Here is a 115,343-nt window from a genome sequence, read left to right on the forward strand (position 1 = left end):
GATTCACGCTTGTCTGTTCCTAACACAGCTCCAGTGGTACGGTGTGCTTCATCACAGATGATCAGATCAAATTCGGGTAAATCATACTTTTTTTGCGCATCCGAAATCACTTGGATTGAATGGTAAGTAGAAAAGACCACAGTCATTACATCAAGAGAAGTTTTATTGGCTTTACGCGCAAGCTCTTTGGCATCGGTCGTAGCCGGTAAAACAAGGTCTGATGCATCGAGACCAGCTTCATCATCATTTTTATTCTTACGACGCTTACCTACTTGTGTATCCGAACACACAGCAAAGGAACGCAAAGGCACTTCTGTATCTTCTGTCCATTCACGAATTGTTTGAGAGATAAGAGCAAGGGAGGGTACCAAAAATAAAACACGTTTGCCTTGACCTGCTATGGTTTCTGCTATCTTCAAACTGGTGAAAGTCTTTCCCGTTCCACATGCCATAATGAGTTTGCCACGGTCTGCTTCTTGTAAACCTTCACAGACTTTCTCAAGGGCTTCTTTTTGATGATCTAAAAGCTTTTTCTTCGGTTTCTCTTTAAGGACAGCTTGTCCTTGTTCTTTATAAGCCCCCCAATCGATTTGACTGCTTTCCAAATCAAATAGATTAATCCGTTGAATACGAACCTCTTGTCCTTCACAAGTCAGTTCAACATTGTCACTCCAATCTGTTTCGGTGCTATCAACCAGTATGCGACGGGTAAAGATCTTTTTGCCCGAGGCAGCAATAAAACTATCAATATCTTCTTTTTTTATTATGTGAGAGGCATCATAGCATTTACATTGAATAGCCGCATAACCCCCTTCATCACGGATTGTAGCGACCAGATCAATCCCAATATCCGTTCCATCTTCATCATGTTCTTGCGCCCATTCCAAATAAGTTTGAACCTTTTCGTATTCTTGGCATTGAAGAGGGTCTTCAGCTAAATAAACCTTTACAAGGTTTTCAAACATGGTTCCTAATTCACGGGGTGATTGAGCCTGTTGACGATAATATTCCAACAGAGAGCGTAAAGTGACATGTTCATTATCATATTTAACAGATTGCAGCATATTGTAATAAAAATCCCTTGCCTTATGAGATGATCAATAATCATCAAAAGAATCAAAACGAATTCAATCAAATTGACTTAAAGCAAATAACGATAAAAATGGAAAAAAACTGATAAAAAAAGCGGATATTTTTTCAAAAGGGGTTTTTAAAGGCTGCTTATCAACAGCCCATGACATGGAATAAGATCAGCAAAGTAGTAAAATTTGCTATTTGTTTTATGAAAAAAAAGACAAATTTGATATGTGCTTTAAAATATCATAATGAGTATTTTGATAGGTTTTGTCGGTTCTTAACCCCCCCAAAACCCCTACAAACCCCCTTTTTATATATATCATAGATTGTATTTACTGATTGTATTTAATATAGGTTGTTTCTTTAAAACATTAACGCATTGAAATATAATAACTTTTATTTCTAATTAAAAAAATAAAATAATACCTATAAAAAGCCCCCCCCAAAACTCATAATGGGGAGTGCTTTGAAGAGTTCACTGTTATATTGTTAATGTTCTATAAGATTTCCAAATTGCCTCAGTGTGATGTTTTATGGCTTGTCACTAAGGGATTCCATTCATAGCGTATGGTAGGGCGACCGCCTTGTGAGCTCTTGTCTTCAGAGATTTCACGTATATAGTTACAACGGCATAAAAGCTCTAAAGCTTGCTTAACGGCTCCATTATCTTTGAAACATTTCCAATCACGTTTATAAATATCCCTTGTTGTAAAAACATCGGGTAAACAATCACAACGCTCGACAATTAATTTTGCTCCCTCTGTTGCTAAGCTATCCGCCGCCGCATAAAGCCTTTTGACATGACTTAACAAATATTTTTCCCATCGCAAGGCTATTTCAAGGGCATCTCTATTGATTTCAAAACGACCACCATCAGCCAGTTCAAAAATCAACGCAAGGGTTGGTATGGTTTGATTCATTTTCAAAAGATGTGCTTTTAAACTTGATGAGAAATGACCATTCTTTATTCTTTTCTGAAAATCTTCCCACCATTCACGAAACATTTCTTGGGCTTCGGCAGAAAAGCGTATAGTTATCGGATATTTTGGTGATCCAAACGGTTTATCATAAAGAGAACGAAAAACCCCTTGATAACTTTCCCATGCCTTTTGATTGGGAGGTCTATCAACCCATAACTGCTCTTGTCGTTCATCGGGATAGATCAGCATTTGAAACCGTTGCATAAGACCATCATCGTTTATTCCACGGTGCATGTCTTGAATAATGGGAATAATACGTGCAGGTTGAATACCCCCTATAATAGAGACAGTTGCATTGGGAATAAAAATGGTTCCCCGCCCTATACGGTCATAGGTGTATGACTTATTACCATTAAAAGCGGTTAGATAGAAAGAACGGTCTGATTGATATTCCTTTCTTTCTAGATTAGATAAAAAACCAGCCAGTTCATCACGCACCAACAAGAGACCACGGGGGTTTTCTTTTAAGAGTTCCCCAAGCTTTTCAACGGTCACATCATTGACGATAAGGCGTCGTTTTATAGAACTATCATCTTCCTCACTTTCTTTGTGTTCAAGAGTTTGTGAAAGAAGAGCAAGGGCTTGTTCTTCATCATGATCTTTGAGTGCTTTATAGGCTTGTTTTTTCTTTTCTCGTTTATCTAATTCACTAAGAATCTCTTTTGTTTCTTGCTGTTTTTTCTTCTTTACCCACTCTTGATGCCATTCATCTTGAAATTCATAGAGAGGTTCTAAAGCAGCGTCCATGCTACCTGTTTTCATGGTCGAAGTTTCCCCCACAATGACACCCCAGAGATTAGGAACAATTTTCCAATTGGCATGTTGTTTTGGGGCAACCCGCACGCCATTGCCAATAACAGCAGCCAAGGCACAGAGAGCAGAGATAGCAATAAAATCCATAGGGGCTTGTTGGCTATCCGCAACGTCATAAACATAGTTCATTAATGGCGTTGGCAACTGTAATAAGCTAAAAGGCTTGACGGGTAAGAGAGCCGTATTAATCGATTGCAATTCCCCCCCAACCATTTTGTTGCAATGCTTGTTTATAAAGAATGGCTTCTAAACAAGTATTTTCGTTTAAAGAGCCGTTATCATTATCATTTAAAGGAGTATTATTCTCTAAAATATTTTTGTTATCTTGTATCATGTTATTTACCTTAGAAAATAGAGGAGATCGTTAAATATGCATTATGCGGGGTTTGCCTCATAAGGACCTCAAAGGCTTGGCTATAAGCACGCGTAGCAAAGGTAAAATCAGCTAAAGTCTTTTTGATTGGTTGGCTTCCATAACACCCATGCCAAACCCCACGCAAAGCACGTGTGATGCCCCACGCATTCTTAAAAGAACACATCATTTTAAATCCTATAACGTTGCGTCACAGGACGGATTTTGCTATTGTGAGGGTGATTAGTTTGAGAAAGCCTTGTCCGTCCTTACGTGACAAGGTTTTTTTTATGCCACGTCGTTATAACGTTGCTGTTTTGCTTGCTCGATTACATTTAAGAGATCCGATTGTAACCAACGGGATAAAAAACCAAATTTTAAAGGTTTTGGGAGAGAGCCATTGGTAACATGACGGCGGAAAGTTGAGACACTCATATGAAGTAATTTTGCACTTTCACGGTCTGTTAAAAGAATATCATTTTCTGTCATTCTAAAATCCTTTCATAATAAAAAATAGAACCAAATCATGCCTATTTATTAAGCACATTTTGGTTCATTTTTGAAGGTATTTTATTTATAGAAAACAATATTTTATCATAGTTTTATTGATGTAATAAATTATGAGTCTTATTGAGAGAGAATGAGAGAGGAGAGAGCTAAAGTTATCCACAGATCATGGGGTTATGCACCCCATATCTTAAGATTGACCAGTGACATAAGCCGCCCATTTATCCATATAGACACGGCGCTGTTCTAGATAGTCAGTACGACGATAGGCACGCTCTACTTTACCGCCGACCGTATGACTTAAAATGGTTTCAGCGACCTCATAGGGGGCATCGGTTGTTTCAGCGAGCCAATCGCGTAAACTAGAACGAAATCCATGGGGGCAGGCGTTTAGTCCAGTCTGTTGCATATATTGAGCCATACAATTTGCAGCGAGGGGACCGCGACCAGTTGCAGAAAAAAAGAAATCATTGCGAGATAAAAGGCGCGCTTGTTTTAAAATATCTAATGCCTCTGATGATAAGGGTACACGAAACTCTTTTGTTGTATCACGCTTTCCTTTCATATTTTCGGCAGGAATAGTCCATATATCATCTTCAATCTGATCTTCACGAATATGACGTAAAGAGTTGGTACGAACCCCTGTAAGGATAAGCAAACGTAAAGCCAGTTGTGTTAGAGTTGATGCTTCACAAAGTGTTTTATAAAAAGCTGGAATATCTTTCCAATCCATTGCTGGAAAGTTTTGTGTTTTATGACGTTGTTTGCCTAAGAGAGCGCGTGCTTTTTCTGTTGCTTGTAAATCGACATCTAATCCCAAGGCAGCCGCATGTTTGAGACAAAGTTTGAGACGTATCAATGCTGTCCGAGCAGTATCAGCTTTTGTATGCCAAATAGGGGCAAGCGTGTTGCGTATCTCAGTTTGTGTAATCTCAGAAACGGGAAAGCAGCCTAATTTAGGGAGAATATGAAGTTGTAAAGGCGCAAACCAACGCCCATCTTTACCATCATTTTTTAATTCAGCTTTACGACTTTCAAAAGTATCTAGTGCAATATCTTTTAAATAATGGAGATTGCTTATTGCCTCACGCTTTTGTTTATTGCGCTCTTTAATGGGGTCACGACCTTCACGTAAAACAGAGCGCCACCCAGTTGCCAATTCACGAGCTTGTTTTAAAGATACATCTCTTAAAGCACCCAAGCCCATTTCACGACGACGCCCGTGAATGGTATAACGGTAAATCCATTGAGCACCTCCATCTTTACGTTTGTGAAGAAGCAAGCCAGCACCATCATTATATTTGCCAGCCCCCAATGTTGCGACAGCCCTTGCATTAAGACGGTTCATAAGAGCCATTTTTACTCCTTTCTTGTACAAATTTGATCCACACACTCATCCCGCTTGTGATGTGCAAATGAGTGATTTTAATTGATGCAACATAAACAGATTTGAAATGAGAGAATCTTACGTTATTCGGTGTTCTAATTCAATATGAATAACGCTATATTATCATTATAAATCAATGTGTTACACGGTGTAAAATCGACAGATCATACAGCAGTAAAGAGTGTTCGTCGTGCGGTGTTCTTAGGAGCACAGAGTGCGATTATAGGCTTTGGGAAAAATCACAGTGCAACGAATTATACGCTTGAGGAAGAATATTTTGATTATAAACGTGAACTTGGCGTATGCGCCAAGACATTAATAGGAATGAAGAAAACCCGTTTCCAAATGCCAAATAGCGCACAGACAGCCCAAGATTTTGGAACGATTGTTATTCCTACCTACAGCGGTGAAGCAGCAGCGTAATCATTAAGGAGGAAAAGACATGGCAGATCAACTACCCCCTCCATTACAGGGCAGAAATCTTCACACGCAGCAGGTGAGTTTCTTACGTTTGAACATCTCACATAAAGAGAAGCATCTTACAGAGAAAATCGGAATTTTGCCTCGTGGCGCTTTGATTACCTCGATAAAAGCGTTTGTGAAGACAGCGTTTTCTGAAGCGAAGTTGAAGATTGGCAGTACCTATGGTGGCAATGAGTTTGGGGAAAAAGATATCAAAGCCCAAAATACGCAAGATTTTACCCCCACAGACCAAAAGGTTTTTGCTCCAGAGGATAAAGAAATGACCCTTTATGCAACAAGAGATAAAACCACAGATGCTGGTGAGTGTGTTGTGGTCGTGCAATTTGTGGCAAATCATTAAGGGGACAAGATATGGCAGATTATTTACCAGAACCCTTACAGGGGAGAAACCTTCATACGCAGCAGGTAAGCTTTTTGCGTCTTAATTTTAGCTACCAAGATAAAGAAAAGGTGATGAAGATAGGCACTTTGCCTCGAGGTGCTTTGATTACTTCAATCAAGGCTTTTATTAAGACAGCGTTTTCGGATACGAAGGTCAAAATAGGCAGCACTGCTGGTGGGACTGAATTTGGTGAGTTAGAGATCAAACAAGCGGGTATTAAAGCAGCAACGATTTCTAATCAGAAGGAGTTTGTTCCCTCTGATAAAGAGATCACGCTTTATGCGAAAGCCGATAAAACAGTCCAAGCTGGTCAAGCAAGTATCGTCGTTGAATTCGTGACCAATCACTGAAATTGAAGGGAGAGATCTATTAACTCTCCTTTTTATGAAGTAGCAGATTGTACCGAGAGTTGTAAATTAAGGGCAGATAAGACAGCGACTAAGGTAGAAAGCTTAGGGTCACCCGTTTTGCTTAAAGAACGATATAATCCACTACGTTCGCGATTGGTTTCTTTTGCTAAGGTGCACATATTTTGAGCGCGAGCAACGATACCAATAGCATCCGCTATATGAGCAGCATCACCGGTTTTGAAGGCTTCATTTAAAAAGACTTCTTGAGATTCTGGTGTTGTGAGGTGTTTTTCAAAGTTAAAGGTTTTCAATTTCATTTTTAAGATCCTTTACAAGAGATAAGGCTTTTTGAATATCATTGGATTGTGTGGATTTATCACCACCACAAAGTAATATAATGATTCTATCGCCTTTTTGTGTGAAATAAATTCTGTAACCAGCCCCATAATGGATACGTAATTCACCTATGCCATTAAAGAACTTCGCATCACCCAAAAGTCCTGAACGAATTCTATGAAGTCTTGTAAGAATTATATTAGCAGCTTTTCTGTCTTTAAGCTTTTCTAACCATTCATCGAATTCATCTGTTGTTTTTATTATCGCTACCATTAGTGCACTATAATACACATAATATGTAATATCAAGTTAGTTATAATTTTTGTATCATTGAAAAGGTATTTTGATGACGCGTCATTATATTCGAGTTAGGACAGGGGGACCAATACCGGCTAGTCAAAATGTTTATCGTCATAGAAAAACGCTTTCGCACTTGGTGTCTGTTATCCAAGATGAGATTGATGACACCACGGATGAGTATGTAGCGCAAATCCAAGAAAGTATTTTTGCTGCTATTCGTTTTTGTGAGAGGGAAAGTTTTTACTTTAACGAAAGCCGTGATGTTACGTTTCAAACACGGGCGGGGCAGGGGATTTATGATGCAAGCGATACCCGCCATCTTGAAACAGCTGTCAAAATCAAAAGCGTTTATCTTAAGTCCGATCAACATCATAAGCTTGAACTAGAGCGGAGAAGTCCTTTTGCTCTAGAGGCTTCGTTGTCATCAGAGCAGCAAGGAACACCGGTTTGTTACAGTTATTTTGATAGGAAACTGTATCTTTATCCCACACCGGATAAAGCGTATCAGATTCAACTCATCCTCTCTCCACAACGTTTATCAGAGATAGAGCGTGTAGATGAAGAGCACCCATGGTTTGTGCATGGATTTGACTTGATCAAAGCGCGTGCAAAATATGAACTGTACAAGAATATTCTGAAAGAACCCGATTGTGCAACGGCAGCTTATAATGACTTTACCGAGCAATTGCATGAATTACGGGCAGAGACGTCTAAACGTCATAACGTCACGCGGATAATTCCAACGGATTTCTAAAATGGTTTATTTTCCAATCGCTGATTACCGCCCCGATGTTGCGGTCGTCAATGGGAGCTTTACGGATACGCTTGTGAATGTTTTACCGGCAGATGGAGGCTACATTCCGATGCCTAGTGCAATGGTTGTGTCTCATCCTTTGGAAGAAAAGCCTTTGGGGTGCATAGCGTTTCGAAGTGGCGATGGTGTTAAGATAATCGTAGGAGGCAAGCAAAAGCTTTATAGTTATGATAGCCAAACCAAGGGTTGGAAAGATATTAGCCAAAGTGGTGTGATGTATCAAGCAAATGAGGATAATCAATGGTCCTTTGCGTTGTTTGGCGAATCCATTATTGCGGTAAACAAAAATGATAAACCGCAAATTTTCAAGGTTCGTAGTTCTGAACGGTTTGAAGAATTAGGAGGCAATCCACCGAAAGCAGGATTGGTCAAGGTTTGGGGTGATTTTGTTTGTTTGATGCAATTGACAGATCATCCCAATCGTATTCATTGGTCGGGTTTGAATGACGCAACTCATTGGACGGTAGGTGATAAAGATTGTTATTATCATAATTTTAATGATGGAGAATATGTGCAAGGTGCGACAGAATCGAGCAATCCACTCGTTTTTTTGCGTTCTGCTATTTATGCTGGTTGTTTTACGTTAGGCTCTAAGGTTCCTTTTATTTTTCAAAAGCTTCAAGACAAGCGCGGGGCGCGCAGTGCAGCTTCTATAGCTTGTCGAGGGAGTGATGCTTTTTTTGCTGGTGATGGTGGCTTTTATCAGATGAGTGCTGATGGTCAATTTTTACCGATAGGCTTTGAGAAAGTTGATAGAACGGTTTTTAAAAGCTTTGATAAGTTTGCTCTTGATGAGATGCAAGGGGTTATAGATCCCATTGATAACCGGATTTACTGGTCATTAAAGAGAGGTAATAACGAGCAAACGACCTTTGTTTATGATTGGGGCTTGCAGAAATGGTCGACGATACAGGGAAAGCCTTTCACATTGTTTCCCGTATTTACGACAGGTTATACTTTAGAACAGTTAGATGAGATCTCGATCAATCTTGAGTCCTTGCCTGCTTCTTTAGACAGCCCTCGTTGGCAAAGTGGCGCTCCCATGCTTGGTGCTTTTGATGAAAACAATTGTCTTGTTATGTTTACGGGCGCACCGATGGAGGCAACGGTTGTTTCGCAAGAGATGGGGGCACCGGATGGAAGTTTTAACTTTATCACGAAGATGTTTGCCGAAGTTGATACGACGCAAGGTCTTTTAAGTATCGGAGAACGTCGTCTTCGCAATCATCAGACGCCGATCACATGGCACAAGGAGAGAGAATGTTCCTATGCTACAGGTGCTTATCACGGTCGTTCACGCAATCGTTATCACCGGTTTAAATTACGCATTCCTAAAAATGAACCTTGGACGGCAATTACGGGGTTTGATGTTGATTTACGTCCTTTAGGCAGAGGGTAATGGCAAAAGTCTATTTGACCACGTCTTGGGATATGGAGCGTATAGCGCCTTATCTGGAAGACATCATTGCATCCTTTAGAGCATATGTAGAACGTTTTAAACATGAAATCACGTTGCAAGATCTTATTGAAGCGATTTGCAGTGGCAAGAAACAGTTATGGCTTGTTTTGGATGATGACGCGCGCTTTTTAGCGGCGGTTACAACCCAGATACAGCAGACAGTTTTAGGAAAGAAGCGCGCACTGATTTGTGAATGTAGTGGCAAGGGTGTTCTTGATCAAGTTGACAATTTGCAGATTGCAGAGGATTGGGCGCGTGAGAATGGCGCTTTTGAGATAGAGATTTTAGGGCGTTTAGGCTGGAAACGTGCACTGACCAAACAAGGCTATGGCATAACGATGCTTTATTATAGGAAGGAATTGTAAAATGGGGAGCGAAACACCGTCAACAACACAACAAAAACAGGTGCAGACAAGTGCCCCTCCCGCTTGGATGCAGAATGTCTTTAAGCGAGGTGGTGCTGATGCGTATAATCTGTATGATACAGGGATGGGTGGGAATGTTTATGGCGGTCCTCGTGTAGCGCCATTAAGTGATCAGACGCTCTATGGAATTGGTGGTCTTGGTAGTATTCCTAACCATTATCAAAATCGCTCTTTGATGAATACAATTTACAATCCGACATCATCAATGATGAATCTTCGACATGTAGCTTCTGGTGGTATGATGGGAGAAAATTCGTATTTCAAACAAGCACTTCAAGAAGCATTAGATGATTCAGACACTCAAATTAACAGATATTTCTCAGGGATTGGTCGTTATGCAACTCCTGATCACAGAGAGGAAGTGCGGAAAGGAAGAGATTCTATCTACGCGCGTGCTATGTTAGAGCAATATAATCGTGATGCGGACCGCATGATGCAAGCCAATGCCATGATAGACCAAGCCAATCAAAATCAATTGGGAGCCTCCAATAACTTCTTACAGGGTTATGGGAATGCTTATTCCAATGCCATACAGGGGGGAGGAGTGCTTGATACTCACAATCAGAGAGTTGTTGATGCCAATCGCGAACGTTGGCTGGAGCAAGACAATAGCGGTTGGAATAGGTTGAATATGCTTATGAACGCCGGTCATGGCTTTGCAAGGAATTACGGTACGACAACCAACAATAGTACAAGTTCTAAGATGGAGGGTAATAGCCCGTGGAAAAATGCAGGAGTTATAGGTTCTCTGGCACTTCAGGCAGCACCTATGGCTTTTGGTTACATGGCAGGTGGTCCAATGGGAGCAGCATTGGCAGCAGGAGCCCCTTATGCTTTTTTAGATTACATGAATAAGAAACAATAGCTGTATAATCATTAAAGAATAGTTTTGTAGGAGAATGTGATGGCATTTCCATTATTATTTCCATTAGCTGGGGCAGCTTTTATGGCAGCGAGAGCTGCGCCTCATATTTTTAGATATATTGCTCCCAAAGCGGTTACAGGGGCGAACAGGTTGGGACAATTAATAACAAAGAGCCCCGTGGGAAAATTCGTAACAAAGAACCCCAAATCCAGTGCATTTACGGTTGGGGGGGCAGCCATTGAAAGTATGATGACACCAGAGAAAGCACATGCTCCAAACAACCCCTATTTACAGAGTATGCAGAATCCATATGGACCATTTATGCCCTATACGGTTCCTGGAGTGGAAATGCCACTTGGAGTTGATCAACAGCCACCTATGCCAAATGCACTGGAGGAAGCCCCAGAAGATCTTAAAACTCATGTTAACGAACAAATGCAATCATTAGCGCCTGCTTCTCAAACACCTCCTCGTGAACCAACAGATGCAGAGAAATTTTTACAGTCTAATACTTATAAGTTTTTTCAATCAGATGCGTATCAGAAGCTCAAAGATCTTTTTGCAGGTATGGCGGAATCTTCATCAGACGGTTCAGGATGGGATGCGCTTGCAAGTGGTGTGAAGCGTCTTAATGAAGGTGATAAACAAAGAGGGCAGGTTAATCAAACCGTCGAGTATCTAAAGTCCAAAGGCTATAGTGAAGAAGAAGCTGCTATTATGGCACGTAATCCGCAAATGCTTAGTGCTTTGCTAACAGGTGGTAAGTCCCCAGAAGGCTTTCAATCGTATACCAATCCAGAGACAGGTGAACTTGAATATAGACCGGTTAAGGGGTCTATGCAGGAACTTGAATATAATCAGAAGCTACAAGCCCAGAAAGAATGGGAAGGTAGAAGGATAAAAAATATGTTCACCACCAAGCAGCAGTTGAGAGCTGGTTTAAATGATCTGAAAGCTGCTTTTAAACTCATTCAAAAAGGTAAGGCTACAGGATTTAAGGGGTGGTTTTCGAAAAAAGCTGGTGGAAGTGATGGGTACAAATTAGACAAATTATTGGAGGGAATTAGAGGTGGTGTTCTAAGGACGGTATTTGAGAACCTAAAATCAATGAGTTCTAGCGGAACAGTAGGAACTGGTCCTATATCAAATTTTGAAAGTCAGGCACTATCATCAATGTTTGGTTCTTTGGATGTTGGGCGAGATAAAGAGGGGTTGGAGAGGACTTTAAAAGTAATTAAAACAGCATTTGATTTTTTCAATAGGCATAATGATCTTCAACTGTACAACGCATTAACAGGTCAACCTATAGATACCCCCCAAGAAATCTCTGAAAAATATTTTGTAGATTCACCGGTTTCACAAGGAGGTAGTGCAAGCTTGCCAATTATAAGCAGCAGAGAAGAGCTAGATCGTTATCCTCTTGGAACAATAGTTAATTATAATGGTCATCCAGTATATAAGGGAGCAAAAAGATGATAAACAATAAACGTTATCGACCAGGAGATCGAATTCTTGAACTTGGTGATGATGTTTACGTAGCCGATTATCCTCTTAATCCCAGCAATTCAGGTAAACGTTATCGACCAGGAGATCGAGTTCTTGAACTTGGTGATGATGTTTATGTAGCCGACTATCCTTTATATAATAATTCTTATGAGGAAGACGCAGAACATCCCGAAATCACGCAAAGTGAGGCTTTTTGGAACTCTTTAAAGCATGGATTGAGTTTTAATTTAGATGATGAGATTGCGGGGATTACAGCGGCAGGACGTGATTCTGATGATCAGTGGGCAATAAGTGCTTTTTTGAATGGGCTTTACAACTATTGGACTGGAGATAAGCAAGCCATAGAGAAGTATGAGAAAGAAGCCAATAGACTACGTGATTATTATCGTAGGATGAGTGATCAACATTATTGGACGTCTTTGTTAGGAAATGTTGTAGGGGCTGCTTTACCTTCACTTGCGACGTTAGGAACAGGAGCGGTTGCAGGACTAGCGGGGCGGATAGCACCTTCTGCTACTTCAAAATTAGGTCAAGCCTTTTTGAAAGCCGTTCCAACACCGGTAGGTACGGGAGGGAAATGGGTAGGCGCAGGAGTGAAATATGTAGGTGGGAAAGCCAGTCCGTTTTTAGGCATCACAAAAAACACAACACTTCCTCATTTGCTTAAAGTAGGGGCGGCATCTGGTGCATTACATGGTGCAGGAGAAGGGGAAGGGTTTGGCAATACACTTACAAGTACGTTATCCGGTGCAGGTTTAGGAGCGGGTGGGGCATTAGCTGGAAGTGCTTTAGGTCATTTGGCTGGTTCTACTGTTGGTGGAATAAGAAGACTTTTTTCTCCTTCTCATACAAAAGAAGGAGTTGCAACAGACACGTTAAGAGCAATCAGTAAACATTTAGGTAAGGAGGCGTCTGAAGAGCTAGGAGAATCTGTTAAGAATGCAGTTCCTACCGATTACATAGCTGATCATAGTCCTTTTTTACAGGATCTTGTTTTTGATATCGCGAAAAGAAACCAAGGGGCTTATCTTGATTTAACCAAAAGAGCTGAACAGAGAGCGCTGGGAGGAGGGGAGCGTATTCATCAAGCTGCTGATGAACACTTTGTTCCTCGTCAAAATATTACAGGCTTAGAAGGTGATCTTACCGCGAGTAGGGAAGCAGCATCTCATACTCTTTACGAAATAGCTAAGAAGACTCCGATAGGAGAAAAATATTATGGCGCGCTTAATGAATTAATGAAACGTCCATACTTCAAACAGGCTTATAAAGAAGGGCTACAGGAGTTCACGAGTAAAGGCAAAGAAGTTGGTTCATTTTCTTCTGAGAAATTTAATCTCCTAAAAGAAAAACCAAACATGGGGGTTCTCCATGAAACGAAGGTTAAACTTGGGATTATGAAAGATGCAGCCGAGAAGATAGGAGATAATAGTAAAGTTCATACTTTAGTTGGCATTCAGAAAAAATTATTAGAGCTTATGGATGATATCTCGTCTGAATATAAGAAAGGACGGGCATTGTATCATCAATATAGTTCACGTATAGACGCCATGGATGAAGGTTCGAAAATCCTTAGCAAGGCAGTTAATAAGGATGAATTCAGTAAAATCTTTGATGAATTATCAGAGGGATCACAGGAATACTTTAAAAAGGGATCAAGGGCAGAACTTTTACAGGGCATGGGGCAAACAGGAGATAAAGTCTCCAAGGCAAAGGAGATTTTTGATACGGATGATTTATATGAACGATTTGCAAAGATTTATGGAGCCGATAAAGCTTCTGCGGTCAAGAAGGTTGTCGATAAAGAAGCCGATTATGCCGATTTTTATAACAGAATACCAGGTCGTATAGCAGATAAAGATATATCTTTTACCCATAATATCAGTATACCAACGAGTACCCGTGATGCCGCCTTTCAAACAGGAAGAGCAGCGGTGAAAGCCTCTTGGATTCCTTTCAAAGAGGCAGCGTTTAGAGAGCGTCAACGGATTGAAAAGGACGTTGTCAAATTATTAACAGGGGGGACAGAGATTAAGAATGCTCAAATTGTCGATCTCATTCAACGCATGGTGAAAGCGCATCATAATGGATACGCTACAAAAGAATGGGTGAAAAAACTATCTGCTGCTTTGTTTGGAGGTGGAGGGAAAGCCTTAACAGAGGAATTGAATGTCCTGAGTGCATTTGAATAAGAGAAGAGATTTAAGCTATGCCTCGTTATAATCCTTCAGTTGATCAAGCGATCCGTCAAGCAGCAGCGCGATATGGTTTGCCCGAAAGCTATTTGTACCGTGTTGCGCAAGTTGAAAGTGGCGGCAATCCCAATGCAAGGAATCCCCGTTCTTCTGCGGGTGGGTTGTACCAATTTATAGACAGCACAGCCAAACAATATGGTTTGCAAGACCGTTTTGATCCCATGCAGGCAGCCGATGCCATGGGGCGTTTGACCCTTGATAATCGCAATCATTTAAGCCGTGTTTTGGGAAGAGCGCCTACTGATGCAGAATTGTATTTAGCCCATCAACAAGGGGCAGGTGGAGCCGCGCGTCTTTTGCAAAATCCCCATGCTAATGCAGCGCAATTGGTTGGAAGTAATGCGGTTGGTTTGAATGCAGGCAATAACGCAATGCGCGCAAGTGATTTTGTTAATCGTGTGTTACAGATGTATGGGGGACAGCCTTATCGAGCAAGCCCTATTGTGCAAGGTGGTTTTGGCAATAGAGACAACATGTTAGAGGTTTTACGGGCATTATTAGCGTCACAAGAAGAGTCTTCGGAAGAAGAAGAGAGTGATGAAGATGATAACCCTTTAATGACGCCATTCATGCGGGCATTTTACGGACCATTTTACCCGAAATTAGGATTCATATTATACAGAAAAATACAATAAAGTCAATATGTTGAGTGTAATTATTTTATATGAATCCACTTAAGAATCCATCCTTTTATACGTGATTCATTTGACCATTTTTATATAAGATTGCCATGTATGAATAGATCATAAAAAGCAAATCATGATGTAAATATTATAACGCATGGGTGCATTCAAATGAAATGAAAAACAGATATCATTCATAACAGTTTATAAATTTTATGATACGTTTTTATCACAGCACAAATCGCATTGTTTAAAATTTAGTCGTTTGGAACTATCGATAACATATGTTTAAAGATTACTTCTTATTTTAAAGATTGGATTGTTAATCGCATAAAATAACAAATTAACGTTCGCCAAAATTGGCGAGCGCAAAATCTAAAGAGTGTTATAGCAATATTAGATCGTTCTATAAGAGGTAATCGTTTGAAACTGTTATAAGGTAAATTGTATCAAAAGATACGCATTTATAGAAAATAGAGATCATATAGTTTTCCCCAAAATTGGGTAAAACCTTTAAAATGGCATTAAAGAAATTAACAGTTTGAAGCATTCATAAGCTTATAGGTTTAATTCATAAAGATTGCACAAAGGATTTAAAGACAAGATTGATTTTATAACCACGGTATTTTTTTACCGAGGTAGGAAATAAAGGTAATGAAATTCAAAACATCATATCTTATGAAATTGAAAGCCTTCTAATGAGATAACGCAAGCAAGCAAAAAACGTTTTAAGAGCATAATATGAAAGCAAACGAGGTTACCCCAAATTTGGATTGAGTGATTTTAGTCTCCTCAAATTTGAGGGCACCTATTGAGATAAAGATAAGCAAACAAATTTCAAAATCGTTATAACATCATAAGGTACGGAATTTTTCTAAATTTTTAGACAAAACGCCATTGTTTAAAGAATGCTCTATTCTAAAGATAACGAGCTCGAATTTGAGCTGGTTGATTTTGCCAACTCAAAATTAAGCCAGCTTATTTGTAAAAAGTTACATTTAATGAAAAGTAAAAATACGCTTATGAGAGCCTCTCTAAATACACGTTTAAACATTTGAAACATAAAATGAGATTTTTATAAGAAACGTTTGAAACGGATGTTTATAACAGTTTTTAAAGCCTTACCTTTGATAAAAGCGGTTGTTTATTTGTCTTATGAGAGATTGTTTTAAAAGCCAACGCTCGTAAATGTAAAAAACGGATTTTGTTAAAGCTACCAAGTATTTTGATTTGTTTGATAGGCTTTGACTTTAGACAATGCGTTATTTCAATTTACTCAACTCAATTTTAAAGCCAGTATATTGAAACGTTTTAAAAGAAGCATTTTGATCATGTGCTTTATTTCAAATGACCACCTCACAAATGAGGGCGTTATGATTGATATATTTAATAGCAACGAAAAGCGTTTATAGGCTTTCTCATTCAAAAGAGTGATTAAAGATCATACGCATCATTTACATTTCTTTTGATAAGTTTTCATATCTCTAATAGAGCGCTTGTAATATAATACGTTTTGTATATATGTGTCATTACCTTGATTAGGGTTGATTCATAAGGATAGACATTTGAAAGCCGCGTCATATCATTTGGCACGGCTTTTTTTTGCATTCTCTCTTTTATGATGGGTTTATAACCATCAAGAAGGCGCTCCCATACCTATTTTTATTCTGTTTTATCAATAATCTTAACGACATTATCGCTTTGATAAACCTCACAATTTTTGGGAACCAACTTTGCTTTGCTTTTTGTATTGATTGTTGCATTGCCATAAGCACGCCCCCAGATTGTTGCACAATGTAAGATTTTTGCATTGCCATAGACAGAGCCATAAACCTCACAAGAGCCCCCCACGCGCGCATTGCCATAGACCTTGCCATAAATCTTTGCACGACCATTAATCACAGCATAATTATAAATTTTCGCATGGCTATAAATGCAAGCAGAGCCACAAACCCTAGCATGACCATAGACGCGTGCATAACTAAAAACCGTAGCATCATAAGAAACATGGGCATGGTCATAAATATGAGCATCAGCAAGAACGCGGGCAGCACCACTCACATGAGCATTGCCATAAACATTGCCATACACATGAGCACTCCCATAAACACAAGCCTGATCATAAATCTTTGCATATTGAGAGATAAAAGCCTTGCTATAGACCTCAGCATTGCCATAGACGAGACCACAGACTTGAGAATAATGCCGTATTTTTGCATCATCATAAACACGGGCATGACCATAGACACAAGCATCATCATAGACCCAGCAATTGCCATCATGGGCTAGGTTGACTTCCTTTTCGATAAAACCGCCTAAAGCACCCGCTTTTATATCATCAAAATCTCTTAAAGCCCGAATGCGATAAAGGCTTGTGATATTGCGAGTAAGAGCATGTTTGATTTTTTTGATTTCACTGGTTAATTCGTATTTTTTGCACATAGGAGTACCCTCACAATCTAATGTGATAAACGTTTTCTAAAATTTGAAATGGAAAATTGGATTGAAAGCAGGCGCCCCCGCCGCGCCCGCCGCTGCTTTATTGATTAAACCCAGACAATTTCTAACTCGCCATAAGGAGAGAGACGTTCAGTATAGGTTTTAATTTTAGTAGACCCGCCGACATTTTCACGAATAACAGCAATGCCATGGATATGAGCATTTTCATAAATATGCACGTCATTTGCTATACGCGCGTTTTCATAAACCCTAGCATTGTCATAAACATAGGCATTATCATAAATAATAGCCTTGCCATACACATGAGCATTGCCATAGACACGGGAATTATCAGAAACAACGGCATTGCCATAAACATGGGCATTATCATAAATATAGCCAGCAGCGATAGCATTATCATAAACGCGGGCATGACCATAGATATGACCACAAGCGACAGCCTTGCCAAAAACCCTTGCGTTTTCATAAACGTGACCATTTTTAAACACAAGAGCATCATCATAAACCCAGCAATTGCCATCATGAGAGAGGTTATCTTCCTTTTCGATAAAGCCGCCCAAGGCACCAGCTTTAACATCAGCAAAGTCTTTTAATGCTTGGATACGATAAAGGGTATGATTACCAAATACACGCGTTTCATTTGTGAGTGCAAACTTTTTTTGCATGGCACAATTCCTTTATAAATAGATTTAAATTTTAAAATGAAGAATTTAAAAGGGGGCGCCCCCGCCGCGCCCGCGCATTATTTACGCAGCGTCTTTTATAGACTGATTATCATCACAAATATCATTCGTAATTTTTTCACGGCTATTAACCACGGCATTACCATAGATTTGTACATCATGATCAATATTGGATTTACCATAGACCTTTGCATTTTCATAAATTCTTGCAAAGGACCCCACCCGAGCCGAGCCAGAAACCTTTGCATCATCAAAAATACTTGCAAAACTCTTAATCCAAGCATTACAAAAGACATGGGCATTGCCATAAATACACGCCCCCCCATAAATGCGTGATTTACCATAAACATGGGAATTCCCATAAACAAAGCCACTCACATGAGCATTTTCATATACACGGGCATTATCATAAATATGTGCATTAGGAGAAACATTAGCATTATCACAAACCATGGCATTGCCATAAACTAGACCACAGATCCTAGCATTGTTACTAATTTTTGCATTGTCATAAATGCTAGCATCATGACCGAATACCCATGCCTTATCACAAACCACGGCATTCCCATAAACTTTAGACCCCCTAGCAATAATGGCGTCATTACGTATTTTTGCATTATCAGAAACGACGGCATTGCAAAAAACGGTAGCATTATCGTAAACCCAGCAATTGCCATCATGAGAGAGATTGCTTTCATTTTCAATAAAACCACCTAATGCCCCCGCCTTAACATCATCAAAATCTCTTAAAGCACGAATGCGGTGTACAGTAATCCCTTCAAAAGTGTGATTTTCATTAGTCAATTCATATTTTTTAGATGCAGTTATAGTGGACATAGGTAACTCCCTAAGTTTATATTTGATAAATTTTAAAATGAGATGTTTAAAGAGGGGCGCCCCCGCCGCGCCCGCGCGTTATTTACGCAGCGTCACTTTCATATTCGCTGTCATTATCATCATCATAATACCCCTCACAATCAGCATAATATTCATGACGGTAATAATCATCTTCACTCCCAAATTCAGGATATGCATCATCACAAACATCTTCATTGGCAGTTAAAGAGGCATTGCTATGAATATAAGAATTCCCTGAGATAAGAGCATCACAAACCATGGCATCATCAAAAACCCGTGCATCATCACAAATATAAGCAGAGCCACTTATTTTTGCATTGCCCCCGACATGAGCATTATCACAAATCACGGCGTTATCAGAAATATGAGCATAATCAGTTACATAGGCATTATCATAAAGTTGTGCATTGCCTTCAATTACAACGGCATTGCTAGCATGAGCATTGCCTGAAAGTTTAGCATTGTCCTTTAATGTTCTTCCTTCAAAAATAGCATTACCATAAATTTGAGCATTGCCATAAACGTCAACAAAAAAGCTTTTTACTTTAGCATTTCCAAAGACGCGTGCATTTTGAAAGACCCTTGCTTTATTATAAACCCAGCAATTTCCCTCATGAGAGAGATTATCTTCACTTTCAATATAGCCACCTAAGTCCCCTTTTTTGACATCATCAAAATCTCTTAAAGCTCTAATTCGAGTTAAGAAATGACCATCGATATATTCACAATCATCAATAAATTCGTATTTTTTTGCAGGTTCTTTTTGATTAACAGATGCAATTTCATTTGAAATGTTAGAGAGAAGGGGGGTGTTTTTTAAGATATTTGTCATAATTAAAACCTTGATGTTAATGACGTTTCTATTGACACTCGATAAGAGCGCCGGGCGCTAGAAACACGGCATCAAGTCCGTTGTTACGCTTTTCTCATAAGAGTATTGTATGGCGTAACTACACCCGACAAACTCATTATATGCTAATCATAACATAAAAGACAGTCAGTATTTTAAAAGATGGGAAAGATTGTTTCGTAATCTACCCGCTTGATGTTTAAGTGTTTCTATCACTTGATTATTTATATAACAAAATACGTATTTATTGTCAATTAATATTTTATCTTTTTTGATATTTTTTTGTATTTTTTTAAATGCATTGTGTATTGATAATATCTTATGCTTATGAATTGCGTCTTTTATATTTATGCGCTTTTAAAGCTATATTATAGGCTTTCTGAAACAATGGCGTTATTTTTTGAATCTATACATTTATAATATTTAGAAATGCTCTCATAATGCGTTTTTTTAACTTTATAACCTATCAGTTTTTTCACTAAATGAATTTAAATTTTTTTGTGAATTTTGTTTATAACACATTTATCATTTGCACTATCTTAATAGGCACCGCGCTCTTATAACCAACCCTTTCATTTGCATTATGAATATAAGACCTTGCTGTTTTACGCATTCTTTATAGCTGTTATCTTCTTTATAACCATGGCATCATTTTTTATTTTCATAAGAGAAACGATAAATAGGATAATTGCGATTTATAGACTGTTATGAAAACATTTAAAGAGAAACTGATAACTATAGAGATTAGCAAAATCCCTTTTATTGAATTTTATCAGTTCTTTTGAATGATAACCTTATGATTTAGAGAATGATTACAACGTGCTTTTATAAAAAGCATATGATCCTTTAAAGCTTTTCAAAAGATAGCTTGTAACTCATAAGAAATGCTATCAAGATCATTAGGTTATGAGTTTTGGGGGGGCTTTTTGTACGTATTATTTTATTTTTTTAAACAAAAACAAAAGTTATTATATTTCAATATGTTAATGTTTTAAAGAAACAACCTATATTAAATACAATCCGTAAATACAATCTATAATATATATAAAAAGGGGTTTTGTAGGGGTTTTGGGGGTTTTAAGAACCGACAAAACCTATAAGTAAAATGAATATATATAACTCTCTTTAAACAAAGCTTTTGAGAACAATAAAGCACTCATTTTAGATTACGGTATAACCTCTTAAAGGCAATCCAAATGAGAGTATCTAAAAGTGCAAGTTTTTTCTTTTTAGAATAACGCATGACAAATTATCCTTTTAAAGATTAGATGTAATAAACTTAACAAAAGAGGTATAGATTATGGTTATAAGCTCTATACCCCTTATGCGTTTATCATACCCATTATGTGAGCATGCTTTATAAGTTATTCAGTTTCTCTTATTTCTAATTTTGGTAAGTTTTTTACGATTTTCATTGTCTCTAAACTTACGGTAATAACCCTTTGAAACAACTCTAGAGGGTAGGCGGGGTTGCCAATGGTCTCAACAGCATAGCGATTGGCATCATTCACAATGCCACTCTTTTTATCAGTCTTAACACATTGACGCCCCATAACCCATTCAAGAGCGGGTTTACCATTGACAATATATTCATAAGCTTCAAGAGGGATATCTGTTATGGTAATATTGCTATTATAAATAACTGTTGATTTATCCTTTTCCTTACTATTCCCAGCGAATTTCATTTCAGTTACATAATAGAATTTTTCTGGATTAGAGATATCAGTTAATTTTGGATTACCCTTTTTAAAAGTTACTGGATAAGGCTCTACATCTTCATAATTCACGTGCAGATGACCCAGTTCACGCCCTGCTGTTACAAACTTCCAAAAGTCATCAGCATTCTTTACACAAGGGATACGAGGTAATTCTTTGCATAAATTATCAGCATAACGGGCGCGATAATCTTCCGAATGAAGCAAACCGTAAACATAATAGAATAGATCATCTTTAGTGATTTTTTCATTAGGATAAGCCGCTTTAAAATGCGCTAATCCTTCATCAGTTATGGCATCACGGCGTTGTAAACCAGCTGTTGTGTTTGCTTCTGTAAATAAATGGGATTGCCTCTCATTTTTGCTTTCTGAAACCGTAGTATCTTCGTAAATATAGCGTGGAAAGCATTGACCAGTATCTATTGCATGAAGGTTAGGTAAATCCTTACTCATCAAAACAGAAAAACCACTCATAGTTCCTACAGAAGCAACTTGTATTACCATATTTTCAACTACCTTCTCCATAGGGAATATACGCGGGATTTGATAAACCATTTCATTGAAGGTTCGACTATAATAGAGCCACTGTCGTGTAAATGGGCGATACAAACTTTGCGTAAGGTATGTCTCTTCAAATTCAAAAATTTTTCCTTTTACCAAATCTTGTTTAAGTGCACGGCTCCAACTTATCTTTCTCTCATCTGTATTGACGAAATCATTTACAGCCTTTGCACGTTTTTTACGGTCAGTATCTGTGTAAGCATCATTAAAACGCTCCACTTCACTGTTATAAAAGGCAATCATATTACTCATGTTGTTAGCTAAAGCCTGATGGCTTGCATTATATGCCCAAATATCGCGAGTGGTTATAATTCCACGAGAAAACGTTTCAAAGAGCTTTTTATTATTATTACCTTTCTTATCACCCAAGGTTAGAAAGGTAGCAAAACTGTCATCACGTTGCTTAATCCAGTCGCCATGCTCGTCTGGTTTAATCAATTGCCAACCGCTTTCACGCATGACACCACCAATACTACCAAAGTATTCGAGAGCTGTAAGTTTTTCTTTTGTTGTGAGATTATCACCAATGTCGTGATAGTAAATTTTACAATCTCCAGAAACATTGGGATTTTTGATAAATAGTGTCACAGCAATACCCGTCATACTTCCATTGCCAAAAACATTTTCTCCTTCTTGGGCGTTATTTTTATTCATCATATTTTTACGGATATCCCCCCGTAAATTAAGTACATAAATACTCGTAAATTCTTTGGCTAAAGATTTTCGTAAACTGTCCATTGTTGGCTTGTCTATGTAACCAGATCCAGAGACAAAGCCGATTACCCCCGCATTATCAATACGGTCACTAGCCCAGCGTATAGCACGAATATAACTGTCATAAAGCGCTCGTATATTCGTTACTTTAGATTGAGCAGCATAGGTTTCACGAATACGATTATCGAGTATAGGATAAGGGGTATTCTTCGCATTATCATTTTCATTTTTTTGTCCTACCGAATAAGGAGGATTACCAAAGATAACTTTGATATCCAGTTTCTTTTGATATTCCAAATATTCACTGTTTTCTTTAAACAATTCCTGTAGCAGATTCTTCTCTTCAAGCATGCGGAATGTATCGGTCAAGCCAATATGCTTGAAAGGGATGTACTCACCTTTCATAAGACTATGATACGTCGTTTCAATGTTAATCGCTGCTATGTAATAGGCTAGCAAAACAATTTCATTGGCATGGATATCATGACGGAACTTATATTCCATATCCTCTGGTTTGATGAGATTGGATTGTAAAAGCCGTGTGATAAAAGTACCCGTTCCCGTAAAGGGGTCAAGAATAGACACACCACGTGACCCTAAGCTTTTTCCAAATTCATTACGCAACACATCATCAACAGAATGAATGATAAAATCAACAACCTTAACGGGCGTATAAACAATTCCAAGCTTATCCGTGGTTTTCTTAAATGCCTTGGCAAAAAAACTTTCATAAAGTTTGATAATAAGATTCTGTTTTGCATGAGTTTCGGTGATGCCTGCTGTACAGAATGTGACACTTTTGTAGAATTTATCAAGATCTTTCGTTTTCTCTTCGATATTCGTTTTATCCAGTTCCGTTAAGATCTTATCCATAGCTTGCGAAATGGCATTGTTCTGTACAAATTCATTACCGTCAAATAAAGCTTCAAACACGGGACGCGTGACAAGATGTTGGGCTAACATCTCAATGGCTTCCTCTTTTTTGATTTCACTGTTGACGTTGTTCTTTAATTCCTTATGAAAGGCATCAAAAGCATGAAAGGCTTCACTCTTTTCATCGGAAATCATATCTTTAAGATGATTGATATGGTTTTGAGCAATCTCAGCAACATTGTTCGCCCATATGCCCCAATAATCCGTGATTTTAAAACTATCCAGAAAAATGGCTTTGACAAAATCAAAAAATTCAGAACGGGGGAATAAGTCTCCTTGTCCTCCAGATACCGATTGAGTTTTGCTTTCTGCTGTTCCAATGGTATGCCCAGAACTTTCTGTTTTTGATGGTATCGAGATCTCATCAACCGTTGTGGTGAGTTCTTGTAATTCATTGGCACGCTTAATCTCTATAATCTCAATCGTATGGCTGCTATCTTGTCCTAAAGACATTTGATTAATCGTCCGAGCAAGTCTTTCATCATGAGAATGTAAAGCATCCAAAACTTGCCAAATAACACGGTATCTCTTATTGTTTTTTAAAGCCTTTTTGGCTTCTAAGTGTGAAGGAATGATAATGGGTAAAATGATATAGCCTGTTTTCTTATTTGGAGCACGACGCATCACACGCCCTACCGCCTGTATCACATCGACTTGGCTATTGCGCGGGTGTAAAAACATGATGGCATCAAGAGCAGGAACATCAATCCCTTCAGACAGACACCGAACATTGCTTAAAATCCGACAAACGTTTTGACCCGTATCTTCTTTAAGCCAATCCAATTCCTCATTGCGTTTTTTGACGCTTTGCGTTCCGTCGATATGTCTTACTTCACAGTTCAAAAAAGGAACGGTTTGAAGGAAATCATCAATATGAGATTTGATAATTTTATTGAAGAGCTTTGTAATATATTGAGAGGTGTTGATGTCTTTGCAAAAAGCTAAAGCACATTGCATGGGCTCTGTATCATCATCATCGATAGCTGCTTGCTTATCTATTTTAGTCAGTGCTCTATAACAACCAATAATTTTTGCCGCATCATCTAAATCAATTTCACGGTTTTCATTGGCAATAATCTCCTGTATGGCTGGTGTGATATAGGTTTCATTAATACCCAAGACCACAATCTTGTAAGGAGTTAAAAGTTCATTATCGACAGCTTCCGCGAAGGTATAATGATGGAGTTGTTTTCCAAAAAGCGTTTCGTCATCCATAGATGCGAGAACGGCATTAATCTCATCAGCACGCCTTTTGGCAGTGTCACTAAAGATACGAGGCGTTGCAGTCATATACAGACGTTTTTTGCCCCGAATGATGCTGTTATCGTGAACCTTGATAAATTCGGATTCATTGTCTTCACTTCCCAATGAAGCCCCAGTCGTTCTATGCGCTTCATCACAGATGATCAAATCAAATTCGGGTAATCCATGCTCTTTTTGCGCATCCGAAATCACTTGGATAGAATGGTAAGTTGAAAAAACCACCGTCATTGCATCTTCTAGGTTTTCACAAGCTTCTTTGGCAAGGGCTTGGGCATCCGTGGTAGCAGGGAGAACAAGATCTGATGTTTCCATGCCAACAATATCCTCTTGGTTTTTACGACGCTTGCCTACTTTTGTATCCGAACACACCGCAAAGGAACGCAACGGGACTTGTGCATCGGTTGTCCATTCACGGATTGTTTGTGAGACTAAAGCCAGAGAAGGAACCAGAAACAAAACACGCTTGCCTTTCCCAGCAAGGGTTTCTGCTATCTTCAAACTGGTGAAAGTTTTCCCCGTACCACATGCCATAATGAGCTTGCCACGGTCTGCTTCTTTTAAACCTTCACAGACTTTCTTGATAGCTTCTTCTTGATGGGGACGAGGCTTTTTTGTTGATTTAAGAAGAACTTCTTTTTTGGTTGCATAGATTTGCCAATCTATCCGACTGTTTTCCATATGACGAAGGTCAATGCGATAAACGGGTATCGCTTGTCCTTTAATCATGGCATTCACATTGTCACTTAATTCCACTTCCGTACTATCAACAAGAAGACGATATTTAAAGATGTCTTTTCCAGATGCCGCGATAAAGCTATCAATATCCTTTTTACTAATCTGGTGGTCTGCTTGATAAAACTTACATTGAATAGCGACATAGCCCTCTTGATTGCGAAGCTTAGCAACCAGATCAATACCGATATCATTTTTATTCCAACCTTCACGCTCTTTCGCCCATTCATAATAGGTTTCTACCTTTTCGTAGCGTCCATAATGGAGAGGGTCTTTCGTCAAATAAGCTATGACAAGGTTTTCAAACAGAGTTCCTAATTCACGAAGTGATTTTGCTTGTTGACGGTAATATTCCAACAGAGAGCGTAGCGTGACATGTTCATGATCAGACTTAAGAGATTGCAGCATATTATAACAGAGCTCCGTTTTGGTATGAGAGGGTTAATTCTTTTCAAAAGAATCAAAATGAAGCTTATTAAATCCATTTTGAACGAATTGAGAAAAAATGCAGAAAAATGCATAAAAACGGATAATTTTTTTCAAAAGGGGTTTTTAAAGGTTGTTTATCCACAGCCTATGATGCATGGTTAGATCAGCAAAGTAGTAAAATTTGCTATTCGTTTCACGGGTTAATCAAGATAAATGCACTTATGTTCTTTAAAATATCATAATGAGTATTTTGATAGGTTTTGTCGGTTCTTAAAACCCCCAAAACCCCTACAAACCCCCTTTTTATATATATCATAGATTGTATTTACGGATTGTATTTAATATAGGTTGTTTCTTTAAAACATTAACATATTGAAATATAATAACTTTTGTTTTTGTTTAAAAAAATAAAATAATACGTACAAAAAGCCCCCCCCAAAACTCATAATGGGGAGTGCTTTGAAGAGTTCACTGTTATATTGTTAATGTTCTATAAGATTTCCAAATTGCCTCAGTGTGATGTTTTATGGCTTGTCACTAAGGGATTCCATTCATAGCGTATGGTAGGGCGACCGCCTTGTGAGCTCTTGTCTTCAGAGATTTCACGTATATAGTTACAACGGCATAAAAGCTCTAAAGCTTGCTTAACGGCTCCATTATCTTTGAAACATTTCCAATCACGTTTATAAATATCCCTTGTTGTAAAAACATCGGGTAAACAATCACAACGCTCGACAATTAATTTTGCTCCCTCTGTTGCTAAGCTATCCGCCGCCGCATAAAGCTTTTTGACATGACTTAATAAATATTTTTCCCAATACAAGGCTCTTTCAAGGGCATCTCTATTGATTTCAAAATGACCATCCTCAACCAGTTCAAAAATCAACGCAAGGGTTGCTATGGTCTTAGGCATTTTTAAAAGATGCGATTGTAAACTTTCTGAGTGAGCCCTCCATTATGATTTTTTATTAAAGGAAAAAAATAACAGTAATCATTTCAGATTTACACAATGAAAGAAAACTTTTTAGTTTTTCTGTTAGTGATGAAAATGTATTTCAAACAATAATGAGTATGTTTTCAATTAATTTAAGTGATCCATAATTACATTTCGAATACGAATTTGGTATATACAAAAATGACTTTAGACTTAGCTAAATATTGCTATGAAGAATACAAACAGAACTAAGAAAATGAGAAATAAAGATTTTTTTGATTTTATGAAGAAAGAAATAGCATGACTAATATCCAGTAGAAATATTTCGTTTGGTAGTTTTGCCCTTCAAAAAAGCTATATAAACGAGAGATTTTCATTTAACCATTATTTTTAAAGATGTGTAAAAACCTTTGTTATAAGTACTTTATTGAGTTAGAAATCTATACCAATAGCTTTGGCTTGCATTTTTTCGTAGAGTTTTTGCATTGCCTTGATATTTTCTCTTCGCACATCAATAATCGATTTTTCAATAGATGTTAAACGCGCTTTGTCCAGATTTCCTAGTCGTGTATAATGGGATGCCATCGCTTTCCGTGCTTCATCATAAGGCAATCCGCCTTTTCGGTGCTTTGATAGACTATGTCCCCTATTTATCGCATCATATTTCTCAGGATTGGAAACTAGTTTTATGTGATCCTTAACAACACCTATTTCAATTAATGCTGTTTCAAGGCTACTAACCATAGCTTTACTATTAGCATACCGAAGCAAATCATCCTTTATAAAGTCACTTTCCGTATCAATAAGCAATGGTAAATCACCATTTTTACCAACATCACGAATATGATCACACAAATTATTTCGTACATTGTGTAATTTTTGAGATACTAATGTCTTTTCAAGGTCTTGTACTAGTACACTTTGTTGTAAAAAAAGCTTTTCTAATTTATCAGAAATGATGACCTCCTATTACAACCCCTTTATCTAACCAGTCTGGACCATATTCCTCATCAGCATTCTTTGTAGAAAAGCCCATATCACGAATAAATTGTGCTCCACGTTGATGTCTAAGATGTAAAAGTGCATGTGCTGGATATTCAGCCATTGCTAACCACTCCCACGTTGTTTTGCTATCATTCGCCTTAGAAGCTGCTTCCGCCTCGACCATATAGATACTGTTTTGAGGGAGACCACCTGCTCGTAACTCCTCACGTTCAGCATCAGTCATATAACTTTTGGGTAATTTCTTTTGCATAGGAAATTCCTTTCTGTAATCTGTCTTAAAATACTAATCTAATGGTTAGATCTGATCAATCAAATTTCCTATGAATTTTTCAATTTGTTGTTGAAATTAAATAAAAATTAAATAAAATATCTGTTTTTGATCTTTGATCATTTTGATTGTTTGTATCAAAGAAAATTATCGTTTTTTCTGATACTAATGTATACACTTAATTGACGTTCTTTATTGCACGTGACACAATTTTATGCATACTTACGGATTTCTCCTGATGGACAAGATACAGAAAATCAAAAACTTGGATTGTTAGAATAAGCTAACAAAAATGGTTTTGCTTCACTCCATATTGAATAGAAACTGTAAATAGAAGGAAAGCTTAGTGCTTTAATCGAAAAAACAGAGCAGGGGATTGTTATTGACATTTGAGTTTTTTGTATAGCCGATTTTCTCTTAATGTTTTAGAACTTCTTAAAGATGTTAGTGAGCGTAATTTATAAGGTAAGCCAATTTATTAAGGGATAACAGCCTATCATCATGAGCAGGGCAATGAGCAAGTCCATAACGCCCATGCCAACCTCCACGCAAGGCATGTGTAATACCCCGCGCATTCTTAAAAGAACACATCATTTTAAATCCTATAACGTTGCGTCACAGGACGGATTGTGCTAGCTCTAAGGTGATGAGTTTGAGAAAGCCTTGTCCGTCCTTACGTGACAAGGTTTTTTTATGCCACGTCGTTATAACGTTGCTGTTTCGCTTGTTCGATTACATTCAAGAGATCCGATTGTAACCAACGGGATAAAAAACCAAATTTTAAAGGTTTTGGGAGAGAGCCATTGGTAACATGACGGCGAAAAGTTGAGACACTCATATGAAGCAATTTTGCACTTTCACGGTCTGTTAAAAGAATATCATTTTCTGTCATTCTAAAATCCTTTCATAATAAAAAAATGGTAACAAATCATAAGCATTTATTAACCATATTTTTGAATCATTGGAAAGGTATTTAGTCTATAGAAAACAATATTTTATCATACAATTTCTGATGTGATGATTTATGAGTCTTATTGAGAGAGAATGAGAGAAAAGAGAGCTAAAGTTATCCACAGATCATGGGGTTATGCACCCCATATCTTAAGATTGACCAGTGACATAAGCCGCCCATTTATCCATATAGACCCGACGCTGTTCTAAATAGTCAGTACGACGATAGGCACGCTCTACTTTACCGCCGACCGTATGACTTAAAATGGTTTCAGCGACCTCATAGGGGGCATCGGTTGTTTCAGCGAGCCAATCACGTAAACTAGAGCGAAAACCATGGGGGCAGGCTTTAAGACCAGTTTGCTGCATGTATTGAGCCATACAATTTACACCAAGGGGACCGCGACCTTTAGCAGAAAAAAAGAAATCATTGCGAGAGAGCAAACGCGCTTGTTTTAAAATATCTAATGCCTCTGTTGATAAGGGCACGCGAAATTCTTTTGTTGTATCACGCTTTCCTTTCATATTTTCAGCAGGGATAGTCCATATATCCCCATCAATCTGATTTTCACGAATATGACGTAAGGGATTAGTACGAACTCCTGTCAGAATAAGCAACCGCAAAGCCAAATGTGTCATAGTTATTTTTTGGCAAAGCGTTTGATAAAAAGCCGGCACATCTCTCCAATCCATGGCTGGTCTATTAATAACATTATGACGTTGTTTGCCTAAGAGCGCGCGTGCTTTTTCTACAGCTTGTAAATCAACATCCAATCCTAAGGCAGCCGCATGTTTGAGACAAAGATTAAGACGATTCAGTGCTTTACGCGCGGTATCAGCTTTTGTATGCCAGATAGGAGCAAGGGTATTGCGTATTTCTGTTTGCGTAATCTCAGAAACGGGCAGACAGCCTAATTTAGGGAGAATATGAAGGCGTAATGGTAAAAACCAATGTCCATCTTTACCGTCACCTTTTAATTCAGCTTTCCGACTTTCAAAAGTATCCAAGGCAATATCTTTTAAATAATGGAGATTACGCATTGCTTCACGCTTTTGTTTCTCACGTTCTTTAATGGGGTCACGACCCTCATGCAAAACAGAACGCCATTGGTTTGCCAATTCACGGGCTTTTTTTAAAGAAACATGTCTTAAGGCACCCAAGCCCATTTCACGGCGGCGCCCGTGAATGGTATAACGATAAAGCCATTGAGCACCCCCATCTTTACGCTTATGAAGTAACAAGCCGGCACCATCATTATATTTGCCAGCCCCCAATGTTGCGACAGACCTTGCATTAAGACGGTTCATAAGAGCCATTTTTAGTCCTTTCTTCTATAGTTTTTACCCATACGCCAACCCCGCTTGTGACGTGCAAGCAAGTGATATGAATTGATTCAATCTGAGAGGGTTTAGAATAAGAAAATCTTACTATATTCAGTCCTCTCATTCAATATGCAAAACAGTAAATTATCATTATAAATCAATGTGTTGCCGAAATTAGGATTCATGAGAGATGTCAACGATTTATGATTGGTCGCTTAGAGCGGCGGATAATACGCGTTGTGATGCTTTAATTGACTGGTCAGAGGGACAGCATCCTAGCAGTGTAAACAAGAGCGCCCGTGTGATGATGCAGCGCGTGCGAGAATATTTATCCGATACGGGTGGAGCGCTTGAAGGCATTGTTAGCAATGATCATGTTCAACAAACGAGCACGATACGTCTTCAAAGCCAATCGCAATTTTTAGAGTATAAGAATGGGATTGTTTTGCGCTTTATGGCAACAGGCAGGAATGTTGGGGCAAGCACGATGCTCCTTAATGCTTTAGATGGCAAGCCGGTTTATAAAGCAACAGAATTAGGGGTTGGTCCTTTATTGGGAGGAGAAATCCAAGAAGGGTGTATTTATACATTGGTGTCTCGTGGAGATAGTTGGTATCTTGTTAATCCTACCCCTATGCCAAGAGAAGAAGAAAGCAGTCTTTATCCTACTGGATTTATAGGCACGTTTGGTATGCGTGATGTTCCAAAAGATTGGTTAATTTGCGATGGGAAGGCTTATTTGCGTCGTGACTATCGCGATTTATTTGAGACGATAGGAACGGTTTGGGGAGAAGGAGATAGTGTAACGACATTTAATGTTCCGGATTTTCGAGGAATGTTTTTACGGGGAGTTGATGGTGGAAGTAATTTAGACCCCAATCGTCGGTTTGCAAGTGTTCAGACAGATTTAATCCAGTCTCACCAACATGAAGGTCAAACTCTTTCGATGCCTCATTTTACCAGCAACGAAAACTTTTGGGATGGGAATACGACGGAGGTATTAGGTTATCGTCTAGGCTTGTTTGGAGGGGGAGCTCTAGCGAATTTTATGGGTATAGAGAGTGAGAATTTAAAGAGTCACGTTGCAACTCCCTATTCCTTTGATGAGAATCAAGAAGTTATTTTGGAAAGCACTGGAGAAGGTGAAACGCGTCCAGTCAATGTTTCTGTCTTGTTTGCGATTAAGACATGAGGTTTAAGATGTCAACGATTTATGATTGGTCTTTGAGAGCCTCTGAGAATGCGTATTGTGATGGGTTGATTAATTGGTCAGATGGACAGCGCCCTAGTAGCGGAATAATAGTGCGCGTGGGATGATGCAGCGTGTGCGTGAGTATTTATCGGATACGAGTGGTGTGATTGAAAGCACGTTTACGGTTGATGTTGGACAGCAGACAACGTTGATAAGACTTCAAAGCCAATCGCGTTTTTTGAAATATAAGAATGGGATATCGCTTTGTTTTAAAGCGAAGAGCAAGAATGTAGGGGCGACCACGATTGCTTTGAATGATTTATCCGCCAAGCCCGTTTACAAGGCGACGGAATTAGGCATCAGTCCTTTATCGGGAGGGGAATTTCAAAAGGGGTGCATTTATAGCTTGGTCTATAGAGCAGATGCTTGGCATGTCTTAAATCCTACGCCGGTTTCTTTACCATCAGAGCCGATTCTCCCCGTTTATCCTGCAGGGACGATAGGGATTTTTGGGATGCAAGTTTTGCCGGAGGGCTGGTTGTTGTGTGATGGTAAGGCTTATTTGCGCAGTGAGTATAGTGCTCTTTACAAAGCGATATGGATCAGGTGGGGGGGCAGTGATAGTGTTACCCATTTTAACGTTCCGGATTTGCGTGGTGTTTTTTTGCGTGGCGTTGATGATGACCGCGATATAGACCGTTTTCGTTATTTGGGGACTTTACAGAATGACGCGATAAGAAAGCATGATCATGGAGGTCAATCCTTTACGATTTTGAATGCTGAAAATCAGGAGGAGAGTTGGCATGGCGATATGACGATTATCTGGGGTTACGTGCTTAATGACCAGCAAAGGTTAAAGTTAGCCGAACGTTTGGGTGTGAGAGCAGAGGATATACGGGTTCATCATAAGCTCGCCTTTCCGCATACCCACCTTCATATGCGTGATGTTGCGTTGACCAGTTCTGGTGTCAGTGAGACACGTCCGATTAATATGAGTGTTGTGTTTGCGATCAAGACGTGAGGTCAAGATGTCGACGATTTATGATTGGTCTTTAAGCGCCTCCGAGAATGGTGGTGCGGATAATCTGATTAATTGGTCAGAAGGACAACATCCAAATACGGTTAATAACAGCGCCCGTGTGATGATGCAAAGGATGCGTGAATATTTATCCGATATAGGGGGTGTCATTGAAGGGATTGTTACTGTTGATGATAAACAAAAGACGAGTGCGATACGTCTTCAAAGTCCCTCTCAATTTTTAGCGTATAAGAATGGGATATCGCTTTGTTTTAAAGCAAAGGGTAAGAATGTAGGGGCAACCACGATTGCTTTGAATAATTTAACCGGCAAGCCCGTTTATAAGGCAACAGACACTGGTTTATTAGCTTTAACGGGAGGAGAAATCCAAGATGGCTGTCTTTATACCGTTATTTACGATGAAGATATAACCGGTTGGCAAATACTCAATCCCACAAGGGGAAAAGTTTCTTTCTTAAAACGTTTACCGTCTGGTTTAATCGGTCCTTTTGCCATGGAACGCTTGCCGGATGGTTGGTTGTTGTGTGATGGGCGTGCTTATTCGCGAAGAACGTATAGAGCTTTGTTTGATGGGATAGGAACGACGTGGGGTGAAGGGGATGGTTCTACGACGTTTAATGTTCCCGATTTTCGTGGAATGTTTCTACGAGGTATGGACTATGAACGCAATTTAGACCCTTGGCGTTCTTTTGCGAGTCAACAGGGCTGCTCTTTGAAAGCACATGAACATTTTATCGGTCCAGCATTTCCAAATGATCATTCTTCTCGAAAAAGACGGGATGTTTCTTCTTCTCAAGCGCCTGTGACAAGGCGCAAGAGAGCTATAGACGAAGAGTGTTTAGGCTTAGACGGTGATGCTTTAGACAAGTGTAATCAAGAATTTGACCAAATAGCAGGAAGTCCACAGGTAGAGGTTCCCTTTTGGTTCACAGAAAAAGATAAGCCAGCTCGTTTGCCTTGGTTTATCCGGAGTCCCTTTGCAAACTTTTTATATTATTCGACGCCGATCAAAGAGGGCGTCATGACAGCGCATCATGAACATCACCTTATGGCAGAGAGTGTTGGTGGTGTTGAGACGCGCCCGGTTAATGTAAGTATCGTTTATGGGATCAAGACATGAGGAGTTGAAATGACCTTAAAACCGTTTGCCATATCAGAGCTTAGCGACCCGTCTCAAGTACGGGTCGTTTTGTATTCGGGGGATCATTTTGTTCACGCGCCGCTTCATGGTGTTTTTGATTTACTGAAAACAGCTTTGAAAAGCGAGGTTGATGGTTCGCTGAAAGATTTAGAGAAGCGCTTAGAAGCCTTAAGGGAAGAGTTTGAAGATTTAAAAGAGTGTTCATTTTAAGTTAATGGAGGAAGAAAGCAGATGAAGATACCTGATCATAGTCATGAATATTTGATACCGATAGCGACGAAAGATGAAATTAGAGAAGGCACTTCGCAAAGTAGTGTTGTTGTTCCAAAGGTTTTAGGAACGGCATCTTTGTATTCGTATGAAACTTTTGCGCCGTTAGAACAGGTTGTTAATGCACGTCAGGAGTCTGAAAAGGCGATGGCACGTGCGAATGGAGCACAACAGGTTGCCGAAGAAGCGAAGAGGGTGTCGGAACAAGCGCTTAGCGAAGCTACAAAAACGGGTGAAGCGGTTACAGCAGCAACGACAACGGCTAGTCTTGCGAAAGATACAGCGGATACAGCCAAGGGCTTAGCAGAAGAAGCCAAGAATGCTTCTGATGCTGCGAAGCACATGGCAGAAGAGACAAAAGCAGCAGTCGATAGAGCCTCAGGGGAAATCAATGGTACGAAAGGTTCATTGGCTACGGCATTACAACGTTTTGAAGAGGTTAAGCAGGTAAGTGAGAATGCCGTTAATATCTCGACCGAAGCCAAGAGGTTAGCTGATGAATCGAAGACCATTGCAACCCGTGCAGAACAAACAGCAAGAGAAGCTTCACAAACAGCAACAGAGACGACGCAAGTAGCAGCAAAAGCGGTAGCGACGTGTCATGAAGTTAAGACAGTAGCGACACAAGCAAGTCTAAAGGCGGATGGCGCCAAACAGACAGCCGATGATGCCAAGGATATTGCAGAAAAAGCAAAAGAGTTATCGGAAGGGACAACATCTTCTATTACAGAACTTACAAAAACAACGTCACAAGTACAAACGGCAGTAGAGAAAGCATTAACGGACTTAAGGGACGCCAAGCAGATAGCAGAGGCATCTAAGACTCTCTCAGAAGAAGCTAAACAGACAGCTGCTGATGCATTGACAGCGTCGAAAGATGCCAAATCACAATCCGAGACAGCGGTAAGCAGGTCAGAAGAGGCAAAGGCTCTTTCAGAACAGTCAAAGGGTGCTTGTGATGAATTTAAAGCCTCCGTTGCGTCAGTTGAGAAAGTTGCAGAAGCGGCGAAAACAGGCGTGGAACAAGCTTCGCAAACGGCATCAGAAGCGAAGGGAATAGCGGAAACCGCGAAAAGTACAGCCGATAGTGCAACGGCAAAAGCAGAGCAAGCCCAACAAGAAGCGTCAGAAGCCTCTCGATTAGCTTCTGAAGCGAAGGTAGTGGCAGAGCAAGCATTGCAAGCAGATAGACAAGCGGTCCGTGAAGGAAGTGAAAGCACCAAGAGTTTGGTAGAAGCTGTTCAGAAGAAAACAGAGGAAGCTGAGAGAGTTGCGCAAGACAGTAAGAGAGTTTGTGAAGAAACCAAGCAATTAGCAACAGAAGCGAAAAACGCCTCCACTAATGCGCTTACAGAAGCGACTGCTGCGAAGGAGAAAGCATCTAGGGCGCTTACCACAGTCAATGATGTAAAGAATATTTCTGAAGAAGTTAAAGGGTTAGCAGAAAAAGCGAGTAGGGCATCTACAGAGGCGCAAAAGACATCAGACCAAGCTTTAAGAGAAGCGACTTCTGCGAAAACAACGGCGGATATGGCGTCCAGCACAGCCACTGATGCAAAGGGAAGCGCGGAGCAAGCCCAAACAGTATCAGAAGAGGCAAAGACGTTAGCACAGACAAGCAAGAATGCTTGTGATGAAATCAAGCAAACGATAGGTGATGTTAAAAGCGTTGCAGAGAATGCCTTATCGACAGCCACTACAGCGAAGCAGAAAGGAGATGAGATAAGCCAACAAATCTCAGAATCGTTCACGAAATCTGGTGAAGCAAAGACGTTAGCAGAAGAAGCAAAACGGTTGGCATCAACCTCACAAGAGACAGCAGAAGAAGCAAAGGTTAAAGCAGCAAGCGTAGAGAGAATTGCGACTGAAGCAAACCAAACAGCTAGCTCTTCGAAGAGCGTATCGGAAGAAGCGAAAGAAGAGGCAAGTAAAGCCAAATCGATAGCTTTAGAAGCCAAAAATACAGCCGATAGTGCAACGGCAAAAGCAGAGCAAGCAAAAGAAGAAACTGAGACGGCGAAGCAAGGTCTTGGAGAGGTTAAGAGTTCTTTAGACGCGGTGACAGCAACGACAAACTCTGCGAGTACAGCGGCCTCTGAAGCAAAAGTGTTGGCGGAAGAAGCGAAGAGTGCATTAACAGAAGTGCAAGAGAAGTCCCAGAGTCACAGTGACAGTCTTTCTAAACTTCAAGGTGATGTAGGTGTCCTTTCCGCTTATATTTTTGAGGATGCGTATTTTGTTCAACCTCAAAAAATTTTGGAAGCAGATTTGCAAAAAAGAAGAGGTATTATGATCAAAGGCGGCGTAATTTTTCGCTTTTATCATGGTGGAGAGCATGGGGGTAAGTACACCTTGCACCGTCTTGCAAAGGGTACGAATATACTTATTACAATGCCTCTTGAAGCAGGAAAAGATTATTATATCTATTTTATACCAAACCTCCTTGATCATAATGAGATCAAATTGGATATTTCAGAAAATCCGACGGCTCCTGATGGCTATACAGAGCATAATTCTCTCAAGATAGGTGGATTTCATACGCTTTGTGCAGATGTTGGTGAGATTGAAGATCATCCCTTATCGGGTTATCAAGCAGGGGATATCCTCCCTGATTCTGTTTGGTGTTTAAATCACCGTCCCAGAAGTGATCCAGAGGGAATGGTTTACGATTCGTGGAAGAATATTTGGGTTGATATTTATCTTCAATCAGGGATAGATGAAAATACGAAGTCTGCTTATGGTGCTCCGATTACAACCAATCGTAGCTATTCTGATCATCTCGCGGATTTTGCGTATGTTAATAAGAGATTTTTGACGAGTGATGAGTTTTCGTCTTGCATGTTAGGAAGCAATGCGGGAAGCAGTATTATAGGCAATCAAGCGCCTTCTCCTAAAACGTCTGGGGGACACGTTGATACAGCCAATCGTCGTATGATTTCGGCTATCGGTTGTGAGGATGGTTGCGGTTATGTTTGGCAATTTTTGTCTGGTTGTTATCCAGTGACTAAATGGCATACAGGGGAACAAGGAAGCAGTTTACATGTAGACGTAAGTGTTATGTTGGGAGGAGGGGATTGGTCTGGTGATTCTAGTAATGATGCGCTTGCGCGGAATTTTGCGTATTCTCGTTATGACGAAGATGAAAAAATAGGCGCCCGTGGATGTAGTGATCCATTTTATTCTAATTATAACTAGATTGATTAGAGCATCATTTTATGCAGCCCCACTGATGTGGGGCTTTTTTTATGGAGGATGGGATGAGAAAGATATCCAAAGAAGGTTTGGAGCTTATCAAACAATGGGAAGGATTACGTTTAGAAGCGTATAGAGATACGGCATGTATCTGGACGATAGGTTATGGTCACACCAGCAATGCTGGTAACCCGCTTGTCAAAAAAGGTATGCGTATTACGAAAGAGCGAGCAGAAGAAATCCTTTGTGAAGACTTAAAGCAATTTGAGAAGACGGTAGAGGAATCGGTCACGGTTTCATTAACAGATTGCCAGTTCGCGGCATTGGTGTCGTTTTGTTATAATGTAGGAACAACAGCTTTTTGCAAGTCGAGTCTTTTGAAAAAACTTAATCAAGGGGATTATGAATCCGTTCCAGCAGAATTACAGAAATGGAATAAGGTCGGTGGAAAGCTTCTTGCGGGATTAGCCAACCGTCGAGCAGCCGAAGCAGGTTTGTGGGCGAAAGGGTCTTATGTTTCTTCAAACTATCAAAGAGTGGAAACGAAAGAGGCGAGAGGTCTTTTCAAGGTAGAAGCACTCGCGCCGATTATAGGGTCTTGTTCTGGTTTTGGGGGATTTTTGGTAGGCAATGGACCAATTCAGTGGGCTTTAGCAGGGATTATGGTTTTAGCCGCTTGTACAGGTCTTGTGATTGTTGCCAAGCGTTTTCGGGAGCAGCGCTTGTGATTTTTTGGTTCAAAAGAAATCTGTCTCTTCTGTTAGCGGCTTTAGCCGTTTTTTTAATGGCATTCGCCAAAGCCTTTCACCTTGGCAAGAAAAGCGAGCGGCAAAAGCAAACAGAGAAAGCTTTAAAGACAGCAATCACCCGTTTTGAGGTTGAAAATGAAGTTAATCAAAAAAGTGATACTGGTGTGCGTTCTGCTTTGTCTCGTTGGGTGCGGGGCAAATAAGTCTGTTTCTTGTGTTGGTTGGTTACCCATTTATTTAGATAAGCAAGATATCAACGTCATCAGTTCCAACCTAGCAAGAGATATCTTGAAACATAATCAACAGGGAGCACGCTTATGTGGTTGGCAAAATGAGTAAAAAACGTCATGAGGAACAAGATCTCTCACAAACAGAACGACAGTTGCTTCATGAGATGATAGAGACCTACCAAGGCTTAAAGATGATGTCACGCATCATGAAGTGGATAGCCTTTATTGTCTTTATGTTTGTTATCGATTTTGCCCGCTTTATGGACGCGCTAGACAATATCTTATCATATTTCAAAAAGTGGATAGCCAAGAGTTAGAACTCACAAAATCTTCTTAAAAAAATACCTCAAAAAGAGCTCTTGATTTGAAATAATTGAAGAACTTTTCAAGAAGACTTGTTAGAATCAGAAGAAATATTTCTTCTCTAACAGGCTTTTTATATGGTTACATCTTTTGGTAAAATTTTACGTAAACTTCGCATTGATCACTCAGAACGCCTCTTAGATATGGCTAAGACATTAGGTATATCTGTAGCGTTTTTATCTTCTGTAGAAATTGGCAAGAAATCAGTACCGGTAGGCATGGAAGACAAGATCATAGAGCTGTACGCTTTAGATCAAGAGAAGGCTTCTCTATTAAGAAAAGAAGCGGATATCTGTCGCAAGAGCTTCACGATCAAAGCTTCAGATCCATTTTGCCGTGAAATTATTGGTATGCTTGTTAGAAATTTAGAGAATTTTTCACAACATGACTTAGTAAAATTAAAAATATTATTGGAAAAATTAGGTAAAAAAACAGGCGTCCTATAGAGGCAAGTTGCAAAATCCTATTCCCTTACTTTTATCCACGCACCCCGTACCTTAAAAAAGATCTATAAAATCAATAAGTTATTATTGATATAAAACTGTATGGTGCCCCCAGAGAGACTCGAACTCCCGACCCCCTGATTACAAATCAGGTGCTCTACCAACTGAGCTATAAGGGCGTAACTACGTAGGAGTTAGCACAAACTCACAAAAAGGAAAACAGAAAATTATCAATTTTTGTACATATTAAAAGAAAATTATATAACAAATAAAAAATAATCAGCTTATTTCTTTTTTGACAATGTTTACAGCAACGTTGAAATTATCCTTGTGTTGATATCTTATAGAATCTAATGATAGTCTAGTACTTTTGTTTTTGAATTAAGAATCTGAAGAAGTTGGTTTTTGAGAAAGATACTTCTCTAGCCAATGAATATTATAGTTACCGTTTGCAACATCTTGATTATTAATGAGATTACGAAAGAGAGGCAATGTGGTTTTGATCCCATCAACGACAAATTCATCTAAAGCACGCCGTAAACGCATCATGCATTCCAAACGGGTACGCCCATGAACAATCAGCTTTCCAATCATGCTATCATAATAAGGAGGAATTCGATAACCTGAATAAGCACCTGAATCAACACGAATTCCTAAACCTCCAGGTGTATGGAAATGTGTAATGGTTCCCGGTGATGGTGTAAAGGTAAGAGGATCTTCTGCATTAATACGGCATTCAATGGCGTGACCGGAAAAACAAACATCATCTTGTGTCACTGAAAGCTTGCAGCCTGAAGCAATATGAATTTGTTCATGGACTAAATCTATACCTGTAATTTCTTCAGTTACAGGATGTTCGACTTGTAAACGCGTATTCATTTCAATGAAATAAAATTCACCATTTTCATAAAGAAATTCAACAGTACCAGCTCCACGGTATCCAAGTTCAGCACAGGCATTTGCAACAATACTGCCAATTTTTTTCCGTTCAGTTTCATTAAGTGCAGGTGACGTAGCTTCTTCCCATACTTTTTGATGCCGTCGTTGAATTGAACAATCGCGCTCTCCTAAATGAATAGCATTTCCTGCACCATCACCTATGACTTGAATTTCAATATGACGGGGTTTTTCTAAATATTTCTCTATATAAACAGCATCATCACCAAAAGCTGCTTTCGCTTCTGAACGTGTTGTTTTAAGAGCTATAGAAAATTCTTGTTCAGAATGAACGACTTTCATACCACGCCCACCACCACCGGCAGAAGCTTTGATAATAACGGGATAACCAATTTCACGAGCGGTGCGTAAAGCATCTGATTCTTCACTAACTGCTCCATCTGAACCAGGGACGACAGGAATACCAAGTTTTTGGGCAGTTTTTTTTGCCTCAATTTTATCGCCCATGATTCGAATATGAGCAGCTGTTGGACCGATGAATGTAATATCATGGGCTTCTAGAACATCTGCAAACTTTGCATTTTCAGAAAGAAAGCCATAACCTGGATGAACCGCATCAGCTCCTGTGATTTCACAAGCAGCAATAATTTGCTGAATACTCAAATAAGAATCGCGAGCAGGAGGAGGGCCAATACAGACACTTTCGTCAGCAAGACGAACATGCATTGCGTCTGCATCAGCAGTCGAATGAACAGCTACGGTTTTTATGCCAAGTTCTTTACATGCGCGTAAAACACGAAGAGCAATTTCTCCTCGATTAGCAATGAGGATTTTTCGAATCATGGTTGCCCCTCGCTTTATTCAACAATAATAAGTGGTTCACCAAACTCAACAGGTTGACCATCTTTGACGAGAACAGTCGTTACTTTGCCTGAGCGTGGTGATGAAATTTGATTCATCGTTTTCATGGCTTCAATGATCAGTAATGTCTCTCCTTCAGAAACATTTTGCCCTACTTCTACAAATGGTTGCGCACCTGGTGAAGGAGCAAGATAAGCTGTTCCAACCATTGGAGAGGTTATTGTATTTTTTGATTTATCTTCTTGGAGAGGTTGTATGGGAGATTCGATTGTTGGAACTGAAGGTGTTACAGAAAAGCTAGGAGTAGAAACAGGTGAATAAATTGTTTGTTCGGAAGAAGTTGAGGTATTTTGGCGTGAAACACAAATACGAAGCTTCCCTTGTTCAACTTCAATATTCGTTAAATTTGTATCATTCAAAATTTCAGCAAGATCACGAATGATTTTCGTATCAATTGCGGGATATTCTACCGAATCTATTTTTTTTGTTGCCATTTTATTTCTAACTCCTTGATCAATGAAGATCGTCATTATCTCATTTTATGACTGAATATCTCTAGAGTAGGGATGATATCTTTTAAGGCTTTAAAGATATTTATTTCCTTTAAGTCATTACGCTTTGCAATTCTAAACTCGTATCTGCTTTACGCAAAATTGCATTTATAAGCCTGTTGTCAAAAAAGAGAAAGCATAAAATCACTTCGTTTACAGTATTCTTCCTAAAATGGACCAGATATAGAATAGCTATTCACTGTGTATTGTCTATCGCTTGTTTTAGAATATCTTGTCCGGCTGCACCGATGAATACTTTATTACCAATGATGTAAGAAGGGGTTCCCGTAATATGAAGTCTAGAGGCAATTTGAATATTTTCTTTAAAGGTGTTTTGCAGATTAGGATCTTTTATTGCCTTACGGAGTTTTTTTTCATCTGCTCCTAATGAAACAGCTATTTTTATAGCTTTAGCTTCATTCACGCGCCCCTGATGCATTAAAAGCGTTTTGTGAAACTGAGGATACTTTTCTGGAAATTGTTTTCGAAATGCGTATGCAACAGTATGAACTGCCATAGAATCAGGTCCTAGAATTGGCAAATCTTTGATAATAACCTGTAAATCTGGGTATTCTCTTATCAGGTCTTCTATATCTGAATAGGAACTTTTACAATGTTGACAATTGTAATCAAAAAAATCAACAAGTACTTTTTTACCATTGGGATTGCCTAAAACAGCGTCATGAGGAGAGTGAAAAATTTCCTTTTCTAATGAATGGATAACAGAGGTTTGTCTTTGGCTTTCGTATTCATTCTGTTTTTCCAGCTTATCTTGAAGAATAAGCTGCATTTCAATCATAATTTCTGGATGAGTAAGAAGATACTCTCTTACAATTTGTTGAATATGATGAGAATCAGGATGGGGTGTCATTTTTTCTTTAAGCTTAGATAAAAAATTCGAATCTTCCAAAAGTTGTGTCTTAAATTTTTCTAAGTTTAAATGATTTGCTGTTTTTGGGTTTGATGTTGCGTTTGATAAAGAAGGGGATAAAATTAAAATACTCAACATAACAGGGGCTAAAATTTTTGAAACAAGCGTTATTTTTGAGTTTTGAGGTTGATGAATCATCTGTATCCCTTCGTATTTTCTATTGTGTCATTGAGTAAACTATATGAAAAGCGTTATCTATGTGCAATAAAGGATTTGCTATAGTGCGTATCCATAACAGAGAAAAAACATCAATTTCCTCTAAAAAAATTTTATACGATGCACATTTGCAAAGATTATGTTCTCTGAAGGATAAAAAAAAGTCTCTTTAATTTGTCAAATGTTATTTTGATAAAAGGGTATAAAAAAGATTTTTATGCCTATTGATTGTGAAAAAAAGCAGGTTGATAATACGAAGCATACTTGTATTGATTTTTTACTGTTACTTTATTGAATCCTGTAAAATAAAATTAAATAATGAAAAGTAAAATTATGAAAACCACAACACATTATGAGCTGTTTATCATTGGGGGCGGGATAAACGGATGTGGATTGGCAAGAGATGCAGCTGGACGCGGTTTTAAAGTAGGATTAGCTGAAATGAATGATCTTGCATCGGGAACATCAAGTGCATCAACAAAGCTTATTCATGGTGGTCTTCGTTATCTTGAACACTATGAGTTCAAACTTGTTCGTGAAGCACTGAAAGAACGTGAGATCATTTTACGTATGGCTCCACATATTGTGCGTCCTTTGCGTTTTCTTCTTCCTTATCATAAAGAATTGCGCCCTGCTTGGATGTTGCGTTTTGGACTTTTTATTTATGACTATTTAGGAAAATGGAATCAGAAATTATGGCGCAGTAAAACGATTAATTTTTCAAACGAGTTTTGCTCTACACTGAAGAAAGAATATCAAAGAGGTTTTGAATATTCTGATGCAAGAGTAGATGATGCCCGTTTAGTCATTGCCAATGCGCGTGATGCAGAAAAGTGGGGAGCTGATATAAAAGTACGGACAGAAGTTCTCTCTTTAAAAAAAGAAGACGAAAAATGGCGTATTGTTTTACAAGAGAAATTAACTGGTAAAGAATACAGTGTCACAGCCTCTTATGTCGCGAATATGACAGGCCCGTGGATTGATCATGTTTTGACAAGCGTATTAGATTGTAAAGAACATCCACCTGTGCGGCTTATTAGGGGTTCTCACATTTTGGTTCCCAAGCTTTATACCCATGATCGTGCTTATATTTTTCAAAATGGTGATGGGCGTATTATATTTGCTATTCCGTATCAAGAAGATTTTACCTTGCTTGGAACAACAGATTGTAATTATCAGGATGATCCGGCCGACGTTCATATTACTGATACAGAGATTAATTATATTTGCGCAGCTGTCAGTGAATATTTCATACAACCGGTGTTGCCTGAAACGATTGTGTGGTCTTACTCTGGAGTTCGTCCACTCTATGATAATGGATCTTCAAAAGCACAAGAAATTACGCGCGATTACGTTTTAAAAGAAATGGGAACAGGAAAAACACCAAAGATTCTTAATCTTTATGGTGGAAAGATTACAACTTATCGTAAATTGGCTGAAGATGCGATGAAATTCGTTGAAAAAGCACTTGGTAAAAAGGGAGCATCATGGACGGCTAATGCAGTACTTCCAGGAGGTGATTTTCCTTATAACCAATTAGATACAATCGAAAATAGGATTGCTCTTTTGACGCCAGATTTAGATGCTTTTACACATCGCAGACTTGCACGTTCCTATGGTACGGAAGCACTGATGATATTTGCAGATGGTAAGGCCCATAGAGGAAAAAAATTTGGACATGGGCTTTATGAAGTAGAAGTAAAATGGTTGATGGAAAAGGAATGGGCTAAAACATGTGAAGATGTGTTATGGCGTCGTTCAAAACTTGGCCTTTTCTTTAATGAGCAAGAGGTTGATACTCTTTCTTCCTATATGCAAAGCCAAAAAGAGATTGAACAACGTTTATAGTCGTTTAGCCTTACAGATTCTATCTGCAATGTTGTAAAATATTTTTCTTCAGGAGATATCGATACAAGGCATACAGGTTGAAAAAACAATGATTGTCTATATTCTCAATTTAGTTTTTTGTAACAACCATAAAATGGCAGAATTGGGTGGAGTATTTAGAATGGAATTTGTCTATCCTATGCAGAAAAATCCAATAGATATCACCAAGGAAAACTCATTGAGAAAAAATAATTTATAATCGGATTCGTATGGAATAAGAAATCTTTGTTTTTTATTGGAAAAGAAATAAAAGCACTTTTGTTTCACAATAAAGTGAAAAGGCTAAAGAAAATTAAGTCTACCACGAAAGGCTGTTAATGTTTTAGTTTATTATTTTAGACTCTGTGCTAAAACATGTAACGATAGAAGGTTAATGGGCTGTAATAAGAGCTTGTAAATGGTTTTTTTATATTACAAATGATGATCTTCTTTTTTCATGTTTATATATCTGAGCATAATTCTATGAAAAGTGTGGTTTAGTGTGATTGATTATTATACCCCTTTATATCAATTGAATAAAGGAGCTGTTGTTATGCTCATAATGGTCTTAGAGAATAAAACTTTCTGTAAACTAAAGTTAAGTATTTTTCTCTGTATAAAGAGAAAGCTATAGGGATATAAAAACAGTGCCCTTATGATATTTTACAATCTTCCATCGCCTGTAAAATTTGCAGTAGCTCCAATGTTGGACTGGACAGATCGACATTGCAGGTTTTTTTATCGTCTTTTAACAAAAAAAGCACTCCTTTATACGGAAATGATGGTAGCAGATGCTATCATTCATGGTGTTCGTGAACAATTGTTGGCTTTTAGCCATAAAGAATGTCCAGTTGCATTACAATTAGGCGGAGCAGATCCGAAAAAGTTGGCAGAGGCTGCACGGATTGCTGAAGATTTTGGTTATAACGAGATAAATCTTAATGTCGGTTGTCCATCAAATCGTGTTCAAGCAGGCGTATTTGGAGCTTGTTTGATGTTACATCCTGATATTGTGGCAAATGCTGTGGAATCCATGAAAAAAGCAGTTACTATACCTGTAACGGTCAAATGTCGGATTGGAGTAGATGAACAAGATGAAGAATTAGCGTTAGATCTTTTAGCGGATAAAGTTTGGGATGCAGGGTGTGATGCCCTTTGGATCCATGCACGTAAAGCATGGCTAAAAGGATTGAGCCCAAAAGAAAATCGCAATATTCCGCCCCTTAATTATGAAAGAGTTTATAAATTAAAACGTAAATATCCTCATAAATTCATTGGGATAAATGGTGGAATTAAATCAATTGATGAGATCAAAGAGCACTTGGTTTTCTGTGATGCTACCATGGTTGGTCGCCAAGTTTATCATGATCCCACTTTGTTAAAACATATTGATTTTGAATTCTATGGGGAGTCTCAGAATAATTTGAGTGAGAGTGATCTTATTGAAACCATGTGTGATTATGCGGCTCGACATATTGCCTCGGGAGGGCGGCTTTCTCATGTAACGCGTCACATGATTGGTTTATTTCATGGGCGGAGTGGGGCACGTCGATGGCGGCAAATACTTTCAAATGATGCGACAAAATCAAACGCAGATATATATATTTTGAGAGAAGCTTTTTCCGCTCTCATTGGATAAGAGCTAGACAATTAATATATGTTAAAGTTGGTGTCCTTTGTGCTTTGATTTCTTTGCAATGATTTTCAGCACTTTCATTTGATAATCTTAAAAAGTTTATAACTTTTATTATGAATGAGAATGTTAGAATTTATATATTAAACGGCATGCTTATTACACCTATTAGATAGAAAGTAGGTTAAGGGTATCATGTAAAGGCAATCACAAGATATTGATGATATTTTGAATCTTGTATGTTTGTTATTGGGGTAGAAAATAGAATATAAAAATCATCACTTTTATAATATTTAATATTTTTAAAACACTGTTTAAAAAAGCAATAAATTATTCATACCCTATATATATGACGTGATTTTCATTAAACATTGCAGATTTTAAAAGGTATCCTCATGACCGCTCGTCCATTTGATGATTTTCGTGCTTTGCTTACAAATTTACCTGTTGCTGATGAGTTTTCTATGATTTTGGCTAAAAAACGGCAAGAAAACTTAACAAAAGCGCGAGGAGCATTAGGGAAACTGGGAGATATTGCTGTTTGGTATGCAGGGTGGAGAGGTAGAGAAAAACCTATTGTAACGCGACCTTTGGTCGCTATTTTTTCTGGAAATCATGGTATCGTAGAAGAGAATGTCACACCATTTCCACAATCTATGACACAAAAGATGGTAGAAAATTTTGCATCTGGTGGTGCTGCTATCAACCAAATTTGTATAGCTTATGATCTTGGACTAAAAATATTTGATTTAGCATTGGAATATCCAACAATGAATATTACAAAGGATGCCGCAATGGAAGAGCGAAGTGCTGCTGCGACAATGGCATTTGGAATGGAATCCATTGCTGGTGGGACAGACCTTTTATGTATTGGTGAAATGGGGATTGGGAACACAACAATAGCTTCAGCTTTATGTATAGCATTATTTGGTGGAGAAGTTGAAGAGTGGACAGGAAATGGTATGGGATCGGAAGGTGATTTTTATCAACGTAAAATAGCAGCTATTAAGAAAGCCGTCGCTTTGCATAAGGAGCATTTTAATGATCCTTTTGAGATAATGCGTCGCTTAGGAGGACGTGAAATTGCTGCTATGGTTGGGGCTATTTTAGCAGCAAGAATGGAAAAAATACCCGTTATTTTAGATGGTTTTGTGGCAACAGCAGCAGCTGCTATCCTTTATAAAATGCATCCAAGAGCTCTTGAACATACCCTTGTTGGACATGCTTCTTCTGAGAAAGCTCATCGTAAACTTTTAAAAAAAATTGGCAAAGAACCACTTCTGGATTTGGGAATGCGTGTTGGTGAAGGGACAGGAGCCGCTATGGCTGCTGGTATTGTAAAAGCTGCTGTTTTAACACATGCACAAATGGCGGTTTTGGAACAAGAGAGTTTGAACGCATAAAAGATAATGAGAAGGATATAAAAATCTCTTAAGAATTTTGCTCATTTACCTTTTCGTGTAATTTAATATAATTAAGTGGAAGTTCTGTTGTATATTTAATCTGTTCCATTGCGAAAGAAGATGAAACATCACGGATGTCAATTTTAGAAATTAATTTTTTATAAAAAAGATCATAAGCTTCAATATCAGGAACAACAACACGCAATAAATAGTCAATATCTCCACTCATTCGATAAAATTCAATGACTTCACGAAATTCTTGCACAATTTTTGAAAAACGCTTAAACCATTCATGACTATGGGTATTTGTACGAATAGAAACAAAAACAGTAACGTGCGCATTCACTTTTTCTGGAGAAAGAACGGCAACGCGTCGCTGAATAACACCATCTTCTTCAAGTTTTTGAATTCTACGCCAGCAAGGGGTGGTCGAAAGTCCTACTTTTTTAGCAATATCAGCGACAGAAAGTGTCGCATTTTCTTGCAGAAGATGTAAAATTTTTCGGTCAAGACGATCCATATTTTTTCTCAATATTTTAATTTATAAAAATTCACGCACTAAACGACGCAGATATACAATAAGCTCATCGTTAAACCATGGATTTTTCTGTAACCAAGAAGTATTTCGCCATGATGGATGAGGCAAAGGCATAACATTATAGCCTCGAGGTTGAGAGATAGAAAGGATATTTCTCCAATCACGAACGGTTGCTGAAACGGTTTTATGTTTTAATTCTGTAATATGCCACTTTTGTGCATAACTGCCAATAGCAAGAACAAGCTTTATTTGAGGCATCGCTTGAAATATCTTTTCATGCCATATTTCTCTACATTCACGTCTTGGTGGCAAATCAGCTTTATTTTTGTCATAACCTGGAAAACAAAATCCCATAGGAACAAGTGCAAAAAGAGATTTATTATAAAATTCTTCTTTTCTGACATTAAGCCAATCACGTAATCTTTCGCCAGAGCGATCATTAAAAGGGACAGATGTTTCATGAACACGCAATCCTGGTGCTTGTCCTGCAATTGCAATTGAAGCCGTATCAGATAAATAAACGACAGGATTGGGCTCATGAGGAAGAGGAGGAAAATAATGTGGTTGTTGGATACAAACCCGACAGGAATAGATTTTTTTTTCAAGTTTAATAATCTGACTACATTGTTTCATTGGTCAATAAAATTTAAAAATATTTTTCTTATTCTGTGCGAGGATTTGCTTTGCGCCATTCTCTCGGTCGTTGAAAACTTGATGCCCATATCCCCCTTTTTTTTCTTCTGGCTTCTTGTTCTTCTTTGGGATATTCATAATAGCTTACAGCCCAACCATTCTGTACAAGTGTTGCGTTGATATTGCTGACTTGTTTCGTTTGACATGTTGCAAGGATACGGCGGTATTTATCTGTTTTACGCCAGTGACATGTGACCGTTTGATTTTCGAGTAGTTGTTCTAAATATTTTTTTGCCTCAAGCCCACAAGGGTATCGTGCATCTTTTTTTCCACAAAATTGGTGGAGTTCAGGAGCATCAATTCCGACCAGTCGAATCTTAATGGAAGAAATCGTGATGGAATCGCCATCAATGATTAATGCCTTTCCTTCAACAGAATTTTGAGAAGAAAATTTTTCTTTTTGAGGCAGCGGTTGAGTCTGCTTAAAATAAGTTGCCATAATGATAAGCATGCTAGCAGCGGCAAAAATACTAAAACCGATATTTTTTTTAAAGCTTCTTAGATTAAAATGAGAAAAAAATTTTTTCATGAAATAAAGAAACTGCTACTATCATTATAACGCATTTTATTGAATATTGCTTATAATTCTTTCAAAAAACTTTTATTCACATGACGAAACAACATCTCATTTTAATGACAAAATTTTCGTTAGATATCACAACAATAAAATACTCATGCACTATGCATATGTAAGCAACTAAAAAAATAAATCAACTCAGCGAAATTTGTACAGAACTTCCAAATTTAAAGTTATACAGATTTTAAAGTAAATTTTTTAAGATACAAAAAAAACTCCCCAGAAAATAACTTTGAAGAGCAATAACCCCACATTTCTTTTGGAACATAAAACCTATCAATAATGATTGGTTTATTTATTTAATTTTTGTTTCTTTAAATTCAACGTGCTTTTTTACGACTGGATCATATTTACGTTTGCTCATTTTATCTGTCATTGTACGGCTGTTTTTCTTTGTTACATAGAAAAAACCGGTATCTGCAGTTGATAAAAGCTTGATCTTAATGGTTGCTGCTTTAGCCATAATGTAAAAACCCTATTTATACTGAAAAAAATATTATCGCTGCCAAAACTTATCCGACATCATCAGATTTTCCAGCAACAGTACGGATGTTCTCAAAAAAGTCAAGAGCTGATTAATTTTCTCATAAGTTGGACCAACACCAACATGACATATAAACCAAAAAAAACAGCCATGGCTATTGAAAAACCAAAGGGATTAAAGATATCCATGGATTTTCCAATAAAGGTTGGTCCGATGAGCATACCGATTCCATAGCAAAAAATAAAAGCAGAATTAGCAGCAGCAAGTTCTTGCCCCTTGAGACGTGCTCCTAAATGTGCAAGACCAATTGTATAAAGGCTCGCTGATACACCACCCAGAAGAAACAGATCAAGCATCAGAATCCATGGATATTGGATAATCCATGGAACTGTAAAGGTTCCCACAAAACCTAAGATAGCGCAACCTATCAGCGGATAGCGTCGATCTTTAGCATAGTCACTTATTATGCTAATAGGAATTAAGAGGAAAACATTCCCGAGCGCAAGGGTTGCCATAAAGTGTGCTGCTTCATTCTCATTATAACCAATGGATAAACTAAAGGGTGTTATAAGAGTTAATGCGCCCATTTGAATAGCACCGTAAACAAGGACCGCCATCATCGCACTTGGAACGTGAAGGAGATAACGAAAAAATGGCGTATATTGGCTTTTTTGAAATTCTGGGCTTAATTTCCAAGCAAAAAGAATTGGGATAGTAGCCAATATAATAAGGCTATAGCCAACGCCAAAAGGAATAAATCCTTGTATTCCCACTTTTGTCAGCAGCGTTGGACCTAACGCAAACCCTAATCCTAAAACAATAGCGTAAATAGAAAGAACCAAACCACGCTTTTTTGGGGGAGCATAACTGTTGATCCAAAATTCTGACAGGATAAACATAACTGTCATGGTAAAATGTAATATAAATCTTAAAATAAACCAAACCCATATGGATTCAAAAAAATAAAATCCTAAAAAACTTAAAGACCCTATAGCCATCATAAGCAATATTGTTTGAGTAATCCCTAAGCATAAGGCAATTTGAGACGTAAAAATAGCTGCAATAATTGTGGCAATTCCACCAACTGTTCCACTATAGCCGATCGTACTGTTGGAAAGTCCTTTCTCTGCCATAAGAAGAGAAACAAGTTGTGTTCCCATTGCCAATGCTGTTCCAACGATGCCAATGGTTGCAATAGCGGCAATAATTGCACGCAAAGAATTATTTTGAGAGTCAAAAATTTTTTTCATGAGAATGGCTTAAAGTACTTTTGTTTATTCAAACAACGAAAAGGTGAGCTGAAGTGAAAGAAAGATCAAACTATCTTTAGCAGATTTTCTCATTTCATTGAGTATAAAAAACACTGCAAGATTTTTATAAGGTTATTATAGATATAAAATAAAACATATGCTCTTATATGCTAAAGAAATCATATTGTATACATAAAATAATATAAATACTAAACATTATAGACAATTTCTTATTTTAAATCTTTATTATATTATTTATTATTAAATATTAAATATTAAATATGGAATAAAAAATACGATAATGAAAACTTAAGAAATGTTTTTTTATTTTTAATTAATATTTTCTTCTTCCATAAAAAGTACGCTTTTGTTTTTTTAATTTGTTTTTATGGTAGGATGTCGATGAAAATTTGATTGGACGAGGCTCTGTTAAGAGCTCAAAGCTTAAAGCACCAGCAAAAGGTTGTACAGTTATAAGTTTTACTTCTACAATATCACTGAGTTGATAGCCTTTATGGCTATGTTGTCCTACAAGAACATGTCGCGCTTCATCAAAATGATAATAATCATTTTTAAGTGTAGAAATATGGACAAAACCATCTGTATTGAGTTTATCAAGTGAGATAAAAAGACCTGCTTTTGTGACTCCAGAAATGCGGCCTGTAAAAATACGGCCGATTTTATTCGTTAAATAGTGAGCAACAAGCCGATCAATCGTTTCTCTTTCAGCCGTCATTGCACGACGCTCATATAAAGAAATTTGCGTAGCAATTTCTGCAAGGTTTTGTTCTTGTGTATCAGTTAATTGATCATTTCCTAGTTTAAGAGCTTTAATGAGTGCTCGATGAATAATGAGATCAGCATAACGGCGAATTGGTGATGTAAAATGTGTATAGTTTTGCAAATTCAAACCAAAATGGCCACTATTTTTAGGATTGTATTCTGCTTGTGATTGTGAACGCAAAATAACTTGATTGACCAGTTCTTGTTGTTCGGTATGAGCGACCTTTTCTAAAATTTTATTAAGGCGTGCTGATGTTAATTCTGCACTTTTGGAGAGGGATATCCCTAAACTTTGAAGGAAAGTCCGTAATATTTCTTGTTTGGCAAGAGAGGGTTTGTCATGAATACGATAGATGAAGGGCTGATGATGTTTTTTTAATGTTTCAGAAGCTGCAATATTGGCTTGTATCATAAACTCTTCAATCAAACGATGGGCTTCTAAATGTTCTTCACTCACCACATCTTGGATGCATCCACTTTGATCAAGAATAATCTTTTTTTCTGCTATTTCTAATTCTAGCGGTTGTCGACGATCCCGCGCTGCTTCAAGGCATGCATAGGCTTCCCATAAGGGTTGCAAGATATTCTCAAGCAGGGGTGCTCTTTTTTTATGGATATGTCCTTTTCTTGCCAATTGTACTTCTTGATAGGAGAGTTTAGCTCTTACACGCATCATAATACGATGAAAACTATGTTTTTGTTTATTACCGTTTGCATCAAAAATCATACGAACGGCTAAAGCGGGTCTTTCTTTTCCTTCATGCAGAGAACATAAATCATGAGAGAGGCGTTCAGGCAGCATTGGTACAACGGTATCAGGAAAATAAACAGAATTTCCGCGTTTTAATGCTTCTTTATCTAAAGCACTTCCTGTTTTAATATAGTAAGAAACATCTGCAATGGCCACAATAATAATCCAACCACCATTATTTGTAGGGTCCTTATCCTTGCTTGCGTAGACTGCATCATCATGATCTTTGGCATCCGGTGGATCAATCGTAATAAATGGTAATTGTCGCCAATCTTCGCGATTATCCATATTGGCAGCTTTGATATGTTTAACTTGCTCAAGAACGCTTTCAGGAAAAATATAAGGAATTCCTTTTGAGAGAATGGAAATCATTGAAAGTGTTTTCTCACTCTTAATATGCCCTAAAACATTTTTTATTTGCGCACTTTTCAGTCCATAACCAGTATTTTTTTTGATTTCAACTTCAACAAGATCACCTGTTTTAATCTCCATTTCTGGAGATATTTCAACCATGAGTTCATTGGTTTTGCGATCTATAGGATCAAGGCGCCATTGATTATTTTCTAATTTTCGTACAACACCAAATGTGCTCTTTGGGGATAGTTCAATTTTACGAATAATGCGCCCCGTATAAGAGGGATTTTGAGAATTTTTATTTCGAAAAACTTTTACAAGAACATGATCTCCAACGCCAATACTCCCTCCCTTTATGTGACGAAAAGAGTGTATTTCAATATTGGGCTTTGGCGTATCCTCCCATTCAAGAGGTTGTGCAATAAAACTGCCATCTTTATCACGACTGCTAATTTTCACTAAGGCAACAGGAGGTAATTTTCTTTTGTTTATTTCTCTTTTGCGCTGCTTAGATATAAGATTTTGATCTTTTAACGCACATAATATATCTTTAAGCCAGATATGAGAATCGCCTTTTAAGTTAAAAGCTTTGGCGATTTTTCGTTTACTTGATCGATCAGGATTCTCGTTGATAAAGGAAAGAATTTCTTCCTTATTGGGCAATTTTCCTCCCTTGAATGAGGAGAGATATTTTACGTTTTTTTCACCTTTAGCCAAAATTTATGTCTCTTTTGTTTTTGCTTTTGTTTTGGAAGAAGCTCTTTTGGAAATTGCCTTTTTACTCGATGCTTTAGCCGATATAAGTTCTAATGCCTCTGAAAGTGTTACACTAATGGGATCTTTCTCTTTTGGCAATGTTGCATTAATTTTACCCCAATTGACATAAGGACCATAACGCCCATTACGCACAGTGACAGTTCCTCCTTCTGGATGCTCCCCTAATGTTGCCAATGCTGCAGATGTTGTTCTGCTTTGCTTGGTTTTATTTTCTTGTTGTTCTGCCAATACTGTAACAGCACGATTGATACCAATATCAAAAACTTCATCGGCATGAAGAAGGCGCGCAGATTTTCCATTATGACTAAGGTAGGGACCATATCGTCCAATTGTCGCTGTGATCATTTTGCCAGTTTCAGGATGAATGCCAATTTCACGGGGAAGGGATAATAAAGCCAAGGCTCTTTCAAGGGTTATATTTTCTGCCTGCCATTCTTTTGGTAGTCCTGCACGCTTAACTTCTTTGCTTTCACCTCGTTGAATATAGGGACCAAAACGGCCATTGCGAAGAGAAATATCTTTTCCTGTTTCAGGATCAATCCCAAGCATAACCGGTTCGTCATTGCGTACAGCTTCATTTTCTTCTTCTGTATCTGTTGTACCAAGTTGTCGTGTGTATCTGCATTCAGGATAATTGGAACAGCCAACAAAAGCACCATAACGACCGAGTTTTAATGATAATTGCCCATTTTTACAGAGAGGACAGGAACGCACATCACTTCCATCTTCACGCTCAGGAAAGGCGAGAGGTGCTAATGTCACATTTAAAACATCAAGGACATTGGCGATACGGAGTTCTTGGATATTGCTAATAGAGGTATTAAATCCATCCCAAAAATCGCGTAATACATCTTTCCAAGAAAGTTTACCATCAGAGATAAGATCCAGCTTTTCTTCAAGATCTGCTGTAAAACCATATTCTACATAGCGGTTAAAGAAATTTTCAAGAAAGGCTGTAACAATACGCCCTTTAGCATCAGGAATAAGTTTGCGCTTATCAATGACAATATATCCACGATCACACAATGTTGCCAATGTGGAGGCATAAGTTGAAGGACGACCAATTCCTAATTCTTCAAGCTTTTTAATTAATGAAGCTTCAGAATAACGGGAAGGGGGCTCTGTGGTATGTTGTAGAGATTCAACTTTTTCTTTTGTAAGTGCTTCGCCCGTGTTTATTTGTGGTAAACGTGTTGTTTCATTTTCTTCATTATTTTCTTCGTCTCGTTGATCCGTATAGACGGAAATAAATCCGTCAAAACGAACAACAGATCCTGTTGCACGAAGATTTGCACGGTTGTCTCCTTGCTGGGCTTCAATTTCAACGGTTGTACGTTCAATTTCAGCAGAACACATTTGACTGGCAATAGCGCGCTTCCATATCAGTTCATAGAGCTTTGCCTGATCATCGTCGAGAAAATTACGGACTTGGTTGGGGGAGCGTTGAAAATCTGTTGGGCGGATTGCTTCATGTGCTTCCTGGGCATTTTTTGCCTTCGTTGAATAAAAACGTGGTTTTTCAGGAATATAGTCTTTACCAAAAGATTCATGAATAACTTTTCTGGCAGCATCAATGGCTTCTGGCGCTATTTGTACACCATCGGTACGCATATAAGTAATAAGTCCGGCCACTTCACCATTAATTTCAATCCCTTCATAAAGCTTTTGGGCAATTTGCATCGTGCGAGAAGCTGAAAAGCCTAATTTTGAAGAAGCCGCTTGTTGGAGTGTAGAGGTTGTAAACGGAGGAAAAGGATTTCTCTTTGTAGGTTTTGCTTCAACACTGAGTGTATGATATTGAGCCTTCTCCAACATAAGGCGAATTTGATCTGCTTGTTCTTGAGATTGAATATCAAGTTTGCCAATCTTTCTTTGATTAAACATTGTTAGTCTGGCTTGAAAATGATCATTTCGGATGGTTTTTAACTGTGTTGTAATGGACCAATAATCTTCTTTGATAAAATGTTCTATTTCTGATTCACGGTCACAAATAATACGTAAAGCAACCGACTGAACGCGCCCAGCCGAGCGGGCACCAGGGAGTTTACGCCATAAAACAGGTGAAAGTGTAAAACCAACGAGGTAATCGAGAGCACGACGTGCAAGATAAGCATCGACAAGTGATGTATCAATATCACGTGGATTGTTCATGGCATCAAGCACAGACTTTTTAGTGATGGCATTGAAGACAACTCTTTTAATAGGTTTATCTTTTAAAACTTTTTTTTGACGAAGAACATCAAGAATATGCCATGAAATAGCTTCTCCTTCGCGATCAGGGTCTGTTGCTAAGATAAGGCTATCGGCTTCTTTAACAGCTTTTGCTATTTCATTTAAACGTTTAGCAGCCGCAGAATCTATATCCCATTTCATCGAAAAATCTTGATCGGGTAAAACGGAACCATCTTTTGCTGGTAAATCACGAACATGTCCAAATGATGCGACAACTTTGTATTGAGGCCCAAGATATTTATTAATTGTTTTTGCTTTTGCTGGAGATTCAACGATAACGATATTCATAATTTTACCCGAATATTGAAATAAAAAACTTTTTTATAAACGCCTTTCACGTGAATAGCTAATGGCAATTGCTTAAGAACATATAAAAAAAATATTAGCCATATAAAAAACATGAATATTGTACAACTTGTGATTGTTATTATTAAAACGCACCCTATATAGAAATACACGATTTATTTTCCACTGTTATTACAAAAACATACGGCGCAATACTAAGATAACGTCTATTGAGAGGTAGGAGGGGAAATGCTCAAGGATAGAGGATTATGTTTATAAATCATTTGAAAGTTATCCAATATATTACAGACATGTCAAAGCAAATGAATCAGATGGCGCGTCAGGCGCATAGTCCGCTTTTAGCATTGCTTTTGGATATGGTTGCCAAAGAAGGACAAAGCATTATTAATAGTGCGGAGGCTCTTGGAGAAGATCAAGATTCGACAATGACACACAACCACCAGAGTGTCGAATAAGCTTTCCAGCAAGCTCTAGTTCTACCAACAAGAGGTAGAGAGTTGGAAGTGAAACACCTGAGTGGATACTGAGTGTGTCTAAGTCGATTGGCGTTGTTGAAAGAGCAGAGAGGACTGCTGCACGTGCCGCATCATCACCTGTTAAAGAGGGATGAGCGTTTTTTTCGTAGGCTGAATTAAAATTCTCCTTTTCAATTTTTAAAGAGGATGGTTCCTCAAAAAAATTGAGTTGGGAATTTGGAAGCGGTGAAATTAATGGCGTAAGTGTTTCTATGATGTCAGAAGGATGTGTGGTGAGAAGAGCTCCGTCCTTGATAAGGTTGTTTGTGCCAACAGATCTTGGATCAAGTGGAGAACCGGGAATAGCAAAAATCAACCGTCCCATTTCAGCTGCTTGACGTGCGGTAATTAAGGATCCTGAGCGCAGAGCTGCCTCCACAACCAAGAGACCAAGTGATAGAGCTGCAATAATGCGGTTTCTTCTTGGAAAATCGATAGCACGCGGCTTCCAAGAGATGGGCATTTCGCTGATGATGGCTCCACCATTGGCGATAATATCTTCGTACAACTTTTTATTTTCAGGAGGATAGATATGATTAATTCCTCCTGCCATGACTGCAACAGTTCCTGTTTTTAAACTTGCTTGATGCGCAACGCTATCAATTCCACGAGCGAGTCCAGAAATTGTTACAAAGTCTGCTTCTCCGAGAAAATGAGCAAATTGAGCCGTAAGCTTTTTTCCAGCAGCTGAAGCATTCCGAGAGCCTATAATTCCAACCGAAGTTTTTTGAAAAATTAAAACATTACCTTTGACAGCAATAAGTGGCGGACGGGCTTCTGTAACCTTAAGAAAAGCTGGATAATCTGGTTCTCCCATACCGATAAACCGAACACCTAATTTTTCAGCTTCTTGTATTTCTTTTTCTGCATCTTCTAAGCTTGCTATTTTAAGTGATGCAGCCCCCCCTCCTTTTCTACTAAGCTCTGGCAACGCTGCTAGAGCATTTTCTGCTGTTTTATAATAATCAATGAGATTGCGAAAACTAACAGCTCCAATATTTTCACTGCGCAATAACCGTAACCAGCTTAGACGTTGATGATCAGTAAGCAGGATTCCTTTATTTATCTCTGTTTTGCGTCCCAATCTTATTTTCTTCCCCAATGAGTAATCTACTGATATTTGCAGAATGTTTTATGAACACAAATAGGCTCATCGCGATCAGCATACAACAGAAATAAGTATCGGAAAAATAAAAAACAAATATCGGCGTGATCGTAACTGCAACAAGCGCAGATAACGAAGAATAATGCATGAGAAGAAAAATTGCACTCCATACAATAATAAAAATAATTGCAGCAGGCCAATAGACACCTAAGCAAACCCCTAGATAGGTAGCAACACCTTTGCCACCTTTAAATTTAAGCCATACGGGAAAAAGATGTCCTAAGAAAGCAAAAAAACCCGCTAGAGAAATAAGGATACTCTTGTTGAGCGGATCACTAAAGAACTTTATAACGAAGACAACAATAGCTCCTTTCAACATATCACAAAGAAGTGTTAGAGCAGCAACTTTTTTATTTCCTGTTCGTAAAACATTTGTTGCTCCAATATTGCCGGAACCGATTGTTCTGATATCGCCAAGTTTGGCCAATTTCGTAAACAAAAGACCAAATGGAATCGAGCCAATGAGATAAGATATGAGGAAAATAAACCACGGAGTGGACTGAAAAAATATTTCTGTTTCATTCATTAAGAATCTCACTAAGTTTGTTGATCAAGTTTAAAAACGGATTTCCCTTTCACAAAGGTCTGGAACACGCGTCCTTGAAAACGTGCATTATCAAAAGGGGTATTTTTTGAACGTGAATAGAGTTTCTCTGTCGAAACGACCCATGGTTCTTCAAGATCAACCACAATAAGGTCTGCATAAGCACCTTTCTTCAGTGTTCCTGCATTGAGTCCAAAGAGCTTTGCAGGCATCGTTGACAAAAGTTCAGTTATCCGTAGAAGAGATAGACTCTCATCATGATAAAGACGTAAAGCCGCACTTAATAAGGTCTCCATCCCAATAGCGCCCGCTGCTGCATCATTGAATGGTAAATGTTTTGTGTCGATACCCTGAGGATCATGGGAAGAGATAATAACATCTATTGTCCCGTCTTTTATTGCTTCAATCAGTGCTATACGATCTTCTTCTGTACGCAATGGGGGCATGAGGCGAAAAGAAGTTTGATATTGGCCAATGTCATTTTCATTGAGAGATAAATGATTAATCGATACACCAGCTGAAATTTTCTCACTGCGTTGCTTGCCTAAGCGGAGCGCATCAGCAGAGAGTGCTGTTGATATCTGGGCGGCATGATAGCGTGTTTGCGTTAATGCTGCTAAGCGTAAATCCCTTTCAAGGGGGATAACTTCTGCTTCGCAGGGGATGCCAGACAGACCAAGCCAACTAGCGAGTAGTCCTTCATTCATTACGCCTTGTCCTGTAAGATCTTTATCTTGCGTTTCATGGATCAATGGGACATCAAAATCGCGTGCATAAGTCATTGCACGTCGCATAACAGATGAATTTTGAAGTGTTTTTTTTCCTTCACTAAAAGCAACGGCTCCAGCCTCCTTGAGCAAACCAAATTCAGTTATTTCTTGTCCGTTGAAACCTTGTGTAATTGCCGCAACGGGATAAATATTGATCAATGACACTTCTCCTGCTGTGCGCTTAATAAATTGAACGAGAGCAACATTATCAATAACTGGATGCGTGTCTGGCATCATAAGAAAGGAAGTAATACCACCTGCTGCGGCTGCTTGACTTGCAGACGCAATTGTTTCACGATTTTCATTCCCTGGTTCCCCAACAAAAACACGTGCATCAACAAGTCCAGGAAGAATTGCTTTGTTTTGTGCATTAATAACTTCTGCACCTTCAGGGACTCCCTGATTCAAAGCTTCTTTTCCAGCGGCTATAATCTGTCCATTTTCAACAATAACTGTACCAACTTCATCGATTGCGCGTGAAGGATCAATAATACGAGCCTTTTGAAAAACAATTGGTTTTATCATTTTTTTTCTCCATTGATCTTCAAACGTGAATCTAATAAAGCCTCCATAACCGCCATACGCACTGCAATTCCCATTTCTACTTGGGTACGAATCATACTTTGTGGTCCATCGGCTATATCAGATGCAATCTCCACACCACGGTTTATGGGACCAGGATGCAAAATAATGCAATTGTTTTTGGCATAGGTTAAATTTTCTTTATGTAAGCCAAAATAATGAAAATATTCACGCGTGGAGGGAATAAAAGAACCTGTCATTCGTTCATGCTGTAAGCGTAACATCATGATAACATCAGCATCTTTAAGACCATCTTTCATGGTGTTAAAAACCTCAACACTCATATGATTAATTTCGGTGGGTAGGAGTGTTGAAGGGGCAACAGCACGAACACGGGCCCCCAAAGCATTAAGACTAAGGATATTCGAACGTGCAACACGTGAGTGCAAGATATCTCCGCAAATGGCAACCGTTAATCCTTCAATACGACCTTTTGCTCTTTTAATGGTGAGAGCATCTAATAAAGCTTGGGTTGGATGTTCATGAGCACCATCACCTGCATTAATGACACAACAATCAACTTTTTGTGCTAATAAAGCGGCTGCTCCCGCACTGCTATGGCGGAAAACCAGTATATCTGGCTTCATCGCATTAAGTGTTGCGGCTGTATCAAATAATGTTTCCCCTTTTTTTACAGATGAGTTACCGATCGCGACACTTATCACGTCTGCTCCCAACCTTTTACCGGCTAATTCAAAAGAAGATTGTGTTCGTGTAGAGGCTTCAAAAAAGAGATTAATTTGAGTCCGTCCACGCAAAATAGATTTTGTTTTATCAATTTTGTTAGAAAGGATAACGTTTGCTTCTGCACGATCAAGCAATGTATTAAGGTCTTGTACGCTTAGATCTTTAATAGCTAAAAGATGTTTATGAGGGAAAAGTGGAAAAAAATTATCTTGAATCATAGCATTCTTCTTTATCTCTCTCTAAACAGGTTAAACAAGCATTTGTTTGAATATGATAAATGTTTCTTAACTCTAAAAAGACAAATAGTCTATGATATGATGATTTGAATAGTGGAATACACCTATGAGTACTGTCTCTGCGCAAAATGCTCGTCGAAAAAATACATTTCTTAGCGATACACTTATGTTTCGCATAGCCTCTACTTTGCCTAAGTCTTTATTAGCAAGCTTTGAAGAAATAGGGGATTTTGCTGCGAGTCAAGAAGCATGGAATCTTTCTTGCTCAGCGAATCATTATAAGCCTTTACTGCGTTATAACGATAAATGGGGAAAACAGGCAGAAAAATTAGAAATACATTCTTCCTATCAAGACCTTCAACAGTATTCTAGACGTGCAGGGTTGGTTACTTCGCTTTGGGAGAATACGAGCTTAGAAAATGGGGTACGTTATCAAGCGCGTGCGATTCGTTTGGCTTTATCTGCTGGTTTAGAAACAGGGCATTTGAATGAGGTTACTATAACGAGTGCAGCAATTGCTGTCTTAATTAGTGATAGTGAGCTTTTTAAAAAATGGCAAAATGTCCTTTTGTCACGCCAATATGATTCTTCATCACGGCCTATTCATCATAAAAACTCTGCTTCTCTGACATGTGCTTTTGATGACATTGAACAACACACTTTCAATTTTCCAAGCGTTAAGAAAATTTCTTTCGATGAAAATATGCAACGAGATCTGTATCGTTTAAATGTTGTAAAAACTAATGTTATTAATCCTACAGCTGATGGATATCTCGTTAGTGCAGATTTAAATGGTCATTTAAGTTGCTTTTTTGTTCCACGCATACAGGAGAATGGTGCATTTAATGGATTTATATCGATTCGTCATTTAATTCAGCGTTCTGGAGAACTTTTAACACCAGAGGGAGTTGTTGATTTTCAAGGGTGTTATGGCTGGCTTCTGGGAAATGCTGGAGAAGGTCTTAAAGTTATTAAAGATATTGAGACGATGATGCGTTTTGATCAATCTGTCATATCGGCCGGTGTTTTGCGCGCTGCCCTTCAATTTGGCATAGATTTTTTCCGGAAAAAAATGCCAAATCAGCCTTTGCCACCCCTGACAGAACGTATTTTTGCAGATATTGCATTAGATATTGCTGCTTCACAAGCATTGGTTTTGCGTTTAGCGCGAGCATTTGACAATGCAGCAAATGACCGTTCTGAAGCAGCTTTTGCTCGCATTATGACACCTATTATTGCTTATCACGTCAGTCAATTGGTTGTGCCTATTATTGGCGAAATTATTGCACAACTTGGTATTGAAAGTTTTATAGAGAATAATCCATTATCACAAATGTTGCATAATGGGCCTGCACGAACTGTGAGAAATAGTTCTGCTAATCAATTGGTCAAGGATGCCATTCTTATTGCTGAAAAAGCACCGGGATTGTTTCAGAAATTGTTAGAAAAAATTGCTCTTGATATTGGGCCAGCAGGACCAAGAGCCATTGAAATTATTAAGTCTGCAGGTGATATGGCATCAGCAAATGAGGGAGCAGGAAGGTTTTTTGTTGAACAGGTAGCCTATGCCGCCGCTGCCGCGTCATTACATTCTACGGATATAGAACATGTCGCAAATGCCTACATGGAAAGCCGCCTTGGAGGTCAATGGAGATCTTCCTACGGGATGCTCATTGCACGCTATAATGCAGGGCATTTACTCAATGTTCTCTATCCTTCCCTATGAATGGAGATTTTCAATTCTATTGAGAGCACCTTGCAATATAAAAGCGGCAGCTGCCGAATCAATTCTTCTTGCTCTTTTAATCCGTGATACATTCATTTCTAAAAGAGAACGCTCTGCAGCAATCGTTGATAGACGTTCATCCCAAAAAACAAATGGAATTTTTGTATAAGCTTTCATATTGCTCACAAAAGCTCTGGTTGCTTGAACACGAGAGCCGCTACTTCCATTCATATTAAGAGGTAAGCCAATGACAATAACGCCGACATTTTCATGATCAAAAATTTTAATAAGTCTGTGAGCATCTTCTGTAAATTTTTTTCGTTGGAGCACAGGGCGTGGATTTGAAACAGTCAAACCCATATCAGAAATCGCAATTCCGATCGTTTTTGTCCCTAAATCTAAGCCTGCTATCGTTTGTCCAGGCAAAAGATGTGTCATAATTTCATTGATATTAATAACAGTCATAGGGATTATAATACGTTTTTTAATATTTCCAATCTATAGATCTATATTAGATCTATAATTATATTCTTTATTCATCTTATCTAATATCCTTGCGCTTGCAAGCGCAGCCTTGTATAGCCAGATAAAGATCAATAAATAAACAAAAAAATGGAAAGGCGTAAAAAGAATATGTCTGTTGATCAAGAAACCGTCAAGCGGGTTGCACGTTTAGCGCGGATTGCTATCCGCGATAATGAAGTGGAACCTATAACAAAAAAATTCAATGCTATTTTAGGCTTTGTAGAGCAATTGAATGAAGTTGATGTCAGTGAAGTTGAGCCATTAACATCTGTGATACCGATGACTCTACGAATGCGTGAAGATAATGTTACAGATGGTAATAAAGCAGCAGATATTGTCGCCAATGCACCTGTTACAGAAGAAAATTTTTTTCTTGTCTCAAAAATTGTTGAGTAACTTTTTATATTTTTGAAATTTGAGAACCAATATGACTGATTTAACAACCCTCACAATTGCACAAGCGCGTGATGCTCTCATAACGAAAAAGCTCAAAGCAACAGAATTAACGGAAGCTTATTTAAAAGCGATAGAATTGGCTAATCCAACTTTGAATGCTTATGTAACAATAACAGCAGAACAAGCAAGAAAAATGGCTGCTGAATCAGATCGTCGCTTGGCGAAAGGAGAGAGGGGGCTTTTGGAAGGAATTCCCTTGGGGATTAAAGATCTTTTCGCAACTCATGGTGTTCATACTCAAGCCTGTTCAAATATCCTTGATGGATTTAAACCAAACTATGAATCAACTATTACGGCTAATTTATGGCAAGATGGTGCTGTGATGTTAGGAAAACTTAATATGGATGAGTTTGCTATGGGCTCTTCTAATGAGACATCATATTATGGCCCCGTTATTAGTCCATGGAGAAAAAAAGACTCAAATGAAAAACTTGTCCCCGGTGGTTCTTCAGGCGGTTCGGCTGCCGCTGTTGCCGCGCAAATTTGTGCTGGTGCAACAGCAACAGATACAGGTGGCTCAATCCGTCAACCAGCAGCTTTTACTGGGACTGTAGGAATAAAGCCAACCTACGGACGTTGTTCACGATGGGGTGTTGTCGCGTTTGCTTCATCTCTTGATCAAGCTGGACCTATTGCTAGAGATGTTCGTGATTGTGCTATCTTACTCAGATCAATGGCTTCTTTTGATGAAAAAGATTCGACTTCCGTAAATTTACCCGTTCCTGATTATGAAAGTTATCTTGGGAAATCAATCAAGGGAATGAAAATTGGTATTCCAAAAGAATACTACCTAGCTGGAATGTCTCAAGAAATTATTGATCTTTGGCAAAAGGGAATAAATTGGTTAAAAGAAGCAGGCGCTGAAATACGCGATATTTCTTTACCTCATACAAAATACGCTCTACCTTCTTATTATATTATAGCGCCTGCAGAAGCCTCTTCTAATTTAGCGCGTTATGATGGTGTGCGTTTTGGTTTGCGTGTACCTGGAAAAGACATCATTGAGATGTATGAAAATACGCGTTCTGTTGGTTTTGGTGATGAAGTCAAACGGCGTATTCTGATTGGAACGTATGTTCTTTCATCAGGTTATTATGATGCCGGTTATCTAAGAGCTCAAAAAGTAAGAACACTCGTAAAACGTGATTTTGATCAATGTTTTGATTCAGGCGTTGACGCTATTCTTACACCAGCAACACCAACACCTGCTTTTGGTATTGCTGATGAAAAAATAAAAAATGATGCTGTTGCAATGTATCTGAATGATATTTTTACTGTACCCGTGAATATGGCTGGTTTACCAGGAATTTCTGTTCCTGCTGGTCTGTCATCAAATGGTTTACCACTAGGATTGCAATTGATTGGTAAACCTTTTGCTGAAGAAGTCATTTTTCAAATAGCGCACATTATTGAACAAGAAGCAGGTATATTTTGTGCAAAAAAATGGTGGATATAATTATCAAGCTTTAAAAAAGCATTTCTCATCACTGATGAGAAATGCTTTTTTAAAAGGGGAGGGATAAGCTCTGTTTCCTTAATTTATCACTTTTATCCACCAAGATAGGCTTCTTTAACACGGGGATCAGAAAGCATTGCTTTGCCTTCACCATGAAATAAAATATGGCCTACCTCTAGAATATAAGCATAATCAGCTATGGAAAGTGCTGCAAATGCATTTTGTTCAATCAGAAGAACAGTTTTTCCCATATCATTAATTTTTCGGATAATCGAAAAAATTTCCCGAACGAGAAGGGGAGCTAACCCCAACGAGGGTTCATCTAATATAACCATATCAGGATTGCTCATGAGTGCGCGTCCTACAGCGACCATTTGTTGTTCTCCACCTGACATTGTTCCTCCCAACTGTTTTGATCTTTCACGTAGGCGCGGAAAAAGATCAAATATCCATTCAATATCACGAGAAATTCCCTGTTTATCATGACGGATATAAGCGCCTAGATGGAGATTTTCTAAAACAGTAAGATGAGGCATAATACGTCGCCCTTCAGGACTGAGAGCAATCCCTAAACGCAAAATCTCTTCTGGTGACTTTTTAATAATTGATTCGCCATTATAGGTAATTTCTCCATAAACAGAGCGATTAAGTCCTGTAATAGAGCGTACAATACTGCTTTTTCCTGCACCATTGGCTCCAATTAAAGTAACAATACTTCCCTTTTTTATGGACATAGAAAGGTTTTGGACAGCTTTAATAGCACCATAATGAACGTGAAGATTTTTTATTTTAAGAATATCCATAAACATCTCCGCCAAGATAAGCTTCAATAACTTTTGGGTTATTACGAACTTCATCTGGTGTACCATTAGCAATGCAACAGCCATGTTCCATGACCAAAATATGTTGGCAAAGCCCCATAACCACTTTCATATCGTGTTCAATAAGAAGAATTGTAAGATCAAAGTCTTTCTGCACTTTTGCTATGAACTTTCTAAGATCTTCACTTTCTTGTGGATTCATGCCAGCGACAGGTTCATCAAGAAGAAGCAATTTAGGCTTTGTGGCTAACGCGCGTGCAATTTCTAGACGTCGTTGCACACCATAAGGTAAAGCTGTTGCCAATTGATTGGCAAGGTGATCAAGTTGTAGTCGTTCAAGAAGCACCATGGAATTTTTATAAATTTCTCTTTTTTCTTTCATTGCTTTTGAAAAAAAGAGAGCTGAAGAAAACCAAGGATATTTTTGACGGACATGAGCGCCTACCATAACGTTCTGTAAAACCGTTAATCCTGAGAAAAGACGAATATTTTGAAATGTTCGAGCAATATGACGCCTGCAGATAATATAAGGAGGTTCTCCAGAGATTTTTTGTTCATCAAAAAGAATGGTGCCGCTTGTAGGGGCATAAAATCCAGAAATCATATTGAAAACGGTGGTTTTTCCAGCACCATTGGGACCAATTAATCCAGTAATACTTCCTCGTTTAATGGCCATATTAACGTTATTGACAGCAATTAATCCGCCAAAACGCATTACGATCTCATTGAGTGAAAGGAGAGTGTCGTTCATAGCTTTCCCTCAGTATTAGAAAGCTTTTTGCGAATCAAAAAGCTATAAATTCCATTCCATGAGAATTCACGTTGTCCCATCAACCCTTTTCTCCAAAACAAAATAATTACCAGCAATAAAAGAGAAAAAACAACCATGCGAAGTCCTGGTGTTTCTGGAATATGTATAAAACCTAAGTCAAATGGACTTTCAATAATACGAAGCCATTCAAGCATGACTGTAATAATAATGCTCCCAATAATACTTCCTGTAATTGAACCCAGACCACCAGCGACAACAATCATCAAAATATTAAAAGTGAGCAAAAAATTAAACATTTTGGGATCAATGGTTGAAATAAGAGCAGCCATTAACGCTCCACCTATACCTGCAAAAAATGCTCCAACAGTAAAAGAAAAACTACGGTAGAAAAAAGCATTAATTCCCATGGTTTTCGCAGCGATTTCATCATCACGAATAGCACGCAGTACGTTACCAGTATTGCTTCGAAGTAAGAGGACAATAAAGAGAACTGTAAATGCTAACCAACCATAGTTCCACCATAACGTTGCCTCTTGAGGTATTCCTTTGATTCCCAAAGAACCATTTGTAAAAGATGTCGCATTCGTAATGACAATACGGATAATTTCCGCAAAACCTAATGTTGCAATTCCAAGATAATCACCACCAAGACGCAATATTGGCAAAGCAATCAATAAACCGATAATTGCTGCACACAAACCGCTTACAACAACAGCAATAAAAAAGGGAAGTTGTAGATGGGACAATGGTTCAGCGATAGGCTCAAGAATCCACATCATCTCTTTTTGTTCAGGGGAAAGAAGTAAAATTGCACAAATGTAAGCACCAATAGCCATAAAGCCGGCATGTCCAAGGGAAAACATACCTGTAAAGCCGTAAATCAAATTAAGCGAAATTGCCAAGATCGCGTTAATAGCAATTAGATTTATGATACGGAGTGTATAATCATTAAAATGGTTATCCGCATAGAATAAAAAAACTATAAGAACGAAAATACTGATACACGATAAAAAAGTTGTCGTTGACTTTGCCATTAGATTTTCTCCTGACTTTTTTTACCCATTAATCCCGTGGGCAATACCAATAAAATCAGAATCAACAAAATAAAAGCGAAGGCATCACGATATCCAGATAGTGCGGGGAAAAATGCGATGATCATAATTTCAATAAACCCTAATAACAATCCTCCCAACATTGCTCCTGGTATCGAACCAATACCTCCGATAACGGCAGCAATAAAAGCCTTGAGACCAGGAAGAACACCCATATAAGGCTGAATTTGAGGATAACGCAAAGACCACATAATGCCTGCTATAGCGGCAAGTGCTGAACCTATCCCAAATGTAAATGCAATGACTTTATTAACAGAGACCCCCATCAAACGCGTCGTTTCAATATCATGAGAGATTGCACGCATAGCAAGACCAGGTTTCGTTTTATGGATAATCCATAACAGTAAGACAATAAGAATCAATGACACAATAGGAACAATCAAAGACATGGGAGCAATTCTAATGATACCCCCTGATCCTAAATGCCATAAAAATGGTGTTACTAAAAAATCTGGTTGTTTTACACCTTTGGGAACACCACTAAAGAGCACAGTAGCAAGATTTTCAATAAAAAAAGAAACACCGATTGCACCGATAAGTGCCGAAATACGGGGAGCATGGCGTAGAGGTTTATAAGCAAGTTGATCAACAGTAATCCCCACTGCACTTGTAATAAAAATGGAAAAACAAAGAGCTAAAATCCAGATTGGGGTAAAATCTTGTGGGGAAATTTTTAAATAATAAACAAATCCTAACGCAAGAATAAAAAAAACCGCGCCCCAATAAGTTGGAGGGCGCCTTTTAAATCCTACAAAGACTGAATAATAAATCAGAGCAGCAAAAAACAAAAGAAGAAGTGCTGCCCACGCAGGCATAAAGCTAATCGTGGAAAAGAAAACAAAATAGGCCCCCAGCATAAAGATATCACCGTGAGCAAAATTAATCAGTCTCAATATACCGTAGACCATGGTGTAACCAATAGCGATAAGTCCATAAAGAGACCCCAATGCCAGTGCATTAAAAAAATACTGGATGAACATTTCAGTGCTCATCTCTCATCCTTCCACATTTATTAATTTACATAGGATAATAAGAAAGTTTTAAGTTTTTGGTTGAGAAAAAAGATCCTCAACCAATTCTTATATTTTAATAAGTACAATCTTTACATTAAAAAGCAGGTTTAACTTCTTCTAAATAAACACGTTTTCCATCCTGTATTTTAATGATACCAATCGGAATCCTAGGGTTATGATTTTCATCCATCGACATATCACCAAAGGGAGTTTGAAAATCTTTTAATTTGCTCAGTGCAATCGTAATTTTTTCACGATCAGCGCTACCGGCATTTTCAATAGCCTTCATGAACATCATATAACTCGTGTATCCCAAGACTGAATTGATATTTGGCTCTTTGTCAGGGTAGGCTTTTTTCCATTCTTTTGTAAATTCTTGCGCAGCTGCTGACATATTTGGCATATCCTCACTATAGGGAAGTGTTGTATGTAAGAAACCTTCTGCTGCTTTTCCTGCAATTGTAATCGTTTCTGGATTATCCATAGCATCTCCACCCATAATTTGAAACTTCGCTCCTAATTCACGCGCTTGTTTCATGATGATGGCCCCTTCAGAAAAGTAAGATGGAATGAATAAGATATCAGGTTTTTGCGCAATAATTTGTGTGAGAACAGCTGAAAAGTCCTGATCTCCAGAATTATAATTTAAATTTGAGATAACTTCACCACCTAATTTTTTGAAAGCACGCGCAAAATAACTTGCAAGACCAATGGCATAATCGTTGGAAATATCTTTGAGGATAGCAGCTTTTTTTACCTTTAAAACTTGACTTACATAAGTTGCGATTCCTATTCCTTGATAAGAATCAATAAAGCACGCACGAAAGTAATATTTTTTGCCCTGTGTAACAAGGGGACTTGTTGAAGAAGTTGCAATGGTTGGAGTCTTTGCTTTTTCAGATATCTCACCACCTGCTAGTGAGAGCGAAGAACCATAGCTCCCAATGATTCCACTGACCTTTTCGCTTGCTGTTAAACGCATAACAGCATTAGCCGCTTCCACTTTATCAGACTTATTATCAATAATAACAAGTTCCACTTTACGTCCCAAAATTTCTGGAACTTGTTTGTGAGCTAATTCGATACCTCGAATCTCAAGTTGGCCTCCAAAGGCATTTTGACCACTTAATGGAAGATAAACACCAATTTTAATAGGTTCACTCGCATAAACATTTGCTGCAAGTGCCATGAAAATTGTGATTGTCGTAAGGATTTTCTTCAATTGCATTGCGCATTTTCCTTAATTGAATTGTTGTTTTTGCACATTATATTGAACTTCTTCATCATGCAAGTTACACATTAATCAAGTTACACATTAATAGAAATATCATTATGTAAAAAACTTTTTATATGATCTTTTTTGTAGGGCACTCTTTGTAAGATATGTAAAGCGTACAATCAAATAGTTTTATAAATATTCATTAAGAGATACGACAATATGGGGAAATCTTATCTTGGGGCTTGCGTGTTGATGCAAGAGCAATGTTTACTTAAACCTAGAGAATCAATATCGTGCAATTTATAAGCTACAGGATCACGTTATTATGACGAGTAAGGATGCATTAAAGGATTATTCCCTATCTGAGGATAGTATAGGCGCTTGTGGGGAGATTATCGAAATCAGTGGTGTCATTAAGTGGTTTGATGGTAGTAAGGGTTATGGATTTATTGTACCTGATTTACCTCATTTCCCCGATATATTATTGCATGTTACAGTCATGCGAAGGGATGGTTTCCAAACAGCTATGGAGGGCGCTAAAGTTATCTGTGCTGTGGAAAAAACGGAACGAGGGTTAAAGTGTGTTCAGGTGAAATCCATCGATTGTTCTTCAGCGGTTCATCCATCAGAAGTTCCAGCCCGTACTCATGTTGTTGTTACTCCAGAAAGTGGACTAGAACGTGCAATTGTTAAATGGTTTAATCGTGATAAAGGTTTTGGTTTTCTTAGCCGTGGGCAGGGGACAGAAGATATTTTTATTCATATGGAAACGTTGCGCCGTTTTGGTTTAGCAGAGCTTCGTTCGGGACAAGTTGTTCTTGTCCGGTTTGGTAAAGGGGAAAAAGGGTTGATGACAGCGGAAATTTATCCAGATATAGGATTTCCTTTTGCGACACATTAAATTTATTGCTCATTGAATTTTACGCGTGAAACTCAGTGTTTTTCTGTGTCTTTAAAGGGTGGTTATTTTTCTAAATAGCTGCAGAGGTTTTTTAGTTATGGTCTTTGTGAATCTATAGATTAAATGAAAAGTATGCATATTCTGTTGAAAAGAATAAAAGGGGAATAGCTCTCTTGTTTTTTAGTTTTTAAACTCTGATGTTTTTATTTAGAAATAGAATTTTTCTGTTGTGGAGACAAGAATGTTAAAGCCTTTTAAAAAAGGGCATATTGTTTTATTGGCAATACTTTTTATGTTGGAAATGCGCGTTACTATCGCGAAAGAGCCCATAAAGATCCCTGTTCATCCGATTCCTTTAGAAATACAGACAGAGAACGGTACGGTTTCTTATAAAGTAGAGATTGCTTTTACACCCTCTCAAGTAGAAGCTGGTTTAATGTATCGGACTGATTTTCCACGCGATCGTGCAATGCTCTTTAAGCAGCAAGAAAGTTATCAATCGGGAGATGAACAGAAGTTTTTTATGTGGATGGCCAATACACCTTTGCCCTTAGATATGATTTTTTAAAACTCTGAAGGGATTATTGTATCGATTATTGAAAACACTTCTCCATTTTCAACAAAGACCATTTCATCAGGCGTTCCTGCAGCTTTTGCACTTGAGATTAACGCTGGTGAAATTTCTGAAAAACAGATACAAAAAGGGCAACGTGTTATTCATCCTGTCGTTTGTGGAAAGTGCAATAAAAAATGACAGCTGAAGACGTTCGTTTTTTTGAATATGATGGTTTGCGATTTGCTTATCGAGAAGAAGGACAAGGCGCACCTATTTTGTTGATTCATGGTTTTGGATCTTCTGCGCGGGTAAATTGGTATACAACGGGTTGGTTTCGTATTCTCACTGAAGCAGGGTATCGTGTTATTGCTCTTGATAATCGGGGGCATGGAGATTCAGTTAAAAGTTATGATCCTACCTTTTATACACCTCAAGCTATGGCAGGCGATGCAGTAAAACTATTACAGCATTTAGAATTATCTAGAGCCCATGTTATGGGATATTCTATGGGAGCTCGTATTAGTGCTTTTATGGCTCTTTTGCATCCAACATATGTGAACAGCGTTATTTTTGGTGGTTTAGGTATTGGTATGGTAACGGGAGCAGGAAATTGGGAACCTGTTGCTGAGGCTCTTTTAGCAGAAGATCCCTCTAGCATTACCAATACGCGTGGTTTAATGTTCCGTAAATTTGCCGATCAAACGAAAAGTGATAGACGTGCTTTGGCTGCTTGTATAATCACATCAAAACAAGAGTTGACGGCGTCTGAAATTTATAAAATTGGACAACCTGCGCTTGTTGCCGTTGGTTCATTAGATGAGATTGGCGGTGCTGCAGAGCCATTAGCAGCTTTGTTGCCTTGTGGTGAAGCTTTATCAATTCCTAGCCGAGATCATATGCTCGCTGTAGGTGATAAAGTTTATAAAAAAGGTGTTATCGATTTTCTTTCTCGTTATCCTATAAAATAAAAATTTTTTATAAGTTCTAGTATTTACAAAAATATCCAATATTTTTTGCCTATAAACTGAAAATATTATTTAAAAACTTTTCTATTTTGACATAATTCTTTATAAAAATAGACAGAAAAATAAACTCTTATTCGCTTATTTCGTATATTTTTGAAGATGTGTAATTTTTTTAAGGTTAGATAACTATATTTTAAAATGCGTTAAAAAAATTATTTTTGAATAATGAAATAATATTTTTCGCTAAAAAATATCATTTTAAATAAAAAATTATTTTATTTTAGTTTTTTATAGAAATGACAAAATTATAAATCGTTGATTAATTTTTTTCTAAACATGCATCATAAATGCAGATGCTAAAATTGGAGATAAAGTAAAATTATAAAACATATACAGTTTTCTGCTATTTTTTATCTATGCGAATATATTTAATAATGATAGACTCCTTTTATAAAAGTTCTTTATGAAGATATAAAGAAAGATCTGTAAAATATATGTAATATTAAGTCAATATTCAGATTAAGCTTTTTTACTGGCTTTACAGAATCAGAGGAGCGTCTTATTAGCGCGACACGTAATTATTTTAATCGTATCAAAAAACAGGAGAGCATAGTGAATGCTGATGAAATAAAAAAACTTGATAATTATTTAAAAAATACATTCCAAAACTCAGCATTGCAAGTCAGAGCACGGCCTAAAAAAGATGATTCTTGTGAGGTTTATATGGGGGATGAGTTTTTAGGCGTTATTTATCGAGATGAAGATGAAGATGAGCTGTCCTACAATTTCTCAATGGCTATATTGGATATTGATTTAGAAAATTGATTCATCATTCATAGTTGAGCGGATTCTTTTTTCCCCATAAGGTTTATATAAGTTTTAATGCTTTAAAACTTGTATGGTTATGTCGTGCGATAATAAGGTGATCATGGATTGTAATGCCTAATGCATTGGCTGCATCTTTTAGTCTGTATGTCATTGTTATATCTGCATCAGAGGGGGTGGAATCACCAGAGGGATGATTGTGGACTAAGATAAGTCCTGATGCGGATAACTCTAAAGCTCGAGAAATAACTTCACGAGGATAGACAGGGGTATGATCAATGGTTCCAGTTTGTTGTACCTCATCGGCAAGTAAGCCGTTTTTCTTATCAAGAAATAAAATACGAAATTGTTCACGTGTTTCGTGAGCCATAACCGCTTTACAATAAGCTAATACTTTATCCCATGATGAAAAAATATCGCGTTTAAACAACTCTGCACGAGCAAGACGTCCAGCAACATCTGAAATAATTTTTAAATCAATTGCAGTTGCCGGACCACATCCTTGAACCTCTTGAAGTCGATGAATATCAGCGCCTAACACATCAGCTAATGAACCAAAATGTGCTATCAAATTTTTAGCTATAGGTTTTGTGTTTGCGCGAGGTATTGTGCGAAAAAGCAATAATTCAAGATATTCATAATCTTCAATTGCATTTCCTTTTGACTTTAAATAGCGTTTTCGAAGACGCTCACGATGTCCTTGATAATGTTTATCAAGCTGTGTATTTTTCTTAGGTTCTTCACTTTTTCTTTCTGATCCTGAGGTGAGTGGAGTACTTGATGTTAACGCAAAGTGATTACTTTGAATATCTTCTTTTTGATTTAATTTTTTAGCCATAACATCTCTACAATGCATTAAATCTGCGAGTTTGGAATATAAAAAATATTTTTAGGCGATTGTGTAAATATTTCATACCCTTCATTTGTAACACCAATTGTATGTTCATATTGTGCTGTCAAAGAGCGGTCACGGGTAACAGCAGTCCAACCGTCAGATAAAATCTTAACTTGTGGCTTACCAAGATTAATCATCGGTTCAATCGTAAACATCATGCCTTGTTTTAATTCGATTCCTTCTCCAGGATTTCCATAATGGAGAATATTGGGTGCATCATGAAAAAGCTGACCGATACCATGTCCGCAAAAATCTTTCACAATCGAACACCGTTCAGATTCGGCATACTGTTGAATGGCTGCACCAATATCACCTGTTGTTGCTCCAGGTTTAACGACAGAGATTCCTCTCATAAGGCTTTCGTAGGTTATTTGTAAAAGGCGTTCTGCAGCACGTCTGATTTTTCCAACAGGATACATACGGCTTGAATCACCATGCCAACCATCAAGAATGAAGGTCACATCAACATTCACAATATCGCCTTCTTGCAAGGGTCTTTTATTGGGAATACCATGACAGACAACGTGATTGATAGATGTACAGCATGAATGGCTGTATCCATGATAATTTAGATCTGCAGGAAGAGCGCCTTTTTGTGCACCAAAAGTAAATACAAAATCATCAATTTCTTGCGTCGTGACGCCAGGTTTAATCATATCCGTAAGCGCATCAAGGCATTCTGCCGCAATACGACCAACTTCACGCATCTTAGCGAAAGCATAGTCATCAAAAATGCGGATTTTTCCATTAAATTTTAAAGGGGTTTTATTATATTCAATATACTCAGTCATTGTTTCTTCTGTTTTCTATTTTTACTCTCTGAATCGGAAAAATGCCTTCTACACTTATGTGACACTTTATAGCATAACATTCTACTCCTGATTTTAATGCTAAATCAAACTTACGTCCATAGAGTGGATCAAGATCATGACAAATCGTAAAAGCTGTACAATCTTCTCGTTGAATAATATAAAGCATAGCAGCTCGTTTTCCTTGTTGTACGACGTGCATGAGTTCTTCAAGGTGACGGGCACCACGTTTTGTCTCGGTATCGGGAAATTCTGCTAATCCTTTTTGACGGATAAAATGAACATTTTTGACTTCTAGGTAACAATCAGGAAGGTTGTCATCACGTAAAAGAAAATCAATTCGTGATTGTGTCCCATAGCGTTGTTCTTTTAAAATTGTTTTATATCCACTTAATTCTGGTAATAATCCGTTTTGAATTGCTTCTAATACAAGTTTATTGGGTAAAGTGGTATTAATACCAACCAAAGTATTATCGGCTTCAACAATTTCTAATTGATAAGCATATTTTCTCTTGGTGTTTTCATGATATGAAAGCCAAATGTTGGCGTTGGAAGCTGTCAATCCAAGCATTGATCCCGTATTTGGTACCGACACGGTGAAAATATGTTGATCATCTTGTTTAACATCTGCAAGGAAACGTTTATAACGACGGATAAGCTTTGCAGGGAAAAGTTTGGGAATAAAGTGCATATTCCTTTTTTTAGGATTTATGATTTCATAATTCAACTAAGATTATGATTGGTAGGCATTGTTATCTACTAAACAAGATAAAATTAATGTAAAAGACGCTACGATATCTTATATAAATAAATTGTTATAAACTCCATCGTTCACTTTAATGGCTTTGAAAATTTATTATTAAACAGCATTAGAGTACTGTGAAGAAGTTTGCGTTAAAAAAATAGTGGAGAGGGAGATAGTTTAAGTGAAACTAGGTAAGGTTGATGGCTGGAACGAATAAGAATCGCGAAAATTTAACAAACGGTCCCATTATTATTTTAGTTGAACCGCAGCTTCCTGAAAATATTGGTATGGTTGCAAGGGCAATGGCAAATTTTGGGCTTTCTAAGCTTCGGCTCGTCAAACCTCGAGAAACATTTCCGAATGAAAAAGCTAGAGCAGCTGCAAGCAAAGCTGATCATGTCATTAACAACGCCGTGATTTTTGATACATTGCGTGATTCAATTGCAGATTTACACTATGTTTTTGCTACGACAGCACGTGAAAGATGTGGATTTAAAACGGTAAAAAGTGCTGTCGAAGCAGCAAATGTACTCCGTCAGCGTGAAAATATCGGACATAAAACAGGTATTGTCTTTGGAAGGGAGCGATGGGGACTAGAAAATGATGAAATCAGCCTTGTTGATGAAATCATCACTTTTCCAGTTAATCCTGCTTTTGCATCACTTAATATTGCGCAAGCGGTTCTTTTGATGTCTTATGAATGGATGAAAACAGGTCTAGAAAATGTGAGTGATACGGCATTTCGTGCACCAGAGATGGAGCCTGCAAATAAAACAATGTTTCATGGTTTTTTATCTCAATTAGAAGAGGCTTTGGATATCCGTGGGTATTTTAGACCCCGAGAACGAAAAGAGGTTATGCTTGCAAATTTGCGCTCTGTTTTTACGCGCGCCAACTTTAGTGAATCTGAGGTTCGCTTATTGCGGGGCATTATATCTTCATTGGATCATTTTTCTCCACAATATCCACGGGGGAGTAGAGCACCTCAAGAGCGCGATCGTCAAAAAATCAAAAATAAGTGTGAAAACTGATGGATGAACGGCCTGTTCTTTTTTTTGATAGTGGTATTGGTGGCTTAACAGTGTTGAGGGAAGCGCGCGTTCTCATCCCTGAAATACAATTTATTTATGTGGCTGATGATGCAGGTTTTCCTTATGGTAATTGGGAAGAAAACATTTTAAAAGAGCACATTTTAAATATTTTCACAAATCTTTTAACACGCTATAATCCTGCCTTATGTGTGATTGCTTGCAACACTGTTTCTACACTGATGATGGCTGATTTACGACAAAAATTTCCTCATGTCCCTTTCGTAGGAACGGTTCCTGCAATTAAATCTGCTGCTGAACAAACAAAATCTGGTTTTATTTCCGTATTAGCGACTCCTGGAACAGTTAAGCGTGCCTATACAAATGAATTAATTAACTCTTTTGCTGGACAGTGTCATGTTCAGCTTGTAGGAAGTGAAAAGCTTGCTGGATTTGCTGAAGATCATTTACGGGGAAAAACTATCGATTCAGAAGCGTTAAGAAAAGAAATCCTACCATGTTTTGTGAAAAAAAATGGCAAATGTACGGATGTTATTGTTTTAGCCTGCACGCATTATCCTTTTTTGATTAATTTCTTTCGTGAACAAGCTTTATGGTCCGTTGAATGGATTGATCCAGCAAAAGCGATCGCCAAACATATTAGATCATTATTGCCCTTGTCTGAAAAAATACATCAGAAACCCATAAAGAAATATCAAGATTTTGCATTGCTGACGTCGAAAAATATCACTGCTTCAACGGAACATTTGTTAAAAGGATTTGGCTTAAAACTTATGAAAAGAGTTGACTTTAGAATACGAGATCAATAAAGATGCTCTAGCTTTTTCTTTCAAGAAAATGGCAGTAATTGACGTGTCCCGTGGATAACTTTGCATATTGGTATGTTAAGCTATTCTGTCAGTCTTTTTGTATTTAAAGGCAGAGGAGGGCGCGTTTCCTTGGGGTCTTCAAGATCTCGTGTTTTATTTTAAAGGAAATGCGATGAGTAAACGCGAAACAACAAAGTATAAAATTGACCGTCGTATGGGAGAGAATATTTGGGGTCGTCCAAAATCTCCTGTCAATCGTCGTGATTATGGTCCAGGTCAGCATGGGCAGCGCCGTAAAGGAAAACTTTCTGACTATGGGGTGCAATTGCGCGCTAAACAGAAGTTGAAAGGATTTTATGGCGATATTTCAGAAAAGCAATTTCATAAAACTTATGTTGAAGCTGCTCGTCGGCGAGGTGATACTGGTGAAAATCTTATCGGTTTATTAGAATCTCGTTTGGATGCTGTGGTCTATCGTGCAAAATTCGTTCCTACGATTTTTGCTTCTCGCCAGTTTATTAATCATGGTCATGTGAATGTAAATGGGCGGCGTACAAATATTCAATCGTATCGTTGTAAACCAGGTGATGTTATTGAGGTTCGGGAAAAATCAAAACAGCTTGTTTTAGTTTTAGAATCGGTACAATTAGCAGAACGTGATGTCCCTGATTATATCGAAGCGGATCATAAACAGATGAAAGCAACCTTTACACGTATTCCTGCTTTTGCAGATGTTCCTTATGCTGTGCAAATGGAGCCTAATTTGGTCGTTGAGTTTTATTCTCGATAATTTTTTATGAAAAAAGTTGTTTTCCCTTTATTATTATAATTTCAAACTATTGTGTTGTTTTTATAATCTTTGAAGTTAACAAATATTTTTGAATGGTTCTATATTAAGTTTATTACACTATTCTCGTGTAATAAGCTTGTATAGTTCCATTTCTTTTTTCATATCTGTTTTTATAAATTCAAAAAATATAAATGTAAGCTTTCTTTATATTTGTTTCTGTCTTTGCAAAATGATCTATTACTTGTGCAGGATATGGTATTATGAATGATGTTTCAGTTGAATATCAGGCAATAGAAGAAAAAGATGTGCTTTTGGCAAGCAAAGCAGATGATTGTCATCCAATATTTCGGCGTGCTCCTTCAAGTGTGGAATTTAATAAATTACGTAAACGGCTTTTGCGTCATATGCGGCAGGCTTTGGATGATTTTTCGATGCTCTCGACTGGAAAAAAATGGCTTGTCGCTTTATCGGGTGGAAAAGACTCTTATGGTTTATTAGCACTTCTTTTAGATTTAAAGTGGCGTGGTCTTTTACCCGTTGAAATTCTGGCTTGTAATCTTGATCAAGGACAACCAGGATTTCCTAAACATATTCTTCCAGATTTTTTGAGTTCTTATAAAATTCCCTATCGTATTGAATATCAAGATACTTATTCCATTGTTACAGATAAATTGGCACAGACACAGACATATTGTTCACTTTGTTCTCGATTGCGACGTGGCAATCTCTATCGCATTGCACGTGAGGAGGGGTGTTCTGCATTAATTTTAGGGCATCATCGTGATGATGTTTTGGAAACATTTTTTATGAATTTATTTCACGGTGGCCGATTAGCCGCTATGCCTGGAAAACTTAAAAATGATGAAGGAGATCTTTTTGTATTACGTCCTCTTGTCTATGCCGCTGAGGAAGATATGGAAAAATTTTCTCAAGCAATGCAATTTCCCATTATTCCTTGTAATCTCTGCGGTAGTCAAGATGGTTTACAACGCAATGCAATGAAAGAAATGCTGAAAAATATCGAAAGACAAATGCCAGGACGTAAAGATACAATGATTCGCGCTTTAGCGAATGTGCGCCCAAGTCATTTGCTTGATAAAAAATTCTTTGATTTTAAAACGTATTAATAAAAATGAGATATTAAAAAATAAGTTCAAATAGTTTAAGATAAGATACTTATTTATAATGATAATTTATTGCTTTGCAATTTAACAACCATAAGTGTTTTATTTGAAATTTTCTTATATTGTATCCATAAAACATCTCCTTGCATATCACAAACAGAGCTCTTGTGTGTATAAAACACAATTTAAAAAGCTTCCTTTAAATAACCAATGACTGTCGCAGTATGGAAAATGGGAAAATAATATGACCGTTGGTTTGCTCTTTTTTTAAAAGTAAAAATGAGAGAACCTTTTAGATTTTATTTTATCTTATTCTGTTGTGCAATAAAACATCTCGTCATTGAGAGCGTTGGATCAAAATGATATTAAGCGATTGATAAAAAAGTATTTTTAGAGTGTATAGCAAACATTGAGAGAGAGGATATTGTTCGTAAATCCTCATGAAGTGAATCACATAAATAATTGCACCCTATTGTAAGCAGTCGCTTTTTTGTAAATCCTCTCCAATGGGAAGCTTCATCATTGGAGATGGGCGGAAGTTAAATTTTTTCAAACTGCTATACCATAAAGGTCATAGGCATCCGATTGTTCGATTTTAACGGTGACAAATTCACCGACACGCAAAGGGCGTCGTGATGATATATGGACAACACCATCTATTTCTGGAGCATCGTATTGACTACGTCCTTTGGCAACTTTTCCTTGACTTTCGTCGATAAGGACTTGGAGTCTTTTTCCAATTTTTTTCTTTAAAAGATGTGTCGAAATTTGTTGTTGTTTTGCCATAAAACGATGCCAGCGATTTTCTTTTACGTCCTCAGGAATATTTTCTAATCCCAAATCATTTGCAACGGCCCCCTTTACTTCTTCATATTTAAAACATCCAGCGCGTTCAATTTTTGCATCTTCTAGCCATTCTAGCAGCATATTAAAATCTTCATTTGTTTCGCCAGGAAAACCAACAATAAATGTTGATCGCAAAGTAAGATCTGGACATATTTTTCGCCACTTTTCAATTCTACGGTTTGTTTTTTCCATAAGAGCAGGACGTTTCATATGGCGCAAAACAGTCGGTGATGCATGCTGAAAAGGAATATCCAGATAAGGGAGAATTTTTTTTGCAGCCATAAGTTCGATAACTTCATCCACATGGGGATAAGGATAAACGTAATGCATACGTACCCAAATACCCATATCCCCTAGTTCGCGACAAAGATCAAAAAACTTTGTTTTAATTGTACGATCTTTCCAAGAATTTTCGAGATATTTAAGATCAATACCATAAGCACTCGTATCTTGTGAAATAACCAAAAGTTCTTTTACACCCGCTTGTACGAGTTTTTCAGCTTCGCGAAGAACGTCACTAATGGGGCGTGAAGTGAGATCACCACGCAGCGTAGGGATGATACAAAAACTACACCTGTTAGAGCATCCTTCAGAAATCTTTAAGTAGGCGTAATGGCGAGGTGTTAAACGAATACCTTGGGGAGGAACTAAATCAAGAAAAGGATCATGAATTGGAGGAATTGCTGTATGAACAGCTTCTATAACACTTTCATAAGCTTGTGGTCCTGTAATAGCTAATACATTTGGATAGGTTTGACGAATAACATCAGGATCAGCACCAAGACAACCAGTCACAATAACTTTGCCATTTTCTTTGAGCGCTTCATCAATATTGGCTAATGATTCCTTTCGAGCAGAATCAAGAAAACCACAGGTATTTACAATAACGACATCAGCTCCTTGATGTTGACGCGAAATTTCATACCCTTCAGACCGGAGGCTTGTAATAATTCGCTCAGAATCTACGAGTGCTTTTGGGCATCCGAGAGAGACAAAACTAATACGAGGAGCTACCATGATAATCCTATAATTACTATGAACGACTGAGTTCCGCTTTTATTGACTTACAAAAGTAAAAAATGTTCTTTATTTTTATACATAATAAACTGTTACAAATTTATTTGATTTTTTTCTACAATATTTTATACATGCATACGATTTTAGTTTATTATACTGTAAAATATCATCATTGATGGGTGATGATATAAGACAGAATCCTTCAAAGCATTCAAGTTCTTTTTAGAGTACGTAGTGAATATTTTAAGCTTACTTGTCTAGCCTTGCATCAGTAAAAAACATAAAAGGGAAGAGGAGAAGTAAGACCTGCTCAATAAGAATTTGGATTGTTTATAAACCAAATTGGGCGGCATCCTTTGGCTGTTGGGAGAAAGTCAATTGCGTGTGGTGCAATATTTAAAAATACTCAATAGTTTTTTACTGCATTTTATTGGCATATGTATAGCGTACTATAAATAGGGTTGTTCTTTAATATTTGCGAATAAGGCCGGTAAGTTTGCCTTGTATTTCTACACGATCAGATTTGTATGTACGTACTTCGTAGTGAGGATTCGCGGCTTCTAATGCAACAGAGGTTCCTTTGCGTCGATAACGTTTTAATGTTGCCTCTTTTTTATCAATAAACGCGACAATAATTTCACCTGATATTGCTGTATTTTGTCGTTTCACAATGATCGTATCTTTATCAAGGATACCAGCCTCTACCATAGAATTATCTTTAACTTCTAATGCATAGTGCTCACCTGTATTAACCATATCGTGTGGGAGAGACAGTGTGCTTGTTTGTTGCTGTATAGCAGAGGCGGGAACGCTCGCAGAAATACGTCCCATAATGGGAATAGTGATATTTTTTATTTCTTCTGCCTCAAAGTTATCCGAATTAATCAAGTTTTTTGATATTTCCCTTTTATTTTTTTCTATCATACTGGGAGAAATCTTACGTGCTAGAGAAAGATTAAATGTTATTTTCTCAGGAAGTCGAATCACCTCCACTGCACGAGCACGATTGGGCAAACGACGTATAAAACCTCGTTGTTCTAAGGCTATAATGAGCTTATGAATGCCTGACTTTGAAGAAAGTTCTAAAGCATTTTTCATTTCTTCAAAAGAAGGAGGAACACCAGTTTCTTTTATATGATTGTGAATAAACAAGAGTAACTCATATTGTTTACATGTCAGCATTCAATGTTCCAATCAAAAGAATAAAAAAAGATTACAGTAAAAAATACGTGTATATATAATAATTCTACAATTTTTTTTCGCTAAATCAAAATTATTTGCTTTATTTTTGATCTTATAATTCAAGTTAATTAAGCAATATGTTTATTTAGAGACATATTTAATGTATGATAATTATAAAATTTTACTTTAATAAATTTATCAATAATATTGTTTATATATTATAAAACTATATTAATATTAAATAATATATGAAAATATTTCATAGCTCTGACTGAATTATCCTACACTAAATTTTATGATCGGAGTGTTATCCTTCTACTTTTTTAATATATCTACGTATTTTGTCATTTCTCGTATAAAAAGTTAAATAGAATACATTCTTGCAATAGCGTAACGGATCACTTTATATGTACTTAGAATCATTGTACGTAACTAAAAGTCACATCTTTAAGATGACATTGTTACTTATTCGCATATTTGTTTTTAAAAAGATATCTCTCGATATGCCTGCTTCTATCAAAATGATCTTGTAAATAACATAAAATCTATTGGGCAACGCTATCTTCACATCTCAACAGTCTATACCACCATACCATTTTGCCCAACCCTCATGTTGCGATAATTTTTTGTTATTGAAAGGAAATACAAGAGGCATTTTCATTTTTTTTAATCGTTTTATTCTTCTCCTTTTATTGAGATAAGAGAATAATAAATTATTATAAATCAAAATGTTATATTACAAACCTCTATTTATATTTGAAAATTGAAAACTAAACATAAAGATATAAAAATGAACTATAGTAAGGAGTATTTTTCCGCTCTACCCATGATTCTCAACAGCCCATGTGTGGATGAAGAGGGGCTTATTTCTTGTAATTTTAGCACTTCGAATCTATGAAATATTTTTATAGTTAGATTACTTCTCTATCGAGATTTCAAAAAGAAGATCAAAGGGTAGCTATACGATGACGAGGAAAGGAGAAAAAACGGAAAATTATTGATAACTGGAAAAAATAATAATATTTTTTTCAAAAGGTGTTGACCAAATGAAAAGTCAACCGTATGTTCCTTTCACTTTCTGCAAACTGGATAGCTTGTGTGAGAGCGCGTAGCTCAGCTGGTAGAGCAACTGACTTTTAATCAGTAGGTCCAGGGTTCGAATCCCTGCGCGCTCACCAACTTTAAATACTATAGAAAAGTTTGAGAATGTTTTCTGCTTTGATTATATCTAGTTTTTCGACTGTCTCAATTTTTTGGTTGATTCTATAACTAATCATTTGTGATTAGCTGTTTTGGTATAGAATGCTCTCCTATCTAATCCAAAAGTGCTTTAAACTTGCGATACAACTAGACCTGCGTTGATAGCGCATGTGGCCGCTCGTTTTCGCAATTCATGTTTTTTTTAATAGCCGCTGTATTACATGAACCAAGCTGGTAAAATCATTATACTTATTCACAGTTTATATTATAATATGATTTTCTATAACATATTGATTTATCTATTTTTTATTTTTTAACATCTCTATATAGTACATTTATTTCTTATGAAAATTATAAAATGGTTAACAATGTGTTAATTTTTTGATAAAAGGAGCGAATTCAAGGGTGGTGTATGCGCGAGGGATATCATTTAAAAACGTGAACTCTCCTCTCGCGTACAAAAAGCGTGACGTGGTTTTTACAGTAGTACTTAACAAAAATAAGTGGACTGAATAGATGCCTTCAAATAGTAAAAAGAAATTTACTTCTATTATTAAACCGACATTTCAATTATTTTCCATGATCGTTATTTCTCAGTCATTGGTGTCTTGTTGTGCAAGCGAAACTATGCATTTTTCAGTAAAAGATTCCTATCAGAATAAACCAATTGACGTAAATACTTCTGTTCTACCGAAACAAATGCCCAATAGGAAAAATCAATCAGAAGAAAAAAAGCGTGGGCGGGCGGTTGTTGGTAAACCTTACCAAATAAAAGGAAAGTGGTATTATCCTGAAAATGATCCAACGTATAAACGTGTTGGCGAAGCATCATGGTATGGTTCAGATTTTCATGGACGTTTAACGGCCAACGGTGAAATTTATGACATGAATCTTCTGACTGCTGCTCATCCTACAATGCCTTTACCTAGCTATGCTCGTGTTACTAATTTGAAAAATGGATCTTCACTCATTGTGAGAGTGAATGATCGTGGACCTTTTATGAAAGACCGTATCATTGATTTATCAAGGCAAGCTGCAGCAATACTTGGTTATGTGGATAGGGGAGTTGCAGATGTTAAAGTGGAATATATTTCTGAAGCACCCATTGGCTACTATGATGGTGCATATTTAATGGCCTCTTATACTCCTGGAAATTCTGCCTCATATTCATTAGCGTCAGAAAATGTTTTGAAAAAAAGGGAAACTGTTTTGTTCAAGGAGCGCAATACAGGAAACAAAGAAGAATTAGCTAAAACAGTTTCTGTTTCACAGGAGCAAAGCGATAAAACCGTTGTAGTGAAATTACCAGAAATTGGTCCTATTATGGTTGATAAGCCGGTACCATTCGATCAAGTTGCGTCTATAAATAAGCCAAACAAAAGAACAAAAGTCAATTGGCTACAATTGTTTTAAGGAACAATGTATTGATTTTTAATCAATATTTTTTTCAAATAAAAAAGTCGAGGGTGAGCGTTATTATTTAATAATTTAATATGTCTCTCCAATCCATTATCCAGATCTTCCTGTATGGCAGTGCTTGCTGATAAAGTGTGTATTTTTCTGCTGTCACAGCTTTTTCCAAATGAGGGTAAGCGGACTGTGTGAGTCTGTTTGTGTACTTTAAAACAACTATACAATCTGATTGGAAAAGAATGTAAAGTCTAAAAAGCGGAAAGACATTTCCTTTTAATTCGGCTTTGCAGTCTTTGAAGGCATACAAAGTAGTACCTTATCAGGAGATTACGCATGGTTCACGCTTTTTTATCCATTTCTTAATGGAGTAACCCCCTTCACGTAAATTAAAAACCGTCAAATAAATACACTTTTTGTATTGCCAATTCACACGTGCTCATTTTTCATTTTAAAGAGGCATGTATGATTCTCAAACCCATTTTATAACAGCGTTTGTGAATAGTAGAACTATTAAGCCATTAGGCATCATTTTTTACACGTATGAAGATATAAACCGATACCATCATACATTTATGCAAAGCTCTTATGTTTTTTCAATAATCCTTTAGACTTAAGAGATTTATAAAAAGTATTTTTACTCTCTCTTTAGTAATCCTTCCCCCTATACTAACTTTTCTTATGAATGTTAAAAAAGCGATTTTAATTGTTTCAAAGAAGTGAGATGATGAGAGAGTCTTATAGTATTTTTGTCAGCTTAAAGTTAAAGAAGTAAAATTTTATCATAAATAAATCAATGTACTAGAAATATAAAACATAAAAAGTATATCATTTTACTTTTGCTCATGCTGAATGAAAATAAAACCTTTTCTTGAGTTGTCAAGAATTCCTCAATTTGCGGAAATAAGAAATTTTTTTCCTATATAATGGTTTTTTATGCTGATCTTTGAACGGGAGGAGCGGCTATATGTATACAACATTAAGGATCTTATTGAGCTTATGGGGGATATTGGCATTTAACACGTGGGGGAGAGCGCAAGATTTTCAAATTTCTGCCTCACAAGTGTTGTTACTCGATGATAATACAGAGACAATACTTTATGAAAAACAAGAGTGTACTTCTTTTTTTCCTGCTTCATTAGTAAAATTGATGACGGCGGAAGTCGTCTTTCATCAATTAAAAGAAGGATTGTTAAAGAATACCCAAAAATTCAAGGTTAGTGAAAATGCTTGGCGTAAGGGTGGGGCACCTTCCGGTACAACCACTATGTTTGCAAAAATAAAGACAGAAATCAATATTTCTGATCTTTTGCGTGGATTAATTATTGTCAATGGAAATGATGCTGCTATTATTCTGGCTGAAGGAATATCAGGAGATGAGGACCATTTTGCACAGCTGATGAATCAGCGTGCTAAAATAATTGGATTATCTCAGAGTCATTTTGTTAATGCAACAGGGCTTCCCGAAGAGGGACAATTTGTAACAGCACGTGATATGATTATATTGGCGCGTCATATTGTTCAGGAATATCCAGATTATTATGCACTTTATCGTGAGCCTCATTTTACGTGGAACAATATTTTTCAACGGAATAAAAACCCTCTTATTTTTAAGGAAATTGGTGTAGAAGGATTTGGTTCTGGCTACAGCGAAAAAGAAGGATTTTCAATGGTTGCTACCATTTATAAAAATCATCGGCGTCTTTTTTTAGCAATCAATGGTTTGCAAGATGGTAAAAAACATACAACGGAAATAGAACGCATTCTTCAATGGGGAATAACGGCTTTTGATCTCAAGACGATTTTCACAAAAGGAGAAAGGGTTGGTCTTGCTTCTGTTTATGGTGGAAAGAAAAATTTTGTTCCACTTATTGTCAAAAAACCGATAAGTTTTATGCTTTCAAATGAAAAAGGAGTGAACGTTAAAGCAAAAATTAAATATCATGGTCCATTGAAAGCTCCCATCGTTTCAGGGCAATCCGTTGGCGTCATTCAAATTTTAGAAGATAAAAAGATTCTTTTGGAAAAACCAGTTTTTGCCGAAGAGAATGTTCAGAAAGGAAGTTTCTTTACAAAAGTAAAAGATGCATTCTATGAAATAACAATTGGATGGTTACGGAAATATTTGTAGTTACGCGCTAATAAGATTAAGGTTCATACGTGTCAGGTTATTTTATTACATTCGAAGGAGGGGACGGGGTAGGAAAAACAGTGCAGATTTCTTTACTTGCTGAATATCTCTCTCACCAAGGTTATGATGTTGTTACAACACGAGAACCAGGAGGAACGGCAGGAGCAGAAGCAATCCGACATATTTTGTTATCAGGGAAGGTACAACAATATGGACCGTTGATTGAAGCTGTTTTGTTTACAGCGGCACGTACCGACCATGTTGCCGAAATTATTGCGCCTTCTTTGCAAAAAGGTAAAATCGTTTTATGTGACCGCTTTATTGATTCTACACGCGTTTATCAAGGGCTCAATGAAAGAGTCAATTCTTCTCTTCTTTCTGTTTTAGAGTGTATTGCACTTAATGGTATCATGCCTCATTTAACATTTTTATTAGATATGCCAGCAGCGTGTGGTATAAAGCGTGCAAATTTACGAAGAAAAAAAACTGAAGAAATCGATTATTTTGAAAAAAAACCGTTGGAAATTCAAGAACAAAGGCGTCAAGCTTTTCTCCAATTGGCCAAACAGGAACCGCATAGATTTCGAGTCATTGATGCAACGGGTTCAGTGGAAGTCATTGCGCATCAAATAAAAAATATTTGTCATCAGGTATTGTTGGATAAGCTTTCATGAGTGATGTAAATACCTTACGACAATATGATGATATTGATACAATTTTATCTCCGTCCCAGAATAATATTAGCTTTGGTCATGAGGATGTTCGTCACTTTTTGACACAAATGCTTAAAGAGGAGCGTTTGCATCATGCATTATTATTTGAAGGGGAATATGGGATTGGAAAGGCGACATTAGCTTTTCACCTTGCTTGGAATATTTTAAGTTCTCAAAAGGGTGCTTTCCTAAAACCAGATCTTCATTCCGTCACATGGCGCCAAATCACACAGGGCAGTCACCCTGGACTTTTGTATATTTCACGTCGATTTGATGTAAAAACACAAAAGTTTAAAACAGGAATACTCATTGATGACATCCGTGATATTACACATTTTTTAAGCCGAACATCGCAAGATAATGGATGGCGTATTGTTATCATTGATGCTGCAGATGATATGAATAGAAATGCTGCCAATGCAATTCTTAAAATACTTGAAGAGCCCCCGGCAAAAGCACTTTTTATTATTATCGCGCATTCTTCAGGAAAATTGCTTCCAACAATCCGTTCACGGTGTCAAAAAATTTCTTTTCGCCCACTGAATCATGATGAAATGAAAAAAGTTATTACACATATTTTCACTAATCAGGATTTACCGGATGAAAAAACGATTGAAATGATTATTAAAAAATCCAAAGGAAGCCCTCGAAAAGCTGCTTTACTTATTTGCCATGGCGGTCTTGAAATTATTAAAACAATTGATGCTCTTCTAAAACAACCTGCTTGTAATGCAACGATTGTACACACGCTTGCACAAACATTTTCATCCGTTTCTTCCCCCTTCCAATTTCAACAATTTTGTGATGAAATTCTTGATAAAATACAACAAAAAGCTATCACGCTCGTTGAAAAAGAAAACTTATTTCTCTCAAAAAAATATGCGCAAAAATGGCAGGAGATTCATCGAGAAATAGAGGAAGTACAAGTGTTTAATCTCGATAAGAAGCAGTTTGTTATTAACTTGCTTTTTAGAGTTCATAAGATCATTCATGAGGATTAGTTTTTCCGTGACAATGTGATAAACAGACGTTATGTCATTGTATCTTTTATTTATAGCGTTTTACAATGAGTATGACATGCGTGACACATATTACATAACAACTCCTATTTTTTATCCTAATGGTCATCCGCATATTGGACATGCCTATAGTGCCATTGCAAGTGATGTCTTAGCCCGCTTTCAGCGATTAAACGGAAAAAAGGTATTTTTTCTTTCTGGTACAGATGAGCATGGTTTAAAGATGCAACAAACTGCAGCAGCATTGGACATGACACCTCAGCAACTTGCAGATCGTAATAGTGCAGTATTTCAAAAAATGCTTGCGGTATTAAATTGTTCTAACGATGATTTCATCCGTACAACAGAAGAACGCCATTATCAAGCCTGTCAAGAAATTTGGAAAAAGATGGAAGAAAATGGCGATATTTATCTCGGCCGTTATACGGGTTGGTATTCGGTTCGCCAAGAAGCCTATTATGAAGAGAAAGATACAGAAGTTGGACCAGATAATATCCGTCGCGAAAAAGAATTAGGTTCTCCCGTTGAATGGAATGAGGAAGAAAGTTATTTTTTTAGACTTTCTCGTTATGAAAAGGCTCTTCTTGAATATTATGAAAAGCATCCTGATTTTATTGCTCCCCTTGAGCGGCGTAATGAAATTATAAGTTTTATCAAATCAGGTTTAAAAGATATTTCTATTTCACGGGCAAGTTTTAATTGGGGAGTTGCTGTTCCTGAAAATCCCAAACACGTGATGTATGTTTGGGTTGATGCGCTTACAAATTATCTATCAGCAATTGATTTTTTTAATAAAAATTCAAAAAAACGTAATTTTTGGCCTGCAAATACGCATATCATTGGTAAGGATATTATTCGTTTTCATGCCGTCTATTGGCCGGCATTTTTAATGTCTGCGGGAATTGAATTACCTAAAAATATTTTTGCACATGGTTTTTTACTTAATCGTGGTGCCAAAATGTCAAAATCTGTTGGAAATGTCGTTGATCCTTTTGAAATGATTGATCATTATGGTCTTGATCAGGTTCGTTATTTTCTTCTCCGTGAAGTCCCCTTTGGACAAGATGGTAGTTATAACCATGAAAGCCTTGTGAATCGTATTAACGCCGATCTTGCTAACGATCTTGGAAATTTAGCACAGCGTTCTTTATCTATGATTGCTAAAAATTGTGATGCAAAGGTTCCTAAGCCCGCCGCATTTTTAGTTCAAGATAAACAGCTTTTAGAACAATCTCTTCAAGTGCTTGAAACGGTACATCAAGCGATGTCTTTTCATAGTATGCACTTAGCTCTATCAGCTATTTTTTCAACTGTAGCAGATGCCAATCGCTATTTTGCCAACGAACAACCTTGGAGTTTACGGAAAAGTGATCCAGAGCGATTTTCTACAGTTCTTTATATAACTGTAGAAATCTTGCGACGAATAGGAATTATGCTTTTGCCTTTCATCCCCCAATCAGCAGCAAAGCTTCTTGATAGCCTTGCGGTTGCTGAAGATGATCGGTTGTTGTATCATATAGCTCATGCAAAAATTCAAGAAGGACTTGATCTTCCACCACCAGAACCGATTTTTCCTCGTTATATCTTGAAGAAAGAAGATTCTCATCATGCTTATTGATACACATTGTCATCTTGATTTTGAAGATTTTTCACAAGATTTGGATAATGTTATCCAACGGGCTTTAGATGCTGATGTTAGACGTATGATAACAATTTCAACCCATGTTCGTAAGTTAGATAAGCTGTTAGCCATTACGCAAAGCTATGATCAAGTCTTTTGTTCCGTTGGAACACACCCCAATCATGCGCATGAAGAACAAAATATTACAGCCAAAGAGCTTATAGAGCTCTCGAAGCATCCTAAAATTGTTGCATTTGGGGAAGGGGGGCTTGATTACCATTACGATTATTCTACACCAGAAGAGCAAAAGAAAGTTTTTCAAGAACATATCATTGCTTCTCGAGAAACGCAGATTCCTCTTGTTATACATTCACGCAATGCAGATATCGATATGGAGAAAATCTTACGTGAACAGGTAAAGGAAGGGGCATTCCCCTTTATTCTTCATTGTTATTCGTCTGGAATGCAGCTTGCTCGTGCTGGTATTGAACTTGGTGGTTATATTTCTTTTTCAGGTATTCTTACTTTTAAAAATGCATCTGAAATTCGTGAAATAGCAAAAATTGTACCCCATGAGTATTTACTGGTGGAAACAGATGCACCCTATTTAGCCCCTAGTCCTCATCGGGGAAAAACCAATGAACCATCTTTGGTATGTTATACAGCAGCTGTTTTGGCTAAAACAATTGGCTTAAGCACTGAAGAAACAGCTCAAATAACAACGCGTAATGCTTTTCGTTTATTTAGCAAAATGAAATAAGGCAAAGGGTATGTTTGATCGATACCGATTCACAATATTAGGCTGCGGTTCCTCTCCAGGAGTACCACGCCCTAATGGTGATTGGGGAGCTTGTGATCCAAATAACCCTAAAAATAAACGCTATAGAAGTTCTTTATTAGTTGAACGTATTAAACCATCAGGAAAAAAAACAACGATCGTTATTGATACAGGTCCGGATTTTCGCTCACAAATGATTGATGCGCGTGTAAGCCATCTTGATGCAGCTCTTTATACACATTCTCATGCAGATCATATCCACGGTATTGATGATTTACGCAGCTATGCACTTGCACAAAAATGTTTAATCGATATCTATGCAGACAAGTTTACATTAAAGCATCTCAAAAATGCTTTCGGATATTGTTTTCAAACACCAAAAGATTCCTCTTATTCACCTATCTTAAAAGAGCATCTTATCGATGAAGACAGCCAATTTATTATTCAGGGGCAGGGTGGAGCAATAAGCGTCAATACGCATTTACAACACCACGGAAACATTCATTCCTTAGGTTTTCGTATTGGGAATGTTGCCTATTGTACAGATGTTAGTGAATTTCCCGAAAAAACATTATCTAAATTAATGGATTTGGATGTTCTTATCCTTGAAGCCCTCCAATTTAAATCTCACCCGAGCCATTTTTCTGTTGATCAAGCATTACAATGGATAGAATATTTAAAGCCAAAACAAGCCATACTCACACATATGGACAGATCTCTAGATTACAATGAGGTTGTCAATTACGTTCCAGCTTATGTAAAACCCGCACATCAAGGTCTTATTTTTGAAACAGAGACATAAGCTTATTAACGCAATATTTTACGTTAAATAAAAATGCTTTTTAAAGATTAGCCTTTATTTTGTTTTATTTTTGTCGTAATTGGTGCTTTTATGTCAAAAATGAGGTTTTTTTATGTATAGATATTTTAAGCGGGGAATATGTATTGTGGCTTTAGCTGTTTCCTTAACAGCATGTGGGGGACGTTTAGAAAAAAATATTTCAACGACAACATTACATGACGGAACAATGAGTTGCGCCGATATTCAACGGGAGTTTTTTGCTAATAAACGTCAGATTAATGATACAATTGTAGAGCGTTCTAAAGCAAGAAACAAAAATGTAGCTTTAGCAGCAGCAAGTGTTGTATTTGTACCTGCTTTGTTTTTTATGGATGTAAAATCAAGCGAAAGTAATGAAATTTCAGCTTTAAATAATCGTAATGCTGTTTTGAGTGATCTTGCGCGTATGAAACGTTGTAAAATAGCACAATAATTTTTCTTATTTATACTCCGTAATTTTATTATAACTATTTGGTCTTTAAGGGGATATACTTAAAGACCAAATAGTGACATACGCTCTTTAATCATTTTTCTCCAAATTTTCCATGAATTTTTGGCGAGGTATATATACATGTTCTAAAGTAGAGTTTGCGGTGTTTCTATTCCGGTTAGAAGATTTATTTTGTGTATCATACTTATCGCATAATATATATTATGGAACTTTTTTGGAAGGGATATTTTATAGCATCAACACTTTAAAAAACGAATGATCATTTTTATGAATATCTTCCGCTAAACATTTATAAACATATGAGTTGTTTGGCAATTTTAATTTTAAAAACTTGATGACTTTAGATTGAAAACCGATCGTGTTTTATTCTGACTGGAAAGTTTTAATCACACTCGTTTTTTATTTTTTACTCTTTTAAAAAAAAACATCATAATTTGTAGGATCACAAAAGCTAAAAATAATATTCCATGAAATAATGGTACAAATGGCTGATCAATAAAATTGGAATAATAGATTGTTATTGTTTCAATCAATGCAGCGCTACACCATAAAATAATGCCCCATAGCGAATACATCCAAAGTCCAATCAAGGCAACAGGATAGAGAATGGCCAATATAGCTGATGCAAATTGCCACTGCCAAGGCATAAGGTCAAAGCGCCATAGAACACCTGGAAAAACACCAACAAGGCGTATCCAATAAAAAATACTCAAACTTAAGCAAATAAGCGCCAAAAAACGTAAATAACAGTTATAAATTAAGTCGATTTTTGAAATCCGTTTTTGTGCACTATTTTTCACAATAATAGCTCTTGTTCAATAGGTTGGAAGTAAGAATTGACCATTTCATCTGTTACATTTGAAAGTTTATCTGGCTGCCATTGAGGTGTTTTGTCCTTATCGATTAACATAGCACGTATCCCTTCATGAAAATCATGTGCATTAATCATATGATGTGCAATGCGGTTTTCAATTTTTATACAATCTTCTAAAGTTCGAGGTATATTTTGTTTCATTTGTTTCCAGATAACTTTTAAACTCATCGGAGAACGTGACTGCAAAATATCATAACATTCTTTAGCAAATAAAATACCTTCATTAGTTTTTTTATTAAGCAATTCAAGACATTCTTCTAATGTATTAGCACTAAAACAAGTGTTAATGATACAACGTATTTCATGACTTGTTTCATAGTCTTTTGTAATTGCGCACTCCTCTAAAGCTAAAGTAGGATTTCCTTTCTCAATAACAGCTTTTCTAATTATATCGAATTCAATTTCAGGAACGGCATGTGTTGCTAATCCTAAATTTAAACAATCTCCCCATTTGATACGAGCACCAGTTAATGCAAGATAAATGCCAAAATGATTGGGAAGAGATGGTAAGAAAAAACTTGCACCAACATCTGGAAAAAATCCAATCGCAGCTTCCGGCATAGCAAAAACTGTATTTTCTGTAACAATTCGATGTGAACCATAGAAAGAAATGCCTACCCCTCCTCCCATCCAAATACCGTTTAAGAAAGAAATGTAAGGCTTTGAAAAACGTTTGATATAAGCATTTAAACTATATTCATCCCTAAAATATTGATAAGCAGAAGCACTTCTCCCCATATGATAGATTTCTACAACATCTCCACCAGCACAAAAAGCACGCCCCTCCCCTTCAATTAAGACACAAGAAATATCATTATCTGTTTCCCAGGTCTTGAGAGCTTTTTTTAAAGCGGAAACCATCCGCCCATTAAGAGCGTTTAATGCTAAAGGGCGTGAGAGTTTTATAATACCAGCACATCCTTCTTTCGCAAAAGAAATATCATTACCCGCTCCAAAATCAATTTGCATTTCATACCCTTCTTAAAAAAACAACTAGTCTATTGTTTTTTTTATATTTTTTGCCCCAAGTTGAGGAAATATTTGCATGATCGCGCCAATACAATATATATAAATTCCTGTTATTGAAATCCCTATTTTAACCCAATATGGAGCCTCTAATTGATAAAAGAAAGCCACAACACCAAAGAAACACCATAAGAGAAAAATTGGAAAATTAATTCTCCGTAACCGAAGGACTCTTACAGGATGGATGAAATAAATTGGCAAAAAAGATATAATTGCCGATAAAACAATGATGATAAAAGTAATCCATTCCTCTGGTCTTACGACAAAAAGTGTAAAAACCATCATATTCCAAACAACAGGAAATCCTTTAAAAAAGTTTTCTTTGGTTTTCATACCAGTATCGGCATAATAAATAGCCGATGAAATAACAATGATTGCACTCAATGCAAACGATAACCCTATCCCCATAAAACCACTTTGATAGAGAGCAAAAGCGGGAATTAAAACATAAGTTACATAATCAATGATATTATCTAACAGCTCTCCAGACCATGTTGGAAGGATGTATTTAACATCAAGTTTGCGTGCAATTGGTCCATCTATACCATCAACGAGAAGTGCAAGCCCAAGCCAACAGAACATAGCTGTCCATTCTTTTTGAGAAGCCGATATAAGAGAAAGAAACGCTAAAAATGATCCCGAAGCTGTTAGTAAATGAACAGAAAAAGCTTTTGCTTGTGGCATTGTTACTTTTTTATGGCGTAATAATTTAGCGTTTGTTTTAATTTTCTTTGTTAGCTTACGTTTCAAGGCTTTCTTATCCTCGTTTTTAAAGTCTTCATCCATCTACCAATACGCCATTTTTACTCATAATATGACTTAGCGTAAAAAAATCATAAAAAGGTTACTTTTTTATATCGCATTATTTATTACATAATATAATAGAAGAGCTTCGTACAATAAAAAGAGAGCAATCATTTGGAAATGTTAAAATATTTGCTCAATGAAAAAAGGCTCAACGCGTTGTGATACTTGAAAAGAAAGAATATAAAGCTATTACTGTTATTGGTGCAGGTCCTGTCGGGATGTTAGCCGCATTGAGGCTTGCGCATAAAGGTTTTTCTGTTTTTCTTGCTGGCCCCCCTGCTCATACAGATGAGTTACGGACAACAGCTCTTATGATGCCCGCAATACGCACGCTCCAAAAACTTAATGTTTGGAATAGTCTTCAAAAAAAGGCTGCAGCTTTATCGTCCATGAGAATTATAGATATAACTTCTAGGATTGTGCGTGCACCTACGGTGCATTTTTCTTCTGCTGAAATTGGTGAAAAAGCTTTTGGCTATAATATACCCAATGTAGAATTGAACAATGCTTTAATCGATGCTGTTACACAGACGCCCAATATCAAAAGATTTTTTTCTGAAGCCAAATCTTTTTATCACACAAAAGACCATGTATCCATTACTCTTGCTGATGGTAAAGTCATTCAAGCACCATTTGTTATTGCTGCTGATGGACGTCACTCTCTTGCGCGTGCAGCAGCGGGAATAAGTGTCAAACAGTGGAACTATCCACAAAAAGCACTTGTTCTCAATTTTTCTCATGAGTTTTCTCATCAAAATACATCAACTGAATTTCATACAGAACATGGTCCATTTACACAGGTTCCGCTACCAGGGCGAAGATCCAGTCTTGTATGGGTTGTTCACCCTTCTCGTGCAGAGGAATTATTGAATATAGAATCAAAAGCAATTGCAAAAATAATTGAAAATCAAATGCAATCAATGCTTGGAACGCTAACCTTGGAAACATCAATCCAAGCATGGCCACTTTCAGGGCTTCTCTCTCATCATTTTGCTGCGAATCGAACGATTTTAGTGGGTGAAGCTGCTCATGTTTTCCCCCCTATTGGGGCACAGGGATTAAATTTAGGATTCCGTGATGTTCAAACTTTGATTGATATTTTACCCAATCGAATATCCGATTCTAACTCTGAAATGATTGTTACACGATATAACCAATACCGCAAACCAGATATATTAATCCGAAGTGGAGCTGTTCATACCCTCAACTCTGCGTTACTTTCCCATATGTTGCCTGTTCATATCATGCGCAGTATTGGGCTTGGTTTATTACATAATTGCTCGCCATTACGTAATTTATTTATGCGCGAAGGAATGTATCCTGGTTATGGTTTCAAGGAAATGATGCAAATATTTCCAACAAAATTGCCTAAACAACTCTTTTGAGAAATAATGGATTAATAATTCAAAATAAAAAAATAGTAATACGTACATAATATGTAAATAAATAAAGAAATAATTATTTCTAATAATACATTTTTCAAGTATATTTATTTAGTAAAAATACAATATTCTATCATAGGTTTTCTGATGTAAATATTTAAGAATGTTTTTAAATTTGAACATATCCAATAACAAAAAGGAATTGTTTCATTCTTTAAGAAATAATGTAATTTACAATCCTCTTTACCAGTTTTTTTAATTCATACTGGAGTGTTCGTTCTATTGATTTACGTGCTTTTTTTAAGCAACATCTAGCACTTAAACCCATTTCGTAATATCACCTCTATTAATAGTATAAACGGAAAGCCATTGAACACGATCATTTTTACGCTTATGAAACATGCAAATCAGTACACTTCATAGTTGTTTGTCATCCTCTAATGTTTCAGACCCTTTGAGCATTTTTAAGAGGTATTTTATTCCTTCATAGCTTTTTACTCACACATCATCAGCCCCTTTTTGACATACAAAATAATGAGTTATTACTATAAATCTATGTGTTATCAATGAACAACATAAGCGCTCTATTGTTTATTATTGTGCTTTGAATCATATCATATTAATGATATGAGGCACTTTTTTTCATATTGTTATTAAGCATTTAGATTTCAGTGTTGCTCTTACACCATTTTGTTTTTCATAAGAAAAATAAATTATATTAAAATAATGAATCATATCTCTTTGAGAGAGTATAATAATATATTTATAATAATGATAATAAATTAATTAAAAATATAATATATATCTTATATTAAAGATCAAATACTATAAGATAAATAAAATAATATTTTACAATATTTATTTTATAGCATCAATTATTACTAAGAATGAATAATAAAAAAACAGTTTTATTTAATCAATAAATTTTCATTTTTTTGTTAAGTATAATATTAAAAATAAAATCATCTTGGGAACCTGTTAGTAACACAATGGTTAATGAAGTGTTGTTTGAACAGAGAGTGACAAGATGAAACTAAATAACATTTTGAAATTAAGTATCTTTTTTATGGTGATTGTATGCGTTTCATTGATCGTCTCGATTTCAATCAGTGAAGTTTTTCATCTTCCTTATTGTCAAACCTTTATCTATAGCTCTACTCAAAGTGTCACTAAAATAGGTCAGAATTCATTTACTGCTTCACAAGTTAAAAATTGTCTTATGCAAAATGGTTTTGAGAACATTAAACGATTGCGTTTAGATGACAAAGGCATCTGGCGTGCTTTAGTGAAATTTAAAAAGTCCCATTTTTTCGTATCCGTTGATTATTCGGGAACAATTAGCATTCAAAATGAAAGAAAAAAATATGATTGATTTTAAAACTTATAGAAACGTTTCTGTTCATCGTTGTAAGAAAAAATTGTTCAAAAAGTGCTGTCATTCTATTAAAGAATTTGCTTTCATTGGTGGTTTAAATGGTAGCATATCAGGAGCAATCGCAGCAACTCTTGCTACTTATGGTTATATTGCTCTTCCAGGATTTGGTCCGCTTATCGCAATGGGTATAGGAGTAGCGCTTTCTGCCGGAATGATAATAGGAGCACTGATAGGATCAGGAATGGGAGGAAGTGTCGGTATAGGCTGTATTTTATGGGAAATTTATATGAATCATAATAGACCTTTGTTTTATAAATTTCACAATGAATAGAAAGTTATCGTCATTTTTTTATGAACAAAACATTAAAATCATCAGCAAATTATATGCTCTGTTTTTTGATGAAATGATCATCATATTATAAATATGATAACAGCTAACTTATTGAAATTACTTGCTTAATTTATTATTACACCTTTAAAAAATAGATTTTTTTTAAGAATCTCTTGAAGAAATGTAAGCGAGATATAATTATTCGTTCATAAAAGCTACATTTATTATAAATAAAAAAACAAGTATTATATTTAGAATATATATAATAATATATTTATTTAATGTTGCTAATAACTAATATTTATACTTAATTTATTTTTTTAATTTAAATTTAATTCACTTATTTATATTTAATAATATATATTATTACTAAAATTTTAATTAATATAATTATTTTTATAGATAAAATTTATTTAAAATAAGCATAAAGGTATTTTATGAAAAGAATATTATTTTTATTATTAGTTTTTATGGCATTTTTAATGCACAAAAACGCTGCATTAGCGCTCTCAACAAAAGTAAATATTTATAAACTAGAAGATAATAATTCCAAAAAGGCTATTGGTAGCATTAAAATTGAAGAAAACGCATACGGTTTGATTTTCATCCCTAATTTATCTACTTTACCAGAAGGGATGCATGGTTTTCATGTCCATGTAAATCCTTCATGTGATACAAAAGATGGCATAATTGGTGGAAGTGCAGGTGGACATTATGATCCTGAGCATACCGAAAAACATTTAGGACCTTATAATGTCAATGGTCATCTTGGTGATTTACCAGCACTTTATGTTGATAAGAAAGGGAATGCCACGATGAGCGTTCTTGCTCCACGATTGAAAAAAATCTCTGAAATTACGGGGCACTCACTAATGATTCATTTGGGGGCTGATAATCAATCAGATGAACCATTACCGCTTGGCGGAGGTGGTGCACGTTTGGCATGCGGTATTATTAAAAAATAAAAAGCGTATTGTGGTAAATTGTATCGTATGCTTCCCTTTATTATAAGAAGTGATAGAATTTTATTTTTTTAAATCTATTTCAATAGTTTAAATAATCTATGGGAATATTTTATAAAGTTCATATTTTTTTTTGAATGTTTAATGCGTATGGTAAAGCAGTGAACAATAATCAAGACGAACAACAATCCAAACTAAAGAAATAGGGATATAAATTCTCCGAAAGAAGATCTCAATATGAGAGAATAATATTTTCAATGCTTGAGTAAACAAAGCAAAAAATTTGAATTTCACTCTCTACAATAGCAAATTTGTAATAAGTAATCATTATCTCGTATCTAATGAAATCACGCCCATACACAAAATAAAATGGGTCTAAAGCAGAATTTTACTCACCCCCGCTTGATGCATACACAAAATTTTGATTGATTCACTATCAATATAAGATGTCTTGAAACGATTGAATGCTATAATATTCTAATCCTTAATTTAAGTTAAAAAATAATAATTATCGTTATAAATCAATATAATAAGACAAATAAAATAGTTTGAGTAATTTTTTATCACTCTGAACAAAAGAGCTTTTAAACAATAAAGTCTTTTTAAAAATAACCTTCATGACCCCATATGATCCCAATCGGATGAACGCATCTCGCCGGTTTGATAAAATTGACGAATGAGCTTGATATAATGAAGAAAGTCTTTATTTTCCTCCGCTAATCTATTAGCTGTATCCCAATCAATATCACTGCGTTCTTTCGCTGGAATTATGATCTCACTTTCAGAAGCGTTTTCCTTGTCGAGTCTTATAAATCCAATTCCATGCAAACTTGAAAGCATCCGAAGTTCTTTTAATGTATCAACACCTTCAACTTCACTAGCCACTAAATAACTAAAATTAGCCCATGAAGAATTGCTAACCGTTTGAAAAAATGCTTTTCGTAAATTTGAACGATTGATAAGAATTTTAACTTCAAAAGACCAAAGCTTCGTCTTTTTATCAAAATATTGCAAAACGCAATCTTTGATTTCACGATTCCATTCCTTACTTAAATCTTGTATTCCTACGAGATCCGGATAAAGCCATTTATTTCCGCCCAAACCATGCTTATTATGAGAACATTTCTCATTAATGCGTTTGCTGTAAACTGCAAGTTCTGACCATAAAAATTTAGATAATAACGGATAAAGGTCATATTCTTTAATAGAACCATCTTCTTTTATACAATTTGTATTGTCCTCTACTGCATCAATTTCAGCGCTATCTGTTTGTCTTGTAAAATAATATTGCCGTGGTCGTCCTTCAGTGGTTTTAATTTCTGGATAACGCTTTTGTAACTGAGGTCGCTGAGAGCCTATTTCAGCGACAATTTGCTGAATAAGAGCTGTATCATTCTTAAGAGGAGCGATTGTTGCCGTTGACCGCTTTTGTTTTTGGCGGCATTTTTCTGGGTAATTTTCAAATATCCATTGAGCAATGTCTCGAGCTGTAAATTTTTTTGTCGGATTTTTCTTTAAAAAATTAAAAACAGTGTTTGTTAAATTCAAAGTCATATGTAAAATGGTCCACTTTTATCCTCTGGATATTTCATTATATTCAGATGTTCCAAAAGAAAAAACAACAAACTGTTGAATTTTTTTTTGAAAAAAGCATATCTCTGAAATTACTCAATAAAATTAAACTATTTTTTCTGAATTTATCACTATAAACTCAAGAACTGTTTCATATAAAGTAAAGTTAGGGTGTATTTTCAGAAAAAATTGTAAATGAGCTGCAAATCTCCATAAAAAAGCCTAATCTTGTATAACTTTTCTATACATTTTTCCTTTTATTTTTATGTACTTAGAAAAAATAATTTTTTGATTTAAGTCCCCCTAATATTTTTAAATTAATGATGCGATAGTGCAAAAAATTAAAAATAATATTCAAATATTTGATCGAGCCTCACATCCGTCAATTAAAAAACTTATGTGTTTATTTTTGACGCGAAAAGTTATGAGCCCTCAAGTATAGATTCTGAAATAGTAAACTCTGCGCATAAACCTTCAAAACTACTATTAGCTTTAATAGCATCATGGGGAATAAGAACATAATACCATTTTTTACCGCCATAAGTAGCCGCATAGCGCGTTGCATGACAACACCATTGAACTGCAGCTTCTCTCTTTTTTAAAACAATAACGTTTTGTATTTCAGAGGCTTTTTTAGGCTCACAAAGATATTTGGCATCCTTCGTTTCTACAACAAAGTCCGGTTCATAAGTTGATCCTTTATCATACTCTATCTTGAAAAAACCTCGAGCGGGTTTCATCCATTTCAATACTTGTGAATCATCCTCTAATATCTGAGCAAATCGTAATTCCCCTTCTACTGAATCAAACTTTTGCAAAGGATAACAGCATTTTTTAAAACCGCTGAATACAAGTTTTTTAATATCGCTTTTAATGGCAGGAATATTACGAAAATCAACAGGAGATGTTCCTTGCGGCAACACATAATGGATAGGTGTTAAAGTTGTAAAACTTCGTGTCACTTTGATCTCATAATCTTTTTGCGTTTCCCATTGATGTTCTCTTAATTGCGCAACAATAAAATCACTCAGCTTATGCTGATAGTGAATTAACACGTTCTCAACGGCTGCGTCATTGGGTAAATAAGATCGGAAATGCTCTACCATCTGACCAGCTAATTTTCGTAATAACAGCGTATGGCTATCATAATCGATAAAGTCATTATCAATTAAACAACGAATGATATAATTTTCAAGATGAGGCTCTTTGATATATTCATTCTTAGAAGTAAGAAAAATGCTTTTGTGGGTACGCAATTCTCGAATTAAAAGCTCTTTACTAACAGGTTGCAAATTTAAGCTTTCTAGATTTTCCAAATCAAAATCAGAAAAACCATAAGTGAACTCACGTGAAGGTACGAGTACAATATTGGGAATATCTATCATCAATTCTGCTAATTGTTTTGTCAAAATTGTAACCACTTTTGACACGAGAGACTTTTGTGCTAGCGGCATAGTACTCATAATTTTATTGCTCATTTTTTCTTGTATCGGTGCAGAACAAAGCATTTGAGAACTTGGTAAATTATCATTCTCTTTGATAATATTCCACGCAATAGCAGCAATTTGTTGCTCTTCGGGCGTCAATATAGGGGAATCTGTATTTCGTAACATGATATTTTGTAGATCTGATGCTCTATCTATATCGCAATGACGCGTTCCCACCGTTTGCATAAATAAAACTTCCATTTGACATGGAACCGTCACTATATCTGTTTTTTCAGAGGGTATGTCCCCCTCTTTTCCAATCTCAATATGCTTTTTTATAATTGATTTTGGATCATTTGCACGGTCAATAATATCCTGAAAACGATCATGCGCAATGATTGTTAAACGATCAATAGCTTCTACACCGCTCCTACATCCATAAGGCAAACGCAATCCACGCCCAATTGTTTGCTCTGTTAAAATTTCTGAAGCCGATGCACGCAACGGTACAATCGTATAGAGATTGGTAACATCCCATCCCTCCTTTAATTTATTAACGTGAATAACAATTTCTGTTGGTTCATGAGGATCTTCAATCGCAATAAGCTTTTGAATATTTTGATCTTCTTCTATATTTGACTGCTTTGTATGAATCTCTAAAACTTTTCCCTTATAAGCCCCTGCAAAAAAATCATCTGACTCCAATAAATCACGCAATTTCTGTGCATGATTTGTATCTTGAGCAACAACTAAAATAAAAGGCTTAACGAACTTTTTGTTATAATCTTTGGCATAAGCGATTAAATCTGCTTTCACGTTTTCGTGTGCAAGAATTGCATCTTGTAATTTAATATGTTCTAACTGCTCAGATGTATAATTTTGCGGTTGAAAATCTTTACGTGTAGCAACAGCAGGCTCTTTTACAAAACCATCCCTCATAGCCTCTGCAAGTGAATAACTGTAAACAACATTTTTAAAATCTACAGGTTTTGCACCTATTGTTTTCGGTGTTGCTGTAAGCTCTATTCCTAATATAGGTTTTAACTCATTAATTGCCGCCGCACCAGCAGAAGCACGATAACGATGTGCTTCGTCCATTAACAAAACTAAATCAGGTAGATTTGCGAGATAATCAAAATAACTTTCACCAATCGTCTCTTGTAAGCGTTTAATCCGCGGAATACTAGATTTTAGTACGCCTTTTTTATTATCCATTGTATTAATTTTAGAAATATTAAAAATATTGATAAAGGCTGTATCCCTATTTTCAAACAAACGCTTTTGTCCGTGAAAGTGGTGTTCATCAGCGCGAATACCTTTACCACTTTCATAATCTTCACCTGTAATAATGACTGGTCTATTGGCAATAAACTCACTCATTCCACTGAAAACATATTTTGAACTTTGGGGACTAAAATCCTGTTTTAATTTTTCATAAATAGTCAAATTTGGCGCTAAAACAAAAAAGTGACGACTACGTCCTGTTAAATAAAGATAGCTGATAAAAGCGCCCATAAGTCGTGTTTTCCCAACACCCGTTGCTAAAGCAAAACAAAAAGAAGGGAAGTTTCGTTCAAAGTCTTGTACAGAAGGATAGAGATTTTTTACCAATTCTAATTCTGCAATCAAATCAGCACTTTTAGAAAGCTCTATATTTTCTAAGATGTTCACCAAAATATTTAACGATTCACGTTGAGGCTCACGCAACGATAAGCGAGCAGAAATCCTTTTTTCAACAGTGTTCATGAAAAACTCCGCTTTTTTATATATTATCCCAATAGATCTAATTCTACTTGTGCAATATCTTTATCTTTGTTGCTTCCTTTGATGTCAATCATTGGTTCAAGATTGGATATATTTAAACTGTAATCATCTCTTCCCCATTCGCATTTTTCTAATACTACACGGGGAATTTTAGTCAGTGTGAGATTCTCAAAGGATGCTGATTTTGTATCAAAAGCTGTACAACAAATCAGTAACGAGCGATGAGAACCTACCTCTTCGCTCATAATACGCAGCTGTTCATGGGGCATGGCGCTCGTTGTAACATAAATATAATCTGTTTCCGTTGAATACCCTTGCATCCAATAATGATTTTCATCTGGTGCATAGGTAAATCCCATATGTTTGCACATGGCTTCTGAAAGCATCGCAGCATTGTATTCGCGACTAATAATCCATTGTCCCCATGGATCTTTTTGCAACAGAGAAGGTGCAAGGCGATAATAACGAAACCCACCGCCACCTTGCCAATTGACACTTTTAGAAATTCCCCCTTGATCGGTTCCATCAATCACTTGTTTTAAACGAGGAATAATATGGGTGTGGCAATGTTCACCAAGTTCAATCATAATCCACCTGCGTCCCATTTTATGAGCAACAGCCCCAGTCGTGCCGGAACCCGCAAAGGAATCCAGAATAAGATCACCGGGGGTTGTTGCAAGTTGAATGATGCGTTCCATTAGACGCTCAGGTTTGGGAGTTGTAAAGACATGATCAGAATTAAAGGCTTTGACTTCTCTTTTGGCATCTTGATTATGCCCTACTTCCGTATAGGGCCAAATCGTCATTGAAACCATACCATTTTTTACTTCTGATAAAAAACGCTTCAAAGAAGGAATATTGCTTCCTGTTGGACCAAACCAAATGCGATTATCTTTCAATAATTCAGAGAATTTTTTTTCACTCATAGCCCAACTTCTACCATGAGGAGGCATCACTTTGCGTCCAGAAGGTGTGACGATTTCATAAATATCTTTAAGCGTCACCCTTTTTACGGATAAGTCTCCAGGTTTCCAAGGACCACGCGGATCATTATCAGGATTTTTATAGCGTGCATCCATAGCGCTTGAACGAGGAAGCAAGTAAGGGCGCCAAATCGTTTTATCTTTGGCATAAACCATTATGAAATCATGATTATCAGAAAACCATTTTGTATCATTTTGTGGAGCATATTTCTTTTGCCAAATGATATTGTTGATGAAATTTTGGCGACCAAAAATCTCATCCATCATCACTTTAAGATAGGCTTGTTCATCATCATCAATGGATATCCAGATACTTCCATCATCCGCAAGCAAATGATGTAATAATTCTAGCCTGTCTCTCATAAGACTGAGCCATATGGAGTGCTCCAAACCATCTTCATAATGTTCAAAGGCATTGCCTGTATTATAAGGTGGGTCGATGTAGATACATTTTACTTTTCCTGTATATTCTTGTTCAAGTGCTTTGAGTGCAAGCAAATTATCACCAAAAATAAGTTTATTATCAAAAATATCCTGCGATGATATTTGATGCAAGGCATGATAAGACTTTTCAAAATCTTCTAACAAAATACAAGATTTAAGTTTGGGGCGTTTCTCTTTACCAATCCAGTTAAGTTCTAATTTTTGTTTATTATAAAGCATGTGATCGTTTTTAAATCCAACTGTTTGCGGAAAACGATGTATTTGCGAACAGTATTATTAGTACCATCCGACAGCAATTTGCGCTTCTTCTGACATACATTCAGGTGTCCATGGCGGATCAAAAGTCATCGTGACTTCAACATGCGAAACTCCTTCAACGGCACTAACTGCGTTTTCTACCCATCCTGGCATTTCACCAGCAACAGGACAGCCCGGTGCTGTAAGAGTCATTTCAATTTTTACTGAACGATCGTCTTCAATATCAATACGATAAATCAGTCCTAGCTCATAAATATCAGCAGGAATTTCTGGATCATAAACTGTTTTAAGAGCAGCAATAATATCATTCGTCATACGATCAATTTCGTCTGCTGGAATTGCTGATATGTAAGATTTTTTATTTTCGCTTACAGTTTCAACAGTTTCTGTAGAATGACACTCTTCAACTAATTCAGCCATTAAAAAATGTCCTTGTTTCTTTCAATGCTTCGACTAATTGATCTACATCTTCTTGAGTATTATACATAGCAAACGATGCGCGACAAATAGATGTTAGACCAAAACGCTGTAATAAAGGCTGTGCACAATGGGTTCCCGCGCGTATTGCAACCCCTTTTCTATCAATAAACATAGCGATATCATGGGCGTGAATTCCTTCAATTGCAAATGATATAATAGCTCCTTTATTGGGAGAATGACCATAAATACGCAATGACTCGACCGTTTTAAGTTTTTCATGCGCATAAGCTAAAAGGGACATTTCATGCGCATGAATCGTACTACGACCTTTCTCTTGTATATAATCAATAGCTGCCGCTAATCCAATAGCTTCAGCGATAGGAGGCGTGCCTGCTTCAAAACGATAAGGAGGAGCATTATAAGAAACCTTGTCGGTTGTTACTACCTCGATCATTTCTCCTCCCCCTTGAAAAGGACGCATTTCCTCTAACCGGTGTTGTTTACCATAAAGAACACCAATACCAGTGGGACCATAAAGCTTATGGCCTGTAAAGACATACCAATCACAGTCGAGATCTTGCACATCAACGCTTAAATGTATTGCTCCTTGAGAACCATCAACAAGAACAGGAATAGAATTTTGATGTGCTCGCTTAATAATCTCTTTAACAGGAGGCACAGTTCCTAATATATTAGACATATGTGTTATAGCAACAAGCCGCGTTTTCTCACTTAAAGCCTTTTGAAAATCTTCAATATGCAAGACCCCATTTTCATCAACAGGAACAAAAATAAGTTTAACACCTTTTTGTTCACGAAGAAAATGCCAAGGAATAATATTTGAATGATGTTCCATGATCGTTAGAACAATCTCATCTCCTTCCTTGAGTTTGGACATAGCCCAACCATAAGCGACAGTATTAATAGCTTCCGTCGCATTTTTCGTAAAAACAATTTCATCAGCTTTTTGAGCATTTAGAAAAACACGAACAGTTTCACGAGAATTTTCATACGATTGTGTTGCTATATTGGCTAAAAAATACATCCCCCTATGCACATTAGCATAACTATCGTTGTAATAATGATTCATTGCATTGAATACTGATTGTGGTTTTTGGGCCGAAGCACCACTATCAAGATATGCTAATCGCTTTCCATAAACTTTATGATGTAAAAGAGGAAAATCACGTCGAATTTCGTCAACATTATAATTGGATGTTTGTATATCATTTTCCATTTTTTCTCTCTTAAACATTTTTTTCAAGCCATTGACCAATGATATTCTCCAAAACAGTCTGGATATTATCTTGCGTAATGTCATCAATGAGCTCAGCAATAAATCCTTTAATTAAAAGAGCACGAGCCGTTTTAAATGGAATACCGCGCGCCATGAGATAGAAAAGATAATCGTGATTAATATTCGCAACTGTTGCACCATGACCACAGGCAACATCATCAGCAAAAATCTCCAGTTCAGGCTTTGCGTTAAATTCTGCATCATTTGAAAGGATAAGGCTATTACAAGCCATGCGTGCATCCGTTTTTTGCGCTTTTTGAGCAACCCGTATTATCCCTTGAAAAACACCCACTGCTTTATCTGTAACCACATTGCGTATAATTTCGGTTGATGTCGACTTTTCTTCCACGTGACGAACGGTCATTGTAAGATCACTATGTGTTTGCCCTGATAATAAATTTATAACGCGTAATTGAAAATCAGATTCTTCCCCCTGTAATTCAATATCGACTTCTTGGCGATTGAGTTGACTCCCGATATTAATGACATAAAGTGATAACTTCGCCCCTTGAGCAAGAACAGCACGCAATCGGCCAAACTGTGTAGAATTAAAACCACGGTTGCGAATAAGAATCCACGTCACCTCACTCTTAGCGGCAATATTTAATGAAAATATTGAACTGATAAAAATATCTTGATCATTGCCAACCTGATGTTCAACAAACATAACTTGACTATTTTTATCAACTTTTATGTCTGAAAAAGTATGGGATTGTCCCCCCATTTGTATATTTTGTAATTCGATAGGTATATTTAACTTTGTATTTTCAGGAATGTGAAAAAGCCAACCATCCGTAACGAAAGCTGTATTTAACTGTCCAATAAAATCCTCATCAGAAATGTTTTGATCTATCTTTATAGAATTATCTTCTAATGCATCTGAAAGGCGTTTTACTGTAATATTGTCTAGCTTTTTTGATTGTGTCGATGTTTTTCCATTATTCATGGAAAAAACAGCGCTTTCTGAAAGCAATGTATCAACCAATCGATTGTCTTGAGCTTTTGAAAAATTACTCACAGATTTCAGTAATGTGCGTAGGTTGGTATAATGCCAATTTTCGATTTTACGAGAAGGAAGACGTGTCGTTTGAAACTGCTCAATGGCTTTCTTGCGGATTGCCCGCACAGCTTTATCACCAGGTAAGTCGTTGATAGACTGATTGAAATTATTGATAATATCTTCTTCAACCGCTAACAAGTTTTGCTGTGCCTTCATATTCAATAACCTCAAACCGCTTCCCTGATAAGATCAGCATACCCATTTTGCTCTAAATACAGCGCTAAAGATTTGTCTCCGCTTTTGATAATTCGTCCTTTATAAAGAACATGCACCGTATCAGGAATAATATAATTAAGCAGTCGTTGATAGTGGGTAATCACTAAAAATGAACGTTTTGAATCCCGAAGTTTATTAACACCATCTGCAACAATTTTTAATGCATCAATATCCAAACCAGAATCCGTTTCATCTAAAACGCAAAGTTTAGGTTCAAGAAGTGCCATTTGTAAAATTTCAGCACGTTTTTTTTCTCCCCCTGAAAAACCTACATTTAATGGACGTTTGAGCATGTCCATATCTATTTCAAGCTTAGCTGAAACCTCTTTAACATGTTTTATAAATTCAGGAATTTTAAGTTCTTCATCACCACGTGCTTTGCGTTGAGAATTCATCGCAACTTTTAAAAATTCCATCGTTGCTACCCCTGGTATTTCCATTGGATATTGAAATGCAAGAAAAATACCATATGCAGCACGTTCTGCTGGATCCATTTCTAAAAGTGATTGTCCATTATAGAGAATATCACCTTCTGTTATTTCATAATCATCACGACCAGCAAGCAAATAAGATAAAGTCGATTTTCCAGCTCCATTTTGCCCCATAATCGCGGCAACTTCTCCATCTTGAACTGTCAAATTTAAACCACGAATAACTTCTGTATCGGTCCCAGCAATACGGGCGCGCAAATTTTTTATCTCTAACATCATTTAATCCTGTTCTGGCTGTTTTTTCAGATACCAATGCATACATTTTGCCTTAGCATCTATCTCTTTTTGTGATCACCATAGAAGTTATCTTTTACGTTATTTTCTACTATTATAGCCTTATTTGCATCAAGTCTTCGATTTATCTCATTAAATAAAATTATCCAACACTTCCTTCAAGGCTAATGCCAATAAGCTTTTGTGCTTCAACAGCAAATTCCATGGGAAGTTTTTGAATAACTTCTTTTACAAAACCATTGACAATTAATGCGATAGCTTCTTCTTCGGGAATTCCTCTTTGCATAACATAAAAAAGTTGGTCATCAGAAATTTTTGATGTTGTGGCTTCATGTTCAAACTGAGCTGTTGCATTTTTTGCTTCAATATAAGGAACTGTATGTGCCCCACAATCATTTCCGATTAACAAACTATCACATTGCGTAAAATTACGTGCATTTTGCGCTTTTCGATATGCTGTGACTTGTCCTCGATAAGTGTTATTTGAAAAACCAGCAGAAATCCCTTTGGAAATAATACGACTGGAGGTATTTTTTCCTAAATGAATCATTTTTGTACCTGAATCAATTTGTTGGTGACCGTTTGCGACAGCAATAGAATAAAATTCTCCACGCGCATTATCACCACGAAGTAAACATGATGGATATTTCCAAGTAATCGCAGAACCAGTCTCAACTTGTGTCCAAGAAATTTTAGAGTTATCACCTCGACAATCTCCACGCTTCGTCACAAAATTATAAATACCGCCCTTTCCATCTTTATCACCAGGGTACCAGTTTTGTACCGTAGAATATTTAATCTCTGCATTTTCGAGGGCAATAAGCTCAACAACAGCAGCATGAAGCTGGTTTTCATCACGTTGGGGGGCTGTACACCCTTCAAGATAAGAAACATAGGAATCTTCAGCAGCAATAATCAATGTTCGCTCAAATTGGCCTGTATTGCGTTCATTAATCCTAAAATACGTTGAAAGCTCCATAGGACAACGAACCCCTTTGGGAATATAAACAAATGAACCATCTGTAAAGACAGCTGCATTTAAGGCCGCATAATAATTATCCCCCACTGGCACAACGGTTCCCAAATATTCTTTAATAAGCTCAGAATGTTCAATAATCGCCTCTGAAATAGAGCAAAAAATTACACCAGCACGTGCCAGTTCTTTTTTAAATGTTGTCACAACAGAAACAGAATCAAAGACCGCATCAACAGCCACCTGCCCCGATACAGATACACTGTCATCAAACGTAGAGGGATCAGACTGTTTTCTTACCCCTGCCAAAATCTCTTGTTCTTTAAGGGGAATGCCAAGTTTTTCGTACGTTGCTAATAACTCAGGATCCACTTCGTCCAAAGATTTTGGTCCTGTATGATTTTTAGGGGCAGCATAATAATAAAGCTCCTGAAAATCAATTTTAGGATATTCAAGACGCGCCCAATGTGGCTCTTGCATTGTCAACCAACGGCGGTAAGCTTGTAAGCGCCATGTTAGCATCCATTCAGGCTCATTTTTTTTAGCAGAAATAAATTTGATAATATCTTCATTCAAACCTTTCGGCGCTTTATCCGTTTTAATTTTCGTTTCAAAGCCATATTTATATTGGTCAACATCTATCTCACGAACTTGGCGTATCGTTTCTTGTACTGCCGGCATAAATCTTCTCCATTTTTTGGCATCAAAAACCGGTAACTAAAAGTCTTGTTTTTACAAGATTAAAGTTAAGCAAGTTATTTCTTAGGCTATAGGCAAAGTGCGAAAATTTCAATCAAAGTTATTTTATTTTTAAAATAATTCTAATTTTTATAATTTCTTCATGATGAATTTTATCCTTTTTTCTTGTTAATCATTTGAGAAAAAAACAATAGAAAATCATCAATGTCTTCAGAAGTTGTATCACGTCCTATCGAAATGCGAATAGCGCCATTTGGAACATGATACCCCATTGCTTCCAAAACTTTGCTTTGTTTTACTTTTCCTGAAGAACAAGCAGAACCAGCCGATACAGAAAAACCTTCTAAATCAAAAGCAATTTGCATTGTTTCAGCTTTTATATTTTTCACGGTAAAGTAAGTTGTATTTGGCAAACGTTGAACTCTTTTGCCAAATATTTCAATATCTTGACTTATTTTTTGGAGTCCATCTTCTAATTTACCACGTAAATATATTAACTGTTTTATTTCTTCCTGTGTGAAACAATCAGCCATTGCTGCCCCAAAAGCAGCAATAAGGGGCAATGCTTCTGTTCCTCCACGAAAGCCTTTTTCTTGCCCTCCCCCAGTAATAAGAGGAGTTGGCATGAGAAGATTGCCACATGAAACAAATGCACCAACTCCTTTAGGACCACCAACTTTATGGGCAGAAAGTATAAAAAAGTCTCCTCCTAGCTGATTAATATCCACGAAATTTTTATCGATATATTGAGTCAAATCAACAACAAGAGTGCCTCCTAAATTCCGAACAATAGCAGCTATTTCTTTTAACGGTTGAATAACACCAGTTTCACTATTTGCAGCTTGAATAGCAACAAGAGGTAAACCTTTTGTTTTATCGTGAATCTTTAAGAGTGAGGTTAATTTATCTTGTTGAATAAGCCCATCTTGATCAACAGCAATGACACTTATCAATTCCCTAGCAAAACGCCCTCCTTCTGCAACAGAAGGATGCTCAGTTGCTCCAAGGTAAAGATGAGAAAATTGAACCTTTGCATTCCCCATCGTGTAAAAGGGTGTTAACAAAGTCATTGCTGCTTCACTCGCTCCAGAGGTAAAGACAACGTTATCTGGATCTGTTTTAAGATTTTCAGCGATTTGTCGACGCGCCTTTTGCAATACAGTTTTAGCTGCACGCCCTTCCTTATGAACGGATGATGGATTACCAAATATCTCTAAAGATTCCAGTAACGCCATCCGCGCCATTTTTTTGAGCGGTGTTGTTGCGTTATGATCAAAATATCGACGTTTGATAACCATTTTACATCGCAATCATTAATCTTATGAATTGATTAAAAAAATAGCGCAATTTTCTTGAAAAGTGCACTTAAAAAAGAATATCTAATGATTATTTAAGAGATTCTATGGTAAAAGTCGACCAAGATCAATGAGAGCCTTTTATAGCATTTAAGGAGCATTTTATGCCAGAAATTATTTTTAACGGTCCCGCGGGTCGGCTCGAAGGGCGTTATCAACCTTCACAACAGAAAAATGCACCCATTGCGATCATTTTGCATCCTCATCCCCAATTTGGTGGAACGATGAATCATAAAATTGTCTATGATCTCTTTTATATGTTCCAACAACGTGGCTTTACAACTCTCCGTTTTAACTTTCGAGGTATTGGTCGCAGTCAAGGGGAATTTGATTATGGAATAGGAGAACTTTCAGATGCGGCGGCGGCTCTCGATTGGGTGCAAACACAACATCCAGACTCTAAAAATTGCTGGGTAGCGGGATATTCATTTGGAGCATGGATTGGTATGCAACTTTTAATGCGCCGACCAGAAATTGAAGGTTTTATCTCTGTTGCCCCTCAGCCTAATGTTTATGACTTTTCATTTCTTGCACCTTGTCCCTCCTCTGGACTTATCATTCATGGTGGTATCGATAAAGTTGCCCCTCCTAAAGATGTTCAACTGCTTGTTGATAAATTGAAAACACAAAAAGGTATCATCATCACACAAGAAATACTGGAAGGGGCTAATCACTTTTTTAGTGGATATCATGAAGAACTGATTGAACGATGTGCCCACTATTTGGATAACCACATCACCAATGAACTTCTAGGCTCTCCTCCTGAAATACTTTCACTCACTTAGGAAAACACGAAAGATTTATAAAAAGATCAGCAAAAATCGTTTCTGATCATAATGAGGTGATTTCTTTTCAGACTGTATTTGCGATTTTTCTAAATTTTGTTTCTATTGGCTTATGTTTTTTAGCGTAAAAAGGGAATAGTCCCCGTATTATTATCTTCATGATCAATGTGTCTGGTTTTCTTGTGATATGTGCGTCATTTATGGTAGATAAGGCATTAATGATCCATTATATAATCATCTATTATATAAATCAAAAAAATGCCCTCTTAAATTAGGAAATTAACTCTGTGTTTGCCTTTAAATCTGATTTTTTACACATTATGAGCGAACGTGGTTTTATCCACCAAATTTCGGATGAAAAAGGCTTAGATGATCTTTTTTCAAAAGAAACGGTAAGCGCTTATACTGGATTTGATCCAACAGCATCAAGCTTACATGCTGGAAGTCTTCTTCAGATTATGATGCTTTATTGGCTACAAAAAACGGGGCATCGCCCCATTGCTTTGATGGGCGGAGGGACAGGATTGATCGGTGATCCTTCCTTTAAAGATGAAGCACGACGGCTTCTAACACAAGAGGATATTGCAGCCAATATTGATGGTATTAAAAAGGTATTTGCTAACTATTTAACATTTGGTGATCGAGAAACCGATGCTTGTATTGTGAATAATGCGGAATGGTTGTGCCATTTAAACTACTTAGAATTTTTGCGTGATGTCGGAAAACATTTTTCTGTCAACCGTATGTTGTCATTTGATTCTGTCAGATTGAGACTTGAGCGTGAGCACTCTTTGTCCTTCTTAGAATTTAATTATATGATTCTGCAAGCTTATGATTTTGTTGAACTTTATAAACGTTATGGCTTGCGTATGCAAATGGGAGGCTCTGATCAATGGGGCAACATTATTAACGGAATCGAATTGGGACATCGTTTAGGAACTCCGCAATTATATGCATTAACATCACCCTTGCTGACAACCTCTTCCGGTGCCAAAATGGGTAAATCATTGAATGGTGCGGTGTGGCTTAATGCCGATATGCTTTCACCTTATCAATTCTGGCAATATTGGCGTAATACAGAAGACGCTGATGTAACACGTTTTTTAAAGCTCTATACGACATTACCCATGGATGAGATTCTTAAACTTTCTCTCTTACAAGGGACTGAAATTAATGAGGCAAAAAAAATTCTTGCAACAGAAGTTACAGCCATGTTGCATGGGCGTGCTCTCGCCGATGCAGCCGCAGAAACTGCCCGAAAAACATTTGAAGAAAAAACACTTGGAGAAAATCTTCCAACCGTTGAAATGAGTGCAATAGAATTAAAAACAGGCACTGGATTGCTCTCTCTTTTAGTCAAAGCAGGACTTGCAAAATCAAACAGTGAGGCGCGCCGTCATATTCAAGGTGGAGGGATACGTGTTAATGATCAAATAATAAAGGACGAAACACACCTTATTATTGAAAAAGATGTCACAGCAGAAGGAATCATTAAACTTTCTTTTGGTAAGAAAAAGCATATATTGATTAAACCTCTATAATCTATTGATGTCTCATTCATTCTATAGATTATTGTCCATGATAGTGATGTTTCTTGCGCCTTCTTTACTCATTTTTTATTGAATTTTTATGACAGAATAATTTTTACATGATAGCAAAAGATCTTTGAAATTGGTGTTATTCTAAAGAGTTGAAATTTTATTCCTTCTCTATGCTCGTCATTGATCTTTTCACTCAAAAAGAAAGATAAAAAATGATAAAATCAATGAAAGGTACTCTTGCTCCTGATTTTAATTTGCCACGCGATGGAGGAGAGACAATCTGTCTTTCTGACTTTAGAAGCAAACTTGTTGTTTTATATTTTTATCCCAAAGATGATACGAGTGGATGCACAAGCGAAGCTCTTGATTTCACACAATTAAAGACGAAGTTTGAGGAAATCGGTGTTGCTGTTATTGGAATCTCTCCAGATAATGTAAAAAAACACGATAAATTTAAACAGAAGCATGGACTTGATGTCATTTTGGTTTCTGATGAAGAAAAAACAACCCTTGAAGCATATGGTGTTTGGGTGGAA

General features: G+C 37.0%; 102 protein-coding genes, 2 tRNA genes and 5 pseudogenes (2 of these 109 only partly in view). 52 read left to right on the forward strand and 57 right to left on the reverse strand.

Annotated features, from left to right (window positions below; all coding sequences use genetic code 11):
- From BTR_RS05125 to BTR_RS05145, 6 genes are all read right to left on the reverse strand, one after another.
- A protein-coding gene (locus tag BTR_RS05125; protein WP_012231668.1) for a DEAD/DEAH box helicase crosses the window boundary here: on the reverse strand, positions 1-1,064 show its 5' end (the start). The gene continues 3,868 nt to the left of window position 1, outside the view; 1,064 of the gene's 4,932 nt are visible here — the first part of the coding sequence; the start codon lies at positions 1,062-1,064; the stop codon falls past the left edge of the window.
- Between the two features lie 531 nt (positions 1,065-1,595).
- Positions 1,596-3,083: a YfjI family protein gene (locus BTR_RS05130; protein ID WP_012231669.1), complete on the reverse strand. Its 1,488-nt coding sequence runs from the start codon at positions 3,081-3,083 to the stop codon at positions 1,596-1,598.
- Positions 3,055-3,204 carry a hypothetical protein gene (locus BTR_RS13775; RefSeq protein WP_169309787.1) on the reverse strand — a complete coding sequence of 50 codons (150 nt, stop codon included), beginning with the start codon at positions 3,202-3,204 and terminating at the stop codon, positions 3,055-3,057. The genes BTR_RS05130 and BTR_RS13775 overlap by 29 nt, the downstream gene beginning before the upstream one ends.
- Before the next feature lie 10 nt (positions 3,205-3,214).
- Positions 3,215-3,412 carry a hypothetical protein gene (locus BTR_RS13430; protein WP_038473516.1) on the reverse strand — a complete coding sequence of 66 codons (198 nt, stop codon included), beginning with the start codon at positions 3,410-3,412 and terminating at the stop codon, positions 3,215-3,217.
- A gap of 98 nt (positions 3,413-3,510) precedes the next feature.
- Complete coding sequence (locus BTR_RS05140; RefSeq protein WP_007347430.1) at positions 3,511-3,711, reverse strand: helix-turn-helix transcriptional regulator; 201 nt, start codon at positions 3,709-3,711, stop codon at positions 3,511-3,513.
- Between the two features lie 208 nt (positions 3,712-3,919).
- Entirely contained in the window at positions 3,920-5,086 is a 1,167-nt protein-coding gene (locus BTR_RS05145; protein ID WP_012231670.1) for a tyrosine-type recombinase/integrase, read from the reverse strand.
- A gap of 165 nt (positions 5,087-5,251) precedes the next feature.
- Here BTR_RS05145 and BTR_RS05150 point away from each other — a divergent pair.
- The 3 genes and pseudogenes from BTR_RS05150 to BTR_RS05160 form a co-directional block, all read left to right on the forward strand.
- Positions 5,252-5,539: pseudogene (locus BTR_RS05150) on the forward strand (phage capsid family protein); the annotation flags it as partial.
- Positions 5,540-5,558: 19 nt separating this feature from the next.
- On the forward strand, positions 5,559-5,939 hold the full coding sequence (locus BTR_RS05155; RefSeq protein WP_012231672.1) for a hypothetical protein: 381 nt from the start codon (positions 5,559-5,561) through the stop codon (positions 5,937-5,939).
- 11 nt (positions 5,940-5,950) lie between these two features.
- The gene (locus tag BTR_RS05160) at positions 5,951-6,331 is read left to right on the forward strand and encodes a hypothetical protein (RefSeq protein ID WP_012231673.1); all 381 of its coding nucleotides are present in this window, start codon (positions 5,951-5,953) and stop codon (positions 6,329-6,331) included.
- 32 nt (positions 6,332-6,363) lie between these two features.
- Here the strand turns inward: BTR_RS05160 and BTR_RS05165 are convergent, their stop codons facing one another.
- Both BTR_RS05165 and BTR_RS05170 read right to left on the reverse strand, forming a co-directional pair.
- Positions 6,364-6,648, reverse strand: coding sequence for an addiction module antidote protein (locus BTR_RS05165; RefSeq protein WP_012231674.1), 285 nt, complete (start codon positions 6,646-6,648; stop codon positions 6,364-6,366).
- Positions 6,629-6,940 (reverse strand): type II toxin-antitoxin system RelE/ParE family toxin, encoded by a 312-nt coding sequence (locus tag BTR_RS05170; RefSeq protein WP_012231675.1) that lies wholly within the window; start codon positions 6,938-6,940, stop codon positions 6,629-6,631. Before BTR_RS05170 ends, BTR_RS05165 begins: the two co-directional genes overlap by 20 nt.
- Before the next feature lie 73 nt (positions 6,941-7,013).
- Between BTR_RS05170 and BTR_RS05175 the strand changes: the two genes are divergently transcribed.
- The 7 genes from BTR_RS05175 to BTR_RS05205 are packed head-to-tail and all read left to right on the forward strand — an operon-like array spanning position 7,014 to position 14,926.
- On the forward strand, positions 7,014-7,721 hold the full coding sequence (locus BTR_RS05175) for a phage adaptor protein (protein WP_012231676.1): 708 nt from the start codon (positions 7,014-7,016) through the stop codon (positions 7,719-7,721).
- Between the two features lies 1 nt (position 7,722).
- A complete protein-coding gene (locus tag BTR_RS05180) occupies positions 7,723-9,180 on the forward strand; it encodes a hypothetical protein (RefSeq protein ID WP_012231677.1) in 1,458 nt (485 codons plus the stop codon).
- Positions 9,180-9,605 carry a hypothetical protein gene (locus BTR_RS05185; RefSeq protein ID WP_012231678.1) on the forward strand — a complete coding sequence of 142 codons (426 nt, stop codon included), beginning with the start codon at positions 9,180-9,182 and terminating at the stop codon, positions 9,603-9,605. The genes BTR_RS05180 and BTR_RS05185 overlap by 1 nt, the downstream gene beginning before the upstream one ends.
- Before the next feature lies 1 nt (position 9,606).
- On the forward strand, positions 9,607-10,530 hold the full coding sequence (locus tag BTR_RS05190; protein ID WP_012231679.1) for a hypothetical protein: 924 nt from the start codon (positions 9,607-9,609) through the stop codon (positions 10,528-10,530).
- A 39-nt stretch (positions 10,531-10,569) separates the two neighbouring features.
- Entirely contained in the window at positions 10,570-12,006 is a 1,437-nt protein-coding gene (locus tag BTR_RS05195; RefSeq protein ID WP_012231680.1) for a hypothetical protein, read from the forward strand.
- Positions 12,003-14,228, forward strand: a complete 2,226-nt coding sequence (locus BTR_RS05200) for a hypothetical protein (RefSeq protein WP_012231681.1) — start codon at positions 12,003-12,005, stop codon at positions 14,226-14,228. Before BTR_RS05195 ends, BTR_RS05200 begins: the two co-directional genes overlap by 4 nt.
- 17 nt (positions 14,229-14,245) lie before the next feature.
- Positions 14,246-14,926: a transglycosylase SLT domain-containing protein gene (locus BTR_RS05205; protein ID WP_012231682.1), complete on the forward strand. Its 681-nt coding sequence runs from the start codon at positions 14,246-14,248 to the stop codon at positions 14,924-14,926.
- Between the two features lie 1,650 nt (positions 14,927-16,576).
- Here the strand turns inward: BTR_RS05205 and BTR_RS05210 are convergent.
- From BTR_RS05210 to BTR_RS05250, 8 genes and pseudogenes are all read right to left on the reverse strand, one after another.
- Positions 16,577-17,356, reverse strand: coding sequence for a hypothetical protein (locus BTR_RS05210; RefSeq protein WP_012231683.1), 780 nt, complete (start codon positions 17,354-17,356; stop codon positions 16,577-16,579).
- A 104-nt stretch (positions 17,357-17,460) separates the two neighbouring features.
- The gene (locus BTR_RS05215) at positions 17,461-18,039 is read right to left on the reverse strand and encodes a hypothetical protein (RefSeq protein ID WP_012231684.1); all 579 of its coding nucleotides are present in this window, start codon (positions 18,037-18,039) and stop codon (positions 17,461-17,463) included.
- Positions 18,040-18,120: 81 nt separating this feature from the next.
- Positions 18,121-18,894 (reverse strand): hypothetical protein, encoded by a 774-nt coding sequence (locus tag BTR_RS05220; RefSeq protein WP_012231685.1) that lies wholly within the window; start codon positions 18,892-18,894, stop codon positions 18,121-18,123.
- Positions 18,895-18,976: 82 nt separating this feature from the next.
- Positions 18,977-19,747, reverse strand: a complete 771-nt coding sequence (locus tag BTR_RS05225; protein ID WP_012231686.1) for an LbetaH domain-containing protein — start codon at positions 19,745-19,747, stop codon at positions 18,977-18,979.
- Between the two features lie 1,382 nt (positions 19,748-21,129).
- Positions 21,130-26,091 carry a DEAD/DEAH box helicase gene (locus tag BTR_RS05230; protein WP_012231687.1) on the reverse strand — a complete coding sequence of 1,654 codons (4,962 nt, stop codon included), beginning with the start codon at positions 26,089-26,091 and terminating at the stop codon, positions 21,130-21,132.
- A 532-nt stretch (positions 26,092-26,623) separates the two neighbouring features.
- Positions 26,624-27,040, reverse strand: a pseudogene (locus tag BTR_RS05240) (DUF3987 domain-containing protein); the annotation flags it as partial.
- A gap of 438 nt (positions 27,041-27,478) precedes the next feature.
- Positions 27,479-27,901, reverse strand: coding sequence for a hypothetical protein (locus BTR_RS05245; protein ID WP_012231624.1), 423 nt, complete (start codon positions 27,899-27,901; stop codon positions 27,479-27,481).
- A 94-nt stretch (positions 27,902-27,995) separates the two neighbouring features.
- Entirely contained in the window at positions 27,996-28,301 is a 306-nt protein-coding gene (locus tag BTR_RS05250) for a hypothetical protein (RefSeq protein ID WP_012231625.1), read from the reverse strand.
- A 219-nt stretch (positions 28,302-28,520) separates the two neighbouring features.
- On the opposite strand from BTR_RS05250, the pseudogene BTR_RS13435 reads away from it, so the two are divergent.
- Positions 28,521-28,780: pseudogene (locus tag BTR_RS13435) on the forward strand (recombinase family protein); the annotation flags it as partial.
- Here the strand turns inward: BTR_RS13435 and BTR_RS12880 are convergent.
- The 3 genes from BTR_RS12880 to BTR_RS05260 form a co-directional block, all read right to left on the reverse strand.
- Positions 28,764-28,913: a hypothetical protein gene (locus BTR_RS12880; protein WP_158305290.1), complete on the reverse strand. Its 150-nt coding sequence runs from the start codon at positions 28,911-28,913 to the stop codon at positions 28,764-28,766. The pseudogene BTR_RS13435 and the gene BTR_RS12880 overlap by 17 nt on opposite strands.
- Positions 28,914-29,010: 97 nt before the next feature.
- Positions 29,011-29,211 carry a helix-turn-helix transcriptional regulator gene (locus BTR_RS05255; RefSeq protein WP_007347430.1) on the reverse strand — a complete coding sequence of 67 codons (201 nt, stop codon included), beginning with the start codon at positions 29,209-29,211 and terminating at the stop codon, positions 29,011-29,013.
- A 209-nt stretch (positions 29,212-29,420) separates the two neighbouring features.
- Positions 29,421-30,587: a tyrosine-type recombinase/integrase gene (locus BTR_RS05260; protein ID WP_012231689.1), complete on the reverse strand. Its 1,167-nt coding sequence runs from the start codon at positions 30,585-30,587 to the stop codon at positions 29,421-29,423.
- 196 nt (positions 30,588-30,783) lie between these two features.
- Between BTR_RS05260 and BTR_RS05265 the strand changes: the two genes are divergently transcribed.
- The 10 genes and pseudogenes from BTR_RS05265 (at position 30,784) to BTR_RS05305 (ending at position 39,215) form a co-directional block, all read left to right on the forward strand.
- Complete coding sequence (locus BTR_RS05265) at positions 30,784-31,785, forward strand: phage tail protein (RefSeq protein WP_012231690.1); 1,002 nt, start codon at positions 30,784-30,786, stop codon at positions 31,783-31,785.
- 8 nt (positions 31,786-31,793) lie between these two features.
- A pseudogene (locus BTR_RS05270) lies at positions 31,794-32,806 on the forward strand (tail fiber protein).
- Positions 32,807-32,813: 7 nt separating this feature from the next.
- Entirely contained in the window at positions 32,814-33,944 is a 1,131-nt protein-coding gene (locus tag BTR_RS05275; RefSeq protein ID WP_012231693.1) for a phage tail protein, read from the forward strand.
- Positions 33,945-33,953: 9 nt separating this feature from the next.
- Positions 33,954-34,175 carry a prefoldin domain-containing protein gene (locus BTR_RS05280; protein WP_038473557.1) on the forward strand — a complete coding sequence of 74 codons (222 nt, stop codon included), beginning with the start codon at positions 33,954-33,956 and terminating at the stop codon, positions 34,173-34,175.
- A gap of 21 nt (positions 34,176-34,196) precedes the next feature.
- Complete coding sequence (locus tag BTR_RS12050; RefSeq protein WP_012231694.1) at positions 34,197-37,430, forward strand: phage major tropism determinant; 3,234 nt, start codon at positions 34,197-34,199, stop codon at positions 37,428-37,430.
- Positions 37,431-37,492: 62 nt separating this feature from the next.
- Positions 37,493-38,155, forward strand: coding sequence for a lysozyme (locus tag BTR_RS05290; RefSeq protein ID WP_012231695.1), 663 nt, complete (start codon positions 37,493-37,495; stop codon positions 38,153-38,155).
- A complete protein-coding gene (locus BTR_RS05295) occupies positions 38,152-38,379 on the forward strand; it encodes a hypothetical protein (RefSeq protein ID WP_012231696.1) in 228 nt (75 codons plus the stop codon). The genes BTR_RS05290 and BTR_RS05295 overlap by 4 nt, the downstream gene beginning before the upstream one ends.
- On the forward strand, positions 38,312-38,515 hold the full coding sequence (locus BTR_RS13440; RefSeq protein ID WP_081458162.1) for a hypothetical protein: 204 nt from the start codon (positions 38,312-38,314) through the stop codon (positions 38,513-38,515). Before BTR_RS05295 ends, BTR_RS13440 begins: the two co-directional genes overlap by 68 nt.
- Positions 38,496-38,723 (forward strand): hypothetical protein, encoded by a 228-nt coding sequence (locus tag BTR_RS05300; RefSeq protein WP_012231697.1) that lies wholly within the window; start codon positions 38,496-38,498, stop codon positions 38,721-38,723. Before BTR_RS13440 ends, BTR_RS05300 begins: the two co-directional genes overlap by 20 nt.
- A gap of 123 nt (positions 38,724-38,846) precedes the next feature.
- Positions 38,847-39,215, forward strand: coding sequence for a helix-turn-helix domain-containing protein (locus BTR_RS05305; RefSeq protein ID WP_012231698.1), 369 nt, complete (start codon positions 38,847-38,849; stop codon positions 39,213-39,215).
- 100 nt (positions 39,216-39,315) lie between these two features.
- On the opposite strand, the gene BTR_RS05310 is transcribed toward BTR_RS05305, so the two are convergent.
- The 4 genes from BTR_RS05310 to BTR_RS05325 all read right to left on the reverse strand — a co-directional run bounded on the left by BTR_RS05310 (position 39,316) and on the right by BTR_RS05325 (position 42,590).
- Positions 39,316-39,391 (reverse strand) — tRNA-Thr (locus tag BTR_RS05310).
- 202 nt (positions 39,392-39,593) lie between these two features.
- Positions 39,594-40,952 carry an acetyl-CoA carboxylase biotin carboxylase subunit gene (gene accC / locus BTR_RS05315; protein WP_012231699.1) on the reverse strand — a complete coding sequence of 453 codons (1,359 nt, stop codon included), beginning with the start codon at positions 40,950-40,952 and terminating at the stop codon, positions 39,594-39,596.
- 14 nt (positions 40,953-40,966) lie between these two features.
- Positions 40,967-41,464 (reverse strand): acetyl-CoA carboxylase biotin carboxyl carrier protein, encoded by a 498-nt coding sequence (gene accB, locus BTR_RS05320; protein WP_012231700.1) that lies wholly within the window; start codon positions 41,462-41,464, stop codon positions 40,967-40,969.
- 253 nt (positions 41,465-41,717) lie between these two features.
- Positions 41,718-42,590, reverse strand: coding sequence for a DsbA family protein (locus tag BTR_RS05325; RefSeq protein WP_012231701.1), 873 nt, complete (start codon positions 42,588-42,590; stop codon positions 41,718-41,720).
- 333 nt (positions 42,591-42,923) lie between these two features.
- Here BTR_RS05325 and glpD point away from each other — a divergent pair, with 333 nt between their 5' ends.
- From glpD to cobT, 3 genes are all read left to right on the forward strand, one after another.
- On the forward strand, positions 42,924-44,456 hold the full coding sequence (gene glpD / locus BTR_RS05330; RefSeq protein WP_038473559.1) for a glycerol-3-phosphate dehydrogenase: 1,533 nt from the start codon (positions 42,924-42,926) through the stop codon (positions 44,454-44,456).
- 673 nt (positions 44,457-45,129) lie between these two features.
- Positions 45,130-46,113: a tRNA dihydrouridine(20/20a) synthase DusA gene (gene dusA / locus BTR_RS05335; RefSeq protein ID WP_012231703.1), complete on the forward strand. Its 984-nt coding sequence runs from the start codon at positions 45,130-45,132 to the stop codon at positions 46,111-46,113.
- 389 nt (positions 46,114-46,502) lie between these two features.
- Complete coding sequence (cobT, locus tag BTR_RS05340) at positions 46,503-47,510, forward strand: nicotinate-nucleotide--dimethylbenzimidazole phosphoribosyltransferase (protein WP_012231704.1); 1,008 nt, start codon at positions 46,503-46,505, stop codon at positions 47,508-47,510.
- 28 nt (positions 47,511-47,538) lie between these two features.
- On the opposite strand, the gene BTR_RS05345 is transcribed toward cobT, so the two are convergent.
- The 7 genes from BTR_RS05345 to topA form a co-directional block, all read right to left on the reverse strand.
- The gene (locus tag BTR_RS05345) at positions 47,539-48,030 is read right to left on the reverse strand and encodes an Lrp/AsnC family transcriptional regulator (protein WP_012231705.1); all 492 of its coding nucleotides are present in this window, start codon (positions 48,028-48,030) and stop codon (positions 47,539-47,541) included.
- A gap of 21 nt (positions 48,031-48,051) precedes the next feature.
- Positions 48,052-48,681, reverse strand: coding sequence for a uracil-DNA glycosylase family protein (locus BTR_RS05350; protein ID WP_012231706.1), 630 nt, complete (start codon positions 48,679-48,681; stop codon positions 48,052-48,054).
- A gap of 28 nt (positions 48,682-48,709) precedes the next feature.
- A complete protein-coding gene (locus BTR_RS05355) occupies positions 48,710-49,270 on the reverse strand; it encodes a thermonuclease family protein (protein WP_012231707.1) in 561 nt (186 codons plus the stop codon).
- Between the two features lie 343 nt (positions 49,271-49,613).
- Positions 49,614-49,781 carry a 50S ribosomal protein L33 gene (gene rpmG / locus BTR_RS05360; RefSeq protein WP_004864083.1) on the reverse strand — a complete coding sequence of 56 codons (168 nt, stop codon included), beginning with the start codon at positions 49,779-49,781 and terminating at the stop codon, positions 49,614-49,616.
- Between the two features lie 101 nt (positions 49,782-49,882).
- Positions 49,883-51,052: an MFS transporter gene (locus BTR_RS05365; RefSeq protein WP_012231708.1), complete on the reverse strand. Its 1,170-nt coding sequence runs from the start codon at positions 51,050-51,052 to the stop codon at positions 49,883-49,885.
- A gap of 334 nt (positions 51,053-51,386) precedes the next feature.
- A complete protein-coding gene (rnr, locus tag BTR_RS05370; RefSeq protein WP_012231709.1) occupies positions 51,387-53,657 on the reverse strand; it encodes a ribonuclease R in 2,271 nt (756 codons plus the stop codon).
- A 3-nt stretch (positions 53,658-53,660) separates the two neighbouring features.
- Positions 53,661-56,237 (reverse strand): type I DNA topoisomerase, encoded by a 2,577-nt coding sequence (gene topA / locus BTR_RS05375; RefSeq protein WP_012231710.1) that lies wholly within the window; start codon positions 56,235-56,237, stop codon positions 53,661-53,663.
- A 266-nt stretch (positions 56,238-56,503) separates the two neighbouring features.
- Between topA and BTR_RS12265 the strand changes: the two genes are divergently transcribed.
- Positions 56,504-56,710 carry a hypothetical protein gene (locus BTR_RS12265; protein ID WP_005773510.1) on the forward strand — a complete coding sequence of 69 codons (207 nt, stop codon included), beginning with the start codon at positions 56,504-56,506 and terminating at the stop codon, positions 56,708-56,710.
- Here BTR_RS12265 and dprA read toward each other — a convergent pair.
- Genes dprA through BTR_RS05395 form a run of 4 tightly spaced genes read right to left on the reverse strand, consistent with a single transcriptional unit; the run spans position 56,640 to position 60,736 of the window.
- Entirely contained in the window at positions 56,640-57,854 is a 1,215-nt protein-coding gene (gene dprA / locus BTR_RS05380; protein ID WP_012231711.1) for a DNA-processing protein DprA, read from the reverse strand. The genes BTR_RS12265 and dprA overlap by 71 nt on opposite strands.
- Positions 57,829-58,461, reverse strand: coding sequence for a glycerol-3-phosphate 1-O-acyltransferase PlsY (gene plsY, locus BTR_RS05385; RefSeq protein WP_012231712.1), 633 nt, complete (start codon positions 58,459-58,461; stop codon positions 57,829-57,831). Before plsY ends, dprA begins: the two co-directional genes overlap by 26 nt.
- Positions 58,462-58,472: 11 nt before the next feature.
- Positions 58,473-59,774, reverse strand: coding sequence for a dihydroorotase (locus BTR_RS05390; protein WP_012231713.1), 1,302 nt, complete (start codon positions 59,772-59,774; stop codon positions 58,473-58,475).
- Positions 59,771-60,736 carry an aspartate carbamoyltransferase catalytic subunit gene (locus BTR_RS05395; RefSeq protein ID WP_012231714.1) on the reverse strand — a complete coding sequence of 322 codons (966 nt, stop codon included), beginning with the start codon at positions 60,734-60,736 and terminating at the stop codon, positions 59,771-59,773. The genes BTR_RS05390 and BTR_RS05395 overlap by 4 nt, the downstream gene beginning before the upstream one ends.
- A gap of 124 nt (positions 60,737-60,860) precedes the next feature.
- On the opposite strand from BTR_RS05395, the gene BTR_RS05400 reads away from it, so the two are divergent.
- Positions 60,861-62,480, forward strand: coding sequence for an acyl-CoA dehydrogenase family protein (locus BTR_RS05400; RefSeq protein ID WP_012231715.1), 1,620 nt, complete (start codon positions 60,861-60,863; stop codon positions 62,478-62,480).
- Here BTR_RS05400 and ruvX read toward each other — a convergent pair.
- The gene (gene ruvX, locus BTR_RS05405) at positions 62,475-62,945 is read right to left on the reverse strand and encodes a Holliday junction resolvase RuvX (protein WP_012231716.1); all 471 of its coding nucleotides are present in this window, start codon (positions 62,943-62,945) and stop codon (positions 62,475-62,477) included. The two genes, BTR_RS05400 and ruvX, sit on opposite strands and share 6 nt — an antisense overlap.
- A 168-nt stretch (positions 62,946-63,113) precedes the next feature.
- Here ruvX and gatC point away from each other — a divergent pair, with 168 nt between their 5' ends.
- Complete coding sequence (gene gatC / locus BTR_RS05410) at positions 63,114-63,401, forward strand: Asp-tRNA(Asn)/Glu-tRNA(Gln) amidotransferase subunit GatC (RefSeq protein WP_012231717.1); 288 nt, start codon at positions 63,114-63,116, stop codon at positions 63,399-63,401.
- 31 nt (positions 63,402-63,432) lie between these two features.
- The gene (gene gatA / locus BTR_RS05415; RefSeq protein ID WP_012231718.1) at positions 63,433-64,917 is read left to right on the forward strand and encodes an Asp-tRNA(Asn)/Glu-tRNA(Gln) amidotransferase subunit GatA; all 1,485 of its coding nucleotides are present in this window, start codon (positions 63,433-63,435) and stop codon (positions 64,915-64,917) included.
- 92 nt (positions 64,918-65,009) lie between these two features.
- Here the strand turns inward: gatA and BTR_RS05420 are convergent, their stop codons facing one another.
- The 5 genes from BTR_RS05420 to BTR_RS05440 all read right to left on the reverse strand — a co-directional run bounded on the left by BTR_RS05420 (position 65,010) and on the right by BTR_RS05440 (position 69,863).
- Positions 65,010-65,720, reverse strand: a complete 711-nt coding sequence (locus BTR_RS05420) for an ABC transporter ATP-binding protein (RefSeq protein ID WP_012231719.1) — start codon at positions 65,718-65,720, stop codon at positions 65,010-65,012.
- Positions 65,707-66,489, reverse strand: a complete 783-nt coding sequence (locus BTR_RS05425; protein ID WP_012231720.1) for an ABC transporter ATP-binding protein — start codon at positions 66,487-66,489, stop codon at positions 65,707-65,709. The genes BTR_RS05420 and BTR_RS05425 overlap by 14 nt, the downstream gene beginning before the upstream one ends.
- On the reverse strand, positions 66,486-67,544 hold the full coding sequence (locus BTR_RS05430; protein WP_012231721.1) for a branched-chain amino acid ABC transporter permease: 1,059 nt from the start codon (positions 67,542-67,544) through the stop codon (positions 66,486-66,488). The genes BTR_RS05425 and BTR_RS05430 overlap by 4 nt, the downstream gene beginning before the upstream one ends.
- The gene (locus BTR_RS05435; protein ID WP_012231722.1) at positions 67,544-68,614 is read right to left on the reverse strand and encodes a branched-chain amino acid ABC transporter permease; all 1,071 of its coding nucleotides are present in this window, start codon (positions 68,612-68,614) and stop codon (positions 67,544-67,546) included. Before BTR_RS05435 ends, BTR_RS05430 begins: the two co-directional genes overlap by 1 nt.
- Positions 68,615-68,729: 115 nt before the next feature.
- The gene (locus BTR_RS05440) at positions 68,730-69,863 is read right to left on the reverse strand and encodes an ABC transporter substrate-binding protein (RefSeq protein WP_012231723.1); all 1,134 of its coding nucleotides are present in this window, start codon (positions 69,861-69,863) and stop codon (positions 68,730-68,732) included.
- Positions 69,864-70,179: 316 nt separating this feature from the next.
- Between BTR_RS05440 and BTR_RS05445 the strand changes: the two genes are divergently transcribed.
- From BTR_RS05445 to BTR_RS05460, 4 genes and pseudogenes are all read left to right on the forward strand, one after another.
- Positions 70,180-70,755, forward strand: coding sequence for a cold-shock protein (locus tag BTR_RS05445; protein WP_012231724.1), 576 nt, complete (start codon positions 70,180-70,182; stop codon positions 70,753-70,755).
- Positions 70,756-70,996: 241 nt separating this feature from the next.
- Positions 70,997-71,509 (forward strand): annotated as a pseudogene (locus tag BTR_RS05450) (DUF192 domain-containing protein).
- Positions 71,506-72,279, forward strand: a complete 774-nt coding sequence (locus BTR_RS05455) for an alpha/beta fold hydrolase (protein ID WP_012231726.1) — start codon at positions 71,506-71,508, stop codon at positions 72,277-72,279. Before BTR_RS05450 ends, BTR_RS05455 begins: the two are co-directional and overlap by 4 nt.
- Before the next feature lie 609 nt (positions 72,280-72,888).
- Positions 72,889-73,101 carry a DUF3126 family protein gene (locus BTR_RS05460; RefSeq protein ID WP_005773530.1) on the forward strand — a complete coding sequence of 71 codons (213 nt, stop codon included), beginning with the start codon at positions 72,889-72,891 and terminating at the stop codon, positions 73,099-73,101.
- Between the two features lie 43 nt (positions 73,102-73,144).
- Here the strand turns inward: BTR_RS05460 and radC are convergent, their stop codons facing one another.
- From radC to sfsA, 3 genes are read right to left on the reverse strand one after another with little or no spacing between them, the layout of a single operon-like run.
- Complete coding sequence (gene radC / locus BTR_RS05465; protein WP_038473569.1) at positions 73,145-73,939, reverse strand: RadC family protein; 795 nt, start codon at positions 73,937-73,939, stop codon at positions 73,145-73,147.
- Between the two features lie 17 nt (positions 73,940-73,956).
- A complete protein-coding gene (gene map, locus BTR_RS05470) occupies positions 73,957-74,787 on the reverse strand; it encodes a type I methionyl aminopeptidase (protein WP_012231729.1) in 831 nt (276 codons plus the stop codon).
- Complete coding sequence (sfsA, locus tag BTR_RS05475) at positions 74,780-75,496, reverse strand: DNA/RNA nuclease SfsA (RefSeq protein ID WP_012231730.1); 717 nt, start codon at positions 75,494-75,496, stop codon at positions 74,780-74,782. The genes map and sfsA overlap by 8 nt, the downstream gene beginning before the upstream one ends.
- 254 nt (positions 75,497-75,750) lie before the next feature.
- Here sfsA and BTR_RS05480 point away from each other — a divergent pair, with 254 nt between their 5' ends.
- The 4 genes from BTR_RS05480 (at position 75,751) to ttcA (ending at position 79,325) form a co-directional block, all read left to right on the forward strand.
- The gene (locus BTR_RS05480; RefSeq protein WP_012231731.1) at positions 75,751-76,581 is read left to right on the forward strand and encodes an RNA methyltransferase; all 831 of its coding nucleotides are present in this window, start codon (positions 75,751-75,753) and stop codon (positions 76,579-76,581) included.
- Positions 76,581-77,408 (forward strand): glutamate racemase, encoded by an 828-nt coding sequence (gene murI / locus BTR_RS05485; protein ID WP_012231732.1) that lies wholly within the window; start codon positions 76,581-76,583, stop codon positions 77,406-77,408. The genes BTR_RS05480 and murI overlap by 1 nt, the downstream gene beginning before the upstream one ends.
- Positions 77,409-77,580: 172 nt before the next feature.
- Positions 77,581-78,198 (forward strand): 30S ribosomal protein S4, encoded by a 618-nt coding sequence (gene rpsD / locus BTR_RS05490; RefSeq protein WP_012231733.1) that lies wholly within the window; start codon positions 77,581-77,583, stop codon positions 78,196-78,198.
- A gap of 260 nt (positions 78,199-78,458) precedes the next feature.
- Positions 78,459-79,325, forward strand: a complete 867-nt coding sequence (gene ttcA / locus BTR_RS05495) for a tRNA 2-thiocytidine(32) synthetase TtcA (RefSeq protein WP_012231734.1) — start codon at positions 78,459-78,461, stop codon at positions 79,323-79,325.
- 546 nt (positions 79,326-79,871) lie between these two features.
- On the opposite strand, the gene rimO is transcribed toward ttcA, so the two are convergent.
- The gene (gene rimO / locus BTR_RS05500) at positions 79,872-81,185 is read right to left on the reverse strand and encodes a 30S ribosomal protein S12 methylthiotransferase RimO (protein ID WP_012231735.1); all 1,314 of its coding nucleotides are present in this window, start codon (positions 81,183-81,185) and stop codon (positions 79,872-79,874) included.
- Positions 81,186-81,653: 468 nt separating this feature from the next.
- Entirely contained in the window at positions 81,654-82,367 is a 714-nt protein-coding gene (lexA, locus tag BTR_RS05505; protein ID WP_012231736.1) for a transcriptional repressor LexA, read from the reverse strand.
- A gap of 1,102 nt (positions 82,368-83,469) precedes the next feature.
- Here lexA and BTR_RS05510 point away from each other — a divergent pair.
- From BTR_RS05510 to BTR_RS05555, 9 genes are all read left to right on the forward strand, one after another.
- A tRNA-Lys gene (locus BTR_RS05510) sits at positions 83,470-83,545 on the forward strand.
- A 538-nt stretch (positions 83,546-84,083) separates the two neighbouring features.
- On the forward strand, positions 84,084-84,980 hold the full coding sequence (locus tag BTR_RS05515; RefSeq protein ID WP_012231737.1) for a septal ring lytic transglycosylase RlpA family protein: 897 nt from the start codon (positions 84,084-84,086) through the stop codon (positions 84,978-84,980).
- A 964-nt stretch (positions 84,981-85,944) separates the two neighbouring features.
- Positions 85,945-87,108 carry a D-alanyl-D-alanine carboxypeptidase family protein gene (locus tag BTR_RS05525; protein ID WP_012231738.1) on the forward strand — a complete coding sequence of 388 codons (1,164 nt, stop codon included), beginning with the start codon at positions 85,945-85,947 and terminating at the stop codon, positions 87,106-87,108.
- 29 nt (positions 87,109-87,137) lie between these two features.
- Positions 87,138-87,782, forward strand: a complete 645-nt coding sequence (gene tmk / locus BTR_RS05530) for a dTMP kinase (protein ID WP_012231739.1) — start codon at positions 87,138-87,140, stop codon at positions 87,780-87,782.
- Positions 87,779-88,822 carry a DNA polymerase III subunit delta' gene (locus BTR_RS05535; RefSeq protein ID WP_012231740.1) on the forward strand — a complete coding sequence of 348 codons (1,044 nt, stop codon included), beginning with the start codon at positions 87,779-87,781 and terminating at the stop codon, positions 88,820-88,822. The genes tmk and BTR_RS05535 overlap by 4 nt, the downstream gene beginning before the upstream one ends.
- 76 nt (positions 88,823-88,898) lie before the next feature.
- Positions 88,899-90,458 carry a methionine--tRNA ligase gene (metG, locus tag BTR_RS05540; RefSeq protein ID WP_012231741.1) on the forward strand — a complete coding sequence of 520 codons (1,560 nt, stop codon included), beginning with the start codon at positions 88,899-88,901 and terminating at the stop codon, positions 90,456-90,458.
- Positions 90,448-91,221 carry a TatD family hydrolase gene (locus BTR_RS05545; RefSeq protein WP_012231742.1) on the forward strand — a complete coding sequence of 258 codons (774 nt, stop codon included), beginning with the start codon at positions 90,448-90,450 and terminating at the stop codon, positions 91,219-91,221. The genes metG and BTR_RS05545 overlap by 11 nt, the downstream gene beginning before the upstream one ends.
- Positions 91,222-91,231: 10 nt before the next feature.
- A complete protein-coding gene (locus tag BTR_RS05550) occupies positions 91,232-92,041 on the forward strand; it encodes an MBL fold metallo-hydrolase (RefSeq protein WP_012231743.1) in 810 nt (269 codons plus the stop codon).
- Positions 92,042-92,153: 112 nt separating this feature from the next.
- A complete protein-coding gene (locus tag BTR_RS05555; RefSeq protein ID WP_012231744.1) occupies positions 92,154-92,513 on the forward strand; it encodes a hypothetical protein in 360 nt (119 codons plus the stop codon).
- Positions 92,514-92,917: 404 nt separating this feature from the next.
- Here BTR_RS05555 and BTR_RS05560 read toward each other — a convergent pair whose 3' ends face one another.
- The 3 genes from BTR_RS05560 to pcsA are packed head-to-tail and all read right to left on the reverse strand — an operon-like array spanning position 92,918 to position 95,217.
- A complete protein-coding gene (locus BTR_RS05560) occupies positions 92,918-93,331 on the reverse strand; it encodes a DUF6163 family protein (RefSeq protein WP_012231745.1) in 414 nt (137 codons plus the stop codon).
- Positions 93,328-94,374 (reverse strand): enoyl-CoA hydratase/isomerase family protein, encoded by a 1,047-nt coding sequence (locus BTR_RS05565; protein ID WP_012231746.1) that lies wholly within the window; start codon positions 94,372-94,374, stop codon positions 93,328-93,330. The genes BTR_RS05560 and BTR_RS05565 overlap by 4 nt, the downstream gene beginning before the upstream one ends.
- A gap of 24 nt (positions 94,375-94,398) precedes the next feature.
- Positions 94,399-95,217 carry a phosphatidylcholine synthase gene (gene pcsA, locus BTR_RS05570; RefSeq protein WP_038473576.1) on the reverse strand — a complete coding sequence of 273 codons (819 nt, stop codon included), beginning with the start codon at positions 95,215-95,217 and terminating at the stop codon, positions 94,399-94,401.
- Between the two features lie 179 nt (positions 95,218-95,396).
- Here pcsA and BTR_RS05575 point away from each other — a divergent pair, with 179 nt between their 5' ends.
- The 4 genes from BTR_RS05575 to sodC all read left to right on the forward strand — a co-directional run bounded on the left by BTR_RS05575 (position 95,397) and on the right by sodC (position 99,291).
- A complete protein-coding gene (locus BTR_RS05575; RefSeq protein ID WP_012231748.1) occupies positions 95,397-96,623 on the forward strand; it encodes a UbiH/UbiF family hydroxylase in 1,227 nt (408 codons plus the stop codon).
- A 1,024-nt stretch (positions 96,624-97,647) separates the two neighbouring features.
- The gene (locus BTR_RS05580; protein WP_012231749.1) at positions 97,648-97,992 is read left to right on the forward strand and encodes a hypothetical protein; all 345 of its coding nucleotides are present in this window, start codon (positions 97,648-97,650) and stop codon (positions 97,990-97,992) included.
- On the forward strand, positions 97,970-98,326 hold the full coding sequence (locus tag BTR_RS05585; protein WP_038473579.1) for a membrane protein: 357 nt from the start codon (positions 97,970-97,972) through the stop codon (positions 98,324-98,326). The genes BTR_RS05580 and BTR_RS05585 overlap by 23 nt, the downstream gene beginning before the upstream one ends.
- Before the next feature lie 437 nt (positions 98,327-98,763).
- Positions 98,764-99,291, forward strand: coding sequence for a superoxide dismutase family protein (gene sodC, locus BTR_RS05590; protein WP_012231751.1), 528 nt, complete (start codon positions 98,764-98,766; stop codon positions 99,289-99,291).
- A 612-nt stretch (positions 99,292-99,903) separates the two neighbouring features.
- Here sodC and BTR_RS05595 read toward each other — a convergent pair.
- The 9 genes from BTR_RS05595 to BTR_RS05635 form a co-directional block, all read right to left on the reverse strand.
- Positions 99,904-100,842 carry a COG2958 family protein gene (locus BTR_RS05595; protein ID WP_012231752.1) on the reverse strand — a complete coding sequence of 313 codons (939 nt, stop codon included), beginning with the start codon at positions 100,840-100,842 and terminating at the stop codon, positions 99,904-99,906.
- Between the two features lie 440 nt (positions 100,843-101,282).
- Positions 101,283-104,033: a DEAD/DEAH box helicase gene (locus BTR_RS05600; protein ID WP_012231753.1), complete on the reverse strand. Its 2,751-nt coding sequence runs from the start codon at positions 104,031-104,033 to the stop codon at positions 101,283-101,285.
- Positions 104,034-104,056: 23 nt separating this feature from the next.
- Complete coding sequence (locus tag BTR_RS05605) at positions 104,057-105,697, reverse strand: site-specific DNA-methyltransferase (RefSeq protein ID WP_012231754.1); 1,641 nt, start codon at positions 105,695-105,697, stop codon at positions 104,057-104,059.
- A 57-nt stretch (positions 105,698-105,754) separates the two neighbouring features.
- Positions 105,755-106,156, reverse strand: coding sequence for an SUF system Fe-S cluster assembly protein (locus BTR_RS05610; RefSeq protein WP_012231755.1), 402 nt, complete (start codon positions 106,154-106,156; stop codon positions 105,755-105,757).
- Positions 106,149-107,393, reverse strand: coding sequence for a cysteine desulfurase (locus BTR_RS05615; protein ID WP_012231756.1), 1,245 nt, complete (start codon positions 107,391-107,393; stop codon positions 106,149-106,151). The genes BTR_RS05610 and BTR_RS05615 overlap by 8 nt, the downstream gene beginning before the upstream one ends.
- Before the next feature lie 10 nt (positions 107,394-107,403).
- The gene (sufD, locus tag BTR_RS05620) at positions 107,404-108,669 is read right to left on the reverse strand and encodes a Fe-S cluster assembly protein SufD (protein WP_012231757.1); all 1,266 of its coding nucleotides are present in this window, start codon (positions 108,667-108,669) and stop codon (positions 107,404-107,406) included.
- Between the two features lie 11 nt (positions 108,670-108,680).
- Positions 108,681-109,436 carry a Fe-S cluster assembly ATPase SufC gene (gene sufC, locus BTR_RS05625; protein WP_012231758.1) on the reverse strand — a complete coding sequence of 252 codons (756 nt, stop codon included), beginning with the start codon at positions 109,434-109,436 and terminating at the stop codon, positions 108,681-108,683.
- A gap of 160 nt (positions 109,437-109,596) precedes the next feature.
- Complete coding sequence (sufB, locus tag BTR_RS05630; protein ID WP_012231759.1) at positions 109,597-111,108, reverse strand: Fe-S cluster assembly protein SufB; 1,512 nt, start codon at positions 111,106-111,108, stop codon at positions 109,597-109,599.
- 170 nt (positions 111,109-111,278) lie between these two features.
- Positions 111,279-112,424, reverse strand: coding sequence for a cysteine desulfurase family protein (locus BTR_RS05635; RefSeq protein ID WP_012231760.1), 1,146 nt, complete (start codon positions 112,422-112,424; stop codon positions 111,279-111,281).
- 161 nt (positions 112,425-112,585) lie between these two features.
- On the opposite strand from BTR_RS05635, the gene BTR_RS05640 reads away from it, so the two are divergent.
- The 3 genes from BTR_RS05640 to BTR_RS05650 form a co-directional block, all read left to right on the forward strand.
- On the forward strand, positions 112,586-113,266 hold the full coding sequence (locus BTR_RS05640; RefSeq protein ID WP_012231761.1) for an alpha/beta hydrolase: 681 nt from the start codon (positions 112,586-112,588) through the stop codon (positions 113,264-113,266).
- Positions 113,267-113,553: 287 nt separating this feature from the next.
- Positions 113,554-114,807 (forward strand): tyrosine--tRNA ligase, encoded by a 1,254-nt coding sequence (tyrS, locus tag BTR_RS05645; protein ID WP_012231762.1) that lies wholly within the window; start codon positions 113,554-113,556, stop codon positions 114,805-114,807.
- A 212-nt stretch (positions 114,808-115,019) separates the two neighbouring features.
- Positions 115,020-115,343 carry the 5' portion of a peroxiredoxin gene (locus tag BTR_RS05650; RefSeq protein WP_012231763.1) on the forward strand. 162 nt of this gene lie beyond the right edge of the window, so 324 of the gene's 486 nt are visible here — the first part of the coding sequence; the start codon lies at positions 115,020-115,022; its stop codon lies off the right edge, out of view.

The sequence above is a fragment of the Bartonella tribocorum CIP 105476 genome, from assembly GCF_000196435.1.
GTDB lineage: Bacteria > Pseudomonadota > Alphaproteobacteria > Rhizobiales > Rhizobiaceae > Bartonella > Bartonella tribocorum.

What these genes read in the sequence shown, in the direction of transcription:
- BTR_RS05130 (WP_012231669.1), bottom strand. Translation starts at nt 3,083, where the DNA reads ATGGTTGGGGGGGAATTGCAATCGATTAATACGGCTCTCTTACCCGTC.
- BTR_RS13775 (WP_169309787.1), bottom strand. Translation starts at nt 3,204, where the DNA reads ATGATACAAGATAACAAAAATATTTTAGAGAATAATACTCCTTTAAAT.
- BTR_RS13430 (WP_038473516.1), bottom strand. Translation starts at nt 3,412, where the DNA reads ATGATGTGTTCTTTTAAGAATGCGTGGGGCATCACACGTGCTTTGCGT.
- BTR_RS05140 (WP_007347430.1), bottom strand. Translation starts at nt 3,711, where the DNA reads ATGACAGAAAATGATATTCTTTTAACAGACCGTGAAAGTGCAAAATTA.
- BTR_RS05145 (WP_012231670.1), bottom strand. Translation starts at nt 5,086, where the DNA reads ATGGCTCTTATGAACCGTCTTAATGCAAGGGCTGTCGCAACATTGGGG.
- BTR_RS05155 (WP_012231672.1), top strand. Translation starts at nt 5,559, where the DNA reads ATGGCAGATCAACTACCCCCTCCATTACAGGGCAGAAATCTTCACACG.
- BTR_RS05160 (WP_012231673.1), top strand. Translation starts at nt 5,951, where the DNA reads ATGGCAGATTATTTACCAGAACCCTTACAGGGGAGAAACCTTCATACG.
- BTR_RS05165 (WP_012231674.1), bottom strand. Translation starts at nt 6,648, where the DNA reads ATGAAATTGAAAACCTTTAACTTTGAAAAACACCTCACAACACCAGAA.
- BTR_RS05170 (WP_012231675.1), bottom strand. Translation starts at nt 6,940, where the DNA reads ATGGTAGCGATAATAAAAACAACAGATGAATTCGATGAATGGTTAGAA.
- BTR_RS05175 (WP_012231676.1), top strand. Translation starts at nt 7,014, where the DNA reads ATGACGCGTCATTATATTCGAGTTAGGACAGGGGGACCAATACCGGCT.
- BTR_RS05180 (WP_012231677.1), top strand. Translation starts at nt 7,723, where the DNA reads ATGGTTTATTTTCCAATCGCTGATTACCGCCCCGATGTTGCGGTCGTC.
- BTR_RS05185 (WP_012231678.1), top strand. Translation starts at nt 9,180, where the DNA reads ATGGCAAAAGTCTATTTGACCACGTCTTGGGATATGGAGCGTATAGCG.
- BTR_RS05190 (WP_012231679.1), top strand. Translation starts at nt 9,607, where the DNA reads ATGGGGAGCGAAACACCGTCAACAACACAACAAAAACAGGTGCAGACA.
- BTR_RS05195 (WP_012231680.1), top strand. Translation starts at nt 10,570, where the DNA reads ATGGCATTTCCATTATTATTTCCATTAGCTGGGGCAGCTTTTATGGCA.
- BTR_RS05200 (WP_012231681.1), top strand. Translation starts at nt 12,003, where the DNA reads ATGATAAACAATAAACGTTATCGACCAGGAGATCGAATTCTTGAACTT.
- BTR_RS05205 (WP_012231682.1), top strand. Translation starts at nt 14,246, where the DNA reads ATGCCTCGTTATAATCCTTCAGTTGATCAAGCGATCCGTCAAGCAGCA.
- BTR_RS05210 (WP_012231683.1), bottom strand. Translation starts at nt 17,356, where the DNA reads ATGTGCAAAAAATACGAATTAACCAGTGAAATCAAAAAAATCAAACAT.
- BTR_RS05215 (WP_012231684.1), bottom strand. Translation starts at nt 18,039, where the DNA reads ATGCAAAAAAAGTTTGCACTCACAAATGAAACGCGTGTATTTGGTAAT.
- BTR_RS05220 (WP_012231685.1), bottom strand. Translation starts at nt 18,894, where the DNA reads ATGTCCACTATAACTGCATCTAAAAAATATGAATTGACTAATGAAAAT.
- BTR_RS05225 (WP_012231686.1), bottom strand. Translation starts at nt 19,747, where the DNA reads ATGACAAATATCTTAAAAAACACCCCCCTTCTCTCTAACATTTCAAAT.
- BTR_RS05230 (WP_012231687.1), bottom strand. Translation starts at nt 26,091, where the DNA reads ATGCTGCAATCTCTTAAGTCTGATCATGAACATGTCACGCTACGCTCT.
- BTR_RS05250 (WP_012231625.1), bottom strand. Translation starts at nt 28,301, where the DNA reads ATGCAAAAGAAATTACCCAAAAGTTATATGACTGATGCTGAACGTGAG.
- BTR_RS12880 (WP_158305290.1), bottom strand. Translation starts at nt 28,913, where the DNA reads ATGATGTGTTCTTTTAAGAATGCGCGGGGTATTACACATGCCTTGCGT.
- BTR_RS05255 (WP_007347430.1), bottom strand. Translation starts at nt 29,211, where the DNA reads ATGACAGAAAATGATATTCTTTTAACAGACCGTGAAAGTGCAAAATTG.
- BTR_RS05260 (WP_012231689.1), bottom strand. Translation starts at nt 30,587, where the DNA reads ATGGCTCTTATGAACCGTCTTAATGCAAGGTCTGTCGCAACATTGGGG.
- BTR_RS05265 (WP_012231690.1), top strand. Translation starts at nt 30,784, where the DNA reads ATGTCAACGATTTATGATTGGTCGCTTAGAGCGGCGGATAATACGCGT.
- BTR_RS05275 (WP_012231693.1), top strand. Translation starts at nt 32,814, where the DNA reads ATGTCGACGATTTATGATTGGTCTTTAAGCGCCTCCGAGAATGGTGGT.
- BTR_RS05280 (WP_038473557.1), top strand. Translation starts at nt 33,954, where the DNA reads ATGACCTTAAAACCGTTTGCCATATCAGAGCTTAGCGACCCGTCTCAA.
- BTR_RS12050 (WP_012231694.1), top strand. Translation starts at nt 34,197, where the DNA reads ATGAAGATACCTGATCATAGTCATGAATATTTGATACCGATAGCGACG.
- BTR_RS05290 (WP_012231695.1), top strand. Translation starts at nt 37,493, where the DNA reads ATGAGAAAGATATCCAAAGAAGGTTTGGAGCTTATCAAACAATGGGAA.
- BTR_RS13440 (WP_081458162.1), top strand. Translation starts at nt 38,312, where the DNA reads ATGAAGTTAATCAAAAAAGTGATACTGGTGTGCGTTCTGCTTTGTCTC.
- BTR_RS05305 (WP_012231698.1), top strand. Translation starts at nt 38,847, where the DNA reads ATGGTTACATCTTTTGGTAAAATTTTACGTAAACTTCGCATTGATCAC.
- accC (WP_012231699.1), bottom strand. Translation starts at nt 40,952, where the DNA reads ATGATTCGAAAAATCCTCATTGCTAATCGAGGAGAAATTGCTCTTCGT.
- accB (WP_012231700.1), bottom strand. Translation starts at nt 41,464, where the DNA reads ATGGCAACAAAAAAAATAGATTCGGTAGAATATCCCGCAATTGATACG.
- BTR_RS05325 (WP_012231701.1), bottom strand. Translation starts at nt 42,590, where the DNA reads ATGATTCATCAACCTCAAAACTCAAAAATAACGCTTGTTTCAAAAATT.
- dusA (WP_012231703.1), top strand. Translation starts at nt 45,130, where the DNA reads ATGATATTTTACAATCTTCCATCGCCTGTAAAATTTGCAGTAGCTCCA.
- cobT (WP_012231704.1), top strand. Translation starts at nt 46,503, where the DNA reads ATGACCGCTCGTCCATTTGATGATTTTCGTGCTTTGCTTACAAATTTA.
- BTR_RS05345 (WP_012231705.1), bottom strand. Translation starts at nt 48,030, where the DNA reads ATGGATCGTCTTGACCGAAAAATTTTACATCTTCTGCAAGAAAATGCG.
- BTR_RS05350 (WP_012231706.1), bottom strand. Translation starts at nt 48,681, where the DNA reads ATGAAACAATGTAGTCAGATTATTAAACTTGAAAAAAAAATCTATTCC.
- BTR_RS05355 (WP_012231707.1), bottom strand. Translation starts at nt 49,270, where the DNA reads ATGAAAAAATTTTTTTCTCATTTTAATCTAAGAAGCTTTAAAAAAAAT.
- rpmG (WP_004864083.1), bottom strand. Translation starts at nt 49,781, where the DNA reads ATGGCTAAAGCAGCAACCATTAAGATCAAGCTTTTATCAACTGCAGAT.
- BTR_RS05365 (WP_012231708.1), bottom strand. Translation starts at nt 51,052, where the DNA reads ATGAAAAAAATTTTTGACTCTCAAAATAATTCTTTGCGTGCAATTATT.
- topA (WP_012231710.1), bottom strand. Translation starts at nt 56,237, where the DNA reads ATGAATATCGTTATCGTTGAATCTCCAGCAAAAGCAAAAACAATTAAT.
- BTR_RS12265 (WP_005773510.1), top strand. Translation starts at nt 56,504, where the DNA reads ATGTTTATAAATCATTTGAAAGTTATCCAATATATTACAGACATGTCA.
- plsY (WP_012231712.1), bottom strand. Translation starts at nt 58,461, where the DNA reads ATGAATGAAACAGAAATATTTTTTCAGTCCACTCCGTGGTTTATTTTC.
- BTR_RS05390 (WP_012231713.1), bottom strand. Translation starts at nt 59,774, where the DNA reads ATGATAAAACCAATTGTTTTTCAAAAGGCTCGTATTATTGATCCTTCA.
- BTR_RS05395 (WP_012231714.1), bottom strand. Translation starts at nt 60,736, where the DNA reads ATGATTCAAGATAATTTTTTTCCACTTTTCCCTCATAAACATCTTTTA.
- BTR_RS05400 (WP_012231715.1), top strand. Translation starts at nt 60,861, where the DNA reads ATGAGTACTGTCTCTGCGCAAAATGCTCGTCGAAAAAATACATTTCTT.
- ruvX (WP_012231716.1), bottom strand. Translation starts at nt 62,945, where the DNA reads ATGACTGTTATTAATATCAATGAAATTATGACACATCTTTTGCCTGGA.
- gatC (WP_012231717.1), top strand. Translation starts at nt 63,114, where the DNA reads ATGTCTGTTGATCAAGAAACCGTCAAGCGGGTTGCACGTTTAGCGCGG.
- gatA (WP_012231718.1), top strand. Translation starts at nt 63,433, where the DNA reads ATGACTGATTTAACAACCCTCACAATTGCACAAGCGCGTGATGCTCTC.
- BTR_RS05420 (WP_012231719.1), bottom strand. Translation starts at nt 65,720, where the DNA reads ATGGATATTCTTAAAATAAAAAATCTTCACGTTCATTATGGTGCTATT.
- BTR_RS05425 (WP_012231720.1), bottom strand. Translation starts at nt 66,489, where the DNA reads ATGAACGACACTCTCCTTTCACTCAATGAGATCGTAATGCGTTTTGGC.
- BTR_RS05430 (WP_012231721.1), bottom strand. Translation starts at nt 67,544, where the DNA reads ATGGCAAAGTCAACGACAACTTTTTTATCGTGTATCAGTATTTTCGTT.
- BTR_RS05435 (WP_012231722.1), bottom strand. Translation starts at nt 68,614, where the DNA reads ATGAGCACTGAAATGTTCATCCAGTATTTTTTTAATGCACTGGCATTG.
- BTR_RS05440 (WP_012231723.1), bottom strand. Translation starts at nt 69,863, where the DNA reads ATGCAATTGAAGAAAATCCTTACGACAATCACAATTTTCATGGCACTT.
- BTR_RS05445 (WP_012231724.1), top strand. Translation starts at nt 70,180, where the DNA reads ATGACGAGTAAGGATGCATTAAAGGATTATTCCCTATCTGAGGATAGT.
- BTR_RS05455 (WP_012231726.1), top strand. Translation starts at nt 71,506, where the DNA reads ATGACAGCTGAAGACGTTCGTTTTTTTGAATATGATGGTTTGCGATTT.
- radC (WP_038473569.1), bottom strand. Translation starts at nt 73,939, where the DNA reads ATGGCTAAAAAATTAAATCAAAAAGAAGATATTCAAAGTAATCACTTT.
- map (WP_012231729.1), bottom strand. Translation starts at nt 74,787, where the DNA reads ATGACTGAGTATATTGAATATAATAAAACCCCTTTAAAATTTAATGGA.
- sfsA (WP_012231730.1), bottom strand. Translation starts at nt 75,496, where the DNA reads ATGCACTTTATTCCCAAACTTTTCCCTGCAAAGCTTATCCGTCGTTAT.
- BTR_RS05480 (WP_012231731.1), top strand. Translation starts at nt 75,751, where the DNA reads ATGGCTGGAACGAATAAGAATCGCGAAAATTTAACAAACGGTCCCATT.
- murI (WP_012231732.1), top strand. Translation starts at nt 76,581, where the DNA reads ATGGATGAACGGCCTGTTCTTTTTTTTGATAGTGGTATTGGTGGCTTA.
- rpsD (WP_012231733.1), top strand. Translation starts at nt 77,581, where the DNA reads ATGAGTAAACGCGAAACAACAAAGTATAAAATTGACCGTCGTATGGGA.
- ttcA (WP_012231734.1), top strand. Translation starts at nt 78,459, where the DNA reads ATGAATGATGTTTCAGTTGAATATCAGGCAATAGAAGAAAAAGATGTG.
- rimO (WP_012231735.1), bottom strand. Translation starts at nt 81,185, where the DNA reads ATGGTAGCTCCTCGTATTAGTTTTGTCTCTCTCGGATGCCCAAAAGCA.
- lexA (WP_012231736.1), bottom strand. Translation starts at nt 82,367, where the DNA reads ATGCTGACATGTAAACAATATGAGTTACTCTTGTTTATTCACAATCAT.
- BTR_RS05515 (WP_012231737.1), top strand. Translation starts at nt 84,084, where the DNA reads ATGCCTTCAAATAGTAAAAAGAAATTTACTTCTATTATTAAACCGACA.
- BTR_RS05525 (WP_012231738.1), top strand. Translation starts at nt 85,945, where the DNA reads ATGTATACAACATTAAGGATCTTATTGAGCTTATGGGGGATATTGGCA.
- BTR_RS05535 (WP_012231740.1), top strand. Translation starts at nt 87,779, where the DNA reads ATGAGTGATGTAAATACCTTACGACAATATGATGATATTGATACAATT.
- metG (WP_012231741.1), top strand. Translation starts at nt 88,899, where the DNA reads ATGCGTGACACATATTACATAACAACTCCTATTTTTTATCCTAATGGT.
- BTR_RS05545 (WP_012231742.1), top strand. Translation starts at nt 90,448, where the DNA reads ATGCTTATTGATACACATTGTCATCTTGATTTTGAAGATTTTTCACAA.
- BTR_RS05550 (WP_012231743.1), top strand. Translation starts at nt 91,232, where the DNA reads ATGTTTGATCGATACCGATTCACAATATTAGGCTGCGGTTCCTCTCCA.
- BTR_RS05555 (WP_012231744.1), top strand. Translation starts at nt 92,154, where the DNA reads ATGTATAGATATTTTAAGCGGGGAATATGTATTGTGGCTTTAGCTGTT.
- BTR_RS05565 (WP_012231746.1), bottom strand. Translation starts at nt 94,374, where the DNA reads ATGCAAATTGATTTTGGAGCGGGTAATGATATTTCTTTTGCGAAAGAA.
- pcsA (WP_038473576.1), bottom strand. Translation starts at nt 95,217, where the DNA reads ATGGATGAAGACTTTAAAAACGAGGATAAGAAAGCCTTGAAACGTAAG.
- BTR_RS05580 (WP_012231749.1), top strand. Translation starts at nt 97,648, where the DNA reads ATGAAACTAAATAACATTTTGAAATTAAGTATCTTTTTTATGGTGATT.
- BTR_RS05585 (WP_038473579.1), top strand. Translation starts at nt 97,970, where the DNA reads ATGAAAGAAAAAAATATGATTGATTTTAAAACTTATAGAAACGTTTCT.
- sodC (WP_012231751.1), top strand. Translation starts at nt 98,764, where the DNA reads ATGAAAAGAATATTATTTTTATTATTAGTTTTTATGGCATTTTTAATG.
- BTR_RS05595 (WP_012231752.1), bottom strand. Translation starts at nt 100,842, where the DNA reads ATGACTTTGAATTTAACAAACACTGTTTTTAATTTTTTAAAGAAAAAT.
- BTR_RS05600 (WP_012231753.1), bottom strand. Translation starts at nt 104,033, where the DNA reads ATGAACACTGTTGAAAAAAGGATTTCTGCTCGCTTATCGTTGCGTGAG.
- BTR_RS05605 (WP_012231754.1), bottom strand. Translation starts at nt 105,697, where the DNA reads ATGCTTTATAATAAACAAAAATTAGAACTTAACTGGATTGGTAAAGAG.
- BTR_RS05610 (WP_012231755.1), bottom strand. Translation starts at nt 106,156, where the DNA reads ATGGCTGAATTAGTTGAAGAGTGTCATTCTACAGAAACTGTTGAAACT.
- BTR_RS05615 (WP_012231756.1), bottom strand. Translation starts at nt 107,393, where the DNA reads ATGGAAAATGATATACAAACATCCAATTATAATGTTGACGAAATTCGA.
- sufD (WP_012231757.1), bottom strand. Translation starts at nt 108,669, where the DNA reads ATGAAGGCACAGCAAAACTTGTTAGCGGTTGAAGAAGATATTATCAAT.
- sufC (WP_012231758.1), bottom strand. Translation starts at nt 109,436, where the DNA reads ATGTTAGAGATAAAAAATTTGCGCGCCCGTATTGCTGGGACCGATACA.
- sufB (WP_012231759.1), bottom strand. Translation starts at nt 111,108, where the DNA reads ATGCCGGCAGTACAAGAAACGATACGCCAAGTTCGTGAGATAGATGTT.
- BTR_RS05635 (WP_012231760.1), bottom strand. Translation starts at nt 112,424, where the DNA reads ATGGTTATCAAACGTCGATATTTTGATCATAACGCAACAACACCGCTC.
- BTR_RS05640 (WP_012231761.1), top strand. Translation starts at nt 112,586, where the DNA reads ATGCCAGAAATTATTTTTAACGGTCCCGCGGGTCGGCTCGAAGGGCGT.